This is a genomic window from Streptomyces caeruleatus (assembly GCF_001514235.1).
GTDB classification, from domain to species: Bacteria; Actinomycetota; Actinomycetes; order Streptomycetales; family Streptomycetaceae; genus Streptomyces; species Streptomyces caeruleatus.
Genome location: NZ_KQ948933.1, coordinates 118,694 through 233,088 on the forward strand (window position 1 = coordinate 118,694; position 114,395 = coordinate 233,088).

Sequence of the window (114,395 nt, forward strand, 5' to 3'; positions counted from 1 at the left end):
CAGGGGGGCGGGGGCCAGGGGGGTGAGGGCCGGGGGGGTGCTGTGAACAGTCGGCGGGGTGGATTCGGGCGCGGGGGTGTTCACAGTCGCGGTAACCCCGGTCGCGGTCCCGCTGTGAACACCGTCATCACCGCTCCGGCCACCGCGGCCACCGTGGCCGCCGTGGCCGCCGTGGCCGCCGTGGCCGCCGCCACCCCCTCCCCCACGCCTGGCCACCGCACCGAACCTCGGCACCAGTACCTCCTCCAGCGCCCCGGGCAGCATCGCCGCGAGCCGCTCGTCGGAACCGGCGGCGATCTCCAGCCAGACGGTGGGCCGGTCATGGATCAGCAGGAGGACGCAGCCGGCGTGGAGCAGTGCCGTGACCGGGCCCTCGGGGTGGCCGGCGAGCTGCTGCCAGACGCGTTCCCGCAGCGGCACCTCGGCGAGTTTGCCCTGCTCGCGCAGCCAGGCCTCGACCTCGGCGAGGGCGAAGGAGGGGCTGGTCTCGGTGCCGCCGACCGGCTTGGGGAAGTCGGCGTGACGGCGGCGCCAGTTGCTGACGGCGGCCCGGCCGACACCGGCGAGCCGGGCGATCCCGGCGGCGGTCACCTCCGTCGCGTTGTCCTGCATCCGCCCACTCCCCTCGTCATCCGCGGTCGTCCGCGTCGTCGCCGCGTCCGCGTGTGGCGCCGAGCATACCGAGGTACGCAAGATCGACCCATTCACGGCCGTGTACACACGACATCGCGTGAACCGTGTTGACTCGGTTCACACGCTCTGCTCTTATTGACGCAGCGAACGAGCGACTGCCGATTCGGCGGTGGTCGCCGCGCGTAGGGGAGGGGACACCGTCATGGGCATGAAGGGCAAGATCGCGCTGGGCGCCGTCGTGGGGATCGTCGTCATCGGTGCCGTGTCGGCGAACGCCGGAGACGGGGGCAGCGGCGGCTCCGGCAGCGGCGACAAGGCCTCTTCGTCGTCCGGGGAGCGCACGACCGGCGGGGAGAAGGGGAAGGACACCGCCGAGGCCGCCGAGAAGAAGGCCGCGTTCGCGGGGGACGGCGACTTCCAGGTCGGTTCGGACGTGAAGCCCGGCACCTACCGCACCACCGGCAACACCGACGGCATGTGCTACTGGGAGCGGGCCAAGGACTCCTCGGGGGAGATGGACTCGCTGCTGGCCAACGACAACGTGACGGGCACCAGCTACGTCACCGTCAAGGCCACCGACAAGCTCTTCTCGTCGAGCGGCTGCAAGGACTGGGAGGCCCTCGACGAGAAGGCGAAGGCCGACGGCTCCCCCGCCACGAAGATGTCCGGCGACGGCGGCATGTTCAGAGTCGGCGTCGACATCGCCCCCGGCACCTACAAGTCCGCCGGCAACACCGACGACTCCTGCTACTGGGAGCGCACCAAGGACGCAGCCCACGGACTGGAGTCGATCATCGCGAACGACAACGTGACCGGTTCGGCCGTCGTCACGATCAGCTCCTCGGACGCGTACTTCAAGACCACGGGCTGCCAGGACTGGAAGAAGTCCGGCTGACCCGGCGTCGCGGGGCGCGTCGCCGGGCGCCGCCGGGCCTGGCTCACAGCGGGTGGCGCATCCACACGTTGGGCTCGACGTACACCGCGTGGTCCCGCTCCGGCTCGCACCGCACCGGCACCAGCGCGCCCGGCACCTCGATGTCACCGGCCGTGTCGAAGGGCAGTCCGGTCCAGCCACGCCACTGCTCCAGCGAGCCGGCGACGGTCATCGAGGCCGGGGCGACGGAGTCGACGGTGGCGCCGGCGCGGGCGTGGACGCGCAGCCACGGGTCGTGGGGCAGGCCGTCGGGGCGTACGCGACGGGCGTACTCCTCCATGGGGGTGTGCGGTTCGAGGTGCTTGGCGCTGGGGCGGACGGGGGCGACGACCTCGTTGAAGCCGTGGGCACGGGCGTTGTCGCGCAGCGCGGAGAGCATACGGGCGGACAGGCCGGCGCCCTGGGCGTGCGGGGCGATGACGACGGAGATGGCGCTGACGGTGTCGGGCGGGGTGCCGCGGCGCAGGTCGGTGAAGGCCCACACCAGCACCTCGTCCCAGCCCCGGGCGGGCAGCCGCCCCCGGCCTTCGGCGGCGAGGGCGAACGGGACGCCGAAGGCGTGGGCGACGACCTCGCCCCGCTCGTCCTCGGCGAACAGCGCGTACTTGGGGAGTTCACGGGGGATCCGGCCGTAGTGGGCGTTGCCCACGGGGTCCTGGGTCGTGAACGCGGGCCAGGTGTCCGGCATTTCCATGACCCGGTCGAGCATCTCGGGGCGTTCGGCGAGGCTCGATACCTTCAGCTCCATACCCGCCACCGTAGGAGCGGGGCGACGGCGCCGACCAGCGGTTTCCCGCCCGGCGGTTTCCCGCCCGGCGGTTTTCCGCCCGGCGGTTTTCCGCCCGGCGGTTTTCCGCCCGGCGGTTTTCCGCCCGGCGGTTTTCCGCCCGGCGGTTTTCCGCCCGGCGGTTTCCCGCGCGCCGCCCGACATCGCGGCGCACGCCGGGTCAGCCTCCGCAACGGCCCAGCATCATCTCCTTGTCGGCGGCGGTCACCGGGAGTTCGTACTTCAGCGACACCTGGGCGAAGCGCACCGCGTACGAGCAGCGGATCTGCTTGTTCGGGGGCAGCCAGGAGGCGGGTCCGGAGTCGCCCTTGGAGCTGTTGGTGGGGCCGTCGACCGGTATGAGGTTGAGGGGGTCGTTGGCGATGTCCTGGCGCTTGCCCTTCGGCCAGCGCGAGGCGCCCATCTGCCAGTCGTACGACAGCGGCATGACGTGGTCGATCTGCACGGTGGTGGCGCGGGACTTGGCCCAGTCGATGGTCCGACCCGTGTAGGGGTCGTGCAGGGTCATCGAGGCCACGACGCAGTCCGAGCCGGAGCGGAAGCGGACGTCCTCGCCGTCGCGCTGAAGGAGGTCGTTGCGGGTGTCGCAGCCGTTGCGGGCGAACGGGATGCCGCCCGGGACCGAGTCCATCCAGGCGTAGCCGAACTTGTCCCGCTCGTAGCCCGTCTTCGGGCCGCGGCCCTTGGTCGCCACCTTCTCGATGAGGGCCCGCGCCTCGGCCCGGTCGGCGTCCGAGGTGAGGGGCGCGAGTCCGGGTTTGGTGCCGTCGGGGTTGTCCAGTGGGCTCACCGCGCGGCCGGTGCCCTCGGCGGGGGCGGAGCCGGAGGGCTCGGCTCCGGCCGACGGCAGGTCGACGTTCTCGCAACCCGCGAGTACCAGCACCATGCCGAGCATCGCCGCGGCGCCTGCCGCCCCGCCCTTTCGACGCGTCACCATGCCGTCCCCTCCCCTTGCGCCCCGGTCCGCTCCGCCTCGCACAGGCGGGTCTTCCCGGTTTTCCCCGGGCACACCGTCGTGCACACGGTAGCGACCCGGCGCACGGCGGCATTCAAGAGGTCCAGACCTCATTCCGACCAAGCGCGCATACCTCACATGCCGGGCGTATGGTCGGTGGTGAGTCACCTCCGGAAGGAGCTCTTGGATGGGCATCTTCGACAGGTTCAAGAACCGTCACGCGCAGGACAAGGCCCGGGACATGTCCGACGCCGCGGAGCGGCAGGCCAACGAGAAGACGGGCAGCAAGTACGAGAGCCAGGTCGACGACGCGCAGCAGCGCATGGAGCGCGGCATCGGCATGGACCGCGACCGGCCGCCCGAGCAGCAGTAGAGGCCGAGGCCGGAGGAGCACGAGCCCTGTCGGGCACGGTACCGACGACGCCGTCCGCGGAGACCCAGCTCGCGCGGACGGCTTCGGCCGCCGGGGCCGGGGCGCCACCTCGCCCGCCCACCGGCCTCGCCCGCCCACCGACCGCCCCCGACCCCCTTGACCTCAAGTCCACTTGAGGTCACAGAGTGATCGGCATGACCACCGAAACAGCGGACATCAAGGCCGACGGGACCACTGCCGACGCGGACGCGGACGCGGACCTCAGGGCCATCACCGAGGTCGTCGCGACCGTCGAACGCACCCAGCGCGCCAAGGACGCCGAAGGCTTCCTCGCCCTCTTCCACCCCGACGCCCTGTGGACGACCGGCCACGGCAAGGTCCTCTTCGGCTTCGACGCCATCGCGGAGTTCACCCGTGCCGTGCTGCCCGCCGCGAGCTGGGACGGCGAGGTCACCTACGAGGTGACGCACACGCGGTTCCTGCGGCCCGACGTGGCGGCCGTCAAGGTCCGGCAGGTCTACCACTCACCGGACGGCGAGGCCGACACCGAGGGCGCCCCGCTCTACGTCATGACCAGGCAGCCCGACGGGCGCTGGCTGCTGCACGCCTGCCAGAACACCGAGGTACGAAGCGAGGTACGGGGCGAGGTACGGGGCGACTAGGGCACGCCCGCCTGCCGGTCACGCCCCCAGGATCGACGCCAGGAACTCCCCGACCCAGCCCAGCAACTCCCGCCCGACCAGCGGCTTTCCGCCCACCTTCGCGGTCTTCGGACGCGGCACCAGCAGCTGGTGCGCCGCCGGCTTGATGACGGTGCCGGGGTAGAGGCGCTTGACCCGCAGCTCCTGGGACTCGCGCAACTCCACCGGCGCGAAGCGGATGTTGTTGCCCTGGAGGACGATCTCGCCGACGCCGCACGCGCGGGCCAGCATCCGCAGGCCCGCCACCAGCAGGAGGTTCTCGACCGGTTCGGGCAACTTGCCGTAGCGGTCGACCAGTTCCTCGCGTACGGCCTTGATGTCCTCCTCCGTGTTGGCGGAGGCGATGGCGCGGTAGGCCTGGAGGCGGAGCCGCTCGCCCGGCGCGTAGTCGTGCGGGACGTGGGCGTCGACCGGGAGCTCGATCTTGACCTCGAGCGGCGGCTCCTCCTCCACGCCGCCCTCCAGCGAGGCGCGGTAGTCGGCGACGGCCTCGCCGACCATGCGGACGTACAGGTCGAAGCCGACGCCCGCGATGTGGCCGGACTGCTCGCCGCCCAGCAGGTTGCCGGCGCCGCGGATCTCCAGGTCCTTCATGGCGACGTACATGCCCGCACCCATCTCGGTGTGCTGGGCGATGGTGGCCAGGCGCTCGTGGGCCGTCTCCGTCAGCGGCTTCTCCGGCGGGTAGAGGAAGTACGCGTATCCGCGCTCGCGTCCGCGCCCGACCCGGCCGCGCAGCTGGTGCAGCTGGGAGAGGCCGAAGTTGTCGCCGCGCTCGACGATCAGGGTGTTGGCGTTGGAGATGTCGATGCCGGACTCGACGATCGTGGTCGAGACGAGGACGTCGAACTTCTTCTCCCAGAAGTCGACGACGACCTGCTCCAGGGCCTGCTCGGACATCTGGCCGTGCGCCGTCGCGATACGGGCCTCGGGGACGATCTCGCGCAGGCGGGCGGCCGCCCGGTCGATGGACTCGACCCGGTTGTGGATGTAGAAGACCTGGCCCTCGCGCAGCAGTTCGCGGCGGATCGCGGCGCCGATCTGCTTCTCCTCGTAGGGGCCGACGAAGGTCAGGACCGGGTGGCGCTCCTCCGGGGGTGTCGTGATCGTCGACATCTCCCTGATGCCGGTGACCGCCATCTCCAGGGTTCGGGGGATCGGGGTCGCGGACATCGTGAGTACGTCGACGTTCGCGCGCAGCTTCTTCAGCTGCTCCTTGTGCTCTACGCCGAAGCGCTGCTCCTCGTCGACGATGACCAGGCCCAGGTCCTTGAACTTGGTCTCCGACGAGAACAGCCGGTGCGTGCCGATCACGATGTCCACCGAGCCCTCGCGCAGGCCCTCCAGGGTCGCCTTCGCCTCGGTGTCGGTCTGGAAGCGGGACAGGGCCCGGGTGTTGACCGGGAACTGCGAGTACCGCTCGGAGAACGTGCCGAAGTGCTGCTGGACGAGGAGGGTCGTCGGCACCAGTACGGCCACCTGCTTGCCGTCCTGCACCGCCTTGAACGCGGCCCTGACCGCGATCTCCGTCTTGCCGTAGCCGACGTCGCCGCAGATCAGGCGGTCCATCGGGACCGACTTCTCCATGTCCTCCTTGACCTCGGCGATGGTGGTCAGCTGGTCGGGCGTCTCCGCGTAGGGGAAGGCGTCCTCCAGCTCGCGCTGCCAGGGGGTGTCCGAGCCGAAGGCGTGCCCGGGGGCCGCCATGCGCGCGCTGTACAGCTTGATCAGGTCGGCCGCGATCTCCTTGACGGCCTTCTTCGCGCGTGCCTTGGTCTTCGTCCAGTCGGCGCCGCCCAGCCGGTGCAGCGTGGGCGCCTCGCCGCCGACGTACTTGGTGATCTGCTCCAGCTGGTCGGTGGGGATGTAGAGGCGGTCGCCGGGCTGGCCGCGCTTGGCGGGGGCGTACTCGACGACGAGGTACTCGCGCGTGGCGCCCTGCACGGTGCGCTGCACCATCTCGATGTAGCGGCCGACGCCGTGCTGCTCGTGGACGATGTAGTCGCCCGTCTCCAGGGTGAGCGGGTCGATGGTCTTGCGGCGGCGGGCCGGCATCCGGGCGCCGTCCTTGCCGGCCGCCTTCTGCCCGGACAGGTCGGTCTCGGTCAGGACCGCCAGCCGGAGCGCGGGGTCGACGAAGCCGTAGTCGATCGAACCGCAGGCGACATGGACGATCGCGGGGGAGATCTCCGCCAGGTCGGTCTCCAGGCGAGCCGCGACGCCCTCGCCGCCGAGCACCTCGACGGTGCGGGCGGCCGGGCCGTGGGCCTCGGTCACGAAGACCGTGCGCCAGCCGTCGGCGAGCCAGCCCTTGGTGTCGGCGAGGGCCTTCGCGGTGTCGCCGCGGTACGACTCGGGGGCGTGCATGCCGAGCTTCAGGGTGTCCGCGTCCAGCGTTTCGTCGGCCGCGAACGGCGAGACCGACCACCACATCATCTCCAGCTCGCGGGCGCGGTCACGGACGTCCGCGATGGACCACAGGGAGGCCGCGCCGACGTCGATGGGCGCCTCGCCGCCGCCGGCCGTGGCGGCCCAGGACGCCTGGAGGAACTCCTGCGAGGTGGCCACGAGATCGGCGGCGCGCGTGCGGACCCGCTCCGGGTCGCACACGACGGCCATGGCGCCCTTGGGCAGCACGTCGAGCAGCAGTTCCATGTCGTCGACGAGGACGGGAGCGAGGGACTCCATGCCCTCGACCGCGATGCCCTCGGCGATCTTGCCGAGCAGTTCGCCGAGCTCCGGGTGCTCTTCGGCGAGGGCACGCGCGCGTGCGCGGACGTCGTCGGTGAGGAGGAGTTCGCGGCAGGGCGGCGCCCACAGGCCGTGCTCGGCGACTTCGAGGGAGCGCTGGTCGGCGACCTTGAAGTACCGGATCTCCTCGACGTCGTCGCCCCAGAACTCGATGCGCAGGGGGTGCTCTTCGGTGGGCGGGAAGACGTCCAGGATGCCGCCTCGTACGGCGAACTCGCCGCGCTTCTCGACCAACTCCACGCGCGCGTACGCGGCCGCCGCGAGGGACTCGACGATCTCGTTCAGGTCGGCGGTCTGTCCGGTGCGCAGGGCCACCGGTTCCAGGTCGCCGAGGCCCTTGACCTGGGGCTGGAGGACCGAGCGGACCGGGGCCACGACGACGGAGACCGGGCCCGTCTCGGGGTCGTCGGGCCGGGGGTGGGCCAGGCGGCGCAGGACCGCGAGGCGGCGGCCGACGGTGTCGCTGCGGGGGCTGAGGCGCTCGTGCGGGAGGGTCTCCCAGGACGGGTACTCCACGACGCCCTCCGAGGGGAGGAGCGAGCGCAGGGCCGCCGCCAGGTCCTCGGCCTCTCGGCCCGTCGCCGTCACCGCGAGGACCGGACGGTCGGTCTCGCGGGCGAGGGCGGCGATGGCGAAGGGGCGGGCCGCCGGGGGGCCGACCAGGTCGACGTGCATGCGGTTGCCGTCTGCGGCCGCCGTGATCGCTTCCGCGAGGGCGGTGTCCTTGACTACGGCGTCGAGCAGACCGTGCAGGCTCATGGAGGGGCGCTTCCGTCCGGGGGGGTTGGCAACACGAAGGGCCCGACGCGGGTGGCAGGCCGGGGGCTTCCAGCGTACGTCGCTGCGCGGGCGGGTGCCGGGCCTGTGGAAAACGTCCGTTCTCTGGTGTCCGGCGTTGACGTGAGGTCGTGCAGGGGCTCCGCCCCTTCGACCCCGCTGGGGCTGCCGCCCCGGACCCCGCTGTCGGCCCTTCGGGCCTCGTCCTCAAACGCCGGACGGGCTGAAAGGAGCCGGGCCTGCGTCGACAAGGGCCACGCCGCACCACGTAAGGTCCCCCCATGCCCACCCCCGCCACCTCCGCGACGCCGGACACGTCCTCGGACCCCCACATATCGGCGCCCGTCACGGGACCGGAAGGGCACGCTCGGCCCGGTCCCGGGCGGCGTGACCCCTGGCTGCTGGCCGTCGCGCTCTTCGTGGGCTATGCGATCGTCTCGGTCGGTCGTTACCGGCATCTGGGGCAGCGTTCGTGGGATCTGGGGATATTCGAGCAGGTCATTCGGTCGTACGCGCACCTTCAGGCGCCGATCGCGGATCTCAAGGGGCCGGGGTTCAACATCCTCGGCGATCACTTCAGCCCGGTGACGGTGCTGCTCGCGCCGTTCTACCGGGTGTTCCCCTCGCCGGTCACCCTTCTCGTGGCGCAGGCCGTGCTGTTCGCGCTGTCCGCCGTGCCGGTCACCCGGGCCGCGGCCCGGCTGCTGGGGCGGTGGCGTGGGCTCGCGATCGGGGTGGCGTACGGGCTGTCGTGGGGGCTTCAGCAGGCCGTCGACTTCGACTTCCACGAGATCTGCTTCGCCGTACCGCTGATCGCGTTCAGCCTGGAGGCGTTGCTCGCGCGGCGTTGGCGTGGGGCCCTGCTGTGGGCGCTGCCGCTGGTCCTGGTGAAGGAGGACCTGGGGATGACCGTCGCGGCGATCGGCGTGGTCGTCGCCCTGCGGGCCCGCCAGGACTCCGCGCGGGCGGCGCGGTACGCGATGGGCGTCGCCGTGTTCGGCGTGGCGGCCGTCGCGGTCACCCTTGTGCTGGTCATCCCGAGCTTCAACAGCGGCGGAACGTACGACTACTGGAACAAGGTGAGCGAGTCGGGCGGCGGCGGCCCCTTCGACGGTCTCGACACCAAGCTCCGTACGCTCGGCTGGCTGCTCGTCCCCACCACCGGGCTGCTCGCGATCCGCTCGCCGCTGCTGCTGATCGCCCTGCCCACCGTCGGCTGGCGTTTCGTCTCCTCGTACGCGCAGTACTGGGGCACCGACTGGCACTACAACGCCGTCCTCATGCCCGTCGTGACCCTCGCACTCGTCGACGCCCTCTCCGCCGCACGGCACAGCACGCGCGCGTGGCTGCGGTCGTACGCGGAGCACCTGCCCGCCGCCGTGGCGGCCGCCTCGGTCGCGCTGACCACCTCGCTGCCGCTCGCCGCGCTGACCGAGAGCGAGATCTACCGCAAGCCCGCGCGCGTGACGGCCGTCGAGCGGCTCCTCGCCCAGGTTCCCGACGACGCCTCCGTCGAGGCGAACATAGCGCCGATCAGCCGGCTCACGTCCCGCTGCCGGGTCTTCTGGATCAGCAACACGCGCGGCATCGATCCCGACTACATCGCCCTCGACAACTCCCGCAAGCGCTACAGGGACGTCGAGGCCTACGCCCGGGAGCTCCACCCCGACGCCCGCTACATCGTCACGGGCACCGCCTACGGGTTCGTACTCCTGGAGCGACAGCCCTCCGGGTGACCGTAGATGCGCCGGGGTGACCGTACATGTGTCGGGCCCGGTCCGCAGGCAGTGGATCTCCTGCGGACCGGGCCCGTCCCCCGCAACCCCCGTGTGCGGTGGCTCCTCGGTTATTCGGTCGCGATGGCGTTCAGTACGTTCATCCGGCCCGCCCTGAACGCCGGCACCAGGGCCGCGAACAGGCCCACGAAGGCCGAGGCGATGAAGACGCCGATGATCGTCGGCCACGGGATGTCGAGGACGTTCAGGCCCTCCAGGGCGAGCAGCTTCTGGGCCGTCGCGCCCCAGCCCATGCCGAGTCCGAGGCCGAGCAGGGCGCCGAACAGGGCGATCACCACCGACTCCAGGCGGATCATGCGGCGCAGCTGGCGGCGGGAGAGGCCGATGGCGCGCATCAGGCCGATCTCGCGGGTGCGTTCCACCACCGACAGGGCCAGGGTGTTCACCACGCCGAGGACGGCGACGATGATCGCCAGGGCGAGCAGGCCGTAGATCATGTTCAGGAGCTGGCCCATCTGGTCCTTGAGCTCCTGCTTGTAGTCGGTCTGGTCGCGGACCGGGTACTGCGGGTAGTCGTGCAGCGACTTCTTCAGGGCCGCGTACGCCGCCTCCTCCTGGCCGTCCTTCGCCTTGGCGAGCAGCATGTCGCTCTGCGGGATCCGGTCGGCGGGCAGGTACCGCTCCAGGGTGGCGATGCTGATGTAGCGCGCGCCCTGGTCGAAGGCGGTGTCGTCGTCCGTGATGGCCGTGACCTTCAGCTTCGCCGTCTCGCCGCCCTTGAAGGCGACGGAGACGGTGTCGCCGACGTGCACCCCGTGCTTCTTGGCGTAGTCGGACCCGACCGACATGGCGTCCTTGCCGTAGGCGGCGGACAGGGTGCCTTCCGTGGTGGCGCGGCGCAGGTCCTCGGCGTACGTCGGGTCGGCCGCCGTGAGCCCGGTGTCGTCGGTCTTGCCGTCGGGCGAGGTCAGCGTGGCGTCGACCTGCTTGGAGCGGGAGACGTGCTCCAGGCCCGGCGTCTGCCGCATCGCCTGCTCGGCGTCCGCGACGATGGACTGCTGGCCGCGCATGACGATGAAGTCCGCGCCGACCGACTTGTCGAGCTCGCCCGTCGCCGAGGCGACCATCGAGGAGCCGACCACCGACAGGCAGGCCACCAGGGCGAGGCCGATCATCAGGGCGGCGCCCGTGGCACCGGTACGGCGCGGGTTGCGCAGGGCGTTGCGCTCGGCCATGCGGCCGACGGGGCCGAAGGCGCGCAGCAGGACCGCGCTGATCACCCGGACCACGGCGCCCGCGAGCAGCGGGCCGATGACCACGAAGCCGATCAGGGTCAGCACCACGCCGCCGCCCAGCATCAGCGCGCCGTCGCTCGCCTTGTCGGCCGTGGCAGCCGCGAACAGGGCGAAGGTGCCGGCGCCCGTGAGGACGAGCCCGATCAGGCCGCGGAGCCGGCCGGCCTTGATGTCGGCCGGGGTCCCGGCGTCGCGCAGGGCGGCCATCGGGGAGACCTTGCCGGCGCGGCGGGCGGGGAGATAGGCGGCGAGGACGGTGACGACGACGCCGAGGATCAGGCCGATGGCCGGGGTCGTCACCTTCACCGTCAGGTCGTCGGTGGAGAGGTTCATGCCGGCCATCGACATCAGCTTCATCAGGCCGACGGCGATGCCGACACCGGCTCCGACGCCCAGGACGGATCCGACGACGCCGAGCAGCAGGGCCTCCACCAGCACGGACCGGTTGACCTGCCGGCGGGAGGAGCCGATGGCCCGCATGAGGCCGATCTCTCGGGTGCGCTGGGCGACCAGCATCGAGAAGGTGTTGATGATCAGGAAGATGCCCACCAGGAACGCGATCCCGGCGAAGCCGAGCATGGCGTACTTGATGATGTCCATGAACTCGCCGACGTCCTTGCGGTTGTCGTCAGCGTTCTCCTTGGCCGTCTGGATCTTGTACGAGCCGTTCAGGGACTGCGCGATGTCCTGCTTGAGCTGGGTGTCGCTCACGCCGGCCGCGGCGGTGACGGCGACCTGGGTGAAACGGCCGGTGGCGCCGAGGAGGCCGCGCTGGGCGGTCTCGGTGTCGAAGTAGACGACGGCCGCGCCGGGGTTGGTGACCTTCCAGGAGGCGATGCCGACGATCCGCGCGCGGATGTCGCCGGTGGCGGCGATGGTGCGCAGTTCGTCGCCGAGCTTGAGGTCGTGCTTGTCGGCGGTGTCGGCGTCGACCATGACCTCGGTGGGCCCGCGCGGGGCGTGCCCGGAGGTGATCTCCATGGCCTTCAGGTCGTTCTTGGTCCAGTTGCCGGCGATGGTGGGCGCGCCGGTGGAGGAACCCATGTTCTCGTTCTCGGAGTTGACGACGGTCACGCTCATGGAGGCGACCGCGCCCTCGGCCTGCTTGACGCCGTCGACGGCGGCGACCTGCTCGACGGTGGAGGCGGGCAGCGAGACCGGGCGGCCGGTGCCGCCGCCGTCGTCCTCGTCCTCGGCCGTCCTGGGGCTGACGGTGACGTCGGAGGCGGTGACGGCGAAGAGCTTGTCGAAGGTGGTGTTCATCGTGTCGGTGAACACGAGCGTGCCGCTGACGAAGGCCACCGACAGCAGGACGGCCACGGCCGACAGGGCCATGCGTCCCTTGTGCGCGAAGAAGTTGCGCATCGAGGTCTTCAGGACGGTCATGACGTACGCCCCCGGGCGTCGAAGTCCTTCATGCGGTCCAGGACGGCGTCGGCGGTGGGCTTGTGCATCTCGTCGACGATGCGCCCGTCGGCGAGGTACAGCACCCGGTCCGCGTAGGAGGCGGCTACGGGGTCGTGGGTGACCATCACGATGGTCTGCCCGAGTTCGTCCACGGAGCGGCGCAGGAAGCCCAGTACCTCGGCGCCCGCGCGCGAGTCGAGGTTTCCGGTCGGCTCGTCACCGAAGATGATCTCGGGCCGGGCGGCCAGGGCGCGGGCCACGGCGACGCGCTGCTGCTGGCCGCCGGAGAGCTGGGTCGGCCGGTGCCTGAGCCGGTCGGACAGGCCGACCGTGTCGACCACCCGCGCGAGCCACTGCTTGTCGGGCTTGCGGCCCGCGATGTCCATGGGCAGCGTGATGTTCTCCAGGGCGTTGAGCGTCGGCAGCAGGTTGAACGCCTGGAAGATGAAGCCGATCCGGTCCCGGCGCAGCTGGGTGAGCTTCTTGTCCTTCAGCCCGGTGATCTCGGTGTCGTCGAGGTGGATCTGGCCGCCGGTGACGGTGTCGAGCCCGGCGAGGCAGTGCATCAGGGTGGACTTGCCGGACCCCGAGGGGCCCATGATCGCGGTGAACTGCCCCCGAGCGATGTCCACGTCCACATGGTCGAGCGCGACGACCCGGGTCTCCCCCGACCCGTACGCCTTGACGACCTGCCGCGCCCGCGCGGCAACGGCCGTCCGCCCTCCAGTGCCCCCGTGCCTGGGAATGGTCACAGCCGATGTCACGGTATGTCTCCTAAGTCGGTTATGAGTCGGCGTACTGAGCCGTGGGCCGGTACGTCGATGACTGGGTACGTCGTTGAGTCTGGCGCCGGAGCGGGGTCCGGCGCGCTGGTGCCGAGCCCCGTCTTGTACGGGGGAAAACCCCACCCCCGCCGGTTCGGCCGGCCGCCCCCCAGCGGCGTAAAGCCAGGTTAAGGACAGCCCCCGTGGCGTCTCGTCCTCCGGCGGTACCAACCCTCCCCGAGACCTAGTACGGAGGTACCCCTAAGGGCTCTCCACCCTTCGGTGGAGCGCACGTCGGGGTTCTCTCCACCCTGCGGTCCATCAAGGCTCCACCCTCCCGCGACAATCAGCAGGTGCCGCGCGAAGCGCGTCGTTGAGGGGTGGTGGTCGGGCGACGGGAGGGCCAAGTGGGAAGCTGTTCGGCGGCAGTTAGGTGCAAGGGGAACGCATCAGGAGAGGAACCCGGTGGGCAGTACGAGACCCGCGATACGCGACACCGCACAGCGCACCGGAACGGAGAGACGGTCGGCCGTGGTCGCGGCCCTGATGCTGTCGATGGCGCTGGCGGCGCTCGACTCCACCATCGTCTCCACGGCCGTACCGCAGATCGTGGGCGACCTCGGCGGCTTCTCGGTCTTCTCCTGGCTGTTCTCCGGCTATCTGCTCGCCGTGACCGTGACCCTGCCGGTGTACGGCAAGCTCTCCGACACCTTCGGCCGCAAGCCGGTGCTGATCGTCGGCGCGGCGCTGTTCCTGCTGGGCTCGCTGCTGTGCGCGCTGGCCTGGAACATGGCGGCGCTGATCGCGTTCCGGATCGTGCAGGGGCTGGGCGGCGGGGCGCTCCAGGGGACGGTGCAGACGCTGGCGGCCGACCTGTACCCGCTGGAGGAACGGCCCAGGATCCAGGCCCGGTTGTCCACGGTGTGGGCCGTGTCGGCGGTGGCGGGGCCCGGGTTGGGCGGGGTCCTGGCGGCGTACGCGGACTGGCGCTGGATCTTCCTGATCAACCTGCCGATCGGGGCGGTGGCCCTGTGGCTGATCGTGCGGCATCTGCACGAGCCGAAGCGCGCCCCGGACCCGCAGGCGCCGGCCACGCGCGCGCGTGTCGACTGGGCCGGCGCGCTGGCGGTGTTCGCGTGCGGGGGCGTGCTGTTGACGGCGGTGGTGCAGGGCGGGGTGGTCTGGCCGTGGCTGTCGGGGCCGTCGCTCGCCCTGTTCGGTACGGGACTCGCACTGGTGGCGGTCGTGGTGGTCGTGGAGCGCCGGGCGGCCGAGCCGATCATCCCGGGCTGGGTGTGGCGGCGCCGGACGATCGCGGCGGTGAACCTGGCGCTGGGCGCACTCGGGTTGCTGATGGTGGCGCCGGCGGTGTTCCTGCCGACGTACGCCCAGTCGGTCCTCGGACTCGCCCCGATGACGGCCGGGTTCGTGCTGTCGGTGTGGACGTTGAGCTGGCCGCTGTCGGCGGCGTGCAGTCAGCACGTCTACCGCAGGATCGGCTTCCGCAACACGGCGATGCTGGGCATCGGGACGGCGTCGCTGATCCTCCTCGCCTTCCCCTTCCTGCCCTACCCCGGGCAGGCGTGGCAGCCGGCCCTGCTGATGCTGCTGCTGGGGGCGGCCCTCGGGCTGTTCCAACTGCCGCTGATCGTGGGCGTGCAGTCGACGGTCGGCTGGTCGGAGCGGGGCACGGCGACCGCGTCGGTGCTGTTCTGCCGGCAGACGGGCCAGACGATGGGCGCGGCACTCTTCGGCGCCGTCGCGAACGGCGTACTCGCCTCCCGGCTCGGCGGCGCGAGCGACCTGGACTCGGTGACCCGCGCCCTGGACTCCGGCGGCACGGCCCCGGAGGCCACCAGACGCGCCATCGCCGAGGCGGTGCACGCCGTCTACCTGGGTGCGTCCGGCGCGGCGGCACTGGCCTTCCTGGTCCTGTTGCTGCTGGCACCGAGGCGGTTCCCGGTACTGGAGGAGAACTGATCCCACCGCTTGTACGGTGGCCCGAACTCCCGCTGTCCCGAAGGAGATTCCGCGATGCCCAGGCTCACGCGCACCCTCGCGGCCACGGCCCTTGCGGTCGCGGTCGCCGGGTACGCCGCGACCGAGTACCTCAACGCGAGCACCCCCACGGCCCGCCCCTCCAGCCCCTACGCCCCGGAGCCGTCGTCCGCCCCGGAACCGTCGCCCCCGGACTGCACCCGGGCGTCCCTGGCCACCGCGCTTCCCACGACGCTCCCCACGGCCCTTCCGACCGCCTCCCCCTGGGACTCCGCGGTCGAGGCCCACCTGTGCGTCGGATGGCACGCCACGGTCGAGAAGCGGTGAAGGCGGCTTCCGGACCGCCCGCTCGACCGGCGCTACGGCAGCGTGACGCGCGCGACGACCGGCAGATGGTCGCTGCCGGTCGCGGACAGCGTACGGATGTGGCCGACCGTCGCCGAACGGGCCATGACCTGGTCGATCCGGGCCAACGGCAGGCCTGCCGGGAAGCTGAACGCGAAGCCCCGCTCCGCCACGTTCATCCGTGAGGTCAGCGGCGCGAGCCCACGGTCGTCGACCGTGCCGTTGAGGTCGCCCAGCAAAATCACCGTCCGCACCCGCTCGGCGGCGACGGCCTCGCCCAGCAGACCGGCGCTCTCGTCCCGCCGGGCGGACGCGAGCCCGCCGGCCCGGACGCGGACCGAGGGCAGGTGCGCGACGTACGCCGCGACGTCGCCGTACGGCGTGCGCACCACGGCCCGCAGCCCGCGGCTCCAGTCCTCCTGGACCCCACGGGGCCTGATGTCCACGAGCCGCACGCCGCCGAGCGGATGCCTCGACCAGAGCCCGACGGTGCCCCGCACCGCGTGATACGGGAAGTCCTCGCCGAGCGCCTCCTCATACGCCGGCAGGGCCCCGGGCACCAGTTCCTCCAACGCGATGAGGTCGGGCTCGGCGTCGGCCAGGGCGCGGGCCGTGCCCGCCGGGTCGGCGTTCTCGTCGCTGACGTTGTGCTGCACGACGACCAGGTCGCGCGCGCCGGGCCGCGGCGCGGGCAGCAGCAGCCCGCCGAAGAGGTACGTCCAGGCCGCCACGGGCAGCAGCAGCGCCACCAGCGCGACGGCGGAGCGGCGCAGCAGGGCGAGCCCGAGCAGCGGCATGACCACCGCGCCGAGCCAGGGCAGGAAGGACTCCAGCAGACTCCCCGCGCGCCCCACCGCGTTGGGCACGGCCCGGTGGAACCCGAGCAGTACCGCCGTCAGCACGGCGCACGCGGCGAGCACGCGTCCGCGGACCGGCCACCGCGCCACCCACCGGGGCGCCGCTTCCTGCACCGTCGATGTCACGCCTGCCAAGACGATCCGCCGGGCGGATCAGTTTCGCCGACTTCACCTGTGCCCAAAAGTCTGAGTTAACGCCGGTAACACACCAGGTCAGACACGATTTGATGGCGATAGCGCATACCGACCACTCAGTTTGATGAAACCCTCGCCTATCTCGGTACCGCCGAGTAACGTGCGTGGCTCGCCCGCCCCCCACCTCCCTGCGGTCCGCCGCAACCGGACCCGAGCCACGCAAGGAGCAACGGGATGTCCCCGTCCTTCGACCCGTCACCGCCGTACCAGTACGGCCAGGGCGACACATCACCGTCGTACGGCACATCACCGTCGTACGGCACATCACCGTCGTACGACACCTACCCCTGGCAGACCCCCACCCCGCCGGGGCCACCACCCCCACGACAGCGGACCCCCGACCACCCACCCCTCGGACACCACAGCGACCTGCGGATCCTGCGCACCGCCTACCGCTGGCAGCGGCGCGTGGCGACGCTCACCGCGCTCGGCTACTTCACCCTCTTCCTGATCCTGTCCGCCTTCGCGCCCGGGTTCATGTCGAGCACGGTCACCGACGGACTGCCCGCCGGTCTGCTGCTCGCCCTGATCCAACTGCCCGTCACCTGGCTGGCGATAGGCCTGTACGAGCACACCGCCCGCCGTTACGTCGACCCGCTCGCGGACCGCATCCGCAAGCTGGCCGAGGTGGACGCCAAGCGGGAGACCGGGAACCGGGGGCCGCGGCGATGACCGACTTCAGCGGAGACGCACAGGCGATGTCGCTGGTCGCGTTCTGTGCCGTGGCCACCGTCACGCTGCTGCTGTGCGTGATGACCGGCCCGGACCGGGACGACCTCGACGAGTTCTACACGGGCTACAGCTCCCTGTCCCCCATCCGCAACGGCCTCGCCATCGCGGGCGACTACATCAGCGCCGCGACCGTACTGGGCACCACCGGCGTCGTCGCCCTGTGCGGCTACGACGGCATCGTGCTGGCGCTGAGCACGGCCCTGTCACTGATGCTGCTGATGTTCCTGCTGGCCGAACCCCTGCGCAACGCGGGCCGGTTCACCATGGGCGACGCGCTGGCGCGGCGGATGCCGGGGCGGGGCGTGCGGATCGCGGCGTGCGCGGTGACGCTGGCCGCGCTGGTGCCGCTGATGCTGGTGCAGCTGGCCGGCACCGGACAGCTGCTGGCGTTCATCCTCGGCTTCTCGAGCGACAGCCTCAAGACGGGGTGCATCATCGGCCTCGGCGTCCTGATGATCAGCTACGCGGCGATCGGCGGGATGAAGGGCACCGCCCTCATCCAGATCCTGAAGATGGTGATGCTGCTCGGCTCGGGCGCCGTGGTCGCCCTGCTGGTGCTGGCCCGGTTCGACTGGAACCCGGGCGCGCTGTTCGACGCCGCGGCACAGCAGAGCGGGGTCGGCTCGGCGTTCCTGGAGTCGGGTCTGCAGTTCGCGGGCGGCCCGCACCCCCGCCTCGACATGATCAGCTCCCAGCTCGCCGTCGTCCTCGGCGGTGCCGTGCTGCCGCACATCACCATGCGCATGTACACGGCGACCGGCGCACGTCAGGTGCGGCGCTCGATGTCCTGGGCGGTGTCGAGCGTGGCACTGTTCGTGCTGGTCATCACGGTCGTCGGCTTCGGCGCGACGGCGCTGATCGGGCGGGAGGTGATCGCCGGCGCGGACCCGCAGGGCAACACCGCGTATCTGCTGGGCTCCCGGGCCGCGTTCGGCGCCGAGGTCTCCACCGCGGAGACCCTGCTCTTCACCGCGGTCACCACGGCCATCTTCCTCACGGTGCTCGCCTCGGTCGCCGGCATGATCCTGGCCTGCGCGAACTCCCTCGCCCATGACGTTTTCGCCGTGCGGGTACGGGAGCTGTCGGGCCGCCGCGAGATGACGGTGGCGCGGCTGTCGGCGCTGGCGGTGGGGGTGCCGGCGATCGTGCTGGCGACGATGGTCCAGCACCGCAGTCTCCAGCCGCTGGTGACCCTGTCCTTCACGCTGGGCGCCTCGGCCATCGCCCCGGCCCTCGTCTACAGCCTCTTCTGGCGCCGGTACACCCGGTCGGGCCTGCTGTGGACGCTGATCGGCGGCTCGGTGGTGGTGCTGGTGCTGATGCCGGGGACGAACCTGGTCTCCGGTTCACCGGTCTCGGCGTTCCCGGACGCCGACTTCAACTGGTTCCCGTTCACGACACCCGGCCTGGTGTCGGTACCGGCCGGCTTCGCCCTCGGATGGCTGGGGACGGTCCTGTCGGGGCGGGGGGAGTCGGAGGAACAGCGACGGCAGTACGAGGCCGTCGAGGGGTGGATTCTCGCGGGGGCGGTGCGCAGGGGGGACTGAGGCACGCGCCTGGCGCCCGGAGTCGGGGCGGGGTGGGCCGGAGGGGCGGGGTGGGCCGGAGGGGCGGGGTGGGCCGGAGGGGCGGGGTGGCGGCTGGTCGGAGGGCGGGGTGCTCGCCGGTCCGGCGGCCCTGCCCCGGTTCACTCCATCGCCGCCTGGCGCTCCAGGGTCGACAGACTGTTGCGCATCTGGTCCATCTGCAGGCGCACCTCGTCCCACATCTCCCCGTGCTCGCGCAGCACCCGCTCCGTCTCCCGGGCGACCCGCTCCGTGCGCTGCCGGGCCTGTTCGAGGAGCTCGGCCGCGCGTACCGCCGCCTCCTCCTGCAAGCGCTCCGCCGAGGCCCGCGCGTCGGCGAGCTCCTGCTGCGCCTCGGCCAGCGAGGCCTCGGCCCGCGCCGTCCGCTCCGTCTCCGACTTCTCCAGCGCGGCCAGCCGCCGCTGGGCCTCCCGCTCGGCCTCCGCCAACCGCTCGGCGTGCTCCTTGGCCTGCCGCGCGACCAGGCCGGCGGTCTGCTGCCGCACCTGACGCAACGGGCCGAGCACCTCGCCGCGCTCCTCCTTCACATCGCGCCGGGCGGCGATCCGGGTCTCGCCCGCCTCGGCGCGCGCCGCGAGCAGCCGCTGCCGGACCCACTCCTCGGACGCGGCGGTCACGGCGTCGGCGTGCGACTGCGCCGCGTCCCGCAGCTCGTCCGCGTACGCCTGCGCCTCCTCCATCAGTCGCTGCGTCTCCTGCCGCGCCCCCTCCCGCACGGCCGCGGCCTCCTCCTCCACCAGCTCGAACAGCCGCCGCGCCCGCTCCCCGAGCTCCTCGTACGTCTGCGGAGCGAGCCCCGCGACCACGTCCCGCAGCCGCCGCGCCTCGTCGTCCATCTCCCGGGCGAGCACGGTGAGCCGGGCGGCCCGCTCCCAGGCGGCGTCACGGTCCCGGAAGAGGGCGTCGATGTAGGCGTCGACCTGTTCGGGACGGTAGCCACGCCCTCGTACGACCACGAAGTCGTAGAGCGGGACCGGTGCGCTGCTCATCCTGGAACCCCTCTCCGCCGAACGGATGCGAAATGATGATTTAGCGCACATCTTGATGTATCGGGCGGAAGCGTTCATAACGCGACACTCCGCGCAGCCGACACCGCACAGGGACACGGAGGCACGCAGGCACGCCGAGCGGCGCACACGAAGACCAGCGGCGCACGGAAGGTCGAACGGCGCGCGAAACGGCCAAGAGCGCATACGAAAGGGCCGGCTCCCGGTAGTACCACCGGAAGCCGGCCCCTCTCACGCCCGCACGCCGCACTCGGCGACGGTCCGCGGCAACCGGGTGACATCACCCGGCTGCCGTCATCTCACGACAAACAGCCGAACGGCCGTCACAGCAGCCCGTCCCACATCTGCTCCAGCAGCACCGACCACCAGCTCTCCGGCGACCCCAGCGCCGCCGGGTCGAGCGCGGCCAGCTGAGCCTGGAAGTCGACGGTCCAACGCCCCGCCTGCTCCTGGTTCAGACCGAAGCGAAGCCGCCACATCCGGCCCAGCAGCGCCAGACAGCGCTGGAACTCGGGCAGCCCGGTGTTCACGAACTGCGGCGGTACGGGCGCACCGCCCGGACCCGCCTCCACCGGCACGGCGACGATGTGCGCCGTCCCGTACTGCACACACAGCGCCTTGCCGAAGTCGCTGCCCATGACCAGGTACGAGCCCGCGTCCGACGCCGGCTGCACCCCGCGCTCCTGCGCCAGCTCCGCCAGCGTCGGCACCGGCCGCCCCGGCTGGGCCTGCGCCCAGAAGAAGGGGCCGATGTCCATCGGCAGACCGCCCACCATCAGGCTGTGCGCCACGACCGGCGGCACGCCCTGCCGCGACACGGCGGCCTGCTCGAACCGGAACAGCCCCGGCCCGAACGCCGCCGCCAGCTCCTGCGCCACACCCTCCGGCGGAATCGGCGGCACCACCTGCACCTGCGGCAACGGCGCCCGCACCGGCGCCGGCCGGGCGGGCCCGTCGGCCACCTGGTGCAACTCGCCCTGGTGGGCGATCAGTTGCTGCATGCCCTGCTGGCGGCTCGCGTGATCCGTGCCGTACGGCGCGATCGACGTGATCCGCGCCTGCGGCCACTGCTCCCGGATCATCCGCGCACAGTACGCACCCGGCAGCTCGCACGACTCCAGCTCCGTGTGCAGCTCCAGCACCTGGTCCGAGGGCACGTTCATGCCCCGCAGCTCATGGAAGATCTGCCACTCCGGGTGCGGCGTACCCGGCGCCGAACGCCGGATCAGCTGCTGCTCCGACCCGTCCTGCGCGCGGTAGCGCAGAACGGCCTGGTAGCCGGGGCCGACGGTCGGCTGCCCGGTGGGCTGCTGGGGGTAGCCGTACGCCGGGGGCTGACCGGGCTGACCGGGCGCGGGGTGGCCCGGCTGACCGGGCGGCGGGATCGCACCCGGGGGCATGGGGGCCTGGGGAGCACCGGGACCGGCAAGTGGCATACCGGGGCCGCCCGAAGGCATCCCCGGAACCCCGGGCGGCTGAGGCGCACCGGGAGCAGGCGGCGGCGGAGGCACGCCGGGGCCGCCCACCGGGGGCGCCGCCAGCATGGTCTCCGCATGATGTACGGCCCCGCGAGCACCGCCCGAGGACCGCGGGCCACCAGGAGCACCCGGAGCGCCGGGCATCCCAGGGGGACCCGGAGGCTGCGGCGCGCCGGGGCCACCGGCACCCTGCGCACCCGGCACCCCGGGGGGACCCGGAGGCTGCGGCGCGCCCGGCATGCCCGGAGCACCCGGAGCACCGGGCGGGCTGGGGATACCGGGTGGGTTGGGGATACCGGGCGGGTTGGGGATACCGGGCGGATTCGGCGCCCCAGGGGCACCGGGCGCACCGGGCGGTCCCGGAGGGCCGGGCGGCTGCGGCGCGCCACCCATCTGGCTCGGGTCGGCCAGCACGGTGGCGGCATGGTGCACCCCGCCCGCGGGCGTACCACCCGGCGTACCGGGCGGGTTGGGGGCGCCCGGAGGATTCGGCGCACCGGGCGCACCCGGAGCACCGGGAACACCGGGCGGCGGCGGAACCCCCGGCCCCGCCACACCCTCGGGCCCCTCGGGACCGAGCGCCGACACGAGCTGCGTCGGAACGTACCCGCCCCCCGGAGCACCCGGCGTACCGGGAGCCCCCGGAGTGCCCGGCGCCGACGACGGCGCAGGAGGCGCAGGAGGCGTTCCCCCCGCACCCGGAACCCCCGGAGCTCCCGGAACCCCCGGCGGAGGCGGCGGCACCGACCCGCTCCGAGGGCGCGGCGCCGCCTTGCTCGTCGCGGCGTCGGCGATGTCCCCGGCGTTCGGCGGGAGCGGCCGCCCCGGCGTCTCGGGACCGCCCTGCGGATAGCCGTACGAAGGGGCGGACGGCGGCGTGAAACCCGGTGGAGGCGTGTCCGCCGCACCGGGAGCACCAGGAGCACCCTGCGGATAGCCGTACGAAGGCGCCCCCGGAGGCACAGGCGGCGCGGGCGGCGCGTTCGGCTCGTCGAGCGCCGGTTCGATCGCCGTCGACGGAAGCCGGCTGCCACCCGACATCAGCGCGGTCTTGGCGTCCGGCGGCGCGGCGTCGTCCCCGCTCAGCGGCGGCGCGAACACCGTCTCCGGCAGCGGCACGGAACGGTCCTCACCGGGACCGGGGTTGGTGTCCGTACCGGCCCAGGGAGTCGCCCCGTCCGGCACCCCCGGCACACTCGGCACCGGCGGAGCGGCCGACGAAGCCCTGGCCGCACCCTCATCGGCACCATGCTCGGGCTCGGACTCGGACTCGGACGCCGAGCCCGAACCCCCGTCCCGGCCCTGGATCCCCAGCTTGTCCGCCGCCTCCTGCAGCCACTCCGGAGGCGTCAACAGGAACGACGTCTGATTCAGATCCACCCGGGCCGGAGCGGCCGGCGCCGGTTCCGCGACCGCGTCCCCACGGCCGTACTCCTCCTCGTACCGGCGGATCACCTCACCCACCGGCAGCGACGGCCACAGCGTGGCCTCCCCGCTGTCCCGGGCGATCACCAGCCGCTGCGCGCCCCCGTCCGAACGGGGCCCGTCCGCACGGTCCTCGGCCCACACCACGAACCCGAGGCCGAACTCCCGCACCCGCACCTCACGATGCTGGTACGACGGCACCTCGCCGTTGATCCACTCTTCCGCACGCTCCTGCGCCTGCGCGAACGTCACCATCGCGAAGCTCACTCCCCCACAGCCGCGGCAGCCACGGGCACCGCGCGCGCGAACCCACCGTCCACCATCAGATTCGCCACCGTCTCCAACTCCGGCGGAGACCCCGCCAGCCGGGACAGAAACGCGTCGAAGTCCTCACCGCACGGCATCAGCAGCCGCTCCACCCGCTCCGCCGGCGGCCACGAGGGATCCACGTCCCGCGCGTCGTCCCACGCGCAGAACCACACCGAACCCAGCCGCTCGCCCTTCACCTTCACGGCCAGCAACCCGCCCTGCACGAACCCGACACCCAGGTAGTCCTTGGTCAGATGGTCCCGCAGGCACTTGTTGACATACACCAGGTCATTGACGGCGGCCTCGTCCCGCACCGTGAACAGCGGCTGATCGACCAGCAGCCCCAACTCCGCGTCCAGCGCCGTCCCCACCGGCGCACAACCGCCCGCCGCCTTCAGGAACGACCGGTACGCGCCCGGCAGCCGGTACCCGAGGTCCTCCTCGACGCCCAGCGCCTGCGCCTCCGTCACCGCCACGCCCGACTTCGGCAGCCGGAAGTGCGCGGGCCGCGTCTCCTGCAACGGCCGCGTCCCCCGCTTCTCGTGAGCCACCGCCGACGTGGCGATCCCACCGTGGTGCCGCAGCAACGCCTTCACCTCGACCGGAACCAGCTCCAGCCGCCGCGAACCCACCACGTGATGCCACGTCCAGCCGTGCGGCGTCGCCACCGCCGGGATCGTGTCCCACAACTCGTGGCCGGACGCCGCCAGCGCCGCGTTCGCCGACACATAGTCCGTCAGCCGCAGCTCATCGACACCGAAACCCTCCGGCGGCTCCGCGATCTCCGCCGCCGCCCGCGCGTACGGCGAGAAATCGGGGTAACCACGCCCGTCAACCCGTACCCCTCTCGGGTGACGGGTCGCCCGCACCGGATCCGGGAAATGCACGACCTGCCCGGCGTAGGCCGCGTTCGGCGGCGCGGCTTGCTGCCCGAGCCGACCTGTCGTCATGGCGGTTGCCCCCTGCGGCGTTCTGATACGCGCCGCCATGACCACTCTCGGTCACAACGCCACGTATCGACTGTCTCGTCTGCGTCCACGCGTCACCGCATGGAAAGCGGTGCCGACAGCCTATGCGGTACGACGACACCGGTCACCGGCGCCGGTCGTCGCCCCCTCCGCCTCCGTGACCAGCCGTCACCCCGCCGTGACAGCCCGCCCAAACCCGGGCGTGTCGCGACGCCCCAGCTTCCGCACCCGCCACGGCATTTGGCACTCTGTGACCTCCGAGAGCATGCCCGGGGGATGCTCGGGAGGGGATGATGAACATGAACGCGACGCAGACAGGCGCCCACGCGCCCAGGTCAGGCGACCCCCGCATCGGCTGGAGCGCCACGGAAACTCCGCACGCCCCCGCCCTTCTGCACCGCCGCGACGGCATACTCCCCACCGTCGCCGCCGCCCTGTCCGTCCGCGGCGCCACCCTCACCGGCACCGCCGCCCGCGGCGACCAGCCCCCGCAGCTGCACCACCTCGTCCAGGACTTCCTCGACACCCTCACCAGCTCCGAACGGGACCGCTTCACCGGCCGCTGCGCCGAGACCATCCTCATCTCGCGCCACATCGCCACCGCCGACGCCGCCCGCAGCAAACGCTCCGCCCGCAAACCCATGACCAACGGCGAAGCCCGCAAAGCCCTCAAACAGGCCAAGCTCACCGCCCGCCGCATCCGCGAGGACGGCGACCCCCTGCACGGCAGTTTCGCCACCCCCTGCCGCGCCTGCACCGCGCTCAGCGCCCACTTCGGCGTCCGCATCGTCGACCCGACGACCACCGACGGCTAGCCCGTCCCTCCCACCTCACCAGGCACATCCGTAGGCACCGACGAACGAAGGGCAGATGCACACCGACCGCACCTCCACCACCCGCTTCCCCGTCCCCGTGGACGCCGCCTTGCGCGCCGCCGGCTGGCAACCCGGCCGCTGGGACATCAAGCAGGCCGAGATCTGGGCCGACGCCCTGCGCGAGCACACCTCACCGGCCGGCCACACCCACGCGGTCTTCCCCGCCGCCGTGGAGGCCTGGGCCGAATTCGGCGGCCTCCACATCACCCCCGCCGGCCCCGGCCGCCAGGTCGCCCCCGCGGCCCTGCACTTCGATCCCCTCCACGGCCTCCACATGGCCCGCACCCTCGGCGACCTCGGCCGCGCCCTCGACACCGAGGTCTGCCCCCTCGGCGCAGAGACCGACACCCAGGCGCTCCTCGCCATCGACACCGAAGGCCGTATCTACGCCCTCGACCACACCGGCGACTGGTACCTCGGCCCCGACATCGACCAGGCCCTCGCCGCCCTCGTCGCCGGCATAGAACCGGCACGCCTCACCGCCGGCTGACCACGGGGACGGCACCGGGAACGGCAACCGGAACGCCCCCTACGCCGCCGGGATCACCGCCGACACCCGAAAACCCCCCGCATCCGTCGGCCCGGACACGAACACCCCGCCCAGCGCCACGACCCGCTCCTTCATCCCCACCAGACCGTTGCCCCCCGACGGCAACCGCGCCGACGACGCCGACGCCAACTCCGGCGGCGGCTCGTTCTCCACCTGCATCGCGATCTCCGACACCCGATGCGCGAGCCGCACGTACGTCTTCGCCCCCGCCGCGTGCTTGTGGACGTTCGTCAACGCCTCCTGCACCACCCGGAACGCGGTCTGCTCGATCGCCGGCGCGTACGACCGCGTCTCCCCCTCCACCGACAGATCCACGACCATCCCCGCGGCCGCCGACTGCCCGATCAACGCGTCCAGCTCCGACAGACAAGGCCCGTCGGCAGCCCCCTCGTCCTCACCGTCCCGCTCGCGATCAGCCACCGCGGCCGCTGCGACCCCCACAGCGGCCAACGGCACCACGGCCCCGGGCGACCGATCAGCCGCCCGCACGCCTCCGCTGCGCAGCACCCCGAGCATCTCCCGCAACTCGGTCAACGCCTGCCGCCCCATGTCCCCCACCAACGCGGCGTTCCGCACCGCCTTGTCGGGATCCTTCCGGGCCACGGCCTGCAACGCGGCGGAGTGCACCACCATCAGGCTCACCCGATGCGCGACGACGTCATGCATCTCCCGCGCGATCCGCGTCCGCTCCTCGTTCCGCGCCCACTCCGCACGCTCCTCGGCCCGCTCGGCCAGCAACTGAAGCTCCCGCTCCAGACTGTCCGCCCGCTCCCGCAGACTCTCCATCAACCGCCGCCGGGCCCCCACGTACAGCCCCAGCAGCAGAGGAGGCGCCGTCACCCCGATAGCGGTCGTCACCGAAGCGAACGGAACCACCCAGTCCCCGACCGTCAGGTTCCCCCGCGCCACGTCCTGCCGCACCCACACGAACGTGACGATCAACGCGCCGACGAACGACATCCCCGCCAACGCGGCGATGATCCGCCGGGGCAGCTCGGACGCGGCGAGCGTGTACAGCCCGACGACGCCCATCAGGAAGCCCATCTGGGCCGGCATCACCGCGATCGACACCAGCACGACGGCGATCGGCCACCGGCGCCGCAACACCAGCACCGAGCCCGCCAGAACCCCGAACACCACTCCCGCGGCCTGCGGGATCCCCGCGTCCCCCGCGAACCGAACCCCCTCGAAACCGCACTCCACCGCGGACGCCACGCCCAGACTCACGTCCAGCACGGCACCGCGCACCCTGCCCCACCACCACGGCCCCGCCCTCGGTGGCGGCACCTCTGCGTGGGCTTCCCCCGTCGTGGTCATGACTCCAGCCTACGGGCGCCCGGCCCCCGTTTTCCGGTGACTTTTACGGACTGGCCTACACCACATCGCGTAACCGGACGTAAGCGGGAACACCCGCGCTCAGGAAGCGTGTCTCACGCTCAATCACGTCTCCGGTAAGGTCTGACTCGCTGTCCCCCGTGGTGTAACTGGCAGCACACTGGTTTTTGGTACCAGCAGGACAAGGTTCGAATCCTTGCGGGGGAGCCACAGCACACAAGACCTCGGAGCGGGCCCTGACAGCCAAGTCAGGGCCCGCTCTCATGTCCCCCACGAAACACCCCGGTATCCTGCGGATGTCACCCCACCCCCTCCACAGCCGAAGGGCATCCCGTGAGCGCCATTCGCCCGGCAGCCGTCGTCGTTCTCGCAGCGGGTGAGGGCACCCGTATGAAGTCGTCCACACCCAAGGTTCTGCACGAGCTCTGTGGACGCAGCCTCGTCGGTCATGTGCTGGCCGCCGCGGGTGAGTTGCGGCCCGAGAACCTGGTCGTGGTCGTGGGGCACGCGCGGGAGAAGGTGTCCGCGCATCTCGGTGAGATCGACCCCGGAGTACGCACCGCCGTGCAGGCGGAGCAGAACGGTACGGGTCACGCCGTACGGATGGCTCTGGAGGAGCTCGGCGGGACCGTGGACGGAACCGTCGTGGTCGTCTGCGGTGACACTCCCCTTCTCACCGGCGAGACCCTGACCCGCCTCGCGGCCACGCACTCCGCGGACGGCAACGCGGTGACCGTGCTGACGGCCGAGGTCCCGGATGCGACGGGGTACGGGCGGATCGTGCGGGACGGGGCGTCCGGTGCGGTGACGGCGATCGTCGAGCACAAGGACGCCTCCGAGTCGCAGCGGGCGATCCGTGAGATCAACTCCGGGGTCTTCGCCTTCGACGGGCAGCTGCTGGCCGACGCCCTCGGGAAGGTGCGTACGGACAACAGCCAGGGCGAGGAGTACCTGACCGACGTTCTCGGGATCCTGCGTGAGGCCGGCCATCGGGTCGGTGCCTCCGTCGCCGCCGATCACCGTGAGATCGCCGGCATCAACAACCGTGTGCAGCTCGCCGAGGCCCGTCGGATCCTGAACGACCGGCTGCTGACGGCCGCCATGCTGGCCGGCGTCACCGTGGTCGATCCGGCGACGACGTGGGTCGACGTGACCGTCACGTTCGAGCAGGACGCCGTCGTCAACCCCGGTACCCAGCTCCAGGGCTCGACGCATCTCGGTGAGGGTGCGGAGGTCGGTCCGAACAGCCGGCTGAAGGACACCCGGGTGGGCGCGGGGGCGCGGGTCGACAACACCGTGGCCGACGGCGCCGTGGTCGGGGCGCAGGCGTCCGTGGGGCCGTTCGCGTATCTGCGGCCGGGGACGCGGCTGGGCGCGAAGGGCAAGATCGGTACGTATGTCGAGACGAAGAACGCCTCGATCGGTGAGGGGACGAAGGTGCCTCACCTTTCGTACGTCGGTGACGCGACGATCGGCGACTTCTCGAACATCGGTGCCGCGAGTGTCTTCGTGAACTATGACGGACAGGACAAACACCACACGACGGTCGGCTCTCACTGCCGTACCGGTTCGGACAACATGTTTGTGGCTCCTGTCACGATCGGGGACGGCGCCTACACCGCGGCGGGCTCCGTGATCACGAAGGACGTGCCGCCCGGCTCGTTGGCCGTGGCCCGCGGTCAGCAGCGGAATATCGAGGGTTGGGTGGCTCGTAAGCGTCCAGGCAGCGCGGCGGCGAAGGCGGCCGAGGCGGCGTCGCGGCAGGTCGAGAGCGAAGACTGACCGGAAACGGGTGCGCCAAACACGGCGTACCGTGATAAGTGCACACCCTGTTGAGACACCTCTGAGGAGACAGCTGTGACCGGGATCAAGACGACCGGCGAGAAGAAGTTGATGTTCTTCTCCGGCCGCGCCCACCCCGAGCTTGCCGAGGAGGTCGCCCAGCAGTTGGGTGTCGGGGTTGTCCCGACGAAGGCCTTCGACTTCGCCAACGGTGAGATCTACGTCCGTTATCAGGAGTCGGCGCGTGGTGCGGACTGCTTCGTGATCCAGAGCCACACGGCTCCGATCAACCAGTGGATCATGGAGCAGCTGATCATGATCGACGCGCTGAAGCGCGCGTCGGCCCGCTCCATCACGGTCATCGTGCCGTTCTACGGTTATGCGCGGCAGGACAAGAAGCACCGTGGGCGTGAACCGATCTCGGCGCGTCTGATCGCGGACCTGATGAAGACGTCGGGCGCGGACCGGATCCTGACCGTGGATCTGCACACGGACCAGATCCAGGGGTTCTTCGACGGCCCGGTCGACCACCTCTTCGCGCTTCCGCTGCTCGCGGACTACGTGGGCCGCAAGGTCGAGCGGGAGAAGCTGACCGTGGTGTCCCCGGACGCCGGGCGTGTGCGGGTCGCGGACCGTTGGTGTGACCGGCTCGGTGCTCCCCTCGCCATCGTGCACAAGCGGCGGGACAAGGACGTCGCGAACCAGGTGACCGTCCACGAGGTCGTGGGTGAGGTCAAGGGCCGGGTGTGTGTGCTGGTCGACGACATGATCGACACCGGTGGCACCATCTGCGCGGCCGCCGACGCGCTGTTCGCGCACGGCGCGGAGGACGTCATCGTCACCGCGACGCACGGTGTGCTGTCGGGTCCCGCGGCGGACCGGCTGAAGAACTCCCGGGTGAGCGAGTTCGTGTTCACGAACACGCTGCCGACGCCGGGTGAGCTGAGCCGGGACCTCGACAAGCTGACGGTGCTGTCGATCGCGCCGACGGTCGCGAACGCGGTACGCGAGGTGTTCGAGGACGGTTCGGTGACGAGCCTGTTCGACGAGCAGTAGGAATCCGCGGTAAAGATCCTTTTGGGTGCGGCCTCCCTGTCCGAGTAGACTGCTTCAGTTGCTCGGCGAGGGAGGCCGTACCTGTTGGTTCAGGTGCCGGCTGTCCGTTATCGACGCGCTCTTCGTAGCAGGCCGTTCGTGGCCGGGTGACCACGTCCGTCTCTAGTTTTCTACGAGGAGTGATCCGTATGTCCGAGGTCAAGATCTCCGCTGAGACCCGTACCGAGTTCGGTAAGGGTGCCGCCCGTCGTATCCGTCGTGACAGCAAGGTTCCCGGTGTGCTGTACGGCCACGGCGCGGACCCGCTGCACCTCACGCTTCCCGGCCACGAGCTGCTGCTGGCGCTGCGTACGCCGAACGTCCTGATCGCGCTGGACATCGACGGCAAGTCGAACGAGCTGGCGATCCCGAAGGCCGTGCAGCGTGACGCGATCAAGGGTTTCCTTGAGCACGTCGACCTGCTGCTGGTGAAGCGCGGCGAGAAGGTCACGGTCGAGATCCCGGTGCACACCGAGGGTGAGCTGGCGGCGGGTGGCAACCTGCTGGAGCACGTGCTGAACGCGCTGCCGGTCGAGGCCGAGGCCACGCACATCCCGGAGTCGGTCACGGTCTCCGTCGAGGGCCTGGAGGCCGGCGCCTCCGTCCTGGCGAAGGACATCACGCTGCCGAAGGGCACCACGCTGGCCGTCGAGGAGGACGCTGTCGTCCTTCAGGTGCTGGCCGCGCAGGCCGAGGAGGCCGCGGGCGAGGCCGCCGAGGGCGAGGAAGTCGCCGAGGCCTGATCCTCGCTGTCATCGGTTGGTCGGCCGCTGTTCCCGTGCGGGGCAGCGGCCGACGTGTATCAAGGGAGACGTGGACGTGACTACCGGCGCCAATGACCCGTGGCTGATCGTGGGCCTCGGCAATCCCGGGCCCGAGTACGCCATGAACCGGCACAACGTCGGGTTCATGGTGGCCGATCTGCTGGCCGATCGGCTCGGGGGGAGGTTCAAGCGGGCCGGCCGGGCTCAGGCGCAGGTGGTGGAGGGCCGTATCGGTCCGCCGGGGCCGTTGAACCGGCGGGTGATTCTCGCGAAGCCGATGTCCTACATGAACCTCTCGGGCGGGCCGGTGAACGCCCTGCGCGAGTTCTACAAGGTGCCGCTCGCGAACATCGTCGCGATCCATGACGAGCTGGACATCGACCACGGCACACTGCGGCTGAAGCTCGGCGGCGGTGACAACGGGCACAACGGCCTGAAGTCGATGACGAAGGCGATGAGTGCCGACTACCACCGGGTGCGGTTCGGCATCGGGCGCCCTCCGGGTCGTATGCAGGTCGCGGACTTCGTGCTGAAGGACTTCTCGTCCGCGGAGCGCAAGGAGTTGGACTACTTCGTGGACCGGGCCGCGGACGCGGTGGAGTGCCTGGTGATCGAGGGGTTGGAGCGGGCGCAAAGCACGTACAACTCGTGACTTGTCCGGCCGGTCGGCCGGGCCGAGGTTGACCGGGCGTAGGGGCATGGCCAAGGATCGCGGCCATGCCTTCTGCCGTTGTCTCCAGTCAGGGCGCTTTCACGGCGCTGCGGTTCGGGCGGTTCGCGGCGATGGGTACGGTCGCGGTGCTGATTCTGATCGCGGGCGTGTGGGCGTCGTGGGGCAGCGCGCAGCACGTGATGCTCACGAAGGGCCGGGAGAGCGGCACGATCAAGGTGACGCGGTGTGGCGCGGACACGTGCAGTGGGCCGTACGCGCCGATCTCGGCGGGGTCGCGGGCGCGCGGGTCGGTGGTCATCGAGAAGACCGTGGCGGTGCGCAAGGGGCAGACGTACACGGTTGTGGTGAAGCCGGGCAGTGACGACGTCGTGCGGTCGGGGCCGGCGGGTGTGCTGTACGCGTGGGTCCCGCTGGGTGGCGCCTTGTTGCTGGCCGCGGTCGTCGTCGCAGGTGGGCTGCGGCGGACGCGGATGGCGTGGGTGCTGGCGGGGTCGGGGATCGCGTTGCTGACGGCGGCGTTCGTGACGGTCTGAGGTCCTGGCCGTTCTCCATGTCTGTGGAGGATCTGAGTGTTGTCTGTTCGTGATTGACCGGGGGTCAGTCCGGGCTGGATGCTGAGCCGCCCCCTCCACATCTTCCCGTTCCTTCTCGAAGATGGACTACTGCCTCATGCGTACCCTCAACCGCGTCGGCGCTCTGTCCGCCGTCGCCGCGGCCGCGTTGCTGTCCGCGCCGGCCGCCGCCCACGCCACAGCGACTGCCTCCGGTGGCGACAACGGCACCGTCAAGATCCATGACGCCACCACTGGCGAGGAACTGCGCAAGAACGAGCCGCACGTGTGCGAGTTCTACCTGGACGCGTTCGGTTTCGACAGCGTGCAGCAGGTCTCCTGGCACATCGAGGCCTGGGCGCCGACGGCCGCCGTGAAGGGCGAGACCGTGAAGTCCGGTGCGATCACGCTGGACGGCGAGGGTCATGGCCGTACGGCGGACATGACACTGCCCGACGGGCACTACAAGCTGTTCTGGAACTTCGAGGGCGAGAACGGGTCCGCGAAGCACAAGGTGTTCTGGACGGACTGCGAGGACGAGGAGGAGGGCGGCGGTACGACCGCGACGCCGTCCGCGTCGGCGTCGCCTTCCGAGACGCCGGGCGAGTCCACGGAGGAGCCTTCCGCGAGCCCGTCGGCGCCGGGCGAGGCGGCCGCGTCGCCGTCGCCGCAGGGCGGTGGTGAGGGCGACCTCGCCGAGACCGGGAACGGCGCGCCGGTGGGCCTGCTGTCCGCGGCGGCCGCCGCGCTGCTGGGCGCGGGCGGCTACCTGGCGTTCCGGCGTCGTAGGGCCTGACGGCCCGGGTGGTGAGACGAACGGTGCCCCCTGCTCGCACGAGCAGGGGGCACCGTCGTTCTTCCAGTGCGTCAGCCGGTGTTGCGCAGGCCGGCCGCCACGCCGTTCACGGTGAGCAGCAGGGCGCGGGAGAGCAGCGGGTCGGCTGTCTCTCCGGCGGCCACGGCGTCGCGCTGGCGCTTGAGGAGGGTGACCTGGAGGTAGGAGATCGGGTCCAGGTAGGCGTCCCGGATGGCGAAGGTCTGCTTGAGGACCGGCTGGGCGTCGAGGAGTTCCTGCTCGCCGGTGACCTTGAGGACCTCGGCGACGGTCAGATCGTGTTCGGCGCGGATGGTGTCGAAGACGTGCTTCAGCTCGTCCGGCACCAGCGTGTCGACGTAGTGGGCGGCGATCCGCAGGTCGGTCTTGGCGAGCGTCATCTCGACGTTGGAGATGAAGTTGCGGAAGAAGTGCCACTGTTCGTGCATCTCGTCGAGCACGGTGTCGAGGCCGGCCTCGCGCAGCGCCTTCAGCCCCGATCCCACGCCGAACCAGCCGGGGACGATCTGCCGGGACTGGGTCCAGCCGAAGACCCACGGGATGGCGCGCAGTCCGTCGAGCGAGACGCCCGAGCCGGGGCGGCGGGAGGGCCGCGAGCCCAGGTGCAGGTCGGCGAGCTGGTCGACCGGCGTGGAGGCGAGGAAGTACGTCGGCAGGTCGGGGTCTTCGACGAGCGCCCGGTAGGCGGCGTGGGCCGCGTCGGAGACGACGTCCATCGCGGCGTCCCAGCGGGCGAGCGCCTCGACCGACTGGCGCGGGGCGGTGTGCAGGGCGGAGGCCTGCAGGGTCGCCGCGACCGTCAGCTCCAGGTTCTCGCGGGCCAGCGAGGGCACGAGGTACTTGTCGGAGATGACCTCGCCCTGCTCGGTGACCTTGATCTCGCCCTCCAGGGTGCCCCAGGGCTGGGCGAGGATCGCGTCGTGGGAGGGGCCGCCGCCGCGGCCGACGGTGCCGCCGCGGCCGTGGAAGAGGCGCAGCCGGACGCCGTAGCGGTGGGCGACGTCGCGCAGGCGGCGCTGGGCGCGGTGGATCTCCCACTGGCTGGTGGTGATGCCGCCGAACTTGGAGGAGTCGGAGTAGCCGAGCATGACCTCCTGGACGTCGCCCCGCAGCGCGACGAGGCGCCGGTAGGACGGGTCGGAGAGCATGTCCTCCAGGATGGTGTCGGCGGCCTTCAGCTCGTCCGTGGTCTCCAGCAGCGGGACGATGCCGATCTTGGCCCAGCCGGCGTGCAGGTCGATGAGACCGGCCTCGCGGGCGAGGACGGCGGCGGCGAAGACGTCGTCGGCGCCCTGGCACATGGAGATGATGTACGACTCGATGACCTCGGGTCCGAAGACGGCGAGGGCCCGCTTGACGGTCTGGAAGACGCCGAGGGTCTTCTCGCCGGCCGCGTCCACCGGCGCCGGGGTGGGCGCGAGGGGCCGGCGTGAGCGGAGTTCCTTGGCGAGCAGCTTGGAGCGGTAGTCGCGGGGCATGTCGGCGTAGCGCCAGGACTCCTCGCCGAGCCGGTCGAAGAGCTGGCCGAGGGCGTGGTGGTGGGCGTCGGCGTGCTCGCGGACGTCCATGGTGGCCAGCTGGAGGCCGAACGCGGACAGCGTGCGGATGATCCGGTCCATGCGGCCGTCGGCGAACAGCCCGCCGCGGTGTTCGCGCAGGGATGTCTGGATCAGCGTGAGGTCCTCGAGTAGCTCGCCGGTGCCGAGGTAGTCGCGGCCGGCCTCGTGCGGGATGCCCTTGGCGAGGCGGAGCTTGGTGTTCTCCAGCTTCTGCCGGATGCAGGTGGCCTTGAGCCGGTAGGGCTCCTCGGCGTTGAGGCGCTTGTAGCGGGGGCTGATCTCGGGGAGGGCTTCGAGGTCGGCCTGGAGGGAGTCGAGGAGCTCCTGGGTGGCGCCGGTGTAGCGGATGGAGTTCGACAGGAAGCCGCGCAGCTCGTCGATCATCTCCAGGGCGTCGTTGATGCCGTGCTCGTGCTGGAGGATCAGGACGTCCCAGGTCACCTGGGGGGTGACGTTGGGGTTGCCGTCGCGGTCGCCGCCGATCCAGGTGCCGAAGGTGAGGGGGCGGGTGGCGTCGGGCAGCTTGTAGCCGACGCGCTCCAGTTCGGCGGTGAGGTCCTCCAGGACGTCGCCGACGGCGCCGGCGTGCAGTTCGTCGAGGTAGTAGATGGCGTTGCGGGCCTCGTCGGCGGGCTCGGGGCGTACGACGCGGAGCTCGTCCGTCTGCCATACGAGGTCGATGTTCTCGGCCAGTCGGGTGTCATGGCGGCGCCGGTCGCCTTCGAGGACCGGGGTCTCCAGGAGGGCGGCGACACGCCGGAGCTTGTTGAGGACCGAGCGGCGGGCGGCCTCGGTGGGGTGCGCGGTGAAGACGGGGCGCACGTTGAGGTGCTGGATCGTCTGGCGCAGGTGCTCGGGGTCGGCGTCCTTGAGGCGGTCGGCCGTACGGGCGAGGAGGCCGCCCTCGGCGGCGCGGCGGGCGCGCAGCTCGCGGCCCCGGTGGACCTGCTCGGTGACGTTGGCCAGGTGGAAGTAGGTGGAGAAGGCGCGGACCAGCTTGGCCGCGGTGTCCAGCTCCGTGCCACGCAGCAGCTCGGCGGCGGCTTCGCCGTCCTCTCGGGTGAGGCGGCGGACCTTCTCGACGAGCTCCAGCAGCTCGGGGCCTTCCTGGCGGACGAGGGTCTCGCCGAGGAGGTCACCCAGTCGGCGGATGTCGGCACGCAGTTCGGTGCTGGTGGTCTCCTGAGACACGGTCTGGTCGTCGGCACTGCTCACAGGTGCGGCTCCTTGCAGTGTTGAAGCTCGTCCGGGAGGGGAACCCGGCGCCTGGGGCCGCGCGGCTGGGCCGCATACGGCTCCTGACATCCGGGAAGAAATCAGAGCGGACCGCGCTGTCCGACCGACTCCAAGGATAGGTGTCCATGCGGACGCGCAGTCTCTCGGGCTCTTGCCGCCGGGCGACGCACTGCCATACTTACGACGCCGTAGGTTACGGAACCGTAGGGACCGATGTAACGGAACCTGGGAACAGTTCCAGCGACCCCGGCACCTGCCACAACCCTCGAAACCCCACAGGGGACGCCCATGACCACGAGCTCCGATGTGATCGAAGACGCCCCGAAGGCGAACGACGACACCCAACTGCCCTCAGCCACGCTCGGCGGCGAGAAGAAGGGGTCGCTCGAGCAGTTCGCGCTTCTCCTCTTCATCGTCGTCCCGTTCCTGGCGCTCGCCGCCGCGGTGCCGCTGGCGTGGGGCTGGGGAGTGAGCTGGCTGGACCTCGGTCTGCTGGTCTTCTTCTACTTCTTCGCCTGCCACGGCGTCACGATCGGCTACCACCGCTACTTCACCCACGGTTCCTTCAAGGCGAACCGTCCGCTGCGGATCGCGCTCGCCGTCGCGGGCTCGATGGCGGTGGAGGGCCCGCTGGTCCGCTGGGTCGCCGACCACCGCAAGCACCACAAGTTCTCCGACGCGGAGGGTGACCCGCACTCGCCGTGGCGGTACGGCGAGACGGTCCCGGCGCTGATGAAGGGCCTGTGGTGGGCGCACATCGGCTGGATGTTCGACGAGGAGCGGACGTCGCAGGAGAAGTACGCGCCGGATCTGATCAAGGACCGGGCGATCCGCGGCATCTCCCGTCAGTTCCTCTGGTGGACCGTGCTGTCGCTGGCCCTGCCGGCGCTGATCGGCGGTCTGGTGACGATGTCCTGGTGGGGCGCGTTCACCGGCTTCTTCTGGGGCTCCCTGGTCCGGGTGGCCCTGCTGCACCACGTGACCTGGTCGATCAACTCGATCTGCCACGCGGTGGGCAAGCGGCCGTTCAAGTCGCGTGACCGCTCGGGCAACGTGTGGTGGCTGGCGGTGCTCTCGTGCGGTGAGTCCTGGCACAACCTGCACCACGCCGACCCCACCTCCGCGCGGCACGGTGTGGAGCGGGGCCAGATCGACTCCTCGGCCCGGTTCATCCGCTGGTTCGAGATGCTGGGCTGGGCGTCCGACGTGCGCTGGCCGTCACGCTCGCGTATCGATTCGCGCCGGAACACCGGGGAAGGCGGCTCCCGGCGCCGGAAGGAGCCTGTCAAGGCGGCATGATTGACGCCGTGGCGACCGACTCGAGCAGTACTCCCAGCAACGACAAGCCTCGGCGGACCCGCCGTACCCGGATGACCGGTGCGGAGCGGCGCCAGCAGTTGCTGGAGATCGGTCGCACGCTGTTCGCCGCGAAGGGCTTCGAGGGCACGTCGGTGGAGGAGATCGCGGCGAAGGCCGGGGTCTCCAAGCCGGTGGTGTACGAGCACTTCGGCGGCAAGGAGGGGCTGTACGCGGTGGTGGTGGACCGCGAGATGCGGCGCCTGCTGGACATGGTGACCAGCTCCCTGACGGCCGGCCACCCGCGTGAGCTGTGCGAACAGGCGGCGTTCGCGCTCCTGGACTACATCGAGGAGTACACGGACGGTTTCCGGATCCTGGTCCGTGACTCGCCCATCCCCCAGTCGACGGGTTCCTTCGCCTCGCTGATCTCGGACATCGCGACCCAGGTGGAGGACATCCTGGGCCGCGAGTTCAAGAGCCGCGGCTTCGACCCCAAGCTCGCCCCGCTGTATGCGCAGGCCCTGGTCGGGATGGTCGCCCTGACCGGCCAGTGGTGGCTGGACGTCCGCCGTCCGAAGAAGGCGGAGGTGGCGGCGCATCTGGTGAACCTGGCCTGGCACGGGCTGGACGGGCTGGAGGCGAAGCCGCGCTTGATAGGGCACCGCAAGAGCTGACGTGCTCAGTGCTTGGACGTGCTCAGCGCTTGGCCGTGCTCAGCGCTTGGCCGTGCTCAGTGCTTGGCCGTGCTCAGTGCTTGAAGGTGTCCTTGCCCTTCTCCTTCGCCTGCCGGGCGTCGCCCTTCATCTGGTCGGCCTTGCCCTCGGCGGTCATCCGCTCGTTGCCGGCCATACGGCCCATGGCTTCCTTGGCCTTGCCCTTGACCTGTTCCTTCTTGGCGCGGGTCTTCTCTTCCTTCGCCACGTTCCTCACTCCTCGCGAGGGTCGACGTCGGGTCACTGGGCGGGTGACCTGACATCGCGGCGCTTAAACAGTGCGCCCGGACCTGAACTCAATGGACTGCAAGATTAACCTTGTGCCATCATGTGCGCATGACTGAGATCACGATCAGCTCGGCCCGTTCCCAGCTCGGCGACCTGGTCCGGCGCGCGGCGCACAGCCGCGAGACCATCGCCATCACCGACCACGGGCACGTGGCGGCGCTGCTCGTCTCGCCGCAGGTGATAGAGGATCTCGAAGACGCCCTGGCCGTCGCGGACTATCAGCGACGCAAGGCGGAGGGCACGCTCGGACCGGGCATCCCCATGGCCGAGGTTCGCAAGCGACTGGGGCTTGAGCGTCCGTGACCTACGAGATCATCTTCGAACCGCACGCCCTCGACGCCGCCGCCCGCTTCCTGAAGGAAGACCCGAGAGGTCTGGCCGCGACTCTGAACGCCATCGACGGGCTGGCGCACAATCCTCGCCCCGTCAACTCCGTCGCCTACGGCGTCGACATCCGCCGCCTCCGTGTCGGCGACTACCGCGTCCTGTACGTCATCGACGACGAAGTGATCCATATCCTCGTCACCCATCTGGGCCGCACATCCTGAGCCCCGCCCTGTAACGGCGAGCGATCACCGCACCCCCTTACCGGCCACCGCGAAAATACGCCGGAACGGAAAGGGGGTGCCGTGCGGGCCGGCCGGATAGGCCTCGCGCAAAGCCTCCCGGTACTCACCGAGGAAGGCGTCCCGCGTCTCGGGTTCGTCGGCGAGGGCGGTGAGGACCGGCCGTAGCCCCGTCCCCTTCACCCAGTCCAGCACCGGATCCTCACCGGTCAGGAGGTGGACGTACGTCGTCTCCCACACGTCCGCCGTGCAGCCGAGGTCGACCAGTCGGGCCAGGTAGTCCCGCGGGGCCAGGACGGCGTCGTCGTGGCGCAGGGTGTCGGTGAGGCCGTGGCGGTGGGCGAGGTCGCGCATGAGGCGGTGGCTGGGGGCGTCGAAGTTGCCGGGGACCTGGAAGGCGAAGGTGCCGCCGGGCCGCAGACCCGCCACCCAGGCGCCGAAACGCTCCACATGGTCCGGCACCCACTGCAGCGTGGCGTTGCTGACGATCAGGTCGTACGGCTCGTCGGGCGTCCAGGTCCGTACGTCGGCGTGGGCGAAGTCGAGGCGGCCGCCGCCCGGGGTGGGGCCCTCGTGCTCGACGTGGGCCCTGTCGAGCATCTCGGCGGAGTTGTCGTAGCCGGTGATGTGGGCGCCGGGCCAGCGTTCGGCGAGCAGGGCGGTGACGTTGCCGGGTCCGCAGCCGAGGTCGGCGATGCGGGGGTGGTCGCCGGGGAGGTCGGGGACCTGGGCGAGGAGGTCGACGAAGGGGCGGGCTCGGTGGCCGGCGTGACGCAGGTACTGGGCGGGGTCCCAGGTGGGGGCGGCGGCGGACATGGGAAGGCCTCCTGACGCTCGGTCGGTCGCCCTCCAGCCTGCCCTTCTGGATATCTTGACGTCAAGAGACTTCACGTCGACACAACCACTACACTGATCGTCATGGAGGACGAGGTCGATCGGCTGGTCGCAGCGTGGCGCCGGGAGCGCCCGGACCTCGACGTGGAACCGCTCGAGGTGCTCAGCCGGGTCAGCAGACTGGCCCGGCATCTGGACCGCGCCCGGCGGCTGGCCTTCTCCGAGCACAGCCTGGAGCCCTGGGAGTTCGACGTACTGACCGCGCTCCGGCGCGCCGGGACGCCGTACCAGCTCTCCCCCGGCCAGCTCCTGACCCAGACCCTGGTCACCTCGGGCACGATGACGAACCGCATCGACCGCCTGGCCAAGAAGGGCCTGGTGGAACGCCTCCCCGACCCCAGCGACCGACGCGGAGTCCTGGTCCGTCTCACCCCCGAGGGCCGCGACCGCGCCGACCAGGCCCTCGCCGGCCTCCTCGACCAGGAACGCGCGATCCTCGCGGAACTCTCCCGCGCCCAGCGCGGCGAACTGGCGGGCCTGCTGCGCCAGCTGACGGCGCCGTTCGACAACATCCCCGGGTAGGGCGTCGGCAGGGGCCCCGCCGAGTTCCGCCGTGCCGGCGCGGTGGCAGGTCCGGGCTGTCGGCGGGCCGGCCGGTGTGCGCTCCGCGGTCGCAGGGTCGTGTCGTTGCTCGGCCCGTCCGGCGGATGTGGTCCAGCGGGGCCCAGCGCCCGGCCCGACGCAGTCGCCCGCGTCCCAGCGAGGGCTTCACGCGAGGCGGGTCGTGGAGCCGGCCCTCACTCGCCTCGCGAACCGGCCGCATTGCCAGGCCGAGGGCGGCCGCGGTGGCGGCGAGGCCTGCTCGACCAGTCTCCGACAGGCTCTCCCGACCCGGCCCCCGCACGGCGCGCGGTGCTCCACCTCGCGGACCCCGAAGGCGGCCTCGACGACACTGCCCAGGCCTTCGCCGACCTGCCGCGGCAGCCGACCGCCCGGCGGACAACACCCCCGGCGCGGCGGCTCGCGCCCCCGAAACCAGCTCCAGGTCGAGGTCCAGGTCCAGGTCCAGGTCCAGCTGCGCCCCCTACGCCAACTGCCCGCCCCGCTCGACAACATCCCCCGTCAGATCCACCGGCCCCACCCCAGCCCGGCGCGCGAGCGCGACCGCGGCGAGGGTCGAGTGGACGCCCAGTTTGCCGAGGACGTTCTGCATGTGGGTGCGGACGGTGTGGGGGGAGAGGTAGAGGCGTTCGGCGACGGCCTTGCGGCCGAGGCCGGCGACCATGCAGCGCAGGACCTCGCGTTCGCGTGGGGTCAGGGACTCCACGAGGCGTTCGCTCTCGGTGCGGTGTTTGCGCGCGGCCGTCAGCTCGCGCAGGACGCCCGTGAGCAGGGCGGGCGGCAGATGGGTCTCGTCGCGCAGCACCCCGCGGATGACGGTGAGCAGCCGGGACAGCGAGCAGTCCTTGGCCACCCACCCGGAGGCCCCGGCCTGGAGGGCGAGCGCGGCCCGGCGCGGATCGTCCTTCTCGGCGAGGACGACGATCCGTACCGCGGGCTGCGCGGTGCGGACCCCGGCGACGAGCGAGATGCCGTCGACGAGCCCGTCCTCGCTCACCTCCTGGACCGGCACGGCGGGGCGGATGCCCTGGACGTTGCCGCCCAGGTCGGCGTCGACGAGGAGCACGTCGAACCGACGTCCCTCGGCGGCCGCCCGCTCCAGGCTGCGCAGCGCCGCCGGACCGCTGCCGGCGGCGGAGACGTCGACGTCGGGCTCGGCCGCCAGGGCGGCGGCGAGCGACTCGGCGAAGATGCGATGGTCGTCGACGACCAGGACTCGGATGCGAACCACGGAACCCCCTTCCCCAAGCTCCCGAAGACTCGAAGAGCAGGGGATACCCCATCGTCATGAGGACGACACCGGGGAGACGAACACCGTCGCGGGCACGACGCCCGAAGCGTGGATGGCCGCACGGCCGCCGCCGTGCAGGAACCGCTACCCCCACTTCGGGCGTCGAACCCGACCTGTCTCGCCCCCTGATCAGCACCGGCCCCCACCGGTGCCGTTCATCAGAGTACGGCCGGGTGGCGGGAGCGGAAGGTAATTTGCAGAACTGGTTGGCCGACGCGTTTATGGTGAGCCGCATGTTTCGTCTGGAGACAGAAGTCGACAAATCACGGCACGATCTGCTCCGTCGGCGGTTGCGGGACACCAACACCGCGGCCTCCCCGATCCTGCGCGCCCTGCGCGGAACCCCAGGTGAACGCGAACGTCCGCTCCAGGTCTGGGCGTTGGACGACGCCGGCGCAGTGGCGGGCGGACTCGTCGGTCACACCTGGACCACCTGGCTCCATGTCACGTACCTCTGGGTCGACGAACACCACCGCGGCGCCCGCCTCGGTTCGCGACTGCTCGCGCACGCCGAGCGCGCGGCCCGCGACGAACGGGGCTGCACGGCCGTACGCCTGGAGACGTGGGACTTCCAGGCGCCGGAGTTCTACAAGAAGCAGGGGTACGACGTGGTGTGCGTGATCCCGGACTATCCGCCGGGGATCACGGAGTACACGCTCACGAAGCGGCTGGGGTGAGCCGCGGGGGCGGCCAGGCGTGGTGGCGCAGCAGGCCGTGCTGGGCGAGGGCGAACGGGGTCAGGCGGACGGCCGCGTCGCGTACGGCGACGGCGACCGGGTGGGTGAGCCGGTGCCCCATGCGCCCGGCCCGCCGCGCGGCCCGCGCGACCGCCTGACTGCGGGGGGCGTCGCTCGGCGTCGTAGCGGGCGAGGGCCTGCTCGGCCGTGGGCTCGGTCGTGAGCGCGGCGGCCAGGACGACCGCGTCCTGAAGTGCTGGCAGGCGCCCTGCCCGAGGTTCGAGGTCATGGCGTGGGCGGCGTCGCCGAGCAGGGCGACCCGGCCGGCGGTGTAGGACGGTAGCGGGACGGCGAGTTCGTGGACGTCGTGGTGGAGGACGTCGGTGGGGCGGGTGGCCGCGAGGAGGGCGGGGACGGGGTCGTGCCAGGTGCCGAAGCGGCGGCGTACGGCGTCCAAGGGGGCGGAGTACCGCTTCAACGGGCGACCGGGCGGAGGGTGGCGCGGGGCGAGGTCGAAGGGCTGGTGGTGGCGGCTCTTCGGGGGGCCGGGGAGGAACCGTGCCCCGGATCCCCTCCGCGCCCCGATGATCCGTCACCCTATGGACGGCCAGGTTGAGTTGGGATTTCATGACTGCATGACAAGCAGAGAGCGGTGGACCATGGCTCTCTGGCTGGCCGGGATCGCCGTGGCCGTCTGGGCGGTGATCCGGTTCGGACTGGAGCCGGTGACGGCGGCCCTGGGGATCGGCGGGACCCTGCTGATCGCCTCACCGGCCAGATCCCTCGTCCAGCGCACCTGGGCGTGGAACGCCGAGCGCAGCGAGGGTGAACGGCTCGACGCCGCCGCGGCCGCGTTGAACCACGCGGTCGAGCGGCACTGGACGACCGAGGCCGGCCGCCGCAAGCAGCATCTCGCGGTGGACCGCATCCCCGTGCTGTGGGACACCGTCCGTGAACCCCGCTCCCGCACGCCCGCCGGCACCCCTGCTGGTGCCCCGTCGACCCGGCACGGCACGCTCGACACCCTGATCGACGACTACCTCGCCCGCCCCTCCCGCCTGGTCGTCGTCGGTGACGCCGGCTCCGGCAAGACGGGCCTGTGCGTCGATCTGACCCTCGCGCTGTGCCGCCGGGGCGACCTGCGACGCATCCCCGTGCTGCTCCAGTTGTCCGCGTGGGACCCGGAGACGAGCTTCCAGGACTGGATCGTCCGCCGTCTCACCGAGGACTACGGCTTCCTCGGCGACACGACGAAGTACGGCAGCGGCGCGGCCAGGGAACTCCTCGTCCACCGCCGGCTGCTGCCGCTCCTCGACGGCCTCGACGAACTGCCTCCCGAGGCGCGGGGCCAGGTGCTGCGCGCGCTGCGGGAGAACACACACCTGCCGACGGACACCGTCCTGACCTGCCGTACGGAGCAGTTCCACGCGACGACGGCCGAGGAGCCCCTGCCGGACACCCGAGTCGTACGGCTGCTGCCCGTCGCCGCCGAGGACACCGTCACGTATCTGGAGTCCCACTTCCCCGACGACCTGGAGCGCTGGGATCCGGTCCTGCGCAGTCTGCGCAGCGATCCGACGGGACCGCTGGCCACCGCCCTGTCCCGGCCGTTGATGCTGTTCCTGGCCCGTGCCACCTACCAGCCCCGCGGCAGCACCCCGCGTGACCTGCTGGACTCCGGTCGGTTCGGTACGAGCGAGGCGATCGAGGCGTATCTGCTCGACATGTTCGTCCCGGTCCTCTTCGAGTCACCGCCCGTGGGGGCCGACGACGGCAATCCGGGGCGGCCCGCCCGCTACTGGCCGGCGCCCGCGGCCCTCGGGTACCTCCGGTTCCTCGCGTCCCGGCTGGACTCCCGGCGCCGCGACGGCGAGCACGGTGCCGCGGACCTGAGCTGGTGGGAACTGCGCGGGCTGGCCGGGGTGCCCCGCTACCCGTTCGTCGTGGTCCCCGGTGTGATCGGCACGGTGAGCTGCTGCCTCCTCGGCCTGCTGCTGTTCGGTCTCTTCGGGCGGCCCGCGTTCGGCGCCCTCTTCGGCGCGGGCGTCGGCGTCGTCTTCAGCCCGCTCCTCGGCCTGCTGCGCACCGAGCCGCCCCGGCGCTTCGTGCCCCGCCGCACCGCACAGCAGCCCCGGCTGGTCCTGCGCCCCCTGCTGCTCGACCTCGGCTTCGGCCTGATCGGGCTGGTCACCGGCGGTCTGATCGCCGGACTGCTGTACTCGGTGACGTACGGGATCGCGGCCGGGCTCGCCTTCGGTGTCGTCTTCGCGACCGCGCGCCGGTTCACCCGCCCCACCGAGCCGAAGCACGCGATCACCCCGCGAAGGTCACTGCGGGACGACCGGGACGCGGTGCTGTACGCGTGGCTGTTCGGCTCCCTGGCGGGTGCGGCCGTGGGCGGTTTCCTCGCCACGGCCGGGATCCACAAGGCGCGCTACGACCTGGTGTTCTCGGCCTCCGCAGCGACGACGGGCGTGGTCGGCGCCCTGGTCGGCGCGCTGCTCGCCGGGGTCGGGCTCGGCATGGTGGTGCTGTCGACCAGCGCCTGGGGCCACTTCAACACGGCCCGGTGGTGGCTGGCCTGGCACCGCCGTACGCCCTGGCACCTGGTGACCTTCCTCGACGACGCGTACCGGCTGGGCGTGCTGCGCTCCACGGGCGCGCACTACCAGTTCCGGCACGCCAGCCTCCAGCACCACCTGGCCGCGGACCGTCCGACGGGCTCCCCGGACCCCCTAGCCGATCAGTCGGCCGCCGGCTGACGAGTCGGCCGGTGCGGCGGGCAGCCCGTCGGGCGACGCCGTGAAGAGCAGGGGTTCGCCCAGGACCCAGAAGGTGGTGCGGCTCGGCCAGTACCCGCCCTGCCGGCCGGGCGGGGTCTCGGCGTGGTAGGCGGCGGTGGGGAAGCGGACCCTGCCGCAGGGCAACTGCCGGTCGGTGACGACCAGTTCGACGTCCGTGAGGTCCGCGTGCGCCGCCGCGAGCGCCTCGTACTGCCGGCCGGGCAGCGCGAACCGGAACTCGACGGTCACCTTGGACGACCGGCCCGACTTCCGTTCCGCCGTCTGCCGGGCGAGGAGTTCGCGTACGTCCTCGCGGGACGCCAGCTCGTAGCCCGACTCCTCCCAGCGTCCCTGCCCCGGCCCCTGCCGGTGCCGCACCGTGCAGCGCACGACCTCGAACCAGGTGTCCCGCAGGGCCGCGGTCTGCCCCGCGAGCCACCGCTGCTCGTACTGGCGCTGCCGCTTCTCGGTCCGGCCCAGCGCGAACACCCGGGCCAGCAGCCACAACGCCAGTGCCGCGGCGGCCCACGTCAGGTACGGCCGCGCCCCGGGGCCGACCGCGAACTGCGCGGCGGCCCAGAGCACCAGGATCAGGGCGAAGCCCCGCCGCGTCGACCGTTGCGCCTCGGCGAAGCGGGGCGTGCGCAGCCGTACGAGCAGCGCTCTGGCCACGGCCGCCGGTCGTGAACCCGGTGGATACAGCGGTACTTGCAGGTCAGGCCGTGGCACGGCGCCCCGACGGCCGCCGGGCGGGCCTGACGGTTCGACTGCTCCTGGTGAAGTCTCCACATCCGACCGTCCATTCCGGACCGGTTGTTCCCCCGTTTAGACCGTACCCGAACGCCGCGCGGCCTCACCCCCTGTCGGACGCGCGAGGGGCGCACGGCGCGCATCCGGATGGACTACGCGCGCTGGGCCACGGTAAGGCTTCACGGCATGGGGGAGGCCAGGAGCGACACACGACGTGATGCGGTGGCGGTCTTACGGTGTGCGGTCGCGGCGCGGGGCTGGGGTTCGCTCGTCCGGTTCCTGTGCGTCGACTCCCGGCAGTTGGTGCCCGCGTACGACCGTGCGGTGCTCCCGCTCGTCGAGCGCACCGTGCCCGACGCCGAGGAGCGGCGCCGGATCCACGCGACCCTGCTCAGCACCGGCGTGAAGGTGGGCTTCGCCCTGTGGGGATACGCGTCCATGGCCCGCGTGCCCTTCGACGCCGAACTGACCGTCCTGGGCAGCTCGTTCACCCGCCTCTACGACGACCTCGTCGACCACGGCGACCGCGCGGGCCTGGACACGGACCTGGCCTCGCTGTTCGCGGGCGAGCCCTTCGCCCCGCACAGCCGCCTGGAGGAACTGCTGCTCCTGCTGCACGACGCCATCGCCGTACGCCTGCCCCACCCGCCCGACGACCCGGTCCATCCCGTCCTGCGGGAACTGCACACCTTCCAGCTGCGCTCCCGAGCCCAGCGCGACCCGGGCCTCCCCCTGCCGGAGGTCCTGGAGATCACCAGAGGAAAGGGCGGCCTCGGCATGGTCGCCCTGCTCTCCTTGCTCCGCCCCGGCATGTCAGCGCCGGAACGCGCCCTGCTCACCGAGCTGGGGTACGTCTTCCAACTCCTCGACGACCTCCACGACCTCCCCCTCGACCGCGCCGAGGGCCTCACCACCAGCGCCACCCTGCACGCCTTCTCCCTCACCGACCTGGCCACCCGGATCCAGCGCCTGCGCGCCCGCTTCCGCGCCCACTACGGAACCGCGGACCCCCTGACCGCCCACCTGGCCCTGACCCTCGTCGGCGCACTTCTGGCACCCCACCGCGGGCCGGCCCGCCCGGACCGCCCCCGCCGCCTTCCGAGGACGGGTGCGCTCCCTCTGCTCTTCTCCCGCGCGGGAAACATCCGCCCGGGCACGAGGACGGGGCCGCTCCCTTAGGAACGGCCCCGACCTCCACGCCTCGACTCAGCCGACCCGCCGGGCCCCCGCCGCCGGTACCGCCTCGAAGACCCTCGGTGCCGTGAACCCGGCCGCCGCGAAGGCCTCTTCGACCGCCTTGGTGACGGTCTCGACGTCGGTCGCCTCCGCCAGCACGATCGCGGAGCCGCCGAAGCCGCCGCCCGTCATCCGGGCGCCCAGGGCGCCGGCCGTGTTCGCCGCCCGCACGACGAGGTCCAGCTCGGGGCAGGAGACCTGGAAGTCGTCCCGCAGCGAGGCGTGGCCCTCGGTCAGGACCGGGCCTATCGCCCGGGTCTCACCGGACTCCAGCAGGGCGACGACCCGCTCGACGCGCTGGTCCTCGGTGACGACGTGGCGCACCAGGCGGCGCACCTCCTCGTCGTCGCCGAGCCGGTCGAGCGCCGCGTCCAGGTCGTCGTAGGCGACGTCCCGGAGCGCGTTCACGCCGAGCAGCGCCGCGCCCTTCTCGCAGCCCGCGCGGCGCTTGCCGTACTCGCCCTCGCTGTGGGAGTGCTTGACCTGGGTGTCGACGACCAGCAGGCGCAGCCCCAGGGCCGCGAGGTCGAAGGGGATCTGCTTCTGGGAGAGGTCCCGGGTGTCGAGGAACAGGGCGTGGCCGGCCTCGCAGCACGCGGACGCCGTCTGGTCCATGATCCCGACCGGGGCGCCGACGTACATGTTCTCGGCGCGCTGGCACAGCCGGGCCAGCTGCCAGCCCTTCTGGCCGAGGTCGTACAGGTCGTTGAGCGCGAGCGCGACCACGACCTCCAGGGCCGCCGACGACGACAGACCCGCGCCCGCCGGGACCGTCGAGGACAGATGGATGTCGGCGCCGGTCACCGCGTGCCCGGCGGCGCGCAGTGCCCAGACCACACCCGACGGGTACGCCGTCCAGTTCCGGTCCGACTCGGGTTCGAGCTCCTCGACGCGCAGCTCGACCACCCCGCCCTCGACGTCCGCCGAGTGCAGGCGCAGCACGCCGTCCTCGCGTCGTGAGACCGCGGCGAGCGCGGTGTGCGGCAGTGCGAACGGCATGACGAAGCCGTCGTTGTAGTCGGTGTGCTCGCCGATCAGGTTGACCCGGCCCGGCGCGGCCCACACTCCTTCCGGCTCGGCCCCGTACAGCTCCTTGAACCGCTCGGCGACCGCGGCTGCCGTGTCGACGCTCATCCCCTGACCCTGACCTTCCCTGCTGTACCGGCCGCAGCGGCCGTGGAACGTACGGCCGTCCGTACCGGCCGTAGAACTTAACCTGCGCGCCGCTGCGTGAACTCCCACGCGTCGGCGACGATCCCCGCGAGGTCCGCGCGGGACGGGTTCCAGCCGAGCCGCTCGCGGGCGGTGTCGGCGGAGGCGACCAGGACGGCGGGGTCGCCGCCGCGGCGCGGGGCCACGACCTCGGGGATCGGGTGCCCGGTGACCTGGCGGACGGTCTCGATGACCTGGCGGACGGAGAAGCCGTTGCCGTTGCCGAGGTTGCAAATGAGGTGCTCGCCGGGCTTGGCGGCCTTCAGCGCGAGCAGGTGGGCCTCGGCGAGGTCGGCGACGTGGATGTAGTCGCGCACGCAGGTGCCGTCGGGCGTCGGGTAGTCGTCGCCGTAGACGGAGATCGCGTCGCGCCTGCCCTGGGCGACCTGGAGGACGAGCGGGATGAGGTGCGACTCGGGGTCGTGGCGCTCACCGCAGTCGCCGTAGGCACCGGCGACGTTGAAGTACCTCAGTGACACGGCGCCGAGTCCGTGGGCCGCCGCCTCGCCGGTGATCATGTGGTCGACGGCGAGCTTGGAGGCGCCGTACGGCGAGGTCGGAGCCGTGGGGTCGGTCTCGGTGATCGGCGTGCTGACGGGCTCGCCGTACGTGGCCGCCGTCGACGAGAACACGAGCTTGCGCACGCCCGCCTCGCGCATGGCGCCGAGCAGCGCCATGGTGCCGCCGACGTTGTTGTCCCAGTACTTTTCGGGCTTCACGACCGACTCGCCGACCTGCGAGAACGCGGCGAAGTGCAGCACGGCGTCGAAGGAGGAGTCGAGCCACTTGGCGGCGTCGCGGATGTCGCCCTCGATGAAGGAGGCCCCGGCCGGCACGCCCTCGCGGAAGCCGGTGGAGAGGTTGTCGAGCACGACGACCTCGTCACCCGCCTCCAGCAGATGCTGGGCGACCACGCTGCCCACATAGCCGGCGCCACCGGTGACCAGGTACTTCCCACTCATGAACTCGCTACCTCTCGCAGTCGCTCGGCCGCGCGCTCCGGCGGCACGTCGTTGATGAACACACTCATGCCGGACTCGGAACCCGCGAGAAACTTCAGCTTGCCGGAAGTGCGGCGAATGGTGAAAAGCTCAAGGTGAAGCGCGAAGTCGTCCCGCACGACACCCTCGAAGTCCTCCAGCTGCCCGAACGGCGCCTGGTGCCAGGCGGCGATGTACGGCGTCGGAGGCTCGCCTTCCCCGAAGATCCGGTCGAAGCGCCTCAAGAGTTCCAGATAAACCTTGGGGAACTCTGAGCGCGCCTCCTCGTCGAGCGCGAGCAGATCGGGCACCCGGTTCCTCGGGTACAGGTGGACCTCGTACGGCCAGTGCGCGGCGTACGGCACGAAGGCCACCCAGTGTTCACTCTCCAGGACGACCCGCTCGTCGGCGAGTTCACGCTCCAGGACGGCATCGAAGAGGTTCTCCCCGCCGGTGGCGTCCTTGTGCGCGGCGACGGAGCGCAACATCAGGGCGGTGCGCGGCGTGGTGAACGGGTAGGCGTAGACCTGCCCGTGCGGATGCCCCAGGGTCACGCCGATCTCGGCACCGCGGTTCTCGAAGCAGAACACCTGCTCCACGGAAGGCAGAGATGACAGCTCTGAGGTCCGGTCGGTCCACGCGTCGAGCACGAGCCGCGCCTGCTCCTCGGTCAGGTCGGCGAAGGACGCGTTGTGGTCGGAGGTGAAGCAGACGACCTCGCAGCGCCCGGAGTCGCCGGCGAGCGAGGGGAAACGGTTCTGGAAGACGACGACGTCGTACGACGAGTCGGGGATCTCGCTCAGCCGGTCGCCCTGGGAGGGGCACAGCGGGCACTCGTCGGCCGGCGGGTGGTAGGTCCGCCCCTGCCGGTGCGAGGCGATGGCGACACTGTCGCCGAGCAACTCGTCCCGCCGGACCTCGGACGTCGTGACGGTCCGGTCCAGCGGACGGCGGTCGACGGCGTCCCGCACGGTGTCGTCGCGCAGGTCGTAGTAGACGAGCTCACGACCGTCGGCCAGCTGGGTCGAGGTCTTCTTCACGGCGGACTCCATTCGAGCCACTCAGATCTTCCGAGACTCCTCCGAGCCTCCATCAAACATAACCAAACACAGAAAAACACAACTCACCACGAACGTCAACATCACAATCAAACAAAGAGCATCACTCGACGTGTTCAATTACTGAACGCAACCGCGTAGGTTCCGCTCTGTATCGGTTCGCGCAACGAAGCGAGTACTTATGCAAACCCCCACACAAACCCCCACCTACCTCGCCGCCGAGCTACGGCTCCCCACGAACTGGCTCGACTACACGCTGCTGGGCATCTACTTCGTCGTCGTCCTCGGCATCGGCTTCGCGGCCCGCCGCTCGGTGAAGACCAGCCTCGACTTCTTCCTCTCCGGCCGCTCCCTGCCCGCCTGGGTCACGGGCCTCGCCTTCATCTCCGCCAACCTGGCGGCGACCGAGATCCTCGGCATGGCGGCGAACAGCGCGCAGTACGGCGCCTACACGGTGCACTGGTACTGGATCGGCGCCATCCCGGCCATGGTCTTCCTGGGCCTGGTGATGATGCCCTTCTACTACGGCAGCAAGGTCCGCTCGGTACCGGAGTTCCTGCTCCTGCGCTTCGACAAAGGGGCACACCTGCTCAGTTCGATCCTGTTCGCCTTCGCGGCGATCCTGATCGCGGGCGTGAACCTCTACGCCCTCGCGATCGTCGTCGAGGCCCTCCTCGGCTGGCCCCAGTGGGTGGCGATCGTCGTGGCGGGCTTCTTCGTCCTGGCCTACATCACCCTCGGCGGCCTGTCCTCGGCGATCTACAACGAGGTCCTGCAGTTCTTCGTGATCCTGGCGGCCCTGATCCCGATCACCGTCCTGGCCCTGAAGAAGGTGGGCGGCTGGGACGGCCTGACCGAAAAGCTGACCCAGTCCCACGGCGACGACTTCGTCACCGCGTGGGGCGGCACCGGCATCGGCGAGGCGAACCCGCTCGGCGCGAACTGGCTGACCATCGTCCTCGGCCTCGGATTCGTCCTCTCCTTCGGCTACTGGACGACGAACTTCGCGGAGGTCCAGCGCGCCCTGTCCGCGAAGAACCTCTCAGCGGCCCAGCGCACCCCGCTGATCGCGGCGTTCCCCAAGATCTTCATCGTGTTCCTGGTGATGATCCCCGGTCTGGCCGCCGCGGCCCTGGTCCCCGGCTTCGGCACGGAGGAGTCGGGCTACCAGTACAACGACGCCATCCCCTACCTCATGCAGGGCCTGCTCCCCAACGGCGTCCTCGGCATCGCGGTGACCGGTCTCCTCGCGGCCTTCATGGCAGGCATGGCGGCGAACGTGTCGTCCTTCAACACGGTGTTCACGACGGACATCTGGGCGAAGTACGTGGTGAAGGACCGCGAGGACGCCTACTACGTCCGCTTCGGCCGCCTGATCACGGCGATCGGAGTCCTGGCATCCATCGGAACGGCCTTCCTGGCCTCCTCCTTCTCCAACATCATGAGCTACCTCCAGACCCTGTTCTCCTTCTTCAACGTGCCGATGTTCGTCGTCTTCGTCGTCGGCATGTTCTGGAAGCGGGCATCCATGAAGTCAGGCTTCTGGGGCCTCCTGGCGGGCACGACGGCCGCGATGATCAACTACTTCGTCCTCTACAAGCAGGACGTCATCAGCATCCCCTCCGACCAGGGCGCGAACTTCGTCTCGGCCATCGCGGGCTTCGTGGCCGGCGCGGTCGTCATGGTGGCCGTCTCTCTCTTCACGGCGCCCAAGCCGACGGAGGACCTCCAGGGGCTGGTCTACGGCACCCGTTCCCCCGGCATGGCCGAGCCGCCGGCCGAGGGGGACGACGCGTGGTACCGGAAGCCGGCGCTGCTGGGCTGGGGCGCGGTGGTGCTGGCGGCCGCCTGCTACATCCCGTTCTCGTTCTCGCTCTGACGCCGGAGGCCGACCGACCATGACAGACAACTCCGACCACCCCCGCCACCCCGGCTACTCCGGCTACTCCGAGAAGGACGTCCAGCGCGAGGTCACCGAACTGGAGAGCAAGTCCGAGACCGCCGCCCGGCTGTTCGACATCCGGCGGATCATCGGCGGGCTCTTCGTGATCTACGGCGTCATCGTCACGATCGTCGGGCTCACGGACGACGACGCCGCGATCGACAAGGCCGAGGGCGTCAACATCAACCTCTGGACCGGCCTCGGCATGCTGCTCCTCGGCCTCTTCTTCCTGACCTGGCTGAAGCTGCGGCCCACGGCGCCGCCGCCGCCCAGGACGGACGACGAGACCCCCTGACCGCCCGGCGGGGGCGAGCCAGAACTCCCTCGCCCCCGCCGCCCCTACCCGTCCCATCCCCAGGGGCTCCGCCCCTTCGACCCCGCCAGGGGGCTCCACCCCCTGCACCCCCATCGGCCTGAACGGCCTCGTCCTCAAACGCCGGACGAGCTGGAAGTGCCCGGACCGGCGTAGCACCCTGCGGGTGGGCGCGGGCTAGGGACGGCCTCGCGCTCGAACCCCGGCCGACCGAAAGATCCGAACCGGCACAGCCCCCTGCGGATGGGCGGGGGCTGAGGATGGGCTTGTTCTCGAACGCCGGAGGGGCTGGGGGTATTTGGGGTGGCGTCGCCCCCTGCGCGTGGGCGGGGGGGCTGAGGGCGGTGTCGACTACTTCTGCACTACTCCGCCGGCACCGGTGAGCTGTACGGCGGAGACGGCGCGGACGACGAAGATGCCGGCCACGGCGGCGCCGATGACGGCCGTGTCCGAGGCGAGGAGCATCCACAGGTCCGTGTAGGCGCGGACGATGAGCTGGTCGGTGTCGTCGCCGTACATCAGGCCCACCCCGCTGAGGAGCCCGATCAGCCACAGGCCCCACCACACGTTCAGGGAGCGTGGCAGCCGCTCGCCCGGGGCGCTGTCCTGGTGGGCGTCCGCCACGATGCCGCGCGGAATCCACAGGTTGACGATGGGGATCAACCAGCCCGCGTAGAGCCAGAAATCGGAGTACCGCGGCTTCCGCCCGGACAGGCTGCGGGCGTTGTCACGCACCTTGCCCAGCCACAGCAGGAAGACGATCGCGCAGACCAACGTCGCGCCACCGCCCACAGCGCTGACCAAGTGGTACGAGTCCTCCAGCGAGGTCAACGGCCGGTGCACACCCTCCCCCTGGTCCGGTGGCCCGGAGGCAGGTTCCCCGGTCACGGCGAGCCGGATCTCCCAGACGGCCCGTAGGGCCCAGACGGTCCCGGACAGGGCAAGGCCGGCAACGGCGAGCCGGGCCGCGCCGCGGACAGGGCTCAGAGCAGGTGTGGGGGGAGTTATGTGATCGTTCACCGGGTCATCTTCGCCGACGCCGAGCACCGTCCACCAGACGGCTCGCCCGCCCCGGTGGCCCCACGAACCCGCGGCCGCCGACGGCGAGAAGGGGACGCGCCGGGGGGTGTCCGCCCGCAGAGTCCGGTGTCAAGGAACAGGGTCTCTCGCGCAAGTCCAAGCACCGGACCGAGGACGGACACCCCCCGACACGGCCCCGACCCACCCACTCACCAAACCGCGCTACGCGAACCCCCACCGGACAGGCACAGGCCGCCGCAGGCATGGGCCCGAGCGCACACCCGGGGCAAGCCCCCGCCGCACCCACCCACCGAACCCGCTACACGCACCCCCGCCCCACCGCACGTGCCGCCGCAGGCATCACGGCTCAACCGGCGGCGCCAACGGCACCGGACCGGCCCGGTCCAGCAACCCCGTCCGAGCCGCCAGCGCAGCAGCCTCCAGCCGCGACCCGACGCCCAGTTTCATCAGCACCCGTTGGACATGCGTACGCGCAGTCGACGGCGCGATCCCCATCCCCGCGGCGATCAGCCGGGTGTCCTCACCGTCCGCGACCCGGACCAGGACCTCGACCTCCCGAGGGGTGAGCATCTGCAGCAACCGCTGCCCCTCGTCGTCGGGTTGGGCCGCCGGGTTGAGCAACTCGCTGAAGGCGCCCTGCAGAAGAGAGGGCGCCACGGCCGCCTCCCCCGCCCGAGCCTTCATGATCGCCCGCTCGACGCCCTCTATACGTTCGTCATGCCGCACATAGCCGGAGGCCCCCGCCGCGAACGCCGCCGCGATCCCGCGAGGACTCGGCACCGGCCCCAACACCAGCACAGCCACCTGCGGCCGCTCCCGCTTGATCTTCACCACCGGATCGAACATCCCCGGCTCCGCGGGCGAAGCGGTCCCCAGCAGACACACCTCGGGCGCCCGCGTGATCACCAACTCCGCCGCCCCCGCGGCCGGCGCCGCCGCGGCCAGCACCCGGTGCCCCCTCAGCTTCAGCGCCGAGGCCAACGCCTCCGCGAGCAATCGGTGGTCGTCGACCACCATGAGCCGCACTCCCATCGAGAAACCCCCCAGTCCCCCAAGTCCCCTCCACACGGACAGAAGGAGCCCCCCTGCTCCCCCGCCCTCATGCCCCCGGAAGCTACACGCTTGTTCGACGTTGCGCTCCCCCTACTGGTGAGAAGTGCCCCGGAACGACGGTCTTCCCGCGCACTGGGATCCCTGCGCGGGAAGATTTGGTAGGCCCCCACTTTGGATGGCGTCCCGACATAGGTGTAGCCGATCAAGCAAGCAGAATGCCCAGGCCACATCCCCAATAGCCCATGCTGGCGCCGACGTTGCAGCTCAGTCGCCGAGACAGGCGGGGATTGGCGAGTCACATGGGGTACGCGGCGGCAGGGCCGGGCCGGGCCGGAGGCAGCGGCCGCGTTTCTGTGTGCACGTCCAGACCACCATGCCCGCCAGCCGAAACGGGATTCAGCCCGGAATGCCGCGGCCGTCCCGCAGCGCCGGGAGTTCGTAGGGGGGCGCCTCGATGAATCGAGCGTCTCGATGAATCGTGCGTGGGGACCGGGGATGCCTTTCGCAGGTGTGTTCCTCCCGTGTCGGAGAGAGGCCGCTCGATTCCTTCGGCGGTTTGCTCAAGCCAAGTACGTGTAGACACACCTGAACTGCTTGGAACACTGCCAGACCTCTGAGTTACAGTACCGATTTGCGTCAGCGGTGATCAAAGTCGATCGGATTCTTGCCTGAAGCTGTGCGCATGCCAAGCGGTGAATCGACGACGGGGGCCGACGTGAGCGCCGACGCATTGCGGCTGCTACTGACGGATCTGGCGGAGACCGGGCACGGCGATCTGAGGGCGGCGGTGGGGGAGTTCCGGCGTAGCGAGGTGCGGGTGCCGGTGGAGGACGACTCGGTCGTCTCGGTGGAGGCGGGCGGTATTCGCTGGCTCTTCGCGTTCACGGATGATGCGGCGCTGGCACGTTTCGCCGAGGCGCGAGGGGAGACGCTCGATGAGCGCGTCCTGGTGTACGGCGCATGGCTGCTGGACCGGGTGATCCCGCGCGTAGGTGGGCCAGTCGGGATCGCGGTGGATGCGGGCAGCGCCACAGGCATGGCCCTGCCGCCCGCGGCGGGCATCGTGCCGGATTCGGCGGTTGCGGTGGCAGTGCCGGTCGCCGTGGAGGGTACGGGTGTGCGGGGGGCGGGCGCGTGAGTGGGAGTGGTTATCGGGTTGATCCGGAGGCGCTGGAGCGGATCACTCGGGGCATCAACCAGGCGATGAGCGAGCTGAAGGAGCTGGGCTTCGACACCAACGCCAATCTGGGACTCGGTTTCGACGAGTTGGAGTTGGCGGGTCTGGAGGTGGGGGATGCCGGCCTGCGTCAGGTCTTCGCCGACTTCTGCGAACGGTGGGGCTGGGGGGTGCGCTCGCTGCTGCAGGACGCCAACCAGTTCGCGGAGCGGCTGAACCTGTCGGCGGGGATGTATCACGAGCAGGAGCAGTACGTCTCGAACACCCTGAAGACGGTGTGGTCATCGACCATGGGCACGCCTTCCCTGACCGAGACCCCGGAGGAGATCGCCCAGCGTTCCTGGTCGGACACGTTGCAGGACAACCCCGTATCCCAGGCCATGAACCCGGACTTCAGCGCGGAGTCCGTGCGGGCGGCCGACGAGGCGTCCAAGCATGCCTGGGATCAAGCCATGAAGGACGTGGCGACTTCGACGCTGACCCCGGACGCGCCATTCGACCCGAACACGGAGTGGCAGCCGGATGGCCCATCGCAGGCCTCGTTCGGGGAGGTTGAGCGCTGATGGGCCTGGGGGACTTGGTCAACGACGTCGGCGACGGACTGGACAGTGTCGCCGACAGTGTGCAGAAGGGCGTCGGCGAGGCCGTCAACTGGAGTACGGACAAGGCCGCGGACGGCCTGTCAGCGGTCGGCGCGGACTCCGCGGCCGAGGGGGTCCGCGACTTCGGGGAGGGGGTGAACAACCGACTGGGCGGCGACGTCGCCGAGCGCCAGTTGGGAGAGAGCGAGGGCCCCAAGGAACTGGTCCACGGCAGCCCGCAAGCTCTGGAGGAGCGGGCCCGGCACCTGCGCGACTTTTCCCGGTCGTTCGAGAACGTCGGCCAGGGGATGCGTTCGTTGGACGGCGACGGCTGGCAGGGCCAGGCGGCGGACGCCTTCCGTGAGAAGTTCGACATGCATCCCAAGCAGTGGCTGACGGCGGCTGACGCCTGTGAGGCGGCTGCCAAGGCACTTGAGGCATACGCGGACACGGTGCGCTGGGCCCAGCAGCAGGCGCAGGTGGCGATCGACACCTACCGCAAGGCGCAGGATGCCAGTCGGCAGGCGGTGGACTCGCACAACGTCCGGGTGGCGGCGTACAACCAGGCTGCCGAGCTGTACAACGCCGCCGTGACGACGGGGCGCAACCCGGGACGGAAACCGACCGAACCCGGTGACTTCGTCGATCCGGGTGTGGCGCGTCGGCAGGAGGCGGAGGACACCCTGGCCGAGGCGCGCCGTCAGCGCACCGATGCCGCCCGCGACGCGCAGCGCCGGGTGGCGGCCGCCCTGGAGATGGCTCCGCCGAAGCCGGACTTCACCGACCGGTTGAAGGCCGACGTCGTGGACGGCGCCGTGAGCATGTCGCTGAACCAGACTCACCTGGTGGGCGGTTTCCTCAAGGGGGGCGCGGAGCTGGTGAAGCTGGTCCGCATCGTCAACCCGTATGACCCCTACAACCTCACTCACCCCGGCGACTGGCAAAAGAACACCAACATGCTGCTGGCCGGGTTGGTGGGGACCGCCGCCCACCCCGAACGCCTGCCCAAGGCCATCATCGGCACCGGCTGGAGCAGCGACCCGGCCGACTCCATGGGCTACCTCGCCTCCAACCTGATCGGTGCCAAGGGCGCGACCGGCGTGGCCCGAGGAGCCGCGCGAGGAGCTGCGGAGGGGGCGGCGACCGGAGCCGCGCGCAGGAGCGTCGGCCAGGCGATCAAGGATTTCGCCAGACAGAACAAGTGCAAGTGGTTCGGCGACCCCATCGACATGGCCACCGGCCGGATGGCGCTGCCGCAGACCGATGCAACCCTGCCCGCCAAGCTGCCCCTCGCCTTCTCCCGGCAGTTCGAGTCGTCGTACGAGGCCGGCCGCTGGTTCGGCCCGAGATGGACCTCCACCGCCGACCAGCGCCTGGAGATCGACGCGGAAGGCGTCATCTTCATCCGCGAGAACGGCGCACTGCTCGCCTACCCGCACCCCGCACCGGGCGTACCGACCCTGCCCCTGGAGGGCGGCCGGTACCCGCTGACCATCGATGCCTACGGCGACTACGCCGTCACCGACCCCGCTGCCAGCCGCACCTGGCACTTCGCGGCCCCGGGTGGTGACGGCAACGGCATCGCCCTGCTGGAGCAGATCACCGACCGCTCGGGCCAGTGGATCACCTTCGAGTACGACCACGAGGGCGCTCCCACGGCGATCGTGCACTCCGCCGGTTACCACCTGAAGATCGAGACGGCCGGGGACCGGATCACGGCCCTGCACCTCGCCGCCGCCGCTCCCGACGGCGGCGATCAGGAACTGGTGCGCTTCGGCTACGACGCGCACGGCCACCTTGCGGCGGTGACCAATTCGTCCGGCATACCGACCCGTTTCACCAACGACGAACTAGGCCGTATCACGGCCTGGACCGACACGAACGAGTCGTCCTACCGCTACGTCTACGACGACGAGGGCCGCTGCACGTCCCAGTCGGGTGACGCGGGCCATCTGCGCAACACATTCGTCTACGGCGACATCGACCCGGAGTCCGGCCACCGCACCATCACCGCGACCAACTCACTCGGCCACAGCACGAGCTACCAGGTCAACAGGGATCTCCAGGTGGTAGCCGAGACGGGCCCCGACGGAGCGACGACCCGCACGACGTACGACCGCTCCGAACGCCCGCTGACGGTCACCGACCCGCTCGGCCGCACCACCAGCTACGCCTACGACAACGCGGGCCGCCCGGTCATGGTTGTCCAACCCGACGGCCGTTACAGCAGCGTCGGCTACGACGACCGGGGCCTGCCCGTCTCCATATCCGGTGCCGATGGCACGTATGTCAGCCAGCAGTTCGACGAGTTCGGCAACCGCACAGCCGTGACCGACGGGGCCGGGAAGACGACCCGCTTCACATACGACGCCCTTGGCCACCTAACAGCGGTAACGGACGCGACGGATGCGACGACCACGGTCCGCTGCAATGCCGCGGGCCTGCCCTTGGAGGTCACGGACCCGCTGGGCGCCGTGACACGCTACGAGCGCGACGCCTTCGGCCGCCCGACGACGATCACGGACCCCCTCGGCGCGATCACCCGCCTGGAGTGGACGATCGAGGGCAAGCCGGCCCGCCGCACCGCACCGGACGGCACCACCGAATCCTGGACGTACGACGGCGAGGGCAACTGCACCAGCCACACCGACGCCATGGGCATGGTCTCCCGCTACGAGTACACCCACTTCGACCTGATGTCGGCCCGCACGGGTCCGGACGGCGTCCGTTACGCCTTCACCCACGACACCGAGCTACGCCTGACCCAGGTCACGAACCCCCAGGGCCTGACCTGGAGTTACGAGTACGACCCGGCGGGCCGCTTGGTGGCGGAGACGGACTTCGACAACCGCACGCTCACGTACACGCACGACGCGGCAGGCCAACTGAGGGCCAGCACCACGGCCTCGGGCCAGACCGTCGGCTTCGAGCGGGACGTGCTGGGCCGGGTGGTGCGCAAGGACGCGGCCGGAGCGGTCACCACGTACACATACGACGCGACGGGCGGTCTGGCTCAGGCAACGAGCCCGGACGCGGTCCTGACCTTGCGGCGGGATGAGTCGGGCCGCCTGATATCCGAGACGGTCAACGGCCGCACGCTCACGTACACGCATGACGCGCTGGGCCGCCGCACCGGCCGCACCACGCCCACAGGCGCCACCAGCACCTGGACCTACGACGCGGCAGGCAACCGCACCGAACTCACCACCGCCGGCCGCACCCTCACCTTCACCCACGACGCCGCAGGCCGCGAACTCATCCGCCACCTCGGCGACACCCTCACCCTCACCCACGCTTTCGACCCCCTGGGCCGCCTGACCAAACAGGAACTCACCGGGCCCACCGGCCAGCACCTCCAGCACCGCGCCTACACCTACCGAGCCGACGGCAACCTGACCGGCATAGACGACTCCCTGGGTGGCGCCCGCCGCTTCGACCTCGACGCGGCGGGCCGGGTGACAGCCGTCCACGCCGCGAACTGGACGGAGTCCTACGCCTACGACTCCGCGGGCAACCAGACCCACGCCACCTGGCCGGACTCCATGCCGGGCCAGGAAGCGACCGGCGCCCGCGCTTATGCCGGGACCCGGATCACCCGCGCGGGCAGCGTCCGCTACGAACACGACGAAGCGGGCCGCGTCACCCTGCGCCAGAAGACCCGCCTGTCCCGTAAGCCGGACACCTGGCGCTACACGTGGGACGCCGAAGACCGCCTGACGTCCGTGATCACCCCCGACGGCACGACGTGGCGCTACCGGTACGACCCCCTGGGCCGCCGCATCGCCAAGCAACGCCTCGCCTCAGACGGCGAAACCGTCGTGGAGCAGACGGACTTCACGTGGGACGGCACGATCCTCACGGAACAGACCACCCACACCTCTGACAGCACCCAGCCCGCCATCATCCTCACTTGGGACCACCAGGGTCTGCACCCCCTGGCCCAGACCGAACGCAAAACCGCTACCGCTGCCGGCGTGCTCCAGGAAGAGATCGACTCCCGCTTCTACGCCATCGTCACAGACCTGATCGGCACCCCCACCGAACTCGTCGACGAACACGGCGACATCGCCTGGCACACCCGCACCACCCTCTGGGGCACCACCACCTGGAACCGCACCGCCACCGCCTACACTCCGCTGCGTTTCCCCGGCCAGTACCACGACCCCGAAACCGGCCTCCACTACAACTACTTCCGCCACTACGACCCAGCTACAGCCAGATACCTCTCTTTGGATCCTCTCGGTCTCACCGCAGGAACCAACCCGTCGATATACGTCCCAAATCCGCAAAACTCATCGGATCACCTTGGGCTTGCTCCAGACGCGTGCTCTCCGTTAACGCAAATCCGAGAACCTTCAACCAAGAACGGCCCATTCGGCGTCATCGGAGAACGACACGATGCCCGGGCTGCTCTCGGATGGGAGGGACACGATGTCCTCAACGTAAGACCTTGGGACTTCGACATCAATGACGCCTGGATACAGAAAATAATAGACGAGCGGAGAGATGTTTATTTGGCGTCCCCGCAAACCCCGAACACCCTCACCAACGAATGGGGAAGTTCGGTCTTCGCTCGCGAACTTGAACAGCTTCGTAACGCTGGATACATTGAATCGGGAGACTACCTGCTTGCTCCGGATAGTTAACCACGAGCAAGCTCAAAAATGGAGAGAGCATGACGCTGACCCCACGCATCAAAAAGCGAATCGCGCAAGAATACGCCGAGCAAGACCAGCAGGCCGTCGAGGACCTGCTCCTCGAACTCATAGGGGAGCTGGAACAAGAAGTGGAAGAAGAAAGGATCATAGCAGCCGCACTCCTCTGCGCCCAGGGGCGGGTGGACGGACTCCTCAATGCGGCGGAGACAACCCGCAGGGATTGGCGGAACATCTTGGCGGCTGCCGGTCTCGCACACAAGGATTGGCCCGAGCGTTTGGATTCAGAGTTCGGGGCAAATGCCTAACCATCGTCACGCCTTGGTCCGGGGGCGGGGGAACCACGTGGGCTGGCACCCGCCCCGAACCCGGCGACATATGCGATCAAACCGCACTCGCATGCGGACCCCTTTGGCCTCGCCCCATGTGAGATAGAAGGCCCCAAGAGTGCAAAAGGGCTCCGGAACTCTCCTGGTGCCGTGACAGGCGGCCGTTCATTGCCGGACGTCGATAGACCCTGGCTTAGGGGATCAGAAGGGAACGCAGGAAGGATCCGGGGCAGGTTGCGAGAGAGCTGCACGGAAGAGAGTTTGAGAGTTTCGACAAGTTCCGCGAATCTTTCTGGAAGGAAGTCTCTCGGCACGAAGAGCTTGCCGGGCAATTCGATAGATCAGTGCAAACTGCAATGGCGAACGGAAAGGCCCCCTTCGCCCCTACGACGCAACACCACGGACAGGGCCGGTATGTCCTGCACCACATACACCCCATCCAGCACGGAGGTAGCGTATATGACCTCACCAACCTGGTGGCGGTCACACCTCGCTATCACAAAGCAAAAGGATAGGCAGGTGGCAAGGAAGTCACGTGACGAATTGATCCGAATGGTTCAGCAGCTGATCGATGCGGACCTTCCCGAAGAGGGAGAAGATCAGCTCGTCGAGGAGCTGAGGTCGAACGTATTGCATCCACGCATTACTGACCTGATCTACTACAGCACTCCTAAGCTGGCGGCAGAAGAAGTTGTGGACAGGGCTCTCGCCTACCGTCCCATCGAGCTGTAAGTTTCCTTGCATACGGCCAGCTGGCGCATCAGGTGTGACGCGTGCTCCGTCCGTGAGATTGAGCTCGCGCAGGGCGTCGGCCGGGCAGTTTCGGTATTGGTCGTGTACGGCCGCGTTGTTCTTCCATCCGGCGAATTGGGCGAGGGTGGTCGCCAAACTGCGGAAGGTGGCGAAGGCGCGCCGAGGGCATCACAGAGGTTTCCGGGGCACGTCGTACGGCCGTCCGCCCTGCACACTCCGCCGGATGAGGCGGACGGCCCTCTATGGATGTGCTTAACCGGAGGACGACCTGACTGCCGCCTACCCCGGCGCCGGCCTACAAGAGGTCGAACACGTCGGGCGGTGGCGGGAAGTGGGGCGCGCAGTCGCCGCACGCGTACACGTTGAAGCCGGGCCCGGAGTTCTGGTGCACCTCGGAGATGAGGACCGGGGTGTCGGTGGTCCGGTCGCAGCGCACGCACATCCGCACGGGGCGGCGTGCGACGGCCAGCGCGCCGCTGCGTGCGCACCGTCGGCAGACCTGCCGGTGCCGGACGATTCCACCGCCGTCCGTGGTGTCGGGCGCGTGCGGCTGCTCGGCCGACCCGCACGTCTCGCATTCACCGGCCCACTCGCGCTCGGTGACGTCGCGGTGCTGGCCGTCGTGCCCCACGGGCCGCAGACATGCCGGCCCCGGTGCGCCAGGGAGCGGCGCACCGCATTCCGCCGCGTCTGGCCCTTGCAGCCAGGCGTGACCAAAGGCGTCGCGGTGGTCTCCGTCGTGGCCGTGCCCCAGGGCGCAGGGCAGACGGTGCGGTCCGCAGCCCTGCCGCTCCCACCCGGGACGGCGAGCGCCGCACAGCTGGGTGCCAGTGCCGCGGTCCGGGCCGGGGACAGTGCCGGGGTCAGTACCGGTTGCGGTCATCAGGCTGCCCTCCGCGCGCCGATCACGTGCTGATCGAGATCGATGCCGAAGTCCGCGGCCAGGACCAGAGCGAGGCGACGTTCCCGCTGCCGCTGCCTCTCCTCGAACGCGACCAGGTAGGGGCGGACCAGGGCGGTTTCCTCGCCTTTGAGCGGGGACTCCAGGCCGTAGGGGCTCCTTGGCGACGTGGACCGGTGTGCCGGGCGGGTGGGAGGGGCGAGCAGCTGCGGCACCGTGGCCGCACGCTCGGCGCGGTGCCGGCCCCGCGGGCGCGGGCCGAACACTTCCATCACCCAGCAGAGGAGGGCATGGATAATGCCCATCGTCATCAACTCCAGAGGTTGGTGGCCACGCCCCCGGGCCGTTCCAGCGGTCGCGGGGGTCCTTGTTATGGGCGAGGATAGCGACACCTGGTCATGCCATGCCATGGCATGACACAGATTAATCAGGCTTTCCCTGCCCTCGTACGTTCAGACCATGACTGAGATCCCCGAGGGGTACGGTCCCGATGACGAGCTGGACCGCGACGCACCGGACCCCGTTTACCTACAACTGGCTGCTGTCCTGGTGACCCGCATCGAGCGCGGCGACTACCCGCCTCGCCGTGCCGTGCCGGGCGTCGACCGCCTGGTCCAGGAATTCGGGGTAGCCCGTGGCACTGCCCGGAAGACCTTGGTCCTCCTCGCGGATCTCGGCATCGTACGGACCGTTGTCGGGAAGGGGTCGTTTGTCGTCGAGCAGCCGCCCAAAGCGGAGCAGGCCGACGAGGAACAACCGAAGACATAGAGACGCGGGGCCTCCACGTACGCCACCGGGCAGGTGCTCGCCATCCGAGATCGACCCTGTCGACTGAGCCGCCGACTGACTCTCAGTGCGCCCCTTCAAGCCATCGCCGTACCTACGGAGAAGGCAAACGTGGCGGATGGCACCCACCCCGCACGGGGCCGCTGTTACCGGCGGACGACAGTGAAGTGCTTGTCTCCTGCGCCGCGTCACGGTGACGGGGCGGGTGCGACGGCCCGTGAGTGTGAGTGAGCCGTGGCGGACAATTCACAGGAGTACCTGGGGCGTTGCTCGGGACGGCCGATAAAGTCGTACAGAAGAGCGGAAGGCAGCTGGGATGGCCGCTTAGATGACCTTGCGGCCACGGCGTTGCACCGGTGAACGGGGAGAGGGGCTGACTCGCGGTGGCGAGCGGACGCTACAGAGTTGATCTGAGCGAGTTGGACGAGGTCGTCAAGAAGCTCAACTGGGTCATATCGGACCTGGGTGACGCGAAATCCGACTCCAAGTACAAGACGTACCTGCCGCCAGGGGCACTGGGCGAGAGCGTCCCGGGCGCGACGTTCGTCGAGGCGGAGAAGCTCCACGTCGCGCATACGGAGATGAAGACGCATCTCGAGGACATCGTGGAGCACATCCACGACCTGATGGACGACTTCGGCACCAAGACGAAGAAGACGCACGGCGCCTACCAGGACCAGGAAGCCGACGTGACGAAGTCGATGCAGGGCGGGGAGTGACCAGGCCATGAGCGGCGGCAAGAACGACGGCTACACATACGAGTACCAGCCGGCGACCATGTGCTACAACGCCTCGCACGAGTCGGACTTCGCGCACATGGACATGGACCAGATGAAGGCCATGGTCCGCAACGCCAAACCGGTCGAGGTACACAACGTCGCCAGGGGCTGGACCGAGGTCAACAACAAACTGGTCGGCGAGGGCGGCGACGGAGGCGTCCGGGACACCTTCCTGAAGGCGGTGGCCGCGGTACTCGAACACTGGGAGGGCGACTCGGCCGACCGGTTCAAGGAGCAGGCCGACGTCATCGCGCAGAAGCTCCAGGACGGGGCGAAGTACGCGCAGTACACGTCCACCGCGATGCACAGCGCGGCGACCGTTCTGGAGACCATCAAGCCCGAGGTCGAGGCGATGGAGAAGCCGAGCACGACCAGCAGCGTGCTCGACGCGGTCGGGGATTTCGGCAGCCGTTCGGACGAGGGCCTGGAGGACGACCTGGGCCAGGGGGCGTCCACGCAGAAGGCCCTGGACAACAACTCGGGCGACCTGTCCGCCGGCAAGGAAGCCCAGCTGAAGATGGCTGTGAAGATGGAGCAGTTGGGGGCTGCTTATGCTTCGCAGACGAAGGCTATGGGGACGTGGCGGAAGACTGGCAAAGTCGAGGACACCAAGGACTATCCAGGTGACCCGGGCGGTACGCCGCCGATTCCCATCGTGGTCATGCCGACTGACTCCGGTCCCAGGCTTGTTGGGCGGACACCGTCCACCGGTAGTTCGTCCAGCAGCGCGAACCGATCGGTGGTTTCCCCAACCCCCAACGGCCCGAACCGCGTTGACGGCCCGGGATCCCGTTCCACGTCCAAGACAGCTGCCCCCTCCACTGTCGGCACAGATGTCGACAGCATCACCACCAGCCCGGGCGGTGCAAGCAGGGGGATCACGACCGGGACCGGGACCGGAAGCCCCGGCGGAGGAGGTGGCGTCGGATCCGGTGGAACGAACGGCGTCGCTGGTGGAGGGACCGGCTTCCCGGGAAGCTCCAGCGGCGCTGGAGCGGGCATTGGGCGCCGTGGCTCGGCAAACGGAACGGGTGCCGCGACCGGTGCGGGCCGTGGCGCAATGGGCGGTGCCGCAATGGGTGCCGGAGCAGGCGGGAAGGGCGCACCATCGGCTTCCGGCCGTGGCCCTCTGGCCCGTGCTAAGGGTGGCGTCGTCGGCGAAGCCAAGAGTCCTTCCCGCTCTGGTTCTGGGGTCGGTTCGGGTCTGCACGGCAGCCGCGGCGGCACTGCGGAAGGCCGCGGATCTGGCGGCCTCGCTGGCGGAGCGGCAGGTAACGGCCGCGAAAAGAAGAAGAACGCAAAGGACCGCCCCGACTACCTCGTCGAGGATGAGGAAACCTGGGTGTCGCCCAACCAGAACACAACCCCCCGGGTCATCGAGTAGAACTCCGCCAGGCACGATCAGCAGGACAGTGGGGTGGGGCTCGCGAACGTCTCACCGCGAGTCCCACCCCGCACGCAGATCACGAGAGGGAACACGTAATGGCGCTCAAGCAGGCACGGCGCATCCTGTGCGGTGCGGCGGCAGCGGGGACACTGCTCTTCTGCACGGCGACGACCGCTACGGCGGACCAGACAAGGAATGACCAGTGGCCGCTTGAAGCTTTTGGCGCCGAAAAGATCTGGAAGATCGCCACAGGCAAGGGCGTCACTGTCGCTCTCATTGATGACGGTGTCGACGCAACTCACCCGGACCTCAGCGGAAACGTCCTCCAAGGCAAGGACTTCGTGGACGGAGACAACAATGCTTCGCCGTCCGGCACCGACCATCACGGAACATCGATGGCCGGAATCATTGCTGGGCACGGGCACGGGGCCAATGGTGCAGACGGGGTCAAGGGTCTAGCTCCTGACGCCAAGATTCTCCCGATCCGGGACGTAGGCGATGGGGAGTCGCCGTTCTCTGCATCGATTCGCTATGCGGTGGATCAAGGGGCCTCGGTGATCAACATCTCGCAGATCTCTTCCCCTCCGACTGAGGCAGGAGAAGCGGCGGTTGCGTACGCTGTCCAGAAGAACGTCATCGTCGTTGCGGGCACTGGAAACGACGGAACCGGCAGCGAGCAGCCGCTCTACCCAGCCAGTTACCCCGGAGCAGTCGCGGTGGGCGCGGTCAGCAAAACTGGGGAGATTTGGGCAAAGTCCAACTACGGCCCGAATACGTTGCTAACGGCTCCTGGCGTCGGCGTTGTCTCCACAGGCGGTTCCGACTCCAAGTACAACATTGGCGACGGCACGTCCGCCTCCACCGCCTACGTCTCCGCCGCCTGCGCCCTACTCCGCGAGAAGTTCCCCGACCTCACCGCGGGCCAGATCGTCAACCGCCTCACCAAGACGGCCGGTCTCCCCGACGACGCCAAGGGCCTCAAACTCCCCGACGAGAAGTACGGCTACGGCTACATCCAGCCGCTCGCCGCCCTCAAGCAGGACATCCCGGCCGGCCCCAAGAACGGCCCCCTGACCATGCCCGCCGCCGACTCCAGCGGCACCGGTACCGGCAAGGGCGACGCCACCACGCCCCCGGCCTCCTCCAGCAGCCCGGACGACAGCAGCAGCGTGAGCACCACCACGGTCCTCGCCCTCGCCGCAGGCGGAGCCCTCCTCGTCCTCGTGATCGGCGCCCTCGCCGTCCGCAGCAAGAACCGCGCCCGCCGCAACGGCCCGTCCAACCCGCCGCCCGGCTTCACCCCGTACGCCCAGCAGCAGCCGTACAGCAACCAGGGCGTGCCCCCGAACCCGTACCAGCAGCACCCCACACCCCCGGCCGCCCCGCCGACCCAGCCCCCACCCGGCGGCAGCCCCTACCGGCGATAGCGGCCCTGTCCCCGCCGCCCCGCCTTCGGGCGGCGAGTCAGACGAGTGGGGGTACGTCCCTGAACGCAGAAAGCCCGTGCGTCCAGGTGATCAAGCTGCGCAGAGAACAGTCGTGATCACCTACGACCACGAGGTTCCTGCATGCGTCCAGCGGACCAACTCGGCTGCCGAGGGGTGACCTCCAACGGCAGACCCGCCGTGACTCAGCGGACCGCGACTCACTCCCCCGCCACCCGAGAGCGGTGCACGTGCCGGAGCCCGATCAGTTCGGCGACGGCCTCCAGCCAGCGGGCCGCCTCCTCGTCACCGTCGACCCCGCCGGTGGCGGTGGCCGCGGACTCCAGCCACGCGCGCACCATGGCCACCGCCTCATCACCCGGCACCGGCTCGCGCAGCTCGGCCGCGTACCGGACGCCCCCGCCGCGTACCACCTTGGCGAGGAAGGCCACCGCCCGCGGCTGGACGCCGAGTCGGTCCAGCAGGACGGCGGCGCCCACCGCGCCGTCACCGAAGAGGGCGGTGCGGTGCGGTCCGGCGAAGGAAAGGCCGTATCGCAGCATCGCCGGGATGTCCGACCGCGCCAGCTCGTCGTCGGTCCGGCCGGGGGGCGAGGTCTGCGGCTCGGAGGTCATGACTTCCTCACGGTGACGGTGTAGGTGTGGATGGTGGCTCGGTACTCCTTTGAGAGGGCGGGGCTGCCGCTGGGGACCGGGGACGGGGTGATGGGACCGCCGGCATCGCCGCCGCCGGCGCAGGCGCCGCGCGGGCACTGGATGAGCCGGATCTTCGTCGTGCCGGGGCCGACGGCCTTGAAGTCGAAGAAGTCCGTTCCGCTGTGGCCGCCGACGTTGTCGCCGTCGTCGCCGTCGATCTCCTCCCGCTTGTCCGTGTTCCGGACGATGTCGGGGTCGGGCTCCGGCACGGTCAGGTACCACCATTCCCCCATAGCGGTGGCGACCGGAACGGACAGCGTGAACTCCTCCCCCGCATCCACCTGTATGTGCTTCTCGTCCAGCTCGTAGGTGTCCGGTCCGGTGAGGCCGCAGCCCGTGAGCGCGGTCAACAGCAGGGCGGGAAGGGCGAGTCGGCGCACGGCGCTGGTCATGACACTCACTTATCGGTCGGCGGGAATGTGGACGGCGTACGCGTCGGGCATGCGGTGGTCGGAGGCCTTGTCCATGTGGCCGTTGACGAAGTCGTCCTCGCTGATCCAGGTCGTGGTACCCCACGGGTTGTAGATCTGCAGCATGTCGCCCTCCTGCCCGATCACCATCATCTGGTGTCCGTGCCGGCCTTCCTCGTCGTACCCCTCCACTTCGAAGGGGACGGGCTTGCCCTCGGCAACGGACTTCTCGATGTCCGGCAGCACGTCCCGGCGCTCGTCCGCACCGCGAACCTCCTGGAACTCGTAACTACTGCCGGTGTGCGGGCTGATCTCGCTGTTGGCGATCTCGTTCTGCCCGTCGCTGTCCATTCCCGTCGGGACGTCGGACCACCAATGCGCGTAGCTGCCGTCGCCTTCCTCGTGCAGGCGCATCTGTTCGTCGTCGAGGCGGTCGCGGAAGGCTTCGGGGTCGTTCTCCTGCCCGGACGGTCCGCCGGTCAACTCCAGCGCATAGACGGGATCGACCATCGCTCGAGCGGTCACGGTGCTCGACGGCACACAGGTCTCCCCGTTCTGGGACCACTTCTTGTCGCCGAACCACTGGTAATCGGTGTTCTTGTTCGACCTGTCGTCATTGAGCCCCTCGTCCACCTTGCTGTCGCCAGCCGTGACGACCGGGCTGAGATGCTGCTGAAGCCAGTACGGGTCCTTGCCGTGGATCTTGTCGCGGAACTGGCCGACCTCGTCCACGTCATAGCCCGCGGCCAGCGCCTTGACCAGATACGCCCGCTCCTGCGGCGTCTTGGCATCGGCGAGCATCCGCTCGAAGCGGGCCTGGTCCTGGGCGTTCATCTTCTCCATGAAGCGGCCGGAACGTTCGAGGTCGTTCGCGGTGAGGAGTTCGTTCTGTTCCTGCGGGCCCCCGTACACGCCGGTGTCGGCGAGGACCAGGCGGTCGGCGGCGGAGATGTTGTCGGTGTGCATCTGCCCGGCACGGGCCTCCGCCGCGAACTTGTTCAGATCCCGCGCCGCCGCCCGCGCCGCGTCGTCCGCCTCCTGCGCGGCGTAGTAGAGGAAGTTGGATCCAGTTCCCGCGATCTCCTGGGCCCTCTTGCGGTCGGCTTCCTCGTCGTCCGTCTCGACCATGTCGTCGAAGAAGCCGTCGCCGCCGCCGAGCATCGTGCGGGCCTTCCGCAGTTGTTCGCGGCCGTCGCCGTCCTTGGACTGGGCGGAGGTGAGCGCGTCGGAGAGGTCGTAGAGGGCCTTGGACGCCTTACGGAACGCCTCGGCCATCTGCTCGGCGGAACGGCCGGCCGCCCCGACCACCTCGGCGGCCTTGGCCCCGGTGCTGCCCACCCACACCGACGGAAGCCCTGACGCGGCGACCTTCTCGACCCTCTGCTGTACGTCGGCGGCATCGTCGGCCTGGCTCTTGTAGCGCCGGGCGATGGCGTCCAGGGTGCTCGGGGAACCGACCGGCGCGGAGACAGCGAGGAGGTTGTCGATGGCCTGAAGCACCGCGTTCTTGCTGTCGGCCGCCGCGAGGTCCCCTATGTACCGGTCGATCTTTTGCTTGCGGTCGGTGGTGGATTCGCCTGCGTCAGCCATGTGGTGAGAGCCCCCGCTGTCCTTGCTCAGGTGTGAGGTGTCAGGTGTCGGGTGTGAGGTGTCGGGTGTGAGGTGTCGGGTGTGAGGTGTCCGGTGTGAGGTGTGCGGTGTGACGTTTCCGGTGGATGCACGCACCTCGGCCGGGTCCGCGAGTCGCGGTGCGCCGAACCGGTCGGCGGGCGCCGGTTCGTCAGTCGAAGTCCGCGAGGCTCGGCGGGCGCCCGCCCGGGGTCGGCTGGGTGCTGATGGGCGGTCCGCCGAGGACGGCGGGGCGGGCGCCCGGGGTGAGGCCCGTGGTCATCCCCGGGTGGCCGGGGGCGGGGGCGGGCGCGGGCATGGTTGTCAGGCCGGCGTCAGCTCCCGCGGAGTTCAGGGCGAGAATGGTCTCCTGGTCGGCGCCTTCGTAGTTCCGCTGGGAGATGGCGACCTTGTCCGCGAGTTCGTGCAGGGCGGCTTCCAGCGTCTTCGCCTCGGCCTGCCAGGCGGCGGCGAAGTTGTTGTACGCGGGACCGGAGTCAGAGCCGCCCAGGGCGTCCGTCGTGTAGCAGGCGTGGTCTTCGACGGCCTTGCGTATGGCGCCGACGTCGTCGCCCGCCTGGTCGAGCTTGCCGGCCTCGCCGCTCATGCCGCTCGCCTGGATCCTGTAGCCGTCCGAGCCCGCACCGGACATGTGGCCCGCCCCCTGATCTGAACGGCCGGACACCCCCGTGGCGATCCGGGCCCTCTGACCAGCGATAATACCTGACCGCGTGTCATGCACACGCGGTCTCCCGGGAGTTCGGCTCAGCCTTGCGCGCCGAACGCGACCACATGCACCTTCTGAGTGTCGGAGCTCGTCAACTCACTCGCGTACACGGCCGACATGTACAGCCGCCCCTGCGAGTAGATGATCTCGGAGTACTGCGGAGACATCCGCGTCTCCACGTCCCGCACCGACCTGGACGCCGGATTCTCCAGCAGCTTGGTCTCCTTGAACGTGCCACCGTCGATGCTGACGATCTGCCCGCCCTTGTCGTACGGCGGCCGCTTGTACGCGATCACGTTGCCGCCGTCCATCCGCAACGGCGTCATCGTGTACCGGTCACCCGCGTCCGCCCGCTGCCCGGTCTGCTTGCCGGTGGCGAGGTCGAAGGCGACGATCTCGTTGGTCATGCCGTACGAGCCACGGCTGCCGTCGTGCTGCTTGGTCTCCACGTAGAGCCGGTCGTTGCCCACCACGACGCCCTTGCACTGCTCGATCGTGGTGACTCCGGAGCAGCGGGCCTCGAACTGGTCGCTCGGCACGGAGATACGGATGCGCAGCTTGCCGGTCTTGTTGTCGATCGAGAAGACGTCCGAGAGGCCGATGGAGTCCGTGTCCCCGAGCTCCGCGGCCACGACGAGCGGCTCGGTGGAGATCACGCTGGCGTACTCGACGCCCTCGGCCATCTTGTACTCGGAGATCACCCCGCCGGACTCGGGGTCGATGGTCAGGATGTGCAGCTGGGGCTGGTCGTAGGAGCCGCACTTGCGGATCGTGACCAGCTTCTCGCCCCCGGCGTACCCGAGGTCGTAGCAGCCGTCGTCGGCCTTCGGGACCCACAGCTGCTTGCCGGACTCGATGTCGAAGGCGGTGCCGCCGCTCGTGCCGCCGGCCGCGACGGTGTCCCCGCTGACGGTGATGTTGTCGAAGGTGATCGGTGACCCGTCGACCTCGGCGTGCTTCGTCCAGAGCTTCTTGCCGGCGTCGAGGTCGATCGCCGCGACCTCGCTGCAGCCGTACGAGGGCTTGTCCTTGGTCGGCTTCCCTGGCTGGAACGCGACGGCCGTGAGGTTGTCGTCGTTGACGTGCGTGCTGGCCCGGCAGACCGGTCCGGGCAGCGGGATCGTCCAGAGCTTGGTGCCCTTGTCGGGGTCGTAGCCGACGATCTCCGAGACACCGCTCTTGACGTACGCCTTGTCGGTCAGCCAGGAGCCGGACACGACGACGCTGGTGTCGTCCTCGACCTTGGGCGCGGGGACCTGGAAGAGGACGGAGGAGTTGGTGTCGGAGGGCACCTTCTCGGTGCCGTCGGGGGTGTCGTCGCCCGCGCCTCCGCCCTCGCCGTCGGACCCGCCGCTGGTGCCGCCGCTGGAGCTGGCGGTCTCGTCCTTGCCGGCGTCACCGGACTTCGCGTACCAGACGCCGCCGCCGATGATCAGCGCGATCACCACGACGGTCGCGGCCACGATGACGGCCAGCTGCGAGCTGGACCTGCCACCGCCACCGCCGCCGCCGGGCCCGCCGGCCTGGTGGTGCAGCGGCACGGTCTGCTGCGGATAGCCGTAGCCGGGCGGCTGCGGCTGACCGTACGGGGCCTGCTGCTGACCGTACGGGGCCTGCTGCTGCCCGTAGAGGTTCTGCGGCTGACCGTACGGAGCGGGCGGCTGCTGGCCGGGGTAGCCGTACCCGCCCGGAGGGGTCTGCGGGGCTTGGGGTGCCTGCGGGTAGCCGTACCCGGACGGCGGTGGGCCCTGGGGCGGCGGCGGGGTCTGAGGCGCGCCGAAGCCGCCGCCCCCCGGCTGCTGGGGCGGCTGGTCCTGTGGCGGGCCGAACCCGCCCTGCGGGGGCTGGTTCGGCGGCGGAGGCGGCGGCTGGGTCATGGCGTGGGTACCTCAAGGGAGGGGGACGAAAAGGGCGGCGGCGAGGGGGATGTCCGGCGCACGCCTCACTTGCCGAAGGCGAGGATCAGCTTCTCCTTGGCGGCGTCGTTGCCGGTGAGCCGGGTGCTGGAGAGGTAGAAGCGCCCGTCGGCCCAGTCGAAGGCCTTGGTGAAGAAGCCCCGCTCCACGTCCGAGGCGCTCGCCGGGTTCTTCAGCAGCGTCGTCGGCTGGGGGCTGCTGCCGCTGACCGGGATGGACACGACCTGGCCGCCCGCGTCGTACGACGGCTCGACGTAGGCGATGAGCTTGCCGTCCTCGACCTTGATCGGCAGCATCGACTCCTCCGCCGGGGACTTCACGCGCCACTTCTCCTTGCCGTTGGCGAGGTTGATCGCGACGATCTCGTTGGGGCCCGTGACGGCCTTGGTCGGCATGTAGAGCGTGTCGGCGTCGGCGGCCACGCCGGTGCAGCCCTGGAGGTCACGCTGGAGGATGGCCCAGCCGCACTGGGCGCCGATCTCCAGGGCGACGTCGACCTGGGAGCGGCGCTTGCCGTCGGGGCCGAAGGTGGAGATGTTCCACTGCTTCTTGTCCTCGTTGGTGCTGTAGATGACCAGCGGGTCGACGGAGAAGACGCGCGAGACCTTCCAGCCGCCCGCGAACTGCCAGGTCCACTTGGCCTTGCCGGTCGCCGGGTCTAGCTCCTGCACCTCGTCGTGCTCGTTGCTGCGGGAGGCGTTGCAGCCCGCGACGGCGATCAGCTTCTTGCCGCCCGCGAAGGCGTCCGGGAAGCAGGCGTCGCCGAACTTCTTCTTGTCCCACAGCTTTTCGCCGCTGTTGACGTCGTACGCGGTGCCGGACTGCGAGCGGCCGACCATCAGCGTCTTGCCGGTGATGGACAGTTCGACGTCGAGCGTGCTGTCGAACAGCGCGCCGTTCTCGACCGAGGCCTTCCAGCCCTTGGCTCCGGTGTTGAGGTCGATCTGCTGGAGCTGGTTGCACTTGGCGCGGTCGCTGCTGCCGCTCATGTACGCGACGACGATCTTGTCGTCGGCGGACTTCTCCGGGGTGGCCGCGCAGATCTTCTCGGGGAAGGTGATCGGGTCCCAGGTGGCCTCGCCGTCACCGACGTTGTAGGCGAAGACCTGCTTGTACGCGGCCTTCACCGCGGCCTTGTCGGTGATCCACATGCCGGGGGCGTCGGCACCGGAGCCGGGCGCGTCGGGCGCGCCCTTGTACCAGAGCACCTTCGAGTCGCCGGCCTCCCGGCCTCCGTTGAGGTTCTCCGGGTCGGCGCCGCCGCCACCGCCGTTGTCGGGGTCGTCGGTCGGGGCCTCGGTGTTCTTCGAGTCGCCGCTCTCCTGGGCGACCGGCTTCTTCGGGTCGTCGTCGCCGCCGCGGGTCACCGCGAACACGGTGCCGCCGATGACGGCCAGCGCCGCGACCGCGGCACCGACGGCGAGGGCGGGCTTGCCCTTGAAGGGGTTGCGCGAGCCGGGCTGCGGGGCGCCGGGGTACTGCGGCTGGGGCGGGTAGCCGTAACCCTGGGCGGGCTGCTGGCCGTAGGGCCCGGGCTGCTGCGGGTAGCCGTACGGCCCCGGCTGCTGCTGCGGCTGGCCGTACGGCCCGGAGGGGTAGCCACCCGGCTGGGCAGGCTGGGCAGGCTGGGCCGGCGGGGCCGGCTGCTGCGGGTAGCCGTAACCGGGCTGCGGGGCACCGGGCGGCGGGCCCTGCGGGGGCGGCGGCGTCTGGGGCGGACCCTGCGGCGGGGGCGGCGTCTGCGGGGCGTCCTGCGGAGGCTGCGGTGCGCCGAAGCCACCCTGCCGCGGGTCCTGCGGTGCGCCGAAACCGCCCTGGGGCGGCTGGTTGGGCGGCTGGCTCATGAGCGGTTCCCCCTCGTGACCGGTGTGGTGCCACGCCCTGTGCCGTCGCGTTTCCGCCACACCGACGGTTCTCAGACTGTTCTCAGACGGCTCTTTCTATCACCCGCCACCGACACCCCACCGGCCCGCATCAGCCCCTGTTCCCAAGGGAGAACCGCCCCGTGATGCCCCCGTTATCCGCCTTCACGCCCCCTTCACCAGAGGGCGCGCAGCGCCCCTGGTGAGGGGCGCGGGGAACTGCGCGACAAGCCCCACCAAAGCCGCAGCCGACAACCGACACACAGCAGCACCCCCGTAGTCGCCCCCGTAAAGCGCTACGCGTCCTCCGCAAGCTCCAGCCAGCGCATCTCCAACTCATCCCGCTGCCCCGCCAAGTCCCGCAACTCCGCGTCGAGTTCCGCCACCTTCCCAAAGTCCGTGGCGTTCTCAGCGATCCGCGCATGCAGCTTCGTCTCCTTCTCGGAGAGCTTGTCGAGCTGCCGCTCGATCCGCTGCAACTCCTTCTTCGCGGCCCGCGCATCGGCCGCGCTCCTCTCCGGCACGACCTTCTCCGCCCCCGCACCGGAGGTCGCCGCGGCGACCTGCGCCTCCATCCGGTGCCGGCGCTCCAGGTACTCGTCGATGCCGCGCGGCAGCATCCGCAGGGTGGCGTCGCCGAGCAGGGCGAACACCCGGTCCGTGGTGCGCTCGACGAAGAACCGGTCGTGGGAGATGACGATCATCGAGCCCGGCCAGCCGTCGAGGACGTCCTCCAGCTGGGTGAGGGTCTCGATGTCGAGGTCGTTGGTCGGCTCGTCGAGGAACAGGACGTTGGGCTCGTCCATGAGCAGGCGCAGCAACTGCAGCCGCCGCCGCTCACCACCTGAGAGGTCCCCGACCGGCGTCCACTGCTTCTCCTTGCCGAACCCGAACGTCTCGCACAGCTGCCCGGCGGTCATCTCGCGCCCCTTGCCGAGGTCGACGCGCTCGCGCACCGCCTGGACGGCCTCCAGCACCCGCCAGTTCGGGTCGAGTTCGTCGACTTCCTGGGAGAGGTAGGCGAGCTTGACGGTCTTGCCCACGGCGATCCGCCCGGCGGCGGGCTGGGTCTCGCCCTCCGTCCGGGCCGCCTCGGCCATCGCCCGCAGGAGGGTGGTCTTCCCGGCGCCGTTGACCCCGACGAGGCCGATCCGGTCGCCGGGGCCGAGCTGCCAGGTCACATGCTTGAGCAGCACCTTGGGGCCGGCCTGGACGGTGATGTCCTCCAGGTCGAAGACGGTCTTGCCGAGCCGGGACGAGGCGAACTTCATCAGCTCGCTGCTGTCCCGGGGCGGCGGCACGTCCTTGATGAGCTCGTTGGCGGCCTCGACGCGGAAACGCGGCTTGGACGTACGCGCGGGGGCGCCGCGACGCAGCCAGGCGAGCTCCTTGCGGACCAGGTTCTGCCGCTTGACCTCTTCGGTGGCGGCGATGCGCTCGCGCTCGGCGCGGGCGAAGACGTAGTCGGAGTAGCCGCCCTCGTACTCGTAGACCGCGCCGCGCTGGACGTCCCACATGCGGGTGCAGACCTGGTCGAGGAACCAGCGGTCGTGGGTGACGCAGACGAGGCCGGAGCGCCGCTCGCGCAGGTGCTGGGCGAGCCAGGCGATGCCCTCGACGTCGAGGTGGTTGGTGGGCTCGTCGAGGACGATCAGGTCCTGCTCCTCGATGAGCAGCTTGGCGAGCGCGATCCGCCGCCGCTCGCCACCGGAGAGCGGGCCGATGACGGTGTCGAGGCCCTGCGGGAAGCCGGGCAGGTCCAGGCCGCCGAAGAGGCCGGTCAGGACGTCCCGGACCTTCGCGTTCCCGGCCCACTCGTGGTCGGCCATGTCGCGGATGACCTCGTGCCGGACGGTGGCCTCGGGGTCGAGCGAGTCATGCTGGGTGAGCACGCCGAGCCGAAGTCCGCCGGAGTGGGTGACCCGGCCGGTGTCGGCCTCCTCCAGCTTGGCCAGCATCCGGATCAGGGTCGTCTTGCCGTCGCCGTTGCGCCCGACGACGCCGATGCGGTCGCCCTCGGAGACGCCGAGCGACACACCGTCGAGCAGGGCACGGGTGCCGTACACCTTGCTGACGTTCTCGACATTGACCAGGTTGACGGCCATTTCTCTCCTGCCCAGGGGGACGATCGACCCTCCAGGGTAGCCGCGCCCACCGACAGCCCCGCACCGCAGGGAGTTCCGGGCACGGGTGCGCCCCGGGGATCCCCCTGTGTCCCCGGGGCGTACCGGCGTGCCGGGCCGGGGTCGCGTCAGCGGCGGGCGGCCGCCGCGCGGACCTCGCCGAGGAGGTCGTACATGATCTGGCCGGGGCACTCGGTGGCGAAGTAGTCGCGGTGACCGCCGACCGTGTTCGTGTCCTTCTTGGTGCCGTTGACCGGGTTGGTGTAGGTGACCTGCGCCTGCGGGTCCAGGCCCTTGAACCGGGTGATCACCTTGATCAGGCGGATCAGGGAGGCCTTGGCCGCGTCCGTCGGGGCCTGGCCGTCGAGGTTGCCGATCAGGGCGATGCCGAGGGCGCCGGAGTTGTAGCCGACGGAGTGGAAGCCGGTGACGAGGTCGCCGTCCGGGTTGAAGGCGGGGATGCCGTCGTCGCCGGAGTAGCGGCCCTCGTAGACGGCGCCGGCCTCGTCGATGAGGAAGTGGTAGCCGATGTCGCCCCAGTCGTTGGTGATCGCGTGGTACTCGTAGATCGCGCGTACCGTCGCGGCCGGGTCGGGGTCGTTGTTCGGGGTCGCGGTGTGGTGGACCGTGATGATCTGGAGCGGGTAGTAGGTCTCGGGCGAGTTGACCGAGCCGTCCGCCTTGAACCGCTTGGACTCGTCGGCGCCCCAGGCGGCGCGCGAGAGGTAGCCGACGCCACGCACGCGCGTGGGCTCGCTCGGCACCCGGACGGTGCGGTTCGGGCCGTCGGTGGTGTCGATCGCGAGGGAGTGCACGCCGTCGATGCCGGTGGCGGCCTTCACCTCGTACGCCTTGGCGTTGTCGGCGGCGACCAGGGCCGTGCCGCCGCCCTCGACGTGCGCGCAGCCGCTCGTCAGGTTCTGCCAGCCGCCGTCCGCGAGCCGGATGGCGGCGCCCGTCTCGGCGCCGGACCAGCGCACCCCGACGTAGGAGGCGGCGAAGGCGGTGGTGGCCGTGCCGGTGCCGGTGGCGGCCTCGGTCCGGGTGGCGGGGAACTTCTCCGGCGTCGTGCCGGAATCGCCGGAGCCGGACGCGGAGTTGTCACTCTCGCCGGAGTCGGTGGCCGCGAACACCATCGGCGTGATGGCGGCTCCGGCGGCCACGGCACCGCCCGCGGCGATCATGCCGCGACGGGACAGCGAGCGCTTTCTACGGTGAGACGGCTGGGCGGGGGTGGGGGATTCGGACACGGAAGTGTCCCCTTCCAGAAGTGCACTTGACGGTGGGGGGCCGGACACGGGACACACACGGCCCGGCAGTTGAAACATCAAGCGACCCTAACGGCCCCATCCGCCCCGCATGTACTGCGAACGCAGTACATGCGTGTGGAGATCGGGCAAAGAACGCCTACTTGTGAGTACGGCGTCACGCTCCGCTGACCCGCACGACGGTGGCGCCCGGGGCGGGCCCCGACGCGGTGCGCACCGCGCGACAGGTGCCGGACGCCTGGAGGGTCTCGGCCACCTCCGCCGCCGACTCGGGGTCGCGGGCGAGGAACGCCGTCGTCGGACCCGAACCGGAGACGAGCGCGGTGAGCGCACCGGCGGCTCGGCCCGCGGCGAGGGTGCCGGCGAGTTCCGGGAAGAGGGAGAGGGCCGCGGGCTGGAGGTCGTTGGAGACGGCGGCGGCGAGCGCGTCGGGGTCGCCCTTCGCGAGGGCGTCGAGCAGCGGCTGGGAGGCGACGGGCTCGGGGATGACGGTGCCCTCGCCGAGCCGGTCGAACTCACGGAAGACGGCCGGCGTGGACAGCCCCCGGCCGGCCATCGCGAACACCCAGTGGAAGGTGCCGCCCACGTCGAGCACGCGCAGCTTCTCGCCCCGCCCGGTACCGAGGGCCGCCCCGCCGACCAGGCTGAACGGCACGTCGCTGCCCAACTCGGCGCAGATGTCGAGGAGTTCCTCGCGGGAGGCGCCCGTGCCCCAGAGCGCGTCGCAGGCCAGCAGCGCGCCCGCGCCGTCCGCGCTGCCGCCCGCCATGCCGCCGGCGACCGGGATGTCCTTGGCGATGTGGACATGGACGGCCGGTTCGAGACCGCGGCGCTCGGCGAGGACGATCGCCGCCCGCGCGGCCAGGTTCGTACGGTCGAGGGGGACCTGGTCGGCGTCCGGCCCCTCGCAGGTGACCCGGAGTTCGTCGGCCGGGGTCACGGTGACCTCGTCGTAGAGGCCGACGGCCAGGAAGACGTTGGCCAGGTCGTGGAAGCCGTCGGGGCGGGCGGCGCCGACCGCGAGCTGGACGTTGACCTTGGCGGGGACGCGGACGGCGACGCTCGCGCTCACTTACTCGGACTCCTCGTGCCGGGCGGCGGCTTCCTTGTGCTCCGCGATGGCCGCGAACTCCTCGACCGTCAGGGCCTCTCCGCGGGCCTGCGGGGAGACGCCGGCCGCGACGAGGGCCGCCTCGGCGGCGGCGGCCGAGCCCGCCCATCCGGCGAGCGCCGCGCGCAGCGTCTTGCGGCGCTGGGCGAAGGCGGCGTCGACGACGGCGAAGACCTCGCGCTTGGCGGCGGTGGTCTTGACCGGCTCGGTGCGCCGGGTCAGGGCGACGAGCCCGCTGTCGACGTTCGGGGCGGGCCAGAAGACATTGCGCCCGATGGCACCGGCCCGCTTGACCTCGGCGTACCAGTTGGCCTTCACGGACGGTACGCCGTACACCTTCGAGCCGGGTGCGGCGGCGAGGCGGTCGGCGACCTCGGACTGCACCATGACGAGGGTGCGTTCGATGCTCGGGAAGGTGGCGAGCATGTGGAGGAGGACCGGGACGGCCACGTTGTAAGGGAGGTTCGCGACGAGCGCGGTGGGCGGCGGGCCCGGCAGCTCGGCGACGTGCATCGCGTCGGAGTGCACCAGCGCGAAACGGTCGGCGCGCTCGGGCATGCGGGCCGCGATGGTCGCGGGCAGCGCGGCGGCCAGGACATCGTCGATCTCGACGGCGGTGACGCGGTCGGCCACCTCCAGCAGAGCGAGCGTGAGGGAGCCGAGTCCCGGGCCGACCTCCACCACCACGTCGTCGGGGCGGACCTGAGCGGTGCGGACGATACGGCGGACCGTGTTCGCGTCGATCACGAAGTTCTGGCCACGCTGCTTGGTGGGGCGCACACCGAGGGCGGCCGCCAGTTCACGGACGTCGGCGGGGCCCAGGAGGGCGTCGGGGGTGGGGCTGCTGCTCACGGCCACAAGGGTACGGGTCGCCGCGGGCCGCACTCGCCCGCCGGTGGCCGGCCCGGCCCGCGCGGCTCACCCGTGCAACCGCTCCCCACAGTGCGGCCAGGGACTCGCCCCCTGCCGCACGTACAGCTTCTTCGCGCGCATCGTCTGTTCCTCCGCCGGGGCGTCCTGCGGGCGGCCCTTTCCGCCGAGGTTGTGCCAGGTCTGGGTGTCGAACTGGTACAGCCCGCCGTAGTTGCCCGAGGAGTCCACCGCGTCCGGCCGGCCCCCGGACTCGCAGGCCGCGAGCCCCTGCCAGTTCAGCCCCCCGGCGGCGCGCACGGACGTCGGCAGCGGTTTGGTCCCGACCTTCACCACCTGGGTCTGCGGCTCGCGCACCACCTCGGACCCGATCCGCCGCGGCTTCTGCTTGACGCCGTTGACCGTGCGCAGGGAGTACGTGATCCGGCGCAGGCCCACCCGGCCCGCCCGCTCGACGACCTCCGTGCCCTTGAACACCGACGGGTCCTCGACCCGCTCCACCGCGAACTGGATCGCCTCGTCGTGGATCTCCTTGCGGCCGGTGATCCGCAGGACCGTGACCGCCTGCCCGTCGCGCGGGAAGCTGTCCAGGGGGACGGAGGTGGTGTCCTGTCCGCGCAGCGTGATGCCCGCCTGCCGCACGACCTCGCCCACCGTCGCGGCGTTGGTGCGGATGGTGCGCGCCCGGCCGTCCGCCATGATCGTCACGGCGCGTTCGGTCCGCACGTCCAACGTGAGCCCCTCACGCCCGATGCGCCGGGAGCGCGACGTGGAGACATACGCCCCCTCCGCGCGCACCCCGATCTGCCGCAGTGCCGCCTCCACCGTCCGCTCCGTGGTCCACACCTCGCGCCGCTGCCCGTCGAGGGTGAGCCGTACGGGGCGCCCGTAGTGCACCGCGATCTCGTCACCGCTGGTGAGGGCCGCGTCGGCGGCGGGCGCCACGGCGTCGTGCGCGCCCACCTCGACGCCCTCCTCGTCGAGGAGTTCGGTGACGTCGTCGGCGAAGGTGTGCAGGGTGCGCGGCTTGCCGTCGACGTTCAGCTCGATCGCCTTGTCCTTGGCGACGAAGGCGCTCGTGCCGCCCGCGAGGAAGGCCACGACCAGCGCCTGCGGGACGAGCCGGCGCATCGGCCCGTCGCCCCGCTCGGCGAGCCGCGCCCTGCGCCGGTGCGCGGCGCGCCGGCCGCTCCGGGGGCGCGCCACGGGCTCGTACGCCGTCTCGGGCTCCTCGTGGGCGGGCCGGTAGGTGTCCTCGTACGCGCCGTACGGGTCACGCCCCTCGTATCCCTCGTACCCGCCGTATCCCTCGTACGCGGGCCGGTACGTGTCCGTCCGCGTCGGATGTGCCGCCGGCCCGCCCGCCACCCCGTACGCCAGCGTCTGGACGCTGTGCGGGTCGAAGCCGCCGTGCCTCGGGGGCCGGTGGGCCGGGCTCGGGCCATACGTCTCGTACTGCGCGTTGCTCACGACGACACGCTCCAGCGGAGGGGTCCGTTTCAGGGCCCCCAGAACCTAGCGGAGCGGTGAAAACTCTCCAAAGCGACGCGACTACCCACAGTCGTGACAAGTCGGAGGTGTACCCCTGCGAGCGTTATGCGGCGGTTATCCGTCAGTAGCCGAAGGCATGTGCCGTGTTCGCCCCGAGGGCCGTCGCCAGCGCGTCCTCGTCGATCCCCCGGACGGCGGCCATGGCGCGCACCGTGATCGGAATGAGATACGGCGCGTTGGGCCGTCCGCGGTACGGCGCCGGCGTGAGGAAGGGCGCGTCGGTCTCCACGAGGAGCAGTTCCAGCGGGGCCACCGCCACCGCGTCCCGCAGATTCTGGGCGTTCTTGAAGGTGACGTTGCCCGCGAAGGACATGTAGTAGCCGGCGCGGGCGCACACCTCGGCCATCTCGGCGTCCCCGGAGTAGCAGTGGAAGACGGTGCGCTCGGGCGCGCCCTCCTCCTTCAGCACCCGCAGCACGTCCGCGTGGGCCTCGCGGTCATGGATGACCAGGGCCTTGCCGTGCCGCTTGGCGATCTCGATGTGGGCACGGAAGGAGGCCTCCTGCGCCTCCTTGCCCTCGGGCCCGGTGCGGAAGTAGTCGAGGCCGGTCTCGCCGACGCCCTTCACCTGCGGGAGCGCGGCGAGGCGGTCGATCTCCGCGAGCGCCTCGTCGAGCGCCCTCGCGCCCCCGGGCTCGCGCGCCCCCTGCCGGGACCAGCCGTCGGGGTCTCCGTGCACGATGCGTGGCGCCTCGTTCGGGTGCAGGGCGACCGTCGCGTGCACGGCGTCGTACCGGGCCGCCGTCTCGGCCGCCCATTGGGAGCCGCGTACGTCACAGCCCACCTGCACGACCGTCGTCACCCCGACCGACGCCGCCTTGGCCAGACCCTCGTCCACCGTGCCGGACTGCATGTCGAGGTGGGTGTGCGAGTCGGCGACCGGCACCCGGAGCGGCTCCGGGAGCGGCGGGGCGGCGTGCTTGTCGGAGGTGTTCGAAGGCATGCCCCGATCCTACGAAAGGAGCATGCCCTCGAACGGGTCGGCCTTCCGCGCCGGCGCCGGGCTCAGCTCGCCTTGCGGTGGAAGACGTGCAGGAGGTCGGAGAGGTGCCAGTGGTGGTCCTCCTTGGGCGCCGTACCGTCCGACGGCACGCCCGGCACCTCCACGGGACCGGCCGGCGGCACCCGGCGCTGCTGGTGCACCGCGTCGCGCACCGAGGAGACCCGCCCCGGACGCATGATGCGCACGAGGTGGTTGTCGCAGTTCGGGCACGTGGGCCGGCTCAGCGGCGACGGCACGACCTCGCCGTCGGCCACGTACATCACGAACTCACGGCCTTCGCCGTCTATGTGGTGCTCTATCTCGTACGACTGCTCCCAGCCGTGCCCGCAGCGCATGCAGGCGAAGGAGTACGACTCGTTGACGACGGCGGTCGCACCGTTGCGAAGGCCAGTGTGTCCGGTGATCTCGCTCATGCCAGCTCCTGTGGTCCGCTGGTGGGACGGGTTGCGTCCCACCACCCAGTGGACTCCTCCGCAGGAGCGAACGCACGCCATCTGTCCACTGTTGGGGGCGACTTGGACGTTCCTTGCCGAAAGGCCCGGCTCCCTTTACCCCCGCATGGGGCGCACGCTCATGCGATATACGCCCTGCTCACCCGGCGTTTCACGCCCCCGCGTTCTTGGCCGCCACCACGGCGTCGAAGACCTCCCGCTTCGGCAGCCCGGCCTCCGCCGCCACCGCCGCGATGGCCTCCTTGCGCCGCTCCCCCGCCTCTTCGCGCACGCGAACCCGCCGGACCAGCTCGGCGGCGTCGACCTCCTCGGCGCCCTTGTCCGGCGCCCCCTCGACGACCACGGTGATCTCCCCGCGCACTCCCTCGGCCGCCCACGCCGCGAGCTCCGCGAGCCCGCCCCGCTTGACCTCCTCGTACGTCTTGGTCAGCTCCCGGCACACGGCGGCCCGTCGGTCTCCGCCCAGCACCTCGGCCATCGCGGCGAGGGTGTCGTCGAGCCGGTGCGGGGCCTCGAAGTAGACGAGCGTCCGCCGCTCCCGCTCCACTTCCCTGAGCCGCGACAGCCGCTCCCCCGCCTTGCGCGGCAGGAACCCCTCGAAGCAGAACCGGTCGACGGGCAGCCCCGACAGGGCGAGCGCGGTCAGCACGGCGGACGGCCCCGGCACCGCGGTGACCTTGACGTCCTTCTCCACCGCGGCCGCGACCAGCCGGTACCCGGGGTCGGACACGGACGGCATCCCGGCGTCCGTGACGAGCAGTACCCGCGAGCCCGCCAGCAGCGCCTCGACCAGCTCGGGGGTCCGCGCGGCCTCGTTCCCCTCGAAGTACGACACGACCCGCCCCGTCGGCTGCACGTCCAGCGCCTGGGTGAGGCGCTTGAGCCGGCGCGTGTCCTCGGCGGCGATCACGTCCGCGCCGGCGAGCTCCTCGACCAGCCGGGGCGGGGCGTCCTTGACGTCGCCGATGGGAGTGCCTGCCAAAACAAGGGTTCCTGTCACGTTTCCATCCTCGCAGGGCGCATCCACGCGACTGTCACAGACGTGTTCCCTACGATGGCGCGGTGACCAGTACCGCGTCCTCCACGGACACCCGGCAGGGCCAGGCGACCCACGAGCAGCGGCCGTCGTGGCAGCAGCGGCTGCGCCGCTTCGGCTACATGGCGACGCCCCGGAGCGACGTCCGCGACCGGCTCGTGCCGCCGTACGTCCAGCCCAGCCCGCGGATGTGGCAGTTCCTCGGCGTCCCGCGGCCGCTCGCCGAGCGGATCGCGCGCTGGTCGGGCTGGATCGGTCCGCTGCTGGTGACGCTGCTCGCCGGGGTGCTGCGGTTCTGGAACCTGGGCAGCCCCAAGGCGGTGATATTCGACGAGACGTACTACGCCAAGGACGCCTGGGCGCTCGTCCACCGCGGTTTCGAGGTCAACTGGGACAAGAACGCCAACGACCTGATCCTCGACATCGGCAGCCGGGTCAAGATCCCGACGGACGCGGCGTACGTCGTCCATCCGCCGGTCGGCAAGTACGTCATCGGGCTGGGCGAGCTGATCTTCGGGTTCAACCCGTTCGGCTGGCGGTTCATGACGGCGCTGCTGGGCACCCTGGCCGTCCTGATGCTGTGCCGCATCGGCCGGCGCATCTTCCGCTCGACCTTCCTCGGCTGCCTCGCGGGCACGCTGATGGCGGTCGACGGGCTGGCCTTCGTGATGGCGCGCACCTCGCTGCTCGACGGGGTGCTGATGTTCTTCGTGCTGGCGGCGTTCGGCTGCCTCGTCCTCGACCGGGACCGGGCGCGCGCGAAACTCGCGGCCGCCCTCCCCGCCGACCCCGACGGCCGGGTCCGTCCCGACGCGGACATCGCGGAGACCCTGCGCCTGGGATGGCGGCCCTACCGCTGGCTGGCCGGCCTGATGCTGGGCCTGGCCATCGGCACCAAGTGGAACGGCCTGTACTTCCTGGTCGCGTTCGGTCTGATGACGGTCCTCTGGGACGTCGGCGCCCGCAAGGTCGCCGGTGCCCGCCACCCCTACACCGCGGTCCTCAAGCGCGACCTGGGCCTCGCCTTCCTGGCGACCGTGCCGGTGGCGATCGTCACCTACATCGCCTCGTGGACCGGCTGGATCCTCTCCCCGACGGACGGCACCGGCGGCTACTACCGCGACTGGGCGGGCGCCGACGGCCGCGGCAGCAGCTGGTCTTGGCTGTTCCCCGACTGGTGGCTGAGCCTGTGGCACTACGAGGCCCAGGTGTACGAGTTCCACGTCGGCCTGTCGTCGCCGCACACCTACCAGTCCAACCCGTGGAGCTGGATCGTCGTCGGCCGCCCGGTGTCGTACTTCTACGAGTCCCCCGCGCCCGGCAAGGACGGCTGCCCCGTCGACGCGGGCGAGAAGTGCGCGCGCGAGGTGCTGGCGCTCGGCACTCCGCTGCTGTGGTGGGTGGCCGCGTTCGCGGTCCTGTACGTCCTGTGGCGCTGGGTCTTCCGCCGCGACTGGCGGGCCGGCGCCATCGCCTGCGGCGTCGCGGCCGGCTACCTCCCCTGGTTCCTCTACCAGGAACGCACCATCTTCTTCTTCTACGCCGTCGTCTTCCTGCCCTTCCTCTGCCTGGCCGTGGCCATGCTCCTCGGCGCGATCATCGGCCCACCGGGCGCCGGCGACACCCGCCGGGTGGCCGGCGCCACGGGCGCGGGCGTCCTGGTCCTGCTGATCGCCTGGAACTTCATCTACTTCTGGCCCCTGTACACGGGCACGGCGATCCCCATAGACAGCTGGCGCTCGCGGATGTGGCTGGACACCTGGGTGTAGCCGGCGGACAGAGGGCGCCGGCCCGGTCGCCGGTGCCCGTCAGCGGCCGTCACCGGTCACGCCCAGCCGGACCGGCGACGGCCCGACGCGTCGGCAGCCACAGTCCCGCCCGCGCTGTGGGGTGTGCGGGGCCTGCCTCGGCCTGCCCTTGTCGGCGGCGCGCAGCACAGTGATCATCGCCGCGGCCCCGCTCAGCAGCCCACCGAAGCCGGAGACCCCGGAGACCACGACCGGCAGGATGCTCGGCGAAGCCGACGCGCTCTGTACGGCCGCCGCCTCTGCCACCGCAGCCTCCGGCTCCTCCTCGTCCGTGTCTCCGGGTGCCGGGCTGTCGTGGTCGCCGCTGACGGGGGCCAGGACGACGGCGCGGTCCTGCGCGGCCCATGACACGAACGAGCCGAGGCAGAGCGCGAACAGGGCGGCGGCGGCGATCAGCCAGAGCAGCGAGGCACGGGCTGTGACGCGTCGGCGCAGGGCCGACGGCAGCGCCTGCCAGGTCCGGGTCGGTTCAGGGCTGCTCAGCATGTCGATCGCTCCTCGTCTCCGTGGCGCCACACCTCCGCGGCGACCCCTGCCTCCATTGCGCCCCCGCCGCCGGTTCGCGTCACGGCACTGCATTTCGGGGCTTGACAACGCGGGGGCCAGCCCTCTTCGTTCGGCCAAGAATCGGTCACACATTCGGACAACAAAAGAAAACAGTTCCCCCACCGGTCCCGCACGCCACTTACAGTGCGGTGGACTGAAACGGGGAGGGACGTATGTCCAAGGGGGTCAGAAACGCCGTCATAGGCGGCGTGTTCGCCGTGATGGTGGGCGGGGCCGGGTACGGCGCGTACAACATCATGTCGGCGTTGAACGGCGGCGGGGCGACCGGCCAGGGAGGGCCGGCGCCGGTGCGGTCCGGGCCGCCGGGTGCCGACGAGGTCGAGGAGACCACGGCGAAGTTCTTCGCGGCCTGGGAGAAGGGGGAGGCGGCCCAGGCGGCGGCGTACACGAACAACGACGCGGCGGCCGGGCCGGTGCTGAGGTCCTTCAGCGAGGGCGCCCACATCACCGGCGTGAAGATCACGCCTGGCAAGGCGACCGGCGCCACCGTGCCCTTCACCGTGAAGGCGAAGGTCACCTACGACGGCAAGTCCAAGCCGCTCACCTACAAGAGCGAGCTCAAGGTGGTGCGCGGCATCACCACCGGCCGGGCCCTCGTCGACTGGCAGCCGACCGTGATCCACCCGCAGCTGGAGAAGGACGACAGGCTCGTCACCGGCGAGGCCTCGGCCCCGCCCATCGAGGCCGTGGACCGGAACGGCACCGTGCTGACGAAGGAGAAGTACCCCTCCCTCGGCCCGATCCTGGACACCCTGCGCGACAGATACGGCAGCAAGGCGGGCGGCACCCCCGGCATCGAGCTGGCGATCCGACATGCCGACGAGTCGCCGGACACCTCGCTGCTGACCCTCGCCAAGGGCCGGCCCGGCAAACTGGAGACGACGCTCAGCGCGAGCGCGCAGGCGGCGGCCGAGAAGGCGGTGAAGCAGTACGCCGAGTCCTCGGTGGTGGCCGTCAAGCCGAGCACCGGCGAGGTCCTGGCGGTGGCCAACCACCGTGACGACGCCTTCAACGCGGCCTTCGAGGGACGCGTCCCGCCCGGCTCCACGATGAAGATCATCACCTCGGCGATGCTCATCGACAACGGCGTGACCACGATGAACGGGCCCGCGCCCTGCCCCGACACGGCGACCTGGCAGAGCCAGACCTTCAAGAACCTCACCGGCATGAAGCCGGACGAGAGCGCGAGCGCCACCCTCGCGGCCGGCTTCATGCGCTCCTGCAACACGGCCTTCATCAAGCTGGTCGACGAGAAGCCGCTCTCCGACGCCTCGTTGGCGGCGGAGGCCGAGCAGCGGTTCGGGCTCGGCCGCGACTGGAAGACCGGCATCACCTCCTTCGACGGCAGCGTCCCCGCCTCCACCGGTCCCGACCGCGCGGCCAACGCCATCGGTCAGGGCCAGGTCGAGATGAACCCGCTGAACATGGCGTCGGTGACGGCGACCGCGATCACGGGTACGTTCCGGCAGCCGTACCTGGTCGGTCGCGACCTCGACGACCGGCCGTTCGCCACCGCCGACGGACTGCGGTCGGGCACGGTCGCCCAGCTGAAGCAGATGATGCGGCTGACCGCGACCTCGTCCCCGGGCACCGCCGTGCAGGTCATGTCCGGACTGAGCGGCGACATCGGCGCCAAGACCGGTTCCGCCGAGGTCGACGGTGAGGCCACCTCGGACAGCTGGTTCACCGGTTTCCGCAATGACGTGGCGGCCGCGGCCATGGCCCAGCAGGGCGGCCACGGCAGCGACGCGGCGGGCCCGATTGTCGCAGCCGTGCTACGAGCGTCCGGCTGAACTCACCCCCCGGGGCACGGGACTCTAGGGTGGTCCCCGTCGTTGGTATGGGTGAGGCAGGCGGGGCGGCGGCGGGGGCCCCTGGAATTCGTGAGGGAACGGAAAGCAGTGGGCAACAGAGGGCGCGTCGCTGAGCGACGGAAGACCAACCCCGCCGTGCTCGGCGGGATGATCGCCGTGGTCGTCGGCGGCGCCGGGTTCGGCGCCTACGCGCTGTTCGGCGGCGGGGCCGTCGCCGACAGCCGTACGCAGTCGACGTCGGCGAGCGCCGACGACAAGGCGAAGGACGTCAAGACCGGCCCCCTGTCGGCGACCGAGGTCACGTCCGCGGCCCGCGCGTTCCTCACCGCCTGGCAGCAGGGTCAGGTCACCGAGGCGGCCGCCGCCACGGACGACACCACGGCCGCCAGGACGCTGCTGACCGGCTACACCAAGGACGCCCACATCAAGGACGTCACCCTCACCGCCGGCGCCCGCACCGGCGACAAGGTCCCCTTCTCCGTGAAGGGCACCGTCTCCTACAAGGGCACCACCAAGCCGCTGGCGTACGACAGTTCGCTGACGGTCGTGCGGCGCGCCGAGGACGGCAAGCCGCTCGTCGAGTGGCACTCGGCGATCGTCCACCCCGACCTGAAGGACGGCGACACCCTCGTCACCGGCGAGTCCGGCACCCCGCCGGTCAAGGCCCTCGACCGGGACGGCGGCGAGATCACCGAGGACGAGTACCCGTCGCTGGGCTCCGTCCTGGACGGGCTGCGCGAGAAGTACGGCGACAAGGCCGGCGGCAAGGCGGGCGTCGAGCTCCAGGTGGTCCGGGGCAAGGAGTCGAAGAAGGCCGAGCTGTCCGACAAGACCCTGCTGGAGCTGAGCAAGGGCACCCCGGGCACGGTGAGGACGACGCTGAGCCCGACGATGCAGGCCGCCGCGGAGAAGCAGGTCGCGGACAGGTCGCGGGCGTCGGTGGTCGTGCTGCGTCCCTCGACCGGCGAGATCCTGGCCGTCGCGAACTCCTCGCACGGCTTCAACACCGCCTTCCAGGGCTCCCTCGCGCCCGGCTCCACGATGAAGGTCATCACCTCCTCGTTGCTGATCGACAAGGGCCTCGCGTCGGCGGACAAGCAGCACCCCTGCCCGAAGTACTTCACGTACGGCCACTGGAAGTTCCAGAACGACGACAAGTTCGAGATCAAGGGCGGCACCTTCAAGGCGAGCTTCGCGCGCTCCTGCAACACGGCCTTCATCAGCCAGGCCCCCGAGCTGGACAACGACAGCCTGACCAAGCAGGCCCAGCAGGTCTTCGGTCTCTCCATGAACAACTGGTCCGTCGGCGTCCCGACCTTCGACGGCTCCGTCCCGGTCCAGTCGCAGGCCCAGATGGCGGCCTCGCTCATCGGCCAGGGCGGCGTGCGGATGAACCCGCTGAACATGGCGTCGGTGTCGGCGACCGTGAAGACGGGCACCTTCAAGCAGCCCTACCTGGTGGCCCCGTCGGTCGACAACCGCACCCTCGCCACCGCCTCCCGCTCCCTGTCCGCCTCCACGCTGTCCCAGCTGCGCGAGCTGATGGCGTACACGGCGGCCTACGGCACGGCGGCCGAGGCGATGTCCGGGGTCACCGGCGACGTCGGCGCGAAGACGGGCTCGGCGGAGGTCGACGGCCAGAAGAACCCGAACGGCTGGTTCACCGCGTACCGGAACGACCTGGCGGCGGCGGGCGTGGTCCAGGCGGGTGGCCACGGCGGCGACACGGCCGGGCCGATCGTGGCGGATCTGCTGAAGCTGGGCGGCTGAGACTCAGCTCCGCAACTGGGGCTCACGCTCGACGGACGCGGCGGGTGCGGCGGGTGCGGCGGCCAGGTATGTCCGCCGCAGGAACCTCATCAGGGCCTTCGTCTCGAACTGCACGACCGAGACGCCTTGCGCGGAGTGGAACTCCACCACGGTCTGCACCCGGCCGCACGGCCACACCTGTATCTCTCCGCTGCCCGCGGGAGCGCGCAGCCCCTGTTCCAGCAGGGAGCGCGAGAAGGTCCACTCGCGTGCCCGGCGGCCGGGCAACCGTATGCGCACCAGGCGCGGATCGGTCTCGGGGTCGTACGTCAGGACGACGGGCACGGCGTCTTGTTCCTCCGCCAGGAGGTCCGCGTCAGTGACGATGTGGGCTCGCGCGTACTGCTCGACTACGGACATCGGACGTTCCCCTTACCGTGCGTCACCTGCGCGGAAACCGTGCATCCGCTTCCCTTCCAATGTCCCATATTTCCGGTATCACACCCCCCGGAGCGGCTTATCTCGTGTTCACAACAGAGAGTGAGACGCTCTTGCGAATGGTTCGCATCAAGCCACACCATCGAAGGGTGCATGTACCTGACGGATTCATAGACGCCCCGACCTCCGCCGTGACCGGAGTGGTCGCCGCGGCCGCGGTCGCCGTGAGCCTGCGCGGCGCGCGCCGTGAACTCGACGAGCGCACGGCGCCGCTGGCCGGCCTGGTGGCGGCGTTCATCTTCGCGGTGCAGATGCTGAACTTCCCCGTGGCGGCCGGGACCAGCGGGCATCTGCTCGGCGGCGCCCTCGCCGCGATCCTCGTCGGCCCGTACACCGGCGCGCTGTGCATCTCCGTCGTCCTGCTGATGCAGGGCATCCTCTTCGCGGACGGCGGCCTCACCGCGCTCGGCGTGAACATCACCAACATGGCGATCGTCGGCGTCGTCGTGGCCTACGTCGTCTTCCGCGGCCTGGTGAAGGTCCTGCCGAAGACCCGGCGCTCGATCACCGCCGCCTCCTTCGTCGCCGCGATCGTGTCGGTGCCGGCCGCGGCCCTCGCGTTCACGCTGCTGTTCTGGATCGGCGGCACCACCGACGTCTCGATCGGCAAGGTCGCCACCGCCATGGTCGGCGTCCACCTGCTGATCGGCATCGGCGAGGCCGTGATCACCGCGCTGACCATCGGCGCCGTCGTCGCCGTACGCCCGGACCTCGTCTATGGCGCCCGTGACCTGCGACAGCCGCTGAAGCTGCGGGTCGGCGGCGAACTCGTCGACGCCCCGGCCGCCGAGGACGCGCAGCCCGTCGCGGCCCGGACCTCGCGCCGCACCCTGTGGATCAGCGGCCTGGCCACCTCCCTCGTGCTGGCCGGATTCGTCAGCTTCTACGCCTCCGCCAGCCCCGACGGCCTGGAGAAGGTCGCCGAGGACAAGGGGTTCCTGGAGTCCGCGGAGGAGCACGCCAACGCCGACTCGCCGCTCGCCGACTACGGCGTCAAGGACATCGACAACGTCCGCCTCTCCGGTGGTCTCGCCGGAGTGATCGGCGTCGGCGCCACCGTCGTCGCCGGCACCGGCGTCTTCTGGGCGGTGCGCCGCCGTCGTACGGACGAGGGGGCCGACGTGTCCCCCACGAGCACGAGCGTCTGACGTGGGCGCAGGGCACGCGCACCGGCTCTACCGGCACGGGCACTCGCCCGTGCACGGTCTGCCGCCGCACACCAAACTCGCCGCGACGTTCGCGTTCGTGGTGGTCGTGGTGTCGACGCCGCGGGAGGCGATGTGGGCGTTCGGGCTCTACGCCGTGCTGCTCGCGCTCGTCGCGTACCTCGCGCGCGTGCCCGCCGGGTTTCTGCTGAAGCGGCTGCTGATCGAGGTGCCGTTCGTCGCGTTCGCGGTGCTGATGCCGTTCGTGGCGGAGGGCGAGCGGGTCGAGGTGCTGGGCATGTCGCTGAGCGTCGGCGGACTGTGGGGCGCCTGGAACGTACTCGCCAAGGGCACCCTCGGCGTCGCCGCCTCCGTGCTGCTCGCCTCGACGACGGAGCTGCGAGAACTGCTGCTGGGGTTGCAGCGGTTGAAGCTGCCGCCGCTGCTCGTGCAGATCGCGTCCTTCATGATCCGCTACGGCGACGTGATCACGGACGAGATGCGGCGCATGCGCATCGCCCGCGAGTCGCGCGGCTTCGAGGCGAAGGGTGTACGCCACTGGGGCGTGCTCGCGAAGTCGGCGGGCGCGCTGTTCATCCGGTCCTACGAGCGCGGCGAGCGCGTGCATCTGGCCATGATCAGCCGGGGGTACGCCGGTTCGATGCCGGTGATCGACGAGGTGACCGCGTCCCGGGCGCAGTGGTCGTACGCCCTCGCGCTCCCCTTCGCCGCCCTCGTCGTCTGTCTGCTGGGATGGTCGCTGTGACGGAACCGATTCCCTCCCTGGAAGTGGCCGGCCTGGCCTTCGCCTACCCCGACGGCCACCAGGCCCTGTTCGGCGTGGACTTCTCCATCGCGCGCGGCGAACGGGTCGCGCTGCTCGGCCCGAACGGCGCCGGCAAGACGACCCTCGTCCTCCACCTCAACGGCATCCTGAGCGGCGGCACGGGCACGGTGCACGTCGCCGGGCTGCCCGTCGGCAAGCAGCACATGGCCGAGATCCGGCGCCGGGTCGGCATCGTGTTCCAGGACCCCGACGACCAGCTGTTCATGCCGACGGTCCGCGAGGACGTCGCCTTCGGTCCTGCGGCGGCCGGGCTCAAGGGTCCTCAGCTGGAGGAGCGGGTCGACCGGGCCCTGGAGCGGGTCGGCATGGCGGAGTTCAAGGACCGCCCGCCGCACCATCTCTCCTTCGGCCAGCGGCGCCGGGTCGCGGTGGCGACCGTGCTGGCGATGGAGCCGGAGATCCTCGTCCTGGACGAGCCCTCCTCCAACCTCGACCCCGCCTCCCGCCGCGAACTGGCCGACATCCTGCGCTCCTTGGACGTCACCGTCCTCATGGTCACCCACGATCTGCCGTACGCCCTGGAGCTCTGCCCGCGCTCGCTCGTCCTCAGCGAGGGCGTGATCGCGGCGGACGGCAAGACCTCCGAGCTGCTGTCCGACGACGAGCTGATGCGCACGCATCGACTGGAGCTGCCGTTCGGGTTCGATCCGCGGTCCGTGGTGGGGGTGCCCCCGCGCGAGCCGGGCGAAGCCGGTTCGAGCGTGGGGGAGGGCGCGTGACGAACGACGAGGGCACCGGGACCGAGGGCTCGCTGCTGCTGGACGTTTTGCTGGGCTGAAACGGCGTGGGTCGTCTGTCGGGTGCGGCGCCGTTGTGGCTGGTCGCGCAGTTCCCCGCGCCCCTTGACGGGGCGCTGTCGGCGCGCGGCGTTGTCGGCGAGACCTCGGCCACAGTTGGAATCGGGGAACTCGGGCCCGTGTTGGGATGGCTGGCGGTGGCCGTCGAGCACAGGTGCAGGGAGTAACGGACGTGGATGTGAACGGCGCAGTGGCCGAGGGATTTGAGCCGGTCAGGGAGGCGTTCGCACGGAACTTCACCTCGCTCGGGGAACGGGGCGCCGCACTCGCCGTGTACCGGGACGGGCGCAAGGTCGTCGATCTGTGGGCCGGTACGCAGGACGTCGACGGCACGCAGCCCTGGGAGCACGGGACCGCGCAGGTCGTGCGCTCGGCGACCAAAGGCGTCGCCGCCGCCGTACCCCTCATCCTCCAGCAGCGCGGAGAGCTGGACCTGGACGCGCCGTTGGCCGCGTACTGGCCGGAGTTCAAGGCGCACGGCAAGGAGCGGCTGCTGGTCCGGCATGTCCTGAACCACCGCGCCGGGCTCCCGGTGCTGGACCACCCGCTCACGCCCGAGGAGGCGCTGGAGTCGGGGCGCGGTCCCGAGGCGGTGGCCGGGCAGGCGCCCGCGTGGGAGCCGGGCACCGATCACGGCTACCACGCGCTGACGTACGGCTGGCTGCTGGACGAGCTGGTGCGGCGGGTGACGGGGCGCCGGGCCGGCGAGTGGCTCGCGGACGAGGTCGCCGGGCCGCTGGGGCTCGACCTGTGGCTGGGGCTGCCGGAGTCGGAGACGGGACGGGTCGGGCGTACCGGCCGCGTCGACGGTCCCGAGCCGGCCGGTGGGCTGCGCTCACGCCCGAAGCGGTCGGTCACCGAGGCCTACGACGACCCGGACTCCCTCACGCGCCGCGCCTTCGCCGCGATCACCCCGTTCCCCGACCAGAACGACCCCGCCTACCTCGCCGCCGCCCTCCCCGCGACGAACGGCATCGCGACGGCCGACGGTCTGGCCCGTTTCTACGCCGCGCTGATCGGCGAGGTCGACGGCGTCCGGCTCTTCGACCCGGCGACGGTGGAGGCGGCCCGTGCGGAGGAGTCGTCGGGCCCGGACCGCGTCCTGGTCGTCAACACCCGTTTCGGCCTCGGCTACATGCTCCACGGCACCGCCTCCCCGCTCCTCGGCCCGGGTTCCTTCGGCCACCCCGGCCGAGGCGGCGCCCTCGGCTTCGCCGACCCGGAATCCAAAATCGCCTTCGGCTACGTGACGAACGGCTTCCGCAAGACGGTCACGGCGGACCCGAGGGCCCAGGCGTTGGTACGAGCGGTGCGCTCAGCACTGACGTAACGCAGGGCGCTACAGCCCCCTAGGGGCGCGGGGAACTGCGCGACCGGCCACAACGGCGCCGCACTCGACCTACGACCTACCCCATCACCTCACGCATGGATCGGATGCGACGTACGCCCCGACGCCTGATCGATCTCGCTGTGCGCCTTCGTGAGCATCTGCATAGCCAGCTCGTTCAACGCCCGCGCCCCGGCGATCTCCTCCCCCACCCGTGGCTGATTCGCGTCCGTGTGGTGCCGTGAGGCATGCCCGTGGGCGCGTACCTCGCTGCCGTCGGGAAGGCGCACCATCGCGACCGCCCTGGTGTGCGTCTCGTCCTCCTGGAACTCCAGCTCGACATGCCATCCCACTGTGGTCCGCATCATGACGATCACCTCCGGAAGTACTGCTTCCAGGGTGCGCCTCGAAGGCCGCCGCCGACCAGTCAGAGGAGCAAACACGGCAACTCGGGATCAGTGAGACTCGGCACACTCCCTTCGATGACCGCCTTCGCCCTGCTTCCATGGAGATGTCTCGTTCCACGGAGATGTCGCGCGCCGGACCTGGCCCCGCCGCCACCGCCACCTCCCCCGTTCACCGCACCGGGCCACATCGAGGACATGCGCTGCTGCTTCTCCGCCCACCTCCCCGCCCTCGCGGCACTGTCGGCCTTCCCCGGCCCCTGCGAGGTCCTGCGCTCCGGCGCCCGTCTCGCCCCCGCCCTGCTGCGGTCGGCGTCGGCCGCCGTACAGCGGGCCCGCTCCCCGCACCCCGACGACCTGATCGCCGTCAACCTCGAACTGGTCACCCTCACCGAGGACCGCGCCGTCATCACCTGGTACACCGGGATCCCCGGTACCGACGACGGCCTGGGCCACCCCCTCCCCGCGCTCACCGAGGGCGAGATCGTCTACGGCACCCATCCGTCCCGGCTCAACCGCACGGCGTCCGAGGACCGGCCGACCGCCCATCACCAGGTCGAGCTCACCGACCTGGAGCCGGGGCAGACGTACTACTACCAGGCCCGCTCCCGGGGCACCGCCGCGACGCCCACCCCGCTGCACCTCGTGCGCGGCAACGCGGTGGGCACCTCGACGTTCGGGTTCGGTTCGAGCGGCGGGCCGTACTGCTTCACCACCCCGCAGCCGCCGCCCGGCCGGCATCTGCTGTCGGTCGCGCTCTGCAACGACCTGCACCTCGGCGAGACGACCGCGGGCCTCGTCGGCGGCTTCCCCCTGTTGCGCGGGGTGCCGCAGCAGCCGGGCCGGGCGCCGTATCCGGAGCTGATGAGCCGCGCCCTGGTCGAGGAGGCCCGGCGGCGCGGGGCGGACGTACTGCTGGCCGGGGGTGACATCTCGGCAGGCGGCGGGGCGCACGACCTCGGTGAGGCGCGGCGGATCCTGGACGGCTTCGGCGCGCACGGCGAGGACTACTTCGTCGTACGCGGCAACCACGACCGGTCCCGGGACAACGCCGGCTTCCAGACCGCGTTCCCGGCCGACGACGGCGGGCCCGGGTACTTCGCCCGTGACCTCGGCGGTCTGCGGGTCATCGGCCTCGACACCTACGTCAAGACCGGCAACGGCGCCGACGCGGGCGGGCTCGGCCCGGAGCAACTGGCGTGGTTCCAGGCCCGGTTGAGGGAGGCCCCGGACCAGCCGACCCTCGTCTTCGGCCACCATCCGCTGACCGTGCGGGACTCGGTCTTCCCGGTCACCCGCGGCCAGCAGCTCGACCGCCGCCAGGCCCGCGCCGTCGTCGACGCCTACGCGTCCGCGCCCGGCGTCTTCCTCCACCACGCCGGCCACACCCACCGCAACAAGCGCACCGTGCTGTCGCGGGCCCCGCACGTCACGCAGCAGGAGGTCGCCGCCGCCAAGGAGTACCCCGGCGGCTTCACCCTGGTGCGCGTCCACACCGGCGGTTACGCCCTCAACCACTACAAGGCCGGTGATCTGGCGGCCCGTCAGTGGAGCGAGCGCAGTCGCCGGGTGGCCGCGGGGCTGTGGCCCCACCATGCCCTGGGCCGGTCCGTGACCGACCGCAACAGCATGACGGCACACGACCTGTCGGGGATCACGGGGCGCGCGTAGGGCCCGACTTCAGGTCGCCGTCGTCATCCCGGACAGCATCATCCCGGCAGAAGATCGCGAAAACTCGGCGCGCCACAGGATGATTTGGGGCATTTCCTACTTAATCTCCCTAAATCGCATCCACCTCACTCCACCGGAGATGACATGCACAAGCTTCGCAAGGCCGCGGTCCTGGTCGCCGCCCTCACCACCGTCGGTCTCGTGGGCGCGGGCACCGCGCAGGCCGACCAGGGCCCCCGGGGCAACGACGTCAAGGTGCTGCAGAGCACCAGCTGCAAGTCCCACGACCTGAACCTGGACATCCTCGGCGTGGTCGGCATCCTCAACGGCCTCCTGGGCAGCGGGGTCAACGGCGAAGGCGACGCGGGCTCCCAGAGCACGCACCTCGGCTCGACGATGGGCTGCAACAACACCGCGTTCTGACGGCTGCCCCCTCTCTGCCGAACCAGGCGGTCGGCCCAGTCTGGCCGACCGCCTGGCCGCATCGCTCCTCCGGAGCGGCCCTCCGGCACGCCGCTTCCACCACAACTCCAGGCCGATGACGCCGCGTTGGCGACCCGAGGAAGGACTCCCCGCCTCCTGCGGGGGAATGTCTACTCGAACGGCACGTTGACGCAGGCGAGGCGCGCACCGGCCGTTCCGGCGTGACCCGGGTGCATGGCCGTACCCATCTCGTGCAGGACCACGGAACGCGCCCCACCCTCACGGAACTGCCAGCCGACTATGGCCGTGGAGCGGTCCGATCCGTCCTTGTTCGTGGCCAGGTCCAGCCAGACCTCGTTGACCCGGATGGCATACGCCGGGTCGACGGAGGGCTGCTTCGGGTCCACCAGGTCCCTCAGGCGCAGCTCGATACGCGTCCCGCCGCCGCGGCGCAGCTCCTCCTTCACCTGGACCCTGGCGCCCTGCGGCACCAGCTGGGCGGCACCGGCAGCCAGGAGGCCTCGATGCTGGGCGATGAACTTGTGCTTGGGCATGACGAAACTCCAGAAGGTGGGGGCTGGGGGGCGGCCGAAGTCGTCGACGGGTTTCCGGACGGGCGGGCCATCGCCTGATCACTGGAACCGTACAGCGGGCACGTCGCTGCTCAACAGGTTCTACGAACCGGTAACGAGGCGGCTTTAGTGAAGATTCAAGTTCCTGTTCGCGGGAGCCCGCCAGGTGAACACGCGTACCGGCACGGACCGGCGCCGACTCGCGCTTCAGCCCGCCTGCAGCATCAGCCCGATCCCTATGACCAGCAGTCCCGCCGCCACGATGCGCGGCGCCCCGAAGCGCTCCTTGAAGAAGACGGCGCCGATCGCGGCGCCCACGATGATCGAGGACTCCCGCAGGGCGGCGATCGGCGCCAGTTCGGCCTTCGTCTGCGCCCACAGGACCAGTGCGTACGCGGCGAAGGACAGGGCGGCACCCAGCAGTCCCGCCCCGGCGAACGGCCGTAGCACCGTGACCGTCTCCCGGCGCAGGCGCCAGCCGGCGTACGCGGGTACGGCGAGCCCCTGCACCGCCATCAGCCAGGCGATATACCCGAGGGACGACCCGGAGGCCCGCACCCCCAGACCGTCCAGCACGGTGTACGCCGCGATGCTCAGCCCGGTCGCCAACGCCGCGCCGATCGCGGCCCAGTCGGGCGGGTTCCCGCGCAGACCCCACAGGGCGACGCCCGTGAGTCCCGCACAGGACACGGCGATCCCGGCGGCGGCCCACCCGTCCGGCACCTCGTGGGCGACGAAGGCGGCGGCCACGGCGACGACGAGCGGCGCGGTGCCGCGCGCGATGGGGTAGGCCTGCCCGAAGTCACCCAGCCGGAAGGACTTCATGAGCAGCGCGAAGTAGACGATGTGGACGAGGGCCGAGGCGAGGAGATACGGCCAGGCCTCCGCCGCCGGGAACGCCGCGAAAGGGATGAGCGCCAGGCCGATCAGCACCCCGCCGCCCGTGATGAGGGTGAACCCCACGAGTTTGTCGGGGATCTTGTGGGCGACGGCGTTCCAGCTGGCGTGCGTGACGGCCGCGAGCAGGACGGCGGCGGTGACCAGCGGGGTCACGAAGTCCGCGTCTGCTCGCGCACGTCCACGACGGTGGCGCCGGCATGGGTGACGAGGTCCCCGGGGGCCATCGGGAAGACCGCGTGCGGGTTCCCCGCGGCGGCCCACACGACGTCATGACCGAGCAGCGAACGGTCGGCGAGCACACGCGTCTTCGTACGGTGCCCGAAGGGCGGGACGCCGCCGATGGCATACCCGGTGGTCTCCCGTACGACCTCGGCCTTGGCCCGCGTGACCTTCTCGACGCCGAGTTCCTTCCGGACGAGCTCGACGTCGACCCGCGACGCCCCGTCCATCAGGACCAGCACCGGCTCGCCGTCCGCCGCGAAGATCAGTGACTTGCAGATCTGACTGAGCTCACACCCGATCGCCTCGGCGGCCTCGACGGCGGTACGGGTCGCGTCCGGGAACCGGCGGATCCGGGAGTGGAGGTCGGCCAGCCCGAGCTCACGAAGAGCCTCGTCGAATCGGTTCATGTCCCGCAGGCTAGCGGGCGGTTACGTGGCCCACGAACGAATTCCGGCCGGTGAGGGCGCCCCGTCCCCACGGAGCCCTCACCGGCCGGCCTACTGCAACGGTCGCTTCTCCAGAGCGCCGCTCAGACGCGCACCAACTCCCGGTCCCCGTCCCCGTCCTTGTCGGTCTGCGCCCGCAGCCCCTCGCCCTCCACGTCGACGTTCGGCAGGGCGCGGTCCAGCCACTTCGGGAGCCACCAGGCCTGCTTGCCGAGGAGGGCCAGGACGGCCGGGACGATGGCCATGCGGACCACGAAGGCGTCGAAGAAGACGGCGATGGCGAGGCCGAAGCCGATCATCTTGACCATGGACTCGGACGAGCCGATGAAGCCCGCGAAGACCGCCATCATGATCACGGCGGCGGCCGTGACGACCCGCGCGCCGTGCCGGAAGCCGGTCACCACCGCCTGGCTCGGCTTCTCTCCGTGGACGTAGGCCTCCCGCATCCGGGTCACGAGGAACACCTCGTAGTCCATGGCCAGTCCGAAGACCACGCCGACCATGAAGATCGGCATCATGGACATCACCGGGCCGGTCTCCTCCACGCCCATCAGGCCCGCGAACCAGCCCCACTGGAAGACCGCGACGACCGCGCCGAGGGCCGCCATCACGCTCAGCAGGAAGCCGAGCGCCGCCTTGAGCGGGACCAGGATCGAGCGGAAGACCACGATCAGCAGGAGGAAGGCGAGGCCCACGACCAGGGCCAGGTACGGCAGCAGCGCGTCGTTCAGCTTCTCCGAGACGTCGATGTTCATCGCCGTGGAGCCGGTGACCAGCACGGTCGCGTCCGTGTCGGCCTTCACCTCGGTGCCCTTGTCACGGATGGCGTGGACCAGGTTCTCGGTCGTGACGGAGGACGGCTTGGCGTCCGGGATCACCGTGATGGTGGCCGTGTCGCCCGCCTTGTTGGGCGTCGCCGGCGTCACCGTGACGACGTTCTCGATGCCCTTGATGTCGTTGCCGACCTGCTTGAAGACCGCGTTCGGGTCGCCGGTGCCCTTGGCGTCGACCACGACCATCAGCGGGCCGTTGAAGCCGGGCCCGAAGCCCTCGGACAGCAGGTCGTAGGCCCGCCGCTGGGTGGTGGACGTCGGCTGCGAACCGTCGTCGGGCAGGCCCAGTTCGAGGGAGGCCGCGGGGATGGCGGCGGCGCCGAGGCCGAGGATGCCCAGGAGGAGGACGGCCACCGGGCGGCGTACGACGAAGCTGGCCCAGCGGGTGCCCATGTTCGGCCTGGCGGGCGCGGCCGCACCGGACGCGGCGGCAGCGGCGGCCTTCTTCTCGGCCCGGTTGCCGCCCATCCAGCCGCTCTTCTTCCCGGCCGGCTGCACCTTCCTGCCCGCGTACCCGAGCAGCGCCGGGACCATCGTCAGCGCGATCAGCACCGCGATCACGACCGTGCCCGCCGCCGCGATGCCCATCTTCGTCAGCATCGGGATGTTGACGACGGACAGGCCGACCAGCGCGATCACGACCGTCAGGCCGGCGAAGACCACCGCCGAGCCCGCCGTGCCGACGGCCCGTCCGGCCGCCTCCTCGCGCTCGCGGCCCTCGGCCAGTTCGGCGCGGTAGCGGGAGACGATGAACAGGGCGTAGTCGATGCCGACCGCGAGGCCGATCATCATCGCCAGGGTCGAGGTGGTGGAGCCCAGCTCCAGCGCGCTCGCCAGGGCGGTGATCGTCGAGATGCCGATGCCGACGCCGATCAGGGCGGTCAGCAGCGGGAGTCCGGCCGCGATGAGCGAGCCGAAGGTGATGACGAGGACGACCGCGGCGACCCCGATGCCGATGATCTCCGTGGCGCCGGTCTCGGGCGTCGTCTGGAGCGCGTCGCCGCCGACCTCCACGGTCAGCCCGGCGTCCCGCGCGTCCTGCGCGGCGTCCTGAAGGGCCTCGCGCGAGGAGTCCTGGAGCTCCATGCCGGACACCTCGTACTTCACGGACGCGTACGCGATCGTGCCGTCCTTGCTGACGGCGTGCCCGGTGTACGGGTCGGCGACGGAGGACACCTCGGAGCCGTCCGACAGCTCCTTGACGGTGTCCTCGACGGTCGCCTTGTTGCCGGGGTCGGTCATCTTCTGCCCGTGCGGCGCCTTGAAGACGACCCGGGCGGTGGCGCCGTCGGCGCTCATCCCGGGGAAGCGCTGTTCCAGCAGGTCGAACGCCTTCTGCGCCTCGGTGCCGGGGATCGAGAAGGAGGTGGATCCCGCGGCGGGCGCGCTGGCCGCGCCGACTCCGGCGAGGGTGAGCAGCGCGACCCATATCAGGGCGACGAAATGCCGTCGCCTGAAGGCGAGCCGGCCGAGTTTGTAGAGGAACGTGGCCACGAGGGCGACTCCCGGTCAGGTCGTGGGTTGGAGGGCCGGGGTTCCGGCCCAGGCCCGAGGGCAGGGGTGATCAGCCCGACGACGTGAGCGGATACGTCAGGTGGAGGGCTTGCTGGGGAGGGGGTTCGTCAGTTGCCGGGGGCGCCGAGGGCGGGGAGGACCACGGCGTCGATGTACGAGGTGAGGAAGGCCGCCGTCGGTGGCCTCTCGTCGAGGAGCGTGCACGTGACGAACGCGCCGAGCATCATGTGCACCACGAATTCCAGCGCCGGGCAGTCCGCGCGGACCTCGCCCCGGTCGATCGCGCGCTGCAGGACGCGGCGCGACTCGGCGATCTCCGGTTCGATGATCTGGCTGCGGAACTCCCTGTGCAGGTCCGGGTTGGCGTGCATCGCCATGGCCAGTCCGCGCATCAGGGCGCTGTTCTGCGCCATCTCTGCGTCGTCCGCGTGCGCCATGATGGCGTGGAAGTCGCCGCGCAGTGACCCGGTGTCGATCTGGCCGACGTCCTTGACCGGCTTGTTGTGCCGGATGGCCTTCACGACCAGCTCGGCCTTCCCGCCCCACTGGCGGTAGAGGGTGGCCTTGCTGGACCGGGTGCGAGCGGCCACGGCGTCCATGGTCAGGGCGTCGTAGCCGACTTCGCGGAGCAGGTCGAGCACGGCCGCGTAGAGCTCGGCCTCGCGCTCAGGGGTGATCCGACTGCGACGCGCCGTTGCGACCTCAGTCATGCCTGCCTCACCTTCCCACTCCGAACGACACTGTTTCGTACACAACGAATGTAGCGCACCCTCCATCGAAACGAAACGGTTTCGTTCGTGTCATGGGTCACGGCACCGTCGCCGTGACATGGATTGTCACGAGTTGCCCAGGTCCGTCCACAGGAAAAGCATGGGGAGGTGAGCTATCTGCGCCTGCCGCATCTCCATGACGACCTGTTGTGCTTCGTGGCCGAGGACGACCTGTGGCTGGCCCCCCTCGACGGCCGGGGCCGCGCCTGGCGCCTCACCGTGGACCGCGCCAAGACCGGCCACCCCCGCTTCTCGCCCGACGGCCGCCATCTCGCGTACACGAGCTGGCGCAGCCTCGTCCCCGAGATCCATCTGGTCCCGGTGGACGGCGGCCCGGGGACCCGGCTCACCCACTGGGGCTCGGCCGACACCCGGGTGTGCGGATGGACACCCGAGGGCGTGATCCTCGCGGTGGCCTCCCACGGCGAGCCCTTCTCCCACTACACCTTCGCCTACAAGGTCCGCCCCGACGGCGACCCCGGCCGCAAACTCCCCTGGGGACCCTGCTCCGACATCCAGGTCGCCGACCTCGACGGCGAGCGCAGGACCCTGCTGCTGACCGGCACCCCACCGCACGAGCCCGCCTCCTGGAAGCGCTACCGGGGCGGCGCCACGGGCCGTCTGTGGCTGCACGGCGAGCGCCTGCTCGCGGACGTCGACGGCCACCTCGACTCCCCCATGTTCGTCGGCGGCCGGATCGCCTTCCTCTCCGACCACGAGGGCGTCGGCAACCTCTACTCCTGCGCGTACGACGGCTCCGGCCTGCGCCGCCACACCGACCACGACGCCTTCTACGCCCGGCACGCGGCGAGCGACGGCACCCGGGTGGTGTACCAGTGCGCGGGCGACCTGTGGATCGTGGACGACCTCGCCGCCGGCTCCGAACCGCGCCGCCTGGACGTACGCCTCAGCGGACCGGCCGCCGGCCGCCGCAGGTACCAGGTGCCGGCCGCCCAGCACGTCGACGGCGTCTCCGTCGACGAGACCGGCCGCGCGAGTGCCGTCGTCGTCCGCGGCAGCCTCTACTGGCTCACCCACCGCGACGGCCCGGCCCGCACGATCACCGACACCCCGGGCGTACGGGTCCGGCTCCCGGAGATGCTCGGTTCCGCCGGGCAGGTCGCGTATGTGACGGACGCCGAGGGCGAGGACGCCGTCGAGATCGCCTACCTGCCGCGGGCGACCGGCGACCGCGAGCCGCGCCGGCTGGCCTCCGGCGAGGTGGGCCGGGTCCTGGAAATGGTCGCCGACCCGCAGGGCGAGCGCCTCGCCATCGCCGCCCACGACGGACGGCTCCTGCTGCTCGACGCCACCGAGGACTCCAACGGCGAGGTCACCGAGCTGATCAGCTCGGTCAACGGCCCCGTCCGGGACCTGGCCTTCTCCCCCGACGGCTCCTGGCTGACCTGGTCGCACCCCGGGATCGGCCGCTCCCTGCGCCAGATCAAACTGGCCCGCATCAGGGACGGGCTGATCCTCGACGTCACGGGCGGCCGCTTCGAAGACGAGAACCCGGTGTTCACCCGGGACGGCCGCTATCTCGCCTTCCTCTCCTGGCGGGGTTTCGACCCGGTCTACGACGTCCACACCGGCGACCTCTCCTTCCCGCTGGGCTGCCGCCCCTACCTGGTCCCCCTCTCCTCCGCGACCCCCTCCCCCTTCGCCCTGACCCCCGAGGGCCGCCCGGCCGCCGGGGGCCTGGACCCGGTGGAGGACGAGGAGGGCGGGACCGGCGGCGCGCCCACCGTCGAGACCGAGGGCCTGGAGAGCAGGGTCACCCCCTTCCCGGTCGGCGCCTCCAAGTACTCGGCGCTGCACCCGGTCGCGGGCGGCGGACTGGTCTGGCTGCGCTGGCCGATCTCGGGCGCGCTGGGCGAGACGTTCGCCAACCCGGACGACACGACCGGCCGGCCGACCCTCGAACACTTCAACATCAGCAAGGCGAAGAAGTCGGAACTCGTCGACCATCTCGACTGGTTCGCGGTCAGCGGCGACGGCTCCCGCCTCGTCGTGGTCGACGAGGGCGACCTGCGGGCGGTGCCCGCCTCCGAGTCCGGCGACAGCGACAGCACGGTCTGGATCGACTCGCGCCGCATCCTGCACGAGGTCGACCCGACGGCGGAGTGGAAGCAGGCGTACGAGGAGGCGGGCCGGCTGATCCGGGCGTTCTTCTGGGAGCCGGGGATGTGCGGCATCGACTGGGACGCGGTCCTCGCCCAGTACCGCCCCCTGGTCGAACGGGTCGCCTCCCCCGACGAGTTCGCCGACCTGCTCCGCGAGGTCCTCGGCGAACTCGGCACCTCCCACGCCTACGTCACGGCCGCCCGCCGCAACGAGGGCCCCCCGCACTACCAGCGCTGGCAGGGCCTGCTGGGCGCCAACTTCGTACGCCGCGACGACGACTGGATGATCCGCCGCATCCTCCCCGGCGAGTCCTCCGACTCCAAGGCCCGCTCCCCCCTGGCGGGCACCGGCATCCGCGAGGGCGCCGTGCTCACCCACGTGGACGGCCGTCCCGTGGACCCGGCCACGGGCCCCTACCCTCTCCTCGCCGGCGCCGGCGGCACGACCGTGGAGCTGACCTTCACCCCCGCCGAGGGCGAGGCGGGCCGCGCCCGACGTGTGGCCGTGGTCCCCCTGATCGACGAACGCCCCCTGCGCTACCAGGACTGGGTCGCCAAACGCCGCGCCGTCGTCCGGGAGTTGAGCGGCGGCCGCTGCGGCTACCTCCACATCCCCGACATGGGCGGCTCCGGCTGGGCCCAGTTCAACCGCGACCTGCGCATGGAGATGTCCCGCCCCGCCCTGATCGTCGACGTACGCGGCAACGCGGGCGGCCACATCAGCGAACTGGTGGTGGAGAAGCTGACCCGCACCATCCTCGGCTGGGACCTGACGCGGAACGCCCAGCCGGTGTCGTACGCCTCGAACGCCCCACGCGGCCCGATCGTCGCCCTCGCCGACGAGGCGACCTCCTCCGACGGCGACATGATCACGGCCGCCTTCAAACTCCTCGGACTCGGCCCCGTCGTCGGCCAGCGCACCTGGGGCGGCGTCGTCGGCATGACCGGCCGCCACCGCCTCGGCGACGGCACGGTGATCACGGTCCCGATGAACGCGGCCTGGTTCGACGCCTACGGCTGGACCATCGAGAACAAGGGGGTGACCCCGGACGTAGAGGTCCTCCGCACCCCCCTGGACTGGGCAGAGGGCCGCCACGCCCAATTGACCGACGCGGTGGAACTGGCCTTGAGCCTCCTGGAATCCAACCCCCCGGCAACGCCCCCGGATTACACACACGTACCGGACCGTTCACGTCCCAAGTTGCCGCCACGGACAACCCCTTAGGGGCGCGGGGCCGTATCGACCTGCGGCTCCGCCGCGCGGGCGCGACAATCCCCTACACCTCTTGACACACGACGCACCAACCCCCCAGGGGCGCGGGGCCGTATCGATCTGCGGCTCCGCCGCGCGGTGGGCGCGACAAGCCCCTACACCTCTTGACACACGACGCCACCAACCCCCCAGGGGCGCGGGGAACTGCGCGACCAGCCCCCACCGGCCCGCACCCGACAACGAACCCCCCGAACACAACGCAAACGCGGGGCACCCACCAAGCAGGGGGCACCCCACGTCCACGTCAGCTGAACCGAGGACTACGACTACCGGTCGTAGTCCTGGTCGAACCGCTCCTCGTCCTCACGACGCACCCGCTCGGACTCCTCGTCCCGCTGCGGCCGCTGCGGACGCCCCCGCTCCGGCTGCGGCTGCGGCTGCCCCTGCGGGCGCCCGCGCTCCTGCTGACCGTGCTGGCGAGCACGCTCCTGGAGCTGCTCGGACTTCTCCTTGAACTGGTCCTTCATACCCATGTGGGTTCACTCCCGTAGTGAGTGGGGATTGGCCCCTCGGTGGGGCCTCGACCAGATTCACACGGGCGATAACCCTGCGCATGTCGATCAGTTACGCCGCGTAGTCCGCGCAGCTCTCTCCTGCTCATCGGCCGCGCCACCCGCTCCGACCAGCCCGCTCCGCATCCCCTCCAGCCGGTCCGCGAACCGTCGCATCTCCCGCTGCCCCACGGTCCCGATGAGCCCCGGCAGATACCCGCGCACCCCCTGCATGCCGCGCAGCCACCACTGCGCGTACACATGCGTCGACCGCCGCTCGATCCCGGCCACGATCCGGTCGACCGCCGGCCCCAGCGGATACGTCTTGTTGGACGGCCACGGCAGCCGCTTCCTCAACTCCCGCATGACGTCGTCCTGATCGGCGCCGCGCACCATGTCGGTGTCGGTCCAGGACAGATACCCGACCCCCACCCGCACGCCCTTGTACCCGACTTCGGCCCGCAGACTGTGCGCGTACGCCTCCACACCGGACTTGGACGCGCAGTACGCCGTCATCATCGGCGCCGGGGTGATGGCCGCGAGCGAGGCGATCTGGAGCAGATAGCCGCGGCTCTCCATCAGCACCGGCAGAAACGCGCGCGCGGTCACCGCCGACCCGATGAGGTTGACCTCGATGACCCGCCGCCAAGCCTCCGGGTCGGAGTCCACGAACGGACCGCCGCTCGCCACACCGGCGTTGGCGACGACGATGTCGACCTTCCCGAACCGCTCCTTGACCTCCTGCGCGACCCGGGCCATCGCCGCGTGGTCGGTCACGTCGGCGTACCAGTGGTCGCTGTCGCTGTGCAGCCGCTCGGAGACCTGCTTGAGCACGTCCGCCTCCAGCCCGACCAGCGCCACCTTCGCGCCGCGCGCGGAGAGCTTGCGGGCGAGCAGCTCCCCCACGCCGCGCGCCGCCCCCGTGACCACGGCGACCTGCCCTTCGAGGCTCACCCTGCTCATGCGCCCTCCTTCACCTGTGTGTACGTCGTGCTGCGCGTGTACCGCGTGACAAGTTCGCGTATCTTCCCGGTCACCGGGCCGGGCGCCTCTATCGGCGTCATGTGCCCGAGGCCGGGCAGTTCGGTGACGCCGAGGCAGTGGGGCAGCGCGGCGGCCAGCGTGTGGGCGTGCACGGGCGGGGTCAGCCGGTCGGCCGTGCCCACGACGATCGCGGTCGGCACCGCCAACTCCCGTACACCATGGTCGAGATCGAGCAGATCGAGGACCTGCGACCAGGCGTACCGCACCTTGCGCGGGCACGCGTGCACGATCCGCGCGCACGCCTCGACCATGTGCGGGGCCGAACCGGGGCCCATCGTGCCGTACTTGAGGATCGCCCTGGCGACCGGAGTGACCGGCCCGAGCGGCGCCCGGGCGCCGAGGATGTGCTTCGTCAGCCAGGTCCGCAGCCGTCCCGGCCGCAGCGGTACGACCGTCGACTCGACGACCAGCCGCGAGGAGCCGGTGCTGCACAGCAGGACGGCGGCGGCATGTTCGCGGAACGCGGGGCGGGTGGACGCGGCCATCACCGTCATGCCGCCCATGGAGTGCCCGGCGATCACGGCCTTCTCACCGGGCGCGAGGGTCGCCCGCAGTACGGCTTCGAGGTCGTCGGCCAGCGCGTCGGCGCTGCACGCCGGGCTCGCCGGGCTGCGTCCGTGGCCGCGCTGGTCGTAGGCGATGACCCGGTGGTCGGCGGTCAGCTCCCGGATCTGCGCGGCCCAGAAGGCGGTCGAGCAGGTCCAGCCGTGCGCGAGGACGACGGCCGGCGCGTCCTTCGGGCCGTGCACCTCTATGTGCAGCCGGGCGCCGTCGGCGGAGGTGGCCGTCAGCTCACGGGCGGGGGCGGGCGGGGCGTACGGCCCGGACGTCACGTGCATGAGACGGCTCACGCGGTCACCTCGGCGTCTTCCTTGACGTCTTCCTTGACGTCTTCCTTGGCGTCTTCCTCGGCGTCTTCCTTGACGTCTTCCTTGACGTCTTCCTTGGCGTCTTCCTCGGCGTCTTCCTTGGCGTCTTCCTCGGCGGTGGCTCGGAGCACGGCGTACTCCGTCAGGTCCACGCGCCGCGTGACCCGCCGGAACTCCGAGGTCGTACCGGGCCAGATGGTCGCGTTACGGCCGGTGGCGTCCAGGTACCAGCTGGTGCAGCCACCGGTGTTCCACACCGTCCGCTTCATCCGCTCCTGCACCCGGCGGTTCCAGGCGGCCACGGCACTCGGTCGCGCGTCCAGGGCGACCCGCCCTCCCAGGACGTTCAACTGCCGCAGGAAGTCGGCCATGTAGTTCAGCTGGGACTCGATGATCAGGATCATGGAGGAGTTCCCGAGCCCCGTGTTGGGCCCGATGATGGTCACCCAGTTCGGGAACCCGGCCGCGGACGCGCCCCGCAGCGCCTCCATCCCGCCCTTCCAGGCCTCGGCGAGCGTCTTGCCCTCGGCCCCCACCACCCGCTCGGCGATGGGCATGTCGGTGACATGGAACCCCGTGCCGAAGATGATCGCGTCGACCTCGGCCTCGCTCCCGTCGGCGGCCACGACGGTCGAACCGCGGACCTCGCTCAGCCCGCTGGCGACCACGTCGACATTGGGCCGCGCGAGCGCCGGATAGTACGTACTGCTCAGCAGGATCCGCTTGCAGCCGATGCGGTAGTCCGGGGTCAGCTTGGCGCGCAGGGCCGGGTCCTTGATGGAGCGGGCCATGTTGCGCTTGGCCAACTGCTCGACGAAGCCGAGCTCGTTCGGATGCTTGGTGAACGCCTGGACCTGGAGCTCCCGGATCCCCCACAGCAGTCCGCGGCGCAGCTGCGCGGTGAAGGGCAGGGCCCGGTGCAGGGAGCGTTCGACACCGCTGATGGCGCGGTCGACGCGTGGCATGACCCAGGGCGGGGTGCGCTGGAAGAGGGTGAGCCGTTCGACGTCCGGCTGGACGGCGGGCACGATCTGGATGGCGGAGGCCCCCGTCCCCACCATCGCGACACGCTTGCCGCGCAGGTCGTAGTCGTGGTCCCAGCGGGCCGAGTGGAAGACCTGGCCGGGGAAGGAGTCGAGCCCCGGGATGTCCGGGACCTTGGGGTCGGAGAGCGGCCCGGTGGCGGAGACGACGAAGTCGGCCGACAGACTCCCGCTACTGGTCTCGATGTCCCAGCACAGCCGCTCGCCGTTCCAGGTCATCCGCTCCACCTCCGAGTTGAAGCGGATGTGCGGCCGCAGCCCGAAGACGTCCGTGACGTGCTCCAGATAGGCCCGGATGTGCTCCTGCCCGGAGAAGGCGCGCGGCCAGTCGGGGTTGGGCGCGAAGGAGAACGAGTACAGATGGGACGGCACATCGCAGGCGCACCCCGGATAACTGTTGTCCCGCCAGGTGCCGCCGACGCTGTCGGCCCGCTCCAGGACGACGAAGTCGGTGACGCCCTCGCGTCGCAGCCGGACGGCGGCCCCCAGCCCGCCGAACCCGGACCCGACCACCGCGACCCGCACATGTTCGCGTTCGGCCATGCCTGTGCCTCCACACTTGAACACACTTGAACCGGAACCCTGCCAGTGAACACTGGCGCAATGGGGAGAGTAGAGGAGGTCCTTACCGACCGGTAGGGGTCGGCCGACGAAAGTTACCTGCGGTACGCCTTAAGGTTCCCAGGTGACCGAGAAGCGTGAATACCGCATGGAGGAACTCGCCCGCCTGGCCGGCATCACGGTCCGCACCCTGCGCTTCTACCGCGAACGCAAGCTGATCCCGCCACCCCGCCGCGAGGGCCGCATCGCCTGGTACGACGACCACCACCTGGCCCGCCTGCACACGATCTCGGCCCTGCTGGAACGCGGCCACACCCTCAACGGCATCGCGGAGCTCGCCGAGGCTCTCGACCACGGCCGGGACGTCGCCGACCTTCTGGGCGTCGAGCCCCCCTCGGAGGAAGAACCGGTCCGCCTCACCCCCGAGGAACTCGCCGCCCGCTTCGAGGGCCAGGTAACCCCGGAGAACCTCGCCGCCGCCCTGGACCTCGGCTACCTCGGCACCGACGGCGACGAGATCGTCCACATCAGCCGCCGCCTCCTGGACGTCTCCTCCGCCCTGGTCCGCGAGGGCATCCCCCTCGCCGAGGTCCTGGCCGCCGGCAAACGCGTCCGCGAACACGTCGACGACCTGGCGGAGATGTTCGCCGACATCGTCCTGCGCCACGCGGGGGAGGAAGACCTGCAACGCCTTCGCCCACTGGCAAGGAGCGTGGTGGAGGCGGAGCTTTCACTGGCGCTGGACCGACGCCTGCGCAAACGGAGCGACAAGGCCTAACGGCTGTAGACCACCGTCACCGGCGCATGATCCGACCACCGCTCCGCATGCGTCGCCGCCCGCTCCACATACCCCTTGACCGCCCGGCCCGCCAGCCCCGGCGTCGCCACGTGGTAGTCGATACGCCACCCCGTGTCGTTGTCGAAGGCCCGCCCCCGGTACGACCACCAGGAGTATGGCCCCTCCACGTCCGGGTGCAGCGACCGTACGACGTCGACGTACCCGCCCGCCGAGGGCGCCAGCACCTCGCCGAGCCACTCCCGCTCCTCCGGCAGGAACCCGGAGCTCTTCTGGTTGCCCCGCCAGTTCTTCAGGTCGGCCTTCTCGTGCGCGATGTTCCAGTCACCGCAGACGAGGACCTCGCGGCCGTCGGCGGCGGCGCGTTCGCGCAGGTCCTTCAGATAGGCCAGGAACTCACCCATGAAGCGGACCTTCTCGTCCTGCCGCTCGGTGCCGACCTCACCGGAGGGGAGGTAGAGGGAGGCGACCGTCACACCCGGCAGGTCCGCCTCGACGTAACGCCCGCTGCCGTCGAACTCACTCGACCCGAACCCGACCTGGATCCGGTCGGGCTCCCGCCGGGTGTACAGGGAAACACCGGCACGCCCCTTCGCGGCGGCAGGCGCGTGCACGACATGCCAGCCGTCGGGCGTACGCACCTGCTCGGGCAGCTGCTGCGGCTCCGCACGCACCTCCTGCAGGCACAGCACATCGGCTTCGGTACCGGCGAGCCACTCCACGAAGCCCTTCTTCGCGGCGGCCCGCAGCCCGTTCACATTCACAGAGGTCACAGTGAGCACCCGGGAACGATACCGGCACTCTGGACCGAGTCCGGTTCTGGAAACCAGTGCAATAGAACTCATATACGGTATTCGGCATGGACATACGCCGGGTCGCCTTCGACCACCCCGACGCAGTCAAGCTCAACGACCAGGTCCAGGCCGAGTACGGCGTCCGCTACGGCGACGACGGCGACGCCACCTACCTGGACGTGGCGGACTTCCGGCCGCCGAACGGTCTGTACCTGATCGCGTACGACGCGCTCGGCACCCCCGTTGCCTCCGGCGGCTGGCGGTCCCAGGACGAGAACGACGAGGGATACGCGGACGGCGACGCGGAGCTCAAGCGGATGTACGTCATCGAGCAGATGCGCGGCCGTGGCCTCGCGCGCCGCATCCTGGCCGCGCTGGAGGAGGACGCGCGGGACGCGGGCCGCAGGCGCATGGTCCTGGAGACCGGGGCCAAGCAGCCGGAGGCGGTGGCGCTGTACAAGTCCAGCGGGTACGAGCCGTGCGAGAAATTCGGCTACTACCGCTTCCACGAGCTCAGCCTGTGCTACGCCAAGGCCCTGTGACCCGTACGCGCGACCTCAGCCGTCCCCCTCGCCCTCACCCTCACCCTCACCCTCACCCGTACGCCGGTTGATGCGATACACGTCCCGGACACAGAGGTTGAGGACCAGGGAGAGGACGACCAGTCCCGCGCACGCCACCAGCACCGTGCGGCTGTCCCAGAGGCCGGCCGCGAGGGCGGTGAGCAGATAGCCGAGGGGGATGGCGAGCCGTTCGCCGACGTTGTTGAACGCGCTCATACGCCCCAACTCGCCCTGCGGCACATGCTGCTGGAACGCGGTCGTCCACGCGACGATCGTCACGTCCAGGCCGATCCCCGCGAGCAGCGCGGCCAACAGCACCCAGGGCAGCGGCAGTCCCCACCCCATGGCGAGCAGCGGTGCGGCGAGCGGTGTACAGGCCACGATGGCCACGACCAGCAGCCGGTACGGCCGCCAGCGCAGGCACACCACCGTCCCGCCCAGCAGCCCCGCAGCGAACGCGGCCTGCACGAGCCCCCAGTCACGCGCCCCCGCGTACCGCTCCGCCGCGACGACCGGCCCGAGCAGCTGGTACCCGGCCAGCCATGCGGCGACCAGGAGCGTGCCGGCCGCCGTGTAGGTCCACAGCCAGGTCCGCGACCAGAACCCGGCCCAGCCGTGCCGCAGGTCGCTGAGCGCGCTGGTGACGGTGACCGGCGCGTCCAGCCGCAGCCCGAGCAGCAGGAAGGCGGCGACGGCGAAGGTGAGCGCGTCCCAGGCGAGCGCCCAGGCCGGGCCGCTGACCGCGACGACGGCTCCGCCGGCGGCCGGCCCGAGCACCTTGACGGCGTTGCCCGGCAGCCTGAGCAGGGCGTTGGCCTGCTGCAACTGTTCCACCGGGACGATCTGGCCCACGGCGCCCTGGGTGGCGGGCACGGTGAAGGCCACGGCGGTTCCGGAGACGAAACCGCAGACCGCGATGGAGGTCGTCGACGCCTGCCCGGTGGCGACGATCACAGCCAGCGCGCCCTGGGCGACGGCCGCGAGCAGATTGCCGAGGAAGAGCATCCGGCTGCGGGACATCCGGTCCGCGAGCACTCCGCCCACGAGCAGGAACAGGACCGTCGGCACGGTGTTCGTGGCGAGCACCAGCCCGAGCTCCCCGGCCCCGCCGCCCTCCCCGATCACGGAGTAGGCGAGCGCGAGGGGCGCCATCGCGGACCCGGTGGCGGAGACGAGGTTGGCCAGCACGAACCGCCGGAATCCCGGAATCCGCAGCGTCGCCGCACGTCCCGCCGATAACTCTGCGTCGACCTTCTCCACGCTCCCCCTCGTGACGGCGGCACTTGGGCACAACAAAGATCCCGCCCGATCAACCGATCGGACGGGATCTCTCAACTCCCGGGTTTCCCCGGAGAGTTGTTGCGGTGGACCTGAGGGGATTTGAACCCCTGGCCCCCTCGATGCGAACGAGGTGCGCTACCGGACTGCGCCACAGGCCCTTGCAACGAGTGAAACTTTAGCACCCCGATCGGCCTGCTTGGAAATCCGTTCCCGGCCGGCCGCCGTGCCCGGCCGCAGGTGACGGCTACTCGTTGGCGGCGCGCGGCCGGTCGCCGTCCTCGTACTGGTCGAACAGCGGCGTACGGCCCCGCTCGCGTGCCCGGCGGGCGGAGGCGGCCCGGCGGGCGTCGCTGCGACCGCCGCCTTCGGCCTTCTCCTCCTCGCGCCCCGCGTCCCCGTCGCCCGGCTCAGCGCCGTCCCCGGCCTCGGTGCCGGTCTCCCGGTCCCGGCCGACGGTGCTCGACCGCGCCGAGCTCCAGGCGTCCGGGGCGCCGAGGTCCACGTCGGAGGTGGCCCGGGGCGCGACCGGCGCGGTCACATACGTCGGCAGTGGCACCGGCACCGGGTCCCAGCTGTCGCCGTGTCCCGGCCTGCGCTGCCGTTCGCGCTGCTGGTCGACCCACTCGGCGTGGTCGGTCTGCTCGACGAGAGCGCGCCGGTCGGCGGCGAGGGCGGACAGGCCGGGGTCGGTGGCGCCTGGTTCGGGCCCCTCGTCGGGCTCGTCGAGGCCCGCGCCGGGGTCGGTGCCGCCGCGACGGCGCGACTGGCGCGCATGCTCACGAAGCCGCTGGGCGGCGGCCTCGGCCTGCCGCCGGTCCATCTGGTAGGCGAAGCGGCGGCGCTCCTGGGACCGCAGATACGCGATGTAGCCGCTGAGCAGCACGGCGGGAACGCCGGGCGCCCACAGGAACGCCAGCCCGCCGACCGCGGCGACGATCGCGCCGAGGGAGAAGGCGAGGAAGAGCATCACGGTCGTACGGCGACGGCGCGCGAGTACCTTCGAACGCCGAGCGCGTGCCGCGGCCGCCTCGTCCGCGGGGGCTCGCCGGGCGGCGGGCACCCCCTTGCGTGCCTTGGCCGCGGGGCCGGGGCCCGTTTCCGCGGAGGGCGCGCTCGCGCGTTCGGGTGTCGGCCGGGAACCGTGTTCGGGTGCCGGCTTGCTCCCCTGTTCCCGCGCGGAGTCGCGTGCCGGTTCCGGGCGTCCTGGTGCCTGTGCCGGGACCGGCGCCTGGGTCTGCGGACGGGTCGGAGGCATGGCGAAGGCCCGGACGTCCACCGACTCGGTGACGTCGCCCGGGTCGTCGGCGCTGGGCTCCCCCTCCTCGGTGGAGCGCGCGCGCAGGTCCTTGGCGTACCGGCGCTCCATCCCCGCCCGTCCGGACAGCAACCGGATGGCTGTGCTGAAGCGTTCCGTCGGACGGGCCTCGTTCAGCTCGTCCTGCCTACGGAGCCACATCGGCACCAAGTAGGCGGCCCAGGCCCCGACAATGACTGCGTAGATGAGGCCGCTGCTGCTCACGCCTCACACGGTAGAGGGGTTTCCGTGGGGCCATCCGCCAATTGAGCCGGTGTGTCGCACGATCTGGCTGATATTTCGAACTTTTTTTGTGACCGATGCGATCAGCAGGCCACCGAGGCGCGAATTTAATGCCCTGAGCCGGTCATCCGCCGATCAATTTCGAACACTTATTCAATTTCCGGGCTACGCGGGATTCCCCTGCGGGTTCTGCCGGGAGTTGGGTGCGGAGTTCTCCGAGGTGTCCTGCGGGTTCGCGTGCGGGGTCCGCTGCGAGTGTTCCCGGTGCCAGCGGCCGAGCAGCCCTTCCGGGAGCTCTTCCGCCGTGAGCGCGAAGACGAGATGGTCCCGCCAGGCCCCGTCGATGTGGAGATAGCGCGGAC

Annotated in this window: 101 protein-coding genes, 2 tRNA genes and 1 pseudogene (1 of these 104 cut by a window edge); 48 read left to right on the top strand and 56 right to left on the bottom strand. The window is 70.8% G+C overall.

The window, feature by feature from the left end; genetic code table 11:
• Positions 1-612 (bottom strand): helix-turn-helix transcriptional regulator (locus tag AQJ67_RS49615; protein WP_425264186.1); only part of this gene is annotated, 612 nt, incomplete at its 3' end.
• A 223-nt stretch (positions 613-835) separates the two neighbouring features.
• On the opposite strand from AQJ67_RS49615, the gene AQJ67_RS28470 reads away from it, so the two are divergent.
• Positions 836-1,528 (top strand): Rv1352/Rv1906c domain-containing protein, encoded by a 693-nt coding sequence (locus AQJ67_RS28470; protein ID WP_062722172.1) that lies wholly within the window; start codon positions 836-838, stop codon positions 1,526-1,528.
• 43 nt (positions 1,529-1,571) lie between these two features.
• Here AQJ67_RS28470 and AQJ67_RS28475 read toward each other — a convergent pair whose 3' ends face one another.
• Entirely contained in the window at positions 1,572-2,315 is a 744-nt protein-coding gene (locus AQJ67_RS28475) for a GNAT family N-acetyltransferase (RefSeq protein WP_062722173.1), read from the bottom strand.
• A gap of 199 nt (positions 2,316-2,514) precedes the next feature.
• Positions 2,515-3,291, bottom strand: coding sequence for an HNH endonuclease family protein (locus AQJ67_RS28480; protein WP_062722174.1), 777 nt, complete (start codon positions 3,289-3,291; stop codon positions 2,515-2,517).
• 205 nt (positions 3,292-3,496) lie between these two features.
• Here AQJ67_RS28480 and AQJ67_RS28485 point away from each other — a divergent pair, with 205 nt between their 5' ends.
• Together AQJ67_RS28485 and AQJ67_RS28490 are read left to right on the top strand one after the other, a co-directional pair.
• Positions 3,497-3,682, top strand: a complete 186-nt coding sequence (locus AQJ67_RS28485; RefSeq protein ID WP_062722175.1) for an Rv0909 family putative TA system antitoxin — start codon at positions 3,497-3,499, stop codon at positions 3,680-3,682.
• A gap of 194 nt (positions 3,683-3,876) precedes the next feature.
• A complete protein-coding gene (locus AQJ67_RS28490) occupies positions 3,877-4,344 on the top strand; it encodes an SgcJ/EcaC family oxidoreductase (RefSeq protein WP_062722443.1) in 468 nt (155 codons plus the stop codon).
• Positions 4,345-4,362: 18 nt separating this feature from the next.
• On the opposite strand, the gene mfd is transcribed toward AQJ67_RS28490, so the two are convergent.
• A complete protein-coding gene (gene mfd, locus AQJ67_RS28495) occupies positions 4,363-7,893 on the bottom strand; it encodes a transcription-repair coupling factor (protein WP_062722176.1) in 3,531 nt (1,176 codons plus the stop codon).
• Between the two features lie 299 nt (positions 7,894-8,192).
• Here mfd and AQJ67_RS28500 point away from each other — a divergent pair, with 299 nt between their 5' ends.
• The gene (locus AQJ67_RS28500; RefSeq protein WP_062722177.1) at positions 8,193-9,647 is read left to right on the top strand and encodes a DUF2079 domain-containing protein; all 1,455 of its coding nucleotides are present in this window, start codon (positions 8,193-8,195) and stop codon (positions 9,645-9,647) included.
• Between the two features lie 110 nt (positions 9,648-9,757).
• On the opposite strand, the gene AQJ67_RS28505 is transcribed toward AQJ67_RS28500, so the two are convergent.
• The gene (locus AQJ67_RS28505; protein ID WP_062722178.1) at positions 9,758-12,328 is read right to left on the bottom strand and encodes an ABC transporter permease; all 2,571 of its coding nucleotides are present in this window, start codon (positions 12,326-12,328) and stop codon (positions 9,758-9,760) included.
• Complete coding sequence (locus AQJ67_RS28510; RefSeq protein WP_062722179.1) at positions 12,325-13,113, bottom strand: ABC transporter ATP-binding protein; 789 nt, start codon at positions 13,111-13,113, stop codon at positions 12,325-12,327. Before AQJ67_RS28510 ends, AQJ67_RS28505 begins: the two co-directional genes overlap by 4 nt.
• A gap of 465 nt (positions 13,114-13,578) precedes the next feature.
• On the opposite strand from AQJ67_RS28510, the gene AQJ67_RS28515 reads away from it, so the two are divergent.
• Together AQJ67_RS28515 and AQJ67_RS28520 are read left to right on the top strand one after the other, a co-directional pair.
• A complete protein-coding gene (locus AQJ67_RS28515; protein ID WP_062722180.1) occupies positions 13,579-15,093 on the top strand; it encodes an MFS transporter in 1,515 nt (504 codons plus the stop codon).
• Positions 15,094-15,147: 54 nt separating this feature from the next.
• Positions 15,148-15,438, top strand: a complete 291-nt coding sequence (locus tag AQJ67_RS28520) for a hypothetical protein (protein WP_062722181.1) — start codon at positions 15,148-15,150, stop codon at positions 15,436-15,438.
• A gap of 32 nt (positions 15,439-15,470) precedes the next feature.
• Here the strand turns inward: AQJ67_RS28520 and AQJ67_RS28525 are convergent, their stop codons facing one another.
• The gene (locus AQJ67_RS28525) at positions 15,471-16,439 is read right to left on the bottom strand and encodes an endonuclease/exonuclease/phosphatase family protein (RefSeq protein ID WP_244190621.1); all 969 of its coding nucleotides are present in this window, start codon (positions 16,437-16,439) and stop codon (positions 15,471-15,473) included.
• A gap of 243 nt (positions 16,440-16,682) precedes the next feature.
• Here AQJ67_RS28525 and AQJ67_RS28530 point away from each other — a divergent pair, with 243 nt between their 5' ends.
• Together AQJ67_RS28530 and AQJ67_RS28535 are read left to right on the top strand one after the other, a co-directional pair.
• Entirely contained in the window at positions 16,683-17,180 is a 498-nt protein-coding gene (locus tag AQJ67_RS28530) for a DUF485 domain-containing protein (RefSeq protein ID WP_062722182.1), read from the top strand.
• The gene (locus tag AQJ67_RS28535) at positions 17,177-18,787 is read left to right on the top strand and encodes a sodium/solute symporter (RefSeq protein WP_062722183.1); all 1,611 of its coding nucleotides are present in this window, start codon (positions 17,177-17,179) and stop codon (positions 18,785-18,787) included. Before AQJ67_RS28530 ends, AQJ67_RS28535 begins: the two co-directional genes overlap by 4 nt.
• A 140-nt stretch (positions 18,788-18,927) precedes the next feature.
• On the opposite strand, the gene AQJ67_RS28540 is transcribed toward AQJ67_RS28535, so the two are convergent.
• The 3 genes from AQJ67_RS28540 to AQJ67_RS28550 all read right to left on the bottom strand — a co-directional run bounded on the left by AQJ67_RS28540 (position 18,928) and on the right by AQJ67_RS28550 (position 23,995).
• Positions 18,928-19,815 (bottom strand): hypothetical protein, encoded by an 888-nt coding sequence (locus tag AQJ67_RS28540; RefSeq protein ID WP_062722184.1) that lies wholly within the window; start codon positions 19,813-19,815, stop codon positions 18,928-18,930.
• A gap of 341 nt (positions 19,816-20,156) precedes the next feature.
• On the bottom strand, positions 20,157-22,991 hold the full coding sequence (locus AQJ67_RS28545) for an SUKH-4 family immunity protein (protein WP_062722445.1): 2,835 nt from the start codon (positions 22,989-22,991) through the stop codon (positions 20,157-20,159).
• An 8-nt stretch (positions 22,992-22,999) separates the two neighbouring features.
• A complete protein-coding gene (locus tag AQJ67_RS28550; RefSeq protein WP_062722185.1) occupies positions 23,000-23,995 on the bottom strand; it encodes an SMI1/KNR4 family protein in 996 nt (331 codons plus the stop codon).
• Positions 23,996-24,303: 308 nt separating this feature from the next.
• On the opposite strand from AQJ67_RS28550, the gene AQJ67_RS28555 reads away from it, so the two are divergent.
• Positions 24,304-24,828, top strand: a complete 525-nt coding sequence (locus AQJ67_RS28555) for a YwqJ-related putative deaminase (RefSeq protein WP_062722186.1) — start codon at positions 24,304-24,306, stop codon at positions 24,826-24,828.
• Between the two features lie 55 nt (positions 24,829-24,883).
• Complete coding sequence (locus AQJ67_RS28560) at positions 24,884-25,378, top strand: SUKH-3 domain-containing protein (protein WP_062722187.1); 495 nt, start codon at positions 24,884-24,886, stop codon at positions 25,376-25,378.
• A gap of 39 nt (positions 25,379-25,417) precedes the next feature.
• Here the strand turns inward: AQJ67_RS28560 and AQJ67_RS28565 are convergent, their stop codons facing one another.
• Positions 25,418-26,755 (bottom strand): sensor histidine kinase, encoded by a 1,338-nt coding sequence (locus AQJ67_RS28565; protein ID WP_062722188.1) that lies wholly within the window; start codon positions 26,753-26,755, stop codon positions 25,418-25,420.
• A gap of 152 nt (positions 26,756-26,907) precedes the next feature.
• Between AQJ67_RS28565 and AQJ67_RS28570 the strand changes: the two genes are divergently transcribed.
• From AQJ67_RS28570 to AQJ67_RS28600, 7 genes are all read left to right on the top strand, one after another.
• Positions 26,908-26,983: transfer RNA gene (locus AQJ67_RS28570), tRNA-Gln, on the top strand.
• 123 nt (positions 26,984-27,106) lie between these two features.
• Positions 27,107-28,555 (top strand): bifunctional UDP-N-acetylglucosamine diphosphorylase/glucosamine-1-phosphate N-acetyltransferase GlmU, encoded by a 1,449-nt coding sequence (gene glmU, locus AQJ67_RS28575; RefSeq protein ID WP_079056234.1) that lies wholly within the window; start codon positions 27,107-27,109, stop codon positions 28,553-28,555.
• Between the two features lie 75 nt (positions 28,556-28,630).
• Positions 28,631-29,611, top strand: coding sequence for a ribose-phosphate diphosphokinase (locus AQJ67_RS28580; RefSeq protein ID WP_062722190.1), 981 nt, complete (start codon positions 28,631-28,633; stop codon positions 29,609-29,611).
• 188 nt (positions 29,612-29,799) lie between these two features.
• Positions 29,800-30,393: a 50S ribosomal protein L25/general stress protein Ctc gene (locus tag AQJ67_RS28585; RefSeq protein WP_062722191.1), complete on the top strand. Its 594-nt coding sequence runs from the start codon at positions 29,800-29,802 to the stop codon at positions 30,391-30,393.
• Positions 30,394-30,463: 70 nt separating this feature from the next.
• Positions 30,464-31,066, top strand: a complete 603-nt coding sequence (pth, locus tag AQJ67_RS28590; RefSeq protein ID WP_062722192.1) for an aminoacyl-tRNA hydrolase — start codon at positions 30,464-30,466, stop codon at positions 31,064-31,066.
• A 65-nt stretch (positions 31,067-31,131) separates the two neighbouring features.
• Positions 31,132-31,620 carry a hypothetical protein gene (locus AQJ67_RS28595; protein WP_062722193.1) on the top strand — a complete coding sequence of 163 codons (489 nt, stop codon included), beginning with the start codon at positions 31,132-31,134 and terminating at the stop codon, positions 31,618-31,620.
• 136 nt (positions 31,621-31,756) lie between these two features.
• A complete protein-coding gene (locus tag AQJ67_RS28600; RefSeq protein ID WP_062722446.1) occupies positions 31,757-32,434 on the top strand; it encodes an LPXTG cell wall anchor domain-containing protein in 678 nt (225 codons plus the stop codon).
• A 71-nt stretch (positions 32,435-32,505) separates the two neighbouring features.
• On the opposite strand, the gene ppc is transcribed toward AQJ67_RS28600, so the two are convergent.
• Entirely contained in the window at positions 32,506-35,247 is a 2,742-nt protein-coding gene (ppc, locus tag AQJ67_RS28605) for a phosphoenolpyruvate carboxylase (protein ID WP_062722194.1), read from the bottom strand.
• Between the two features lie 309 nt (positions 35,248-35,556).
• On the opposite strand from ppc, the gene AQJ67_RS28610 reads away from it, so the two are divergent.
• Positions 35,557-36,567, top strand: a complete 1,011-nt coding sequence (locus AQJ67_RS28610) for an acyl-CoA desaturase (protein WP_062722195.1) — start codon at positions 35,557-35,559, stop codon at positions 36,565-36,567.
• Positions 36,564-37,241, top strand: a complete 678-nt coding sequence (locus tag AQJ67_RS28615) for a TetR/AcrR family transcriptional regulator (RefSeq protein ID WP_062722196.1) — start codon at positions 36,564-36,566, stop codon at positions 37,239-37,241. Before AQJ67_RS28610 ends, AQJ67_RS28615 begins: the two co-directional genes overlap by 4 nt.
• A 73-nt stretch (positions 37,242-37,314) precedes the next feature.
• On the opposite strand, the gene AQJ67_RS45700 is transcribed toward AQJ67_RS28615, so the two are convergent.
• Positions 37,315-37,488 (bottom strand): CsbD family protein, encoded by a 174-nt coding sequence (locus AQJ67_RS45700; protein ID WP_079056235.1) that lies wholly within the window; start codon positions 37,486-37,488, stop codon positions 37,315-37,317.
• Between the two features lie 128 nt (positions 37,489-37,616).
• Here AQJ67_RS45700 and AQJ67_RS28620 point away from each other — a divergent pair, with 128 nt between their 5' ends.
• A complete protein-coding gene (locus AQJ67_RS28620) occupies positions 37,617-37,871 on the top strand; it encodes a type II toxin-antitoxin system Phd/YefM family antitoxin (RefSeq protein ID WP_062722197.1) in 255 nt (84 codons plus the stop codon).
• On the top strand, positions 37,868-38,116 hold the full coding sequence (locus tag AQJ67_RS28625; protein WP_062722198.1) for a type II toxin-antitoxin system RelE family toxin: 249 nt from the start codon (positions 37,868-37,870) through the stop codon (positions 38,114-38,116). The genes AQJ67_RS28620 and AQJ67_RS28625 overlap by 4 nt, the downstream gene beginning before the upstream one ends.
• A gap of 24 nt (positions 38,117-38,140) precedes the next feature.
• On the opposite strand, the gene AQJ67_RS28630 is transcribed toward AQJ67_RS28625, so the two are convergent.
• Entirely contained in the window at positions 38,141-38,950 is an 810-nt protein-coding gene (locus AQJ67_RS28630; protein ID WP_062722199.1) for a trans-aconitate 2-methyltransferase, read from the bottom strand.
• Positions 38,951-39,052: 102 nt separating this feature from the next.
• On the opposite strand from AQJ67_RS28630, the gene tamR reads away from it, so the two are divergent.
• The gene (gene tamR / locus AQJ67_RS28635; RefSeq protein ID WP_062722200.1) at positions 39,053-39,550 is read left to right on the top strand and encodes a MarR family transcriptional regulator TamR; all 498 of its coding nucleotides are present in this window, start codon (positions 39,053-39,055) and stop codon (positions 39,548-39,550) included.
• Positions 39,551-40,052: 502 nt separating this feature from the next.
• Here the strand turns inward: tamR and AQJ67_RS28640 are convergent.
• On the bottom strand, positions 40,053-40,820 hold the full coding sequence (locus tag AQJ67_RS28640; RefSeq protein ID WP_062722201.1) for a LuxR C-terminal-related transcriptional regulator: 768 nt from the start codon (positions 40,818-40,820) through the stop codon (positions 40,053-40,055).
• Between the two features lie 281 nt (positions 40,821-41,101).
• On the opposite strand from AQJ67_RS28640, the gene AQJ67_RS28645 reads away from it, so the two are divergent.
• Positions 41,102-41,557: a GNAT family N-acetyltransferase gene (locus AQJ67_RS28645; protein ID WP_079056236.1), complete on the top strand. Its 456-nt coding sequence runs from the start codon at positions 41,102-41,104 to the stop codon at positions 41,555-41,557.
• Here the strand turns inward: AQJ67_RS28645 and AQJ67_RS28650 are convergent.
• Positions 41,538-42,050: pseudogene (locus AQJ67_RS28650) on the bottom strand (FAD-dependent monooxygenase); the annotation flags it as partial. The gene AQJ67_RS28645 and the pseudogene AQJ67_RS28650 sit on opposite strands and share 20 nt — an antisense overlap.
• A 142-nt stretch (positions 42,051-42,192) precedes the next feature.
• On the opposite strand from AQJ67_RS28650, the gene AQJ67_RS28655 reads away from it, so the two are divergent.
• Positions 42,193-44,319 (top strand): NACHT domain-containing protein, encoded by a 2,127-nt coding sequence (locus tag AQJ67_RS28655; RefSeq protein WP_159058841.1) that lies wholly within the window; start codon positions 42,193-42,195, stop codon positions 44,317-44,319.
• Here the strand turns inward: AQJ67_RS28655 and AQJ67_RS28660 are convergent.
• The gene (locus AQJ67_RS28660; protein ID WP_062722203.1) at positions 44,293-45,012 is read right to left on the bottom strand and encodes a hypothetical protein; all 720 of its coding nucleotides are present in this window, start codon (positions 45,010-45,012) and stop codon (positions 44,293-44,295) included. The genes AQJ67_RS28655 and AQJ67_RS28660 overlap by 27 nt on opposite strands.
• Positions 45,013-45,312: 300 nt before the next feature.
• On the opposite strand from AQJ67_RS28660, the gene AQJ67_RS28665 reads away from it, so the two are divergent.
• A complete protein-coding gene (locus AQJ67_RS28665) occupies positions 45,313-46,269 on the top strand; it encodes a hypothetical protein (protein ID WP_062722204.1) in 957 nt (318 codons plus the stop codon).
• Between the two features lie 27 nt (positions 46,270-46,296).
• On the opposite strand, the gene galK is transcribed toward AQJ67_RS28665, so the two are convergent.
• The 3 genes from galK to galT all read right to left on the bottom strand — a co-directional run bounded on the left by galK (position 46,297) and on the right by galT (position 49,558).
• A complete protein-coding gene (gene galK / locus AQJ67_RS28670) occupies positions 46,297-47,460 on the bottom strand; it encodes a galactokinase (protein ID WP_062722205.1) in 1,164 nt (387 codons plus the stop codon).
• A 77-nt stretch (positions 47,461-47,537) separates the two neighbouring features.
• Positions 47,538-48,500 carry a UDP-glucose 4-epimerase GalE gene (gene galE, locus AQJ67_RS28675; RefSeq protein ID WP_062722206.1) on the bottom strand — a complete coding sequence of 321 codons (963 nt, stop codon included), beginning with the start codon at positions 48,498-48,500 and terminating at the stop codon, positions 47,538-47,540.
• Positions 48,497-49,558 (bottom strand): galactose-1-phosphate uridylyltransferase, encoded by a 1,062-nt coding sequence (gene galT / locus AQJ67_RS28680; protein WP_062722448.1) that lies wholly within the window; start codon positions 49,556-49,558, stop codon positions 48,497-48,499. The genes galE and galT overlap by 4 nt, the downstream gene beginning before the upstream one ends.
• A gap of 199 nt (positions 49,559-49,757) precedes the next feature.
• On the opposite strand from galT, the gene AQJ67_RS28685 reads away from it, so the two are divergent.
• Both AQJ67_RS28685 and AQJ67_RS28690 read left to right on the top strand, forming a co-directional pair.
• Entirely contained in the window at positions 49,758-51,455 is a 1,698-nt protein-coding gene (locus AQJ67_RS28685; RefSeq protein WP_062722207.1) for a sodium:solute symporter family protein, read from the top strand.
• Between the two features lie 19 nt (positions 51,456-51,474).
• A complete protein-coding gene (locus AQJ67_RS28690; RefSeq protein WP_062722208.1) occupies positions 51,475-51,813 on the top strand; it encodes a hypothetical protein in 339 nt (112 codons plus the stop codon).
• A 369-nt stretch (positions 51,814-52,182) separates the two neighbouring features.
• On the opposite strand, the gene AQJ67_RS28695 is transcribed toward AQJ67_RS28690, so the two are convergent.
• Both AQJ67_RS28695 and AQJ67_RS28700 read right to left on the bottom strand, forming a co-directional pair.
• Entirely contained in the window at positions 52,183-52,851 is a 669-nt protein-coding gene (locus tag AQJ67_RS28695) for a DUF4328 domain-containing protein (RefSeq protein WP_062722449.1), read from the bottom strand.
• Between the two features lie 360 nt (positions 52,852-53,211).
• Positions 53,212-53,904, bottom strand: coding sequence for a helix-turn-helix transcriptional regulator (locus tag AQJ67_RS28700; protein WP_062722209.1), 693 nt, complete (start codon positions 53,902-53,904; stop codon positions 53,212-53,214).
• Positions 53,905-54,640: 736 nt separating this feature from the next.
• On the opposite strand from AQJ67_RS28700, the gene AQJ67_RS28705 reads away from it, so the two are divergent.
• The 5 genes from AQJ67_RS28705 (at position 54,641) to AQJ67_RS50795 (ending at position 61,182) form a co-directional block, all read left to right on the top strand.
• Entirely contained in the window at positions 54,641-55,063 is a 423-nt protein-coding gene (locus AQJ67_RS28705; protein ID WP_244190622.1) for an SseB family protein, read from the top strand.
• Between the two features lie 65 nt (positions 55,064-55,128).
• Complete coding sequence (locus AQJ67_RS28710) at positions 55,129-55,665, top strand: hypothetical protein (protein WP_062722210.1); 537 nt, start codon at positions 55,129-55,131, stop codon at positions 55,663-55,665.
• Positions 55,665-60,329, top strand: coding sequence for a putative T7SS-secreted protein (locus AQJ67_RS28715; RefSeq protein WP_079056238.1), 4,665 nt, complete (start codon positions 55,665-55,667; stop codon positions 60,327-60,329). The genes AQJ67_RS28710 and AQJ67_RS28715 overlap by 1 nt, the downstream gene beginning before the upstream one ends.
• A 29-nt stretch (positions 60,330-60,358) precedes the next feature.
• On the top strand, positions 60,359-60,646 hold the full coding sequence (locus tag AQJ67_RS28720) for a hypothetical protein (protein WP_062722211.1): 288 nt from the start codon (positions 60,359-60,361) through the stop codon (positions 60,644-60,646).
• Between the two features lie 221 nt (positions 60,647-60,867).
• Entirely contained in the window at positions 60,868-61,182 is a 315-nt protein-coding gene (locus tag AQJ67_RS50795; RefSeq protein WP_425264190.1) for an HNH endonuclease signature motif containing protein, read from the top strand.
• 16 nt (positions 61,183-61,198) lie between these two features.
• Here the strand turns inward: AQJ67_RS50795 and AQJ67_RS47825 are convergent, their stop codons facing one another.
• From AQJ67_RS47825 to AQJ67_RS28735, 3 genes are all read right to left on the bottom strand, one after another.
• Entirely contained in the window at positions 61,199-61,555 is a 357-nt protein-coding gene (locus AQJ67_RS47825; protein WP_159058843.1) for a hypothetical protein, read from the bottom strand.
• 160 nt (positions 61,556-61,715) lie between these two features.
• Positions 61,716-62,051: a hypothetical protein gene (locus AQJ67_RS28730; protein WP_062722213.1), complete on the bottom strand. Its 336-nt coding sequence runs from the start codon at positions 62,049-62,051 to the stop codon at positions 61,716-61,718.
• Between the two features lie 251 nt (positions 62,052-62,302).
• Positions 62,303-62,632, bottom strand: coding sequence for a hypothetical protein (locus tag AQJ67_RS28735; protein ID WP_425264187.1), 330 nt, complete (start codon positions 62,630-62,632; stop codon positions 62,303-62,305).
• A gap of 148 nt (positions 62,633-62,780) precedes the next feature.
• Here AQJ67_RS28735 and AQJ67_RS28740 point away from each other — a divergent pair, with 148 nt between their 5' ends.
• The 4 genes from AQJ67_RS28740 (at position 62,781) to AQJ67_RS28755 (ending at position 66,700) form a co-directional block, all read left to right on the top strand.
• Positions 62,781-63,089, top strand: a complete 309-nt coding sequence (locus AQJ67_RS28740; protein WP_062722214.1) for a GntR family transcriptional regulator — start codon at positions 62,781-62,783, stop codon at positions 63,087-63,089.
• A gap of 401 nt (positions 63,090-63,490) precedes the next feature.
• Positions 63,491-63,826 (top strand): hypothetical protein, encoded by a 336-nt coding sequence (locus tag AQJ67_RS28745; protein ID WP_062722215.1) that lies wholly within the window; start codon positions 63,491-63,493, stop codon positions 63,824-63,826.
• A 7-nt stretch (positions 63,827-63,833) separates the two neighbouring features.
• Positions 63,834-65,270: a hypothetical protein gene (locus AQJ67_RS28750; RefSeq protein WP_062722216.1), complete on the top strand. Its 1,437-nt coding sequence runs from the start codon at positions 63,834-63,836 to the stop codon at positions 65,268-65,270.
• 98 nt (positions 65,271-65,368) lie between these two features.
• Positions 65,369-66,700, top strand: coding sequence for a S8 family serine peptidase (locus AQJ67_RS28755; RefSeq protein ID WP_062722217.1), 1,332 nt, complete (start codon positions 65,369-65,371; stop codon positions 66,698-66,700).
• Between the two features lie 218 nt (positions 66,701-66,918).
• Here AQJ67_RS28755 and AQJ67_RS28760 read toward each other — a convergent pair whose 3' ends face one another.
• From AQJ67_RS28760 to rsmI, 14 genes are all read right to left on the bottom strand, one after another.
• Entirely contained in the window at positions 66,919-67,332 is a 414-nt protein-coding gene (locus AQJ67_RS28760) for a hypothetical protein (protein ID WP_062722218.1), read from the bottom strand.
• Entirely contained in the window at positions 67,329-67,805 is a 477-nt protein-coding gene (locus AQJ67_RS28765) for a protease inhibitor I42 family protein (protein WP_062722219.1), read from the bottom strand. Before AQJ67_RS28765 ends, AQJ67_RS28760 begins: the two co-directional genes overlap by 4 nt.
• Before the next feature lie 9 nt (positions 67,806-67,814).
• The gene (locus tag AQJ67_RS28770) at positions 67,815-69,413 is read right to left on the bottom strand and encodes a WXG100 family type VII secretion target (RefSeq protein WP_062722220.1); all 1,599 of its coding nucleotides are present in this window, start codon (positions 69,411-69,413) and stop codon (positions 67,815-67,817) included.
• Positions 69,414-69,603: 190 nt separating this feature from the next.
• Positions 69,604-70,083, bottom strand: coding sequence for a type VII secretion target (locus AQJ67_RS28775; RefSeq protein WP_062722221.1), 480 nt, complete (start codon positions 70,081-70,083; stop codon positions 69,604-69,606).
• A 113-nt stretch (positions 70,084-70,196) separates the two neighbouring features.
• Positions 70,197-72,035, bottom strand: coding sequence for an outer membrane protein assembly factor BamB family protein (locus tag AQJ67_RS28780; RefSeq protein ID WP_062722222.1), 1,839 nt, complete (start codon positions 72,033-72,035; stop codon positions 70,197-70,199).
• A 65-nt stretch (positions 72,036-72,100) separates the two neighbouring features.
• Entirely contained in the window at positions 72,101-73,918 is a 1,818-nt protein-coding gene (locus tag AQJ67_RS28785) for an outer membrane protein assembly factor BamB family protein (protein ID WP_062722223.1), read from the bottom strand.
• Between the two features lie 314 nt (positions 73,919-74,232).
• Entirely contained in the window at positions 74,233-76,041 is a 1,809-nt protein-coding gene (locus AQJ67_RS28790) for an ABC-F family ATP-binding cassette domain-containing protein (RefSeq protein WP_062722224.1), read from the bottom strand.
• A 146-nt stretch (positions 76,042-76,187) separates the two neighbouring features.
• Positions 76,188-77,309 (bottom strand): N-acetylmuramoyl-L-alanine amidase, encoded by a 1,122-nt coding sequence (locus AQJ67_RS28795; RefSeq protein WP_341846171.1) that lies wholly within the window; start codon positions 77,307-77,309, stop codon positions 76,188-76,190.
• 175 nt (positions 77,310-77,484) lie between these two features.
• Positions 77,485-78,399, bottom strand: coding sequence for a 4-(cytidine 5'-diphospho)-2-C-methyl-D-erythritol kinase (locus AQJ67_RS28800; protein ID WP_062722226.1), 915 nt, complete (start codon positions 78,397-78,399; stop codon positions 77,485-77,487).
• Entirely contained in the window at positions 78,400-79,290 is an 891-nt protein-coding gene (gene rsmA / locus AQJ67_RS28805; RefSeq protein ID WP_062722452.1) for a 16S rRNA (adenine(1518)-N(6)/adenine(1519)-N(6))-dimethyltransferase RsmA, read from the bottom strand. It abuts the gene before it with no gap.
• Between the two features lie 66 nt (positions 79,291-79,356).
• On the bottom strand, positions 79,357-80,778 hold the full coding sequence (locus AQJ67_RS28810; protein WP_062722227.1) for a resuscitation-promoting factor: 1,422 nt from the start codon (positions 80,776-80,778) through the stop codon (positions 79,357-79,359).
• Between the two features lie 142 nt (positions 80,779-80,920).
• Complete coding sequence (locus AQJ67_RS28815; protein WP_062722228.1) at positions 80,921-81,802, bottom strand: TatD family hydrolase; 882 nt, start codon at positions 81,800-81,802, stop codon at positions 80,921-80,923.
• A gap of 62 nt (positions 81,803-81,864) precedes the next feature.
• On the bottom strand, positions 81,865-82,275 hold the full coding sequence (locus AQJ67_RS28820) for a hypothetical protein (protein WP_062722229.1): 411 nt from the start codon (positions 82,273-82,275) through the stop codon (positions 81,865-81,867).
• A gap of 190 nt (positions 82,276-82,465) precedes the next feature.
• A complete protein-coding gene (gene rsmI, locus AQJ67_RS28825) occupies positions 82,466-83,314 on the bottom strand; it encodes a 16S rRNA (cytidine(1402)-2'-O)-methyltransferase (RefSeq protein WP_208615058.1) in 849 nt (282 codons plus the stop codon).
• A gap of 62 nt (positions 83,315-83,376) precedes the next feature.
• Here rsmI and AQJ67_RS28830 point away from each other — a divergent pair, with 62 nt between their 5' ends.
• On the top strand, positions 83,377-85,119 hold the full coding sequence (locus tag AQJ67_RS28830) for a dolichyl-phosphate-mannose--protein mannosyltransferase (protein ID WP_062722231.1): 1,743 nt from the start codon (positions 83,377-83,379) through the stop codon (positions 85,117-85,119).
• 39 nt (positions 85,120-85,158) lie between these two features.
• On the opposite strand, the gene AQJ67_RS28835 is transcribed toward AQJ67_RS28830, so the two are convergent.
• The gene (locus AQJ67_RS28835; protein WP_062722232.1) at positions 85,159-85,644 is read right to left on the bottom strand and encodes a hypothetical protein; all 486 of its coding nucleotides are present in this window, start codon (positions 85,642-85,644) and stop codon (positions 85,159-85,161) included.
• 233 nt (positions 85,645-85,877) lie between these two features.
• Between AQJ67_RS28835 and AQJ67_RS28840 the strand changes: the two genes are divergently transcribed.
• Complete coding sequence (locus tag AQJ67_RS28840) at positions 85,878-87,518, top strand: penicillin-binding transpeptidase domain-containing protein (protein ID WP_062722233.1); 1,641 nt, start codon at positions 85,878-85,880, stop codon at positions 87,516-87,518.
• 108 nt (positions 87,519-87,626) lie between these two features.
• Entirely contained in the window at positions 87,627-89,309 is a 1,683-nt protein-coding gene (locus AQJ67_RS28845; RefSeq protein ID WP_062722234.1) for a penicillin-binding transpeptidase domain-containing protein, read from the top strand.
• Between the two features lie 3 nt (positions 89,310-89,312).
• Here AQJ67_RS28845 and AQJ67_RS28850 read toward each other — a convergent pair whose 3' ends face one another.
• On the bottom strand, positions 89,313-89,708 hold the full coding sequence (locus AQJ67_RS28850) for an SsgA family sporulation/cell division regulator (RefSeq protein WP_062722235.1): 396 nt from the start codon (positions 89,706-89,708) through the stop codon (positions 89,313-89,315).
• A gap of 167 nt (positions 89,709-89,875) precedes the next feature.
• Between AQJ67_RS28850 and AQJ67_RS28855 the strand changes: the two genes are divergently transcribed.
• From AQJ67_RS28855 to AQJ67_RS28875, 4 genes are all read left to right on the top strand, one after another.
• Positions 89,876-90,934 (top strand): energy-coupling factor ABC transporter permease, encoded by a 1,059-nt coding sequence (locus tag AQJ67_RS28855; protein WP_062722236.1) that lies wholly within the window; start codon positions 89,876-89,878, stop codon positions 90,932-90,934.
• 1 nt (position 90,935) lies between these two features.
• Complete coding sequence (gene cbiQ, locus AQJ67_RS28860; protein ID WP_062722237.1) at positions 90,936-91,697, top strand: cobalt ECF transporter T component CbiQ; 762 nt, start codon at positions 90,936-90,938, stop codon at positions 91,695-91,697.
• Positions 91,685-92,497, top strand: coding sequence for an energy-coupling factor ABC transporter ATP-binding protein (locus tag AQJ67_RS28865; RefSeq protein ID WP_062722238.1), 813 nt, complete (start codon positions 91,685-91,687; stop codon positions 92,495-92,497). The genes cbiQ and AQJ67_RS28865 overlap by 13 nt, the downstream gene beginning before the upstream one ends.
• Positions 92,498-92,747: 250 nt before the next feature.
• Positions 92,748-93,905 (top strand): serine hydrolase domain-containing protein, encoded by a 1,158-nt coding sequence (locus AQJ67_RS28875; protein ID WP_062722240.1) that lies wholly within the window; start codon positions 92,748-92,750, stop codon positions 93,903-93,905.
• Between the two features lie 89 nt (positions 93,906-93,994).
• On the opposite strand, the gene AQJ67_RS28880 is transcribed toward AQJ67_RS28875, so the two are convergent.
• Positions 93,995-94,270, bottom strand: a complete 276-nt coding sequence (locus AQJ67_RS28880; protein WP_062722453.1) for a DUF1876 domain-containing protein — start codon at positions 94,268-94,270, stop codon at positions 93,995-93,997.
• 234 nt (positions 94,271-94,504) lie between these two features.
• Here AQJ67_RS28880 and AQJ67_RS28885 point away from each other — a divergent pair, with 234 nt between their 5' ends.
• Together AQJ67_RS28885 and AQJ67_RS28890 are read left to right on the top strand one after the other, a co-directional pair.
• On the top strand, positions 94,505-95,977 hold the full coding sequence (locus AQJ67_RS28885; RefSeq protein WP_079056239.1) for a purple acid phosphatase family protein: 1,473 nt from the start codon (positions 94,505-94,507) through the stop codon (positions 95,975-95,977).
• Positions 95,978-96,121: 144 nt separating this feature from the next.
• Positions 96,122-96,400, top strand: coding sequence for a hypothetical protein (locus AQJ67_RS28890; RefSeq protein WP_062722241.1), 279 nt, complete (start codon positions 96,122-96,124; stop codon positions 96,398-96,400).
• 170 nt (positions 96,401-96,570) lie between these two features.
• Here the strand turns inward: AQJ67_RS28890 and AQJ67_RS28895 are convergent, their stop codons facing one another.
• From AQJ67_RS28895 to AQJ67_RS28915, 5 genes are all read right to left on the bottom strand, one after another.
• Positions 96,571-96,954, bottom strand: coding sequence for a hypothetical protein (locus AQJ67_RS28895; RefSeq protein WP_062722242.1), 384 nt, complete (start codon positions 96,952-96,954; stop codon positions 96,571-96,573).
• A 225-nt stretch (positions 96,955-97,179) separates the two neighbouring features.
• Positions 97,180-98,025: a DMT family transporter gene (locus AQJ67_RS28900; protein ID WP_062722243.1), complete on the bottom strand. Its 846-nt coding sequence runs from the start codon at positions 98,023-98,025 to the stop codon at positions 97,180-97,182.
• Positions 98,022-98,501 (bottom strand): YbaK/EbsC family protein, encoded by a 480-nt coding sequence (locus AQJ67_RS28905; RefSeq protein WP_062722244.1) that lies wholly within the window; start codon positions 98,499-98,501, stop codon positions 98,022-98,024. The genes AQJ67_RS28900 and AQJ67_RS28905 overlap by 4 nt, the downstream gene beginning before the upstream one ends.
• A 122-nt stretch (positions 98,502-98,623) precedes the next feature.
• Positions 98,624-100,867, bottom strand: coding sequence for an MMPL family transporter (locus tag AQJ67_RS28910; protein ID WP_062722245.1), 2,244 nt, complete (start codon positions 100,865-100,867; stop codon positions 98,624-98,626).
• Between the two features lie 128 nt (positions 100,868-100,995).
• Positions 100,996-101,598 carry a TetR/AcrR family transcriptional regulator gene (locus AQJ67_RS28915; RefSeq protein WP_062722246.1) on the bottom strand — a complete coding sequence of 201 codons (603 nt, stop codon included), beginning with the start codon at positions 101,596-101,598 and terminating at the stop codon, positions 100,996-100,998.
• 168 nt (positions 101,599-101,766) lie between these two features.
• Between AQJ67_RS28915 and AQJ67_RS28920 the strand changes: the two genes are divergently transcribed.
• Positions 101,767-105,006 (top strand): S41 family peptidase, encoded by a 3,240-nt coding sequence (locus AQJ67_RS28920; RefSeq protein ID WP_062722247.1) that lies wholly within the window; start codon positions 101,767-101,769, stop codon positions 105,004-105,006.
• Positions 105,007-105,320: 314 nt separating this feature from the next.
• Here AQJ67_RS28920 and AQJ67_RS28925 read toward each other — a convergent pair whose 3' ends face one another.
• From AQJ67_RS28925 to AQJ67_RS28940, 4 genes are all read right to left on the bottom strand, one after another.
• Positions 105,321-105,527 (bottom strand): hypothetical protein, encoded by a 207-nt coding sequence (locus tag AQJ67_RS28925; RefSeq protein WP_062722248.1) that lies wholly within the window; start codon positions 105,525-105,527, stop codon positions 105,321-105,323.
• An 87-nt stretch (positions 105,528-105,614) separates the two neighbouring features.
• Positions 105,615-106,508, bottom strand: a complete 894-nt coding sequence (locus AQJ67_RS28930) for an SDR family oxidoreductase (RefSeq protein ID WP_062722249.1) — start codon at positions 106,506-106,508, stop codon at positions 105,615-105,617.
• Positions 106,505-107,440 (bottom strand): alpha/beta fold hydrolase, encoded by a 936-nt coding sequence (locus tag AQJ67_RS28935; RefSeq protein ID WP_062722250.1) that lies wholly within the window; start codon positions 107,438-107,440, stop codon positions 106,505-106,507. Before AQJ67_RS28935 ends, AQJ67_RS28930 begins: the two co-directional genes overlap by 4 nt.
• The gene (locus tag AQJ67_RS28940; protein WP_167366234.1) at positions 107,437-109,044 is read right to left on the bottom strand and encodes a flavin-containing monooxygenase; all 1,608 of its coding nucleotides are present in this window, start codon (positions 109,042-109,044) and stop codon (positions 107,437-107,439) included. Before AQJ67_RS28940 ends, AQJ67_RS28935 begins: the two co-directional genes overlap by 4 nt.
• Before the next feature lie 142 nt (positions 109,045-109,186).
• On the opposite strand from AQJ67_RS28940, the gene AQJ67_RS28945 reads away from it, so the two are divergent.
• Positions 109,187-109,840, top strand: coding sequence for a MerR family transcriptional regulator (locus AQJ67_RS28945; protein ID WP_107123008.1), 654 nt, complete (start codon positions 109,187-109,189; stop codon positions 109,838-109,840).
• On the opposite strand, the gene AQJ67_RS28950 is transcribed toward AQJ67_RS28945, so the two are convergent.
• Positions 109,837-110,640, bottom strand: coding sequence for an exodeoxyribonuclease III (locus AQJ67_RS28950; protein WP_062722251.1), 804 nt, complete (start codon positions 110,638-110,640; stop codon positions 109,837-109,839). The two genes, AQJ67_RS28945 and AQJ67_RS28950, sit on opposite strands and share 4 nt — an antisense overlap.
• A gap of 77 nt (positions 110,641-110,717) precedes the next feature.
• On the opposite strand from AQJ67_RS28950, the gene AQJ67_RS28955 reads away from it, so the two are divergent.
• A complete protein-coding gene (locus tag AQJ67_RS28955) occupies positions 110,718-111,194 on the top strand; it encodes a GNAT family N-acetyltransferase (RefSeq protein WP_062722252.1) in 477 nt (158 codons plus the stop codon).
• Between the two features lie 15 nt (positions 111,195-111,209).
• Here AQJ67_RS28955 and AQJ67_RS28960 read toward each other — a convergent pair whose 3' ends face one another.
• The 4 genes from AQJ67_RS28960 to AQJ67_RS28975 form a co-directional block, all read right to left on the bottom strand.
• On the bottom strand, positions 111,210-112,475 hold the full coding sequence (locus AQJ67_RS28960; RefSeq protein ID WP_244190623.1) for an MFS transporter: 1,266 nt from the start codon (positions 112,473-112,475) through the stop codon (positions 111,210-111,212).
• A gap of 105 nt (positions 112,476-112,580) precedes the next feature.
• Positions 112,581-112,654 (bottom strand) — tRNA-Ala (locus tag AQJ67_RS28965).
• A gap of 86 nt (positions 112,655-112,740) precedes the next feature.
• Positions 112,741-114,015, bottom strand: coding sequence for a divisome protein SepX/GlpR (gene sepX / locus AQJ67_RS28970; RefSeq protein ID WP_062722253.1), 1,275 nt, complete (start codon positions 114,013-114,015; stop codon positions 112,741-112,743).
• Between the two features lie 183 nt (positions 114,016-114,198).
• Positions 114,199-114,395, bottom strand: partial view of a GNAT family N-acetyltransferase gene (locus tag AQJ67_RS28975; protein ID WP_244190624.1) — the 3' portion only. Its footprint extends 436 nt past the window's final position; the window shows 197 of its 633 coding nt (coding positions 437-633); its start codon lies off the right edge, out of view; the stop codon is at positions 114,199-114,201.

Coding starts and splice junctions, on each gene's coding strand:
- AQJ67_RS28895 (WP_062722242.1), bottom strand. CDS start 96,954: ATGCCCAAGCACAAGTTCATCGCCCAGCATCGAGGCCTCCTGGCTGCC.
- AQJ67_RS28820 (WP_062722229.1), bottom strand. CDS start 82,275: ATGAGCGAGATCACCGGACACACTGGCCTTCGCAACGGTGCGACCGCC.
- AQJ67_RS28535 (WP_062722183.1), top strand. CDS start 17,177: ATGACCGACTTCAGCGGAGACGCACAGGCGATGTCGCTGGTCGCGTTC.
- AQJ67_RS28780 (WP_062722222.1), bottom strand. CDS start 72,035: ATGACCCAGCCGCCGCCTCCGCCGCCGAACCAGCCCCCGCAGGGCGGG.
- AQJ67_RS28710 (WP_062722210.1), top strand. CDS start 55,129: ATGAGCGAGCTGAAGGAGCTGGGCTTCGACACCAACGCCAATCTGGGA.
- AQJ67_RS28720 (WP_062722211.1), top strand. CDS start 60,359: ATGACGCTGACCCCACGCATCAAAAAGCGAATCGCGCAAGAATACGCC.
- AQJ67_RS28885 (WP_079056239.1), top strand. CDS start 94,505: ATGCGCTGCTGCTTCTCCGCCCACCTCCCCGCCCTCGCGGCACTGTCG.
- AQJ67_RS28475 (WP_062722173.1), bottom strand. CDS start 2,315: ATGGAGCTGAAGGTATCGAGCCTCGCCGAACGCCCCGAGATGCTCGAC.
- AQJ67_RS28840 (WP_062722233.1), top strand. CDS start 85,878: ATGTCCAAGGGGGTCAGAAACGCCGTCATAGGCGGCGTGTTCGCCGTG.
- AQJ67_RS28500 (WP_062722177.1), top strand. CDS start 8,193: ATGCCCACCCCCGCCACCTCCGCGACGCCGGACACGTCCTCGGACCCC.
- AQJ67_RS28765 (WP_062722219.1), bottom strand. CDS start 67,805: ATGACCAGCGCCGTGCGCCGACTCGCCCTTCCCGCCCTGCTGTTGACC.
- AQJ67_RS28505 (WP_062722178.1), bottom strand. CDS start 12,328: ATGACCGTCCTGAAGACCTCGATGCGCAACTTCTTCGCGCACAAGGGA.
- AQJ67_RS28610 (WP_062722195.1), top strand. CDS start 35,557: ATGACCACGAGCTCCGATGTGATCGAAGACGCCCCGAAGGCGAACGAC.
- AQJ67_RS28925 (WP_062722248.1), bottom strand. CDS start 105,527: ATGGGTATGAAGGACCAGTTCAAGGAGAAGTCCGAGCAGCTCCAGGAG.
- AQJ67_RS28930 (WP_062722249.1), bottom strand. CDS start 106,508: ATGAGCAGGGTGAGCCTCGAAGGGCAGGTCGCCGTGGTCACGGGGGCG.
- AQJ67_RS28880 (WP_062722453.1), bottom strand. CDS start 94,270: ATGATGCGGACCACAGTGGGATGGCATGTCGAGCTGGAGTTCCAGGAG.
- AQJ67_RS28550 (WP_062722185.1), bottom strand. CDS start 23,995: ATGACGACAGGTCGGCTCGGGCAGCAAGCCGCGCCGCCGAACGCGGCC.
- AQJ67_RS28755 (WP_062722217.1), top strand. CDS start 65,369: ATGGCGCTCAAGCAGGCACGGCGCATCCTGTGCGGTGCGGCGGCAGCG.
- AQJ67_RS28785 (WP_062722223.1), bottom strand. CDS start 73,918: ATGAGCCAGCCGCCCAACCAGCCGCCCCAGGGCGGTTTCGGCGCACCG.
- AQJ67_RS28740 (WP_062722214.1), top strand. CDS start 62,781: ATGACTGAGATCCCCGAGGGGTACGGTCCCGATGACGAGCTGGACCGC.
- AQJ67_RS28850 (WP_062722235.1), bottom strand. CDS start 89,708: ATGTCCGTAGTCGAGCAGTACGCGCGAGCCCACATCGTCACTGACGCG.
- AQJ67_RS28615 (WP_062722196.1), top strand. CDS start 36,564: ATGATTGACGCCGTGGCGACCGACTCGAGCAGTACTCCCAGCAACGAC.
- AQJ67_RS28890 (WP_062722241.1), top strand. CDS start 96,122: ATGCACAAGCTTCGCAAGGCCGCGGTCCTGGTCGCCGCCCTCACCACC.
- AQJ67_RS28760 (WP_062722218.1), bottom strand. CDS start 67,332: ATGACCTCCGAGCCGCAGACCTCGCCCCCCGGCCGGACCGACGACGAG.
- AQJ67_RS28560 (WP_062722187.1), top strand. CDS start 24,884: ATGCACACCGACCGCACCTCCACCACCCGCTTCCCCGTCCCCGTGGAC.
- AQJ67_RS28470 (WP_062722172.1), top strand. CDS start 836: ATGGGCATGAAGGGCAAGATCGCGCTGGGCGCCGTCGTGGGGATCGTC.
- AQJ67_RS28565 (WP_062722188.1), bottom strand. CDS start 26,755: ATGACCACGACGGGGGAAGCCCACGCAGAGGTGCCGCCACCGAGGGCG.
- AQJ67_RS28690 (WP_062722208.1), top strand. CDS start 51,475: ATGACAGACAACTCCGACCACCCCCGCCACCCCGGCTACTCCGGCTAC.
- AQJ67_RS28600 (WP_062722446.1), top strand. CDS start 31,757: ATGCGTACCCTCAACCGCGTCGGCGCTCTGTCCGCCGTCGCCGCGGCC.
- AQJ67_RS28955 (WP_062722252.1), top strand. CDS start 110,718: ATGGACATACGCCGGGTCGCCTTCGACCACCCCGACGCAGTCAAGCTC.
- AQJ67_RS28630 (WP_062722199.1), bottom strand. CDS start 38,950: ATGTCCGCCGCCGCCCCCACCTGGGACCCCGCCCAGTACCTGCGTCAC.
- AQJ67_RS28685 (WP_062722207.1), top strand. CDS start 49,758: ATGCAAACCCCCACACAAACCCCCACCTACCTCGCCGCCGAGCTACGG.
- AQJ67_RS28555 (WP_062722186.1), top strand. CDS start 24,304: ATGATGAACATGAACGCGACGCAGACAGGCGCCCACGCGCCCAGGTCA.
- AQJ67_RS28655 (WP_159058841.1), top strand. CDS start 42,193: ATGACAAGCAGAGAGCGGTGGACCATGGCTCTCTGGCTGGCCGGGATC.
- galE (WP_062722206.1), bottom strand. CDS start 48,500: ATGAGTGGGAAGTACCTGGTCACCGGTGGCGCCGGCTATGTGGGCAGC.
- tamR (WP_062722200.1), top strand. CDS start 39,053: ATGGAGGACGAGGTCGATCGGCTGGTCGCAGCGTGGCGCCGGGAGCGC.
- AQJ67_RS28530 (WP_062722182.1), top strand. CDS start 16,683: ATGTCCCCGTCCTTCGACCCGTCACCGCCGTACCAGTACGGCCAGGGC.
- AQJ67_RS28865 (WP_062722238.1), top strand. CDS start 91,685: ATGGTCGCTGTGACGGAACCGATTCCCTCCCTGGAAGTGGCCGGCCTG.
- AQJ67_RS28480 (WP_062722174.1), bottom strand. CDS start 3,291: ATGGTGACGCGTCGAAAGGGCGGGGCGGCAGGCGCCGCGGCGATGCTC.
- AQJ67_RS28645 (WP_079056236.1), top strand. CDS start 41,102: ATGGTGAGCCGCATGTTTCGTCTGGAGACAGAAGTCGACAAATCACGG.
- AQJ67_RS28815 (WP_062722228.1), bottom strand. CDS start 81,802: ATGCCTTCGAACACCTCCGACAAGCACGCCGCCCCGCCGCTCCCGGAG.
- AQJ67_RS28715 (WP_079056238.1), top strand. CDS start 55,665: ATGGGCCTGGGGGACTTGGTCAACGACGTCGGCGACGGACTGGACAGT.
- AQJ67_RS28520 (WP_062722181.1), top strand. CDS start 15,148: ATGCCCAGGCTCACGCGCACCCTCGCGGCCACGGCCCTTGCGGTCGCG.
- AQJ67_RS28540 (WP_062722184.1), bottom strand. CDS start 19,815: ATGAGCAGCGCACCGGTCCCGCTCTACGACTTCGTGGTCGTACGAGGG.
- AQJ67_RS28775 (WP_062722221.1), bottom strand. CDS start 70,083: ATGTCCGGTGCGGGCTCGGACGGCTACAGGATCCAGGCGAGCGGCATG.
- AQJ67_RS28940 (WP_167366234.1), bottom strand. CDS start 109,044: ATGGCCGAACGCGAACATGTGCGGGTCGCGGTGGTCGGGTCCGGGTTC.
- AQJ67_RS28905 (WP_062722244.1), bottom strand. CDS start 98,501: ATGAACCGATTCGACGAGGCTCTTCGTGAGCTCGGGCTGGCCGACCTC.
- mfd (WP_062722176.1), bottom strand. CDS start 7,893: ATGAGCCTGCACGGTCTGCTCGACGCCGTAGTCAAGGACACCGCCCTC.
- AQJ67_RS28490 (WP_062722443.1), top strand. CDS start 3,877: ATGACCACCGAAACAGCGGACATCAAGGCCGACGGGACCACTGCCGAC.
- galK (WP_062722205.1), bottom strand. CDS start 47,460: ATGAGCGTCGACACGGCAGCCGCGGTCGCCGAGCGGTTCAAGGAGCTG.
- AQJ67_RS28835 (WP_062722232.1), bottom strand. CDS start 85,644: ATGCTGAGCAGCCCTGAACCGACCCGGACCTGGCAGGCGCTGCCGTCG.
- AQJ67_RS28485 (WP_062722175.1), top strand. CDS start 3,497: ATGGGCATCTTCGACAGGTTCAAGAACCGTCACGCGCAGGACAAGGCC.
- AQJ67_RS28700 (WP_062722209.1), bottom strand. CDS start 53,904: ATGGGAGTGCGGCTCATGGTGGTCGACGACCACCGATTGCTCGCGGAG.
- AQJ67_RS28790 (WP_062722224.1), bottom strand. CDS start 76,041: ATGGCCGTCAACCTGGTCAATGTCGAGAACGTCAGCAAGGTGTACGGC.
- AQJ67_RS28915 (WP_062722246.1), bottom strand. CDS start 101,598: ATGACTGAGGTCGCAACGGCGCGTCGCAGTCGGATCACCCCTGAGCGC.
- AQJ67_RS28585 (WP_062722191.1), top strand. CDS start 29,800: ATGTCCGAGGTCAAGATCTCCGCTGAGACCCGTACCGAGTTCGGTAAG.
- AQJ67_RS28750 (WP_062722216.1), top strand. CDS start 63,834: ATGAGCGGCGGCAAGAACGACGGCTACACATACGAGTACCAGCCGGCG.
- AQJ67_RS28595 (WP_062722193.1), top strand. CDS start 31,132: ATGCCTTCTGCCGTTGTCTCCAGTCAGGGCGCTTTCACGGCGCTGCGG.
- AQJ67_RS28620 (WP_062722197.1), top strand. CDS start 37,617: ATGACTGAGATCACGATCAGCTCGGCCCGTTCCCAGCTCGGCGACCTG.
- AQJ67_RS28770 (WP_062722220.1), bottom strand. CDS start 69,413: ATGGCTGACGCAGGCGAATCCACCACCGACCGCAAGCAAAAGATCGAC.
- AQJ67_RS28735 (WP_425264187.1), bottom strand. CDS start 62,632: ATGACGATGGGCATTATCCATGCCCTCCTCTGCTGGGTGATGGAAGTG.
- AQJ67_RS28545 (WP_062722445.1), bottom strand. CDS start 22,991: ATGGTGACGTTCGCGCAGGCGCAGGAGCGTGCGGAAGAGTGGATCAAC.